This is a genomic window from Marinobacter alexandrii (assembly GCA_039984955.1).
Taxonomy (GTDB): Bacteria; Bacteroidota; Bacteroidia; order Cytophagales; family Cyclobacteriaceae; genus Ekhidna.
Window position 1 is genome coordinate 1350858 of sequence record JBDWTN010000007.1, and the last position, 115343, is coordinate 1466200.

Genomic DNA, 115343 nt, shown 5'->3' on the forward strand with positions numbered 1-115343 from the left:
GATCCAGGATAGCGTAGATTAGATCCTGTTTAGCAAGCTTCTTGTAGTTCTTAATTCCTAGTTTCTCGGCTATCTCTTTCAATTCGGATAGCAGCATTACACTAAGATCATCAAGTGTGTACATAACTGTGTATAAAAGTGGGTTTCAAAATTTATTGTAAAATGATTTCTAAGAAATCCTGGTAATTGCTCGTTTGCTTTGTTAAGCTGAAAAACCCGGCTGAGTTTTTCATGGATTGCTCCGCAATAATAGACTATCCCCTACTATTTCACAAATAGCACTAAAAAAAATACTAAATATGATTTGAGACCTCTTTTCATCTCAAAATCATTTTTCTTTGCCGGCCAATAAAACTCAATATTCAATGCTTCAAGTTTCAACAATCGAAAAAGAATTTGACAGATGTATAAAGGGCCTCCAAAAGAGAGGGTTGAAAGATTCTGAAGTACTTTTAAAAGATGCTCTAAAATTGGACGAGAAGCGCAAAAAGCTTCAAGGTGATTTGGATCAAACTCTGCATGAGTCTAACATTCTTGCGAAAGAAATTGGTCAACTTTTTCAACAAGGGAAAAAAGAAGAAGCAGAAACTATTAAAACAAGAACTTCCGATTTAAAGCAAAAAAGTAAAATGCTTAGCGAGGAACTTAATTCAGTTGAAATATCGCTAAACAAGCATCTTTACAATATACCCAACATCCCTCATGAGTCTGTGCCTTCTGGAAAGTCAGATGAGGATAATGTTATAATAAAAGTAGCCGATGAAGGTATTCCGAATCTGAGCAAGCATAAAAAGCCTCATTGGGATCTCATAGAAGAATATGATATTGTAGATTTTGAGCTGGGAAATAAAGTGAGTGGAGCTGGCTTTCCATTCTACAAGAAACAAGGTGCACGCTTAGTAAGGGGTATGATCAACTACTTTCTTGATAAAGCTTCTGAGGCGGGGTATGAAGAGGTCCAGCCTCCGATTGTTATCAATGAAGCTTCTGGTCTTGGCACTGGACAATTGCCTGACAAAGAGGGGCAGATGTATCATATGGAAGCAAATGATCTCTATTTGATTCCTACAGCCGAAGTTCCAATTACCAATATGTATCGGGATGTCATCTTGAAAGAAGAAGAATTACCGATAAAACACACAGGTCACACCCCTTGCTTCAGGAGAGAAGCAGGGTCTTGGGGATCTCATGTTAGAGGCTTGAATAGACTTCATCAATTTGATAAAGTAGAAATTGTTCAAGTAGTTGATCCTTCTAAATCTTATGACGCCCTGAAGAAAATGGTAGATCATGTAGAAGACTTGATCAAGTCACTAGGACTTCCTTATCGAATTCTTCGGTTGTGCGCAGGTGATCTTGGTTTTACTTCAGTCCTCACTTATGATTTTGAAGTGTACTCTGCTGCTCAAGAAAAATGGCTGGAAGTAAGTTCCATATCAAATTTTGAAACTTTTCAGGCTAATCGATTGAAACTTCGAATTAAAAATAAAGATGGCAAAAAAGAGTTAGCTCATACTTTAAATGGAAGTGCTCTTGCTTTGCCTAGAATTATTGCAGCATTACTGGAGAACAATCAAGCAGAAGATCATATTAAAATTCCTGAGGTGTTGCACTCATATATGGGATTCAAGGAGATTAGAAAAAACTAATGACCTCTGATGTAAAGTCTTTCGAAATTTGGTAAATAGATGATTAATTTCATGGCCTATTAAAATTTAAAACGCTATGAAAAATCTTACCTACTTGTTGTTGGTTTCTATTCTTTATTCATGTCAACCACAAGAAAAACAAGCTGCAAAGCTTAATTATCCTGAAACTCAAAAAACAGACACAACAGATGTCTATTTCGGAAATGAAGTTCCAGATCCATATAGATGGCTTGAGGATGATAACTCTACAGAGACAGCTTCTTGGGTAAGCTCGCAAAATAGTGTAACCAATTCTTACTTAAGTAACATAGATTTCAGAGATGAAGTAAAATCCAGATTAACGGAATTACAAAACTATGAAAGAATAAGTTCACCTTTTAAACGAGGAGATTATTACTATTTTTATAAGAATGATGGCTTACAAAACCAATCTGTAATTTATAGGTTGAAGAATTTTGGTGATGAACCAGAAGTTTTTCTGGACCCCAACAAATTCTCAGAGGATGGCACAACTGCTTTGGGTGGTATAAGTTTTTCAAGCGATTACAAATACACAGCTTACAATATATCTGAGGGTGGTTCTGATTGGAGAACTGCCTATGTGATGAACACAGAAACCAAAGAAATTTTAAATGATGAAATCAAGTGGATAAAGTTCTCTGGTATGAGTTGGTATGAAGGAGGATTCTTCTATCAGGGGTTTGATGAACCGAAAGATGGAGATAAGTTATCTGCAGCAAATCAATACGGTAAGGTTTATTATCACAAAGTAGGTGCAAATCAATCTGATGATAAGCTTATCTATTCAAATCCAGAAAATCCAGAAAATAGATTCGGAGCTAGTGTTAGTGAAGATGAACGTTTTTTATTCATTTATTCCTCAACAGGAACCAGTGGGAACGAGTTATATGTAAAAGACCTTTCTGATGCGAGCAGTAGCTTTAATCCAATAGTAACTGGTTTTGATAATGATCATTATATCGTTGATAACGATGGAGATGAATTGATTATTCATACAAATTTAAATGCTCCTAATAATCGTATTGTTCGAGTTAATTGTAAGAATCCTACTCCTGAAAATTGGGTAGACATGATTCCTGAATCAGAGAATGTGATGAGTGCCAGTATTGCGGGGGGCAATATTTTCACATCATATTTGATAGATGCAAAAACATCGATCAAGCAATATGATTATAAAGGGGAGATGATAAGGGAAGTAGAATTGCCTGGCATAGGAACGGCAGGAGGTTTTGGTGCAGCCGCCAGTGACGATGAACTATTCTATAGTTTTACTTCATTCACTACCCCCTCTTCAGTTTACAGATATAATATAGCCAGTGGTGAATCTGAATTGCATAGAAGACCTGAGATTGATTTCAATCCAGATGAATATGAAACTAAGCAAATATTTTACAGCAGCAAAGATGGAACTCAAGTTCCCATGTTCATTGTCTACAAGAAAGGCATTGAGTTAAATGGAAAAAATCCTACCCTGCTTTATTCATATGGAGGATTTAATATTAGTCTAAGACCTTCGTTTAGTACTTCCAGATTAGTATGGCTCGAAAATGGTGGCGTTTTTGCCATGCCTAACATAAGAGGCGGTGGAGAGTATGGAGAGAAATGGCATAAAGCTGGAACGAAACTTCAGAAGATCAATGTATTTGAAGATTTCATTGCTGCCGGAGAATACTTAATTAATGAAGGTTATACTTCATCAGATTATTTGGCACTTCAAGGTGGATCAAATGGTGGTCTTTTAGTAGGTGCTACTATCAATATGAGACCAGATTTAGCCAAGGTTGCTTTCCCTATGGTGGGTGTCATGGATATGCTCAGATATCAAAACTTCACCATTGGAAGAGCTTGGTCTGCTGATTATGGAACATCAGAAGATTCAGAGGAAATGTTTAATTATCTCTACTCGTATTCACCGGTACATAACATCGATCCTGAAGCTACTTACCCAGCAGTAATGGTAACTACTGCAGATCATGATGATAGAGTAGTACCAGCACATTCATTCAAATATGCTGCAACTCTTCAGGAAAAAAATAAGGACAACCCTAATCCACTTTTGATTCGAATTGAAACCAAAGCAGGTCATGGAGCAGGGATGTCTACCGAAAAGCGTATTGAATTAAGTGCGGACATGTTCTCCTTTGCTTGGTACAGTATGGGAGTTATCCCAGATGTAGCCAAGAAAAAAATGTAAAAAATTTAATTATTAACCCTTCTTCAACACAGGAGAAGGGTTTAAATTTTCTATCTATGACAACTATCCGAAAAGGAGAAAAAGAAGATCTCCCAAAGGTTTTAGATTTAATAAAAGAGTTAGCAATCTATGAAAAGGCCTTAGATCAGGTAGCAAATACTGTAGATCAGATGTTAGAGGATGGGTTTGGCTCACAACCAGTTTATGGGTTTATTGTAGCAGAAGAAGACCATCAAATCATAGGGACTTCCATTTATTACTATCGTTACAGCACATGGAAAGGCAAGCGTCTATACTTGGAGGACTTGGTGGTCACAGAAGCGCGAAGAGGAGATGGAGCAGGCAAACTTCTTTTTGAAGCAACTATAGATATCGCAAAACAAACGAAATGTTCTGGTATAATGTGGCAAGTACTCGATTGGAATGAACCAGCAATTAATTTTTACAAAAAATATAATACCAATTTTGAGAAAGAGTGGCTTAACTGTAACATAGATTTCTAGACTTCTTCCAATACAGTTCTAAAAGCTGCCATTTTTGTACCATAACGTATAATCGACTTCTTTTGAATCTTTGGTGCTACAGTATTTAAATATGTTTCTAAATGCCCAAGTGTTTCAGCTATATATTGAATTGCATAAGTAGTGCCTGTATCATCTTCCCCCTCCGAAAGCATTTTCATCATTCGGTACTCTTGAAAGAAGCCTGTTTTCATAACCTCGGGTATATGTGTTTCCTTCATCCAATCAATCCAATCCATTTCAACATCGGAATCAATGTTAACAGTAACGTTGTATAATATCATATTTTTTGGTTAGCGTGAGGTTTTAACAAACAGACAAAACGATTATTTTACTAATTAAGATTCAAAACAATCAATGCAAAAATAGGTTTCATGACAATGAGCGTCTATTCAATTAAAGATCTTGAGCACCTTTCTGGTATAAAGGCACACACCATTCGAATATGGGAGCAGAGATACGATCTATTTTCACCACAGAGGACCGCAACAAATATCAGGTTTTATAATGAACAAGATTTAAAACTTATTTTAAATATAGCATCTCTAAAAAATCATGGCCACAAAATAAGCAAGATCGTAGCTATGCCTCAAAATCTTCTCGAAGAGGAAGTAAAAAGGGTCGGATTTGGATCTAAATCTTATGAGGATCAAATAAGCGCATTAACACTTGCTATGATCGACTTAGATGAAGAAGTATTCAATTTCACCTTGGATCAATGCACGGAAAAACTGGGTTTTGAACAAGCAATGATGAATATCATTTATCCTTTTATGCGAAAAATTGGAATTCTCTGGCTGACCAATTCTATTAACCCTGCTCAAGAACATTTTATATCACACCTAGTGCGTCAAAAGCTAATAGCTGCCACAGACCTTGCAGAGGTAAATAAGAATGGTCCATTGTGCTTACTTTTTCTTCCAGAAGGTGAATTACATGAATTAGGTCTGCTATTTGCTAATTATTTATTGAGGGCTAAAGGTGCTCGAACAATCTTTTTTGGTCAATCAGTTCCTTTGGATGCATTAGAAGAGGTTTATCACAAATTAAATCCAAATTACGTGCTAACAGCTATGACCACAGCTCCAGAGCCTAGTGAGGTTCAGACTTTTGTGAAACGACTTGGAAATAAATTCAAAAATTCAACTGTTTATATAACAGGAAGTAAAGTAATCGGTCAATCATTAAAGCTTTCGGATAATGTGCGGGTCATGAACCAATTTGAAGACCTGGCAGAGCTTACACGAGGGGTGAAAGAGTACTCCAGTTAGAATACTTAACCGCCCGAATTAGTATCCTTATTTTTATTTTGTTTAATCTTTTATTGTAACAGTTAAACATTTTCTTATTAAATTCGTTTAACCTTTTAAACCAAACCTTAAACAAAATGACAGCTTTAGAATTTGGATACAAGATCGAAAACTTAACTAGCTCACTCAAACCTTATGCTTTGAAGTTGACCAAAGATGGTGAAGAAGCTAACGATTTGCTTCAAGAAACTGTGTTTAAGGCTTACTCAAACAGAGATAAATTTCAAGACGGTACTAACCTCAAAGCATGGATGTATACGATCATGCGAAACACTTTTATAACCAACTATCAAAGAATGGTTAGAAGAAACACCTTCATAGATACTACTGAAAACAATCATTTCATTAATTCTTCTGGTGCTGTTATAGATAATAATGCAAATGGCAACTTTGTCATGAAAGATATTAACGCATCTATTGATGCATTAAAAGACATGTACAAAATACCTTTTACCATGTATTTTAGAGGCTTCAAATATCATGAGATAGCTGATAAATTAAATATTCCTATAGGTACTGTGAAAAATAGAATTCATATTGCCCGCAAGGAATTGAAAAAGGGACTAAAGGTATATGCAAACTAAAGATTTACGTAGTAGAGTAGTAGTGATAGGGGCCGGATTTTCCGGCCTTTCTTGTTCCTGCCACTTGGCAAAGATGGGGTATGAGGTTACGCTTCTAGAAAAAAATGATCAACCAGGAGGTAGAGCCAGAAGCTATTCTGACAAAGGATTTACATGGGATATGGGACCTTCCTGGTATTGGATGCCTGATGTTTTTGACAAATTCTTCAATTCTTTTGGGAAAAAAGTTGACGAATACTATCAGCTAGATAGGTTAGATCCTTCCTATCGGATCAAATTTAAAAACGATATAATTGACATCCCCGCAAGCATGCCTGAGCTGGAGAAGTTGTTTGAAGAGATTGAGCCTGGGAGTAGTATTAAGCTAAGGTCATTCCTAAAGCAAGCAAAATACAAATACGATGTAGGTGTCAAAAAGTTAGTCTACAAGCCAAGTAGATCGCTACTTGAATTTGTAGATCTCAAACTCCTTCTTGGATTACTTAAAATGGATGTGTTTACCTCCATTTCAAAACATGTGAGAAAACATTTTAAGGATGATCGATTAATTCAATTAATGGAGTTTCCCATTCTGTTTCTAGGTGCTACAGCAGAAAATACTCCTGCACTTTACAGTTTAATGAACTATGCCGATCTATCTTTAGGAACATGGTATCCCAAAGGTGGCATGGGCTCTGTAGTGAAGGGCATGGTGAAATTAGCTGAAGAATTAGGAGTTGATATCAAGCTAGAAGAAGAAGTAACTGATTTCTCTTTTAATGGTAATGAAGTAGTAAGTGTTAATACGACTTCTGGGTCATACAATTGCGATACAGTAGTAGCTGGTGCAGATTACCATCATATTGATCAATACATTTTACCAGAGTCTTTTAGGAACTATTCAAAAGAATACTGGAACTCCAGAGTACTCGCCCCATCATCACTACTATTCTACATAGGAGTGGACAAACAGCTTCCACAACTCCAGCATCATACGCTTTTTTTTGATGAAGATTTCAAACAGCATGCTAGCGAAATTTACGAAAGTCCTCAATGGCCATCAAAACCATTGCTATATGTTTCCGCTACCTCTAAGACCGATAATACAGTAGCTCCTGTTGGAAAAGAAAATCTCGTAGTTCTAATTCCAGTAGCACCTGACATTGAAGATACCGAAGAAATCAGAGAGAAGTATTTTGAACTAATTATGGATAAACTTGAAGAGTTTACTTCCGAGAAGATCCGAGATCACATAATCACTAAGCGAAGCTATGCGCACAAAGATTTTATAAACGACTACCATTCATTCAAAGGGAACGCTTATGGTCTTGCTAATACATTACTCCAGACTGCCATTCTGAAGCCCTCACTTAAAAACAAGAAAGTAAAAAACCTTTATTATACAGGTCAGCTAACAGTACCTGGTCCTGGTGTACCTCCATCATTAATCTCAGGAGAAGTAATTGCGAAAGAAATAGGAAAAGATTTTCCTATTTTTAAATCCAAATGATAGACCTCTATACACAAACAGCTTTCGATTGTAGTAAGTTGATCACAAAAACTTACAGCACTTCCTTTTCATTAGGCATCCGAACTCTTGCCAAAGAATATCACGAGCCCGTTTATGCGATCTATGGGTTTGTTAGGTATGCCGATGAAATAGTGGATACATTTCATGATCATGATAAAAGAGAACTACTAAAAAGATTTAAGGAGGATACTTATAAATCAATAGAAGAGAAAATTAGTTTAAACCCAGTCTTACACTCCTTTCAAGAGGTGGTGAATCAGTATCAAATAGATCATGATCTTATTGAAGCTTTCTTGATTAGTATGGAGATGGATCTAGAAAAAGTAGATTACATTAATTCTGAGTATGAAAAATATATTTATGGAAGTGCCGAAGTAGTTGGGCTGATGTGCTTAAAAGTATTTTGCCATGGAAACGAAAAAGAGTATCAAGAGCTATTAAAACCAGCTAAATATTTAGGATCTGCCTTTCAAAAAGTAAATTTTCTTAGAGATATAAAAAGTGACTTTGATGAGAGAGGGAGGGTCTACTTCCCTGGAATAGACTTTAATCACTTCACAAGAGATGAGAAGATACAGATTGAAAAAGATATAAATCAGGAATTTAAAGAAGCACTCAAAGGAATTAAGAAACTACCTCATGGAGCCAGAGCAGGTGTCTATCTTGCCTATATATATTATACTGTTCTATTTAAGAAAATTACTCGTTTGTCACCAGAAAGAATAAAATCTGAACGGATAAGGGTTCCCAATTTCAGGAAATTCCTATTACTAATTCGGTGCTATCTATTCCATAAAATCAACTATATAGTAGAGTAAACAACACTAACTTTGAGTTGTTAAGTTATTAATGGAAATGGTTTTGAATATATTAATCGCAATTGGCACTTTCTTCTTTATGGAAGGAGTTGCCTGGTTTACTCATAAATACATTATGCATGGATTTTTATGGAGTTGGCATAAATCGCATCATAAAATCCATCCTTACGTATTAGAACTTAACGATCTATTTGCATTGGTATTCAGCCTTCCTTCCATAGCATGTATTTATATAGGTTATGGAAGTTCTGAGCTGGATTGGGTAATGTTCATAGGAATCGGAATACTTGGGTATGGAGTCTTCTATTTTATATTCCATGACATTATAGTGCACAGGCGCATAAAAATCCCTTTCAGGGCTAAGAGTAAGTACATGAAACGAATTATGCGCGCTCACTATGTCCATCACGAAAAACATACAAAAGAGGAAGCTGAAGCTTTCGGTTTCTTGTATGCACCAAAGAAATACGAGAAATAACGTCATTGCATTATCATTTGATAATTTTATCATTACATTTGGTGATCATTAAGAATCAGCTTGTTAAACAAACCAAAAAAAGCGAGCTAAATGGCAGATCAGAAAAAAGAAGAAGCTTGGGGACCTATTGAAGGATTCTCTAACTATGAAATTTCCAACAGGGGAAAGATTAGGAGTAAAAGCAGAAAAGTATGGCACAAAGGAAGCAAGACACACATGAAGTTGCGTGGAAAATTAATGCGTCAACGTTGGAATAAAATTTGCAAATGCTACTTTCTTGACCTAATTGATGACAAGGGTAAACGAAGAACTGTATACCCTCACAAAGAAACAGCCAAAGTATTTGTGAAAAATAAGAATCAAGAGAGAAAAATGATTATTCATACGGATAACAATCCCAGGAATAATTACTTCGAAAACTTAGAATGGATGACTCCTTCTGAACATATGAAGTGGCAATTTGAAGTGGGTAACAAGAACAACTTCAAAGTTTGGAAGACTAGGAAGAAAAGGTATAAGAATGGTTTTAAACCAGATACAGTACTACCTGGAAGACCTAAGAAAAGCAACCAAGAAAAGGCATAATTCTTTATGCAAAAGCAAAGGGGTTCATAGTGAACCCCTTTTTTAATATTCTAACTAACCTAAGTCGGTTACGCAATACTCTATCTGTCCACCTATATATATAGTAGATGAATGAGTGCTATTTCGGAAGTAAATGGAATTATTCAGCAGATGGTTCTACGCTAACGTAGGATCTGTCTTTTTTCCCTTTATGGAATTTTACAACACCATCGGATAAAGCAAATATTGTATGATCTTTTCCAAGACCCACATTTTCTCCTGGATGATGCTTAGTGCCTCTTTGACGAACAATGATATTTCCGGCTATTGCCTTCTGTCCACCAAAGATTTTCACCCCGAGTCTTTTACTTTCTGACTCTCTTCCATTTCTCGAACTACCTACACCTTTCTTGTGTGCCATGAGATTTTATCCTTTAATGTCTTCGATCAAAATTTTAGAAAATTGTTGACGGTGACCGTTTTTCACACGGTACCCTTTTCTTCTCTTCTTTTTGAACACGATCACTTTATCATCTTTCACATGCTCAAGAATCTTAGCAGAAACTTTGGCTCCTTTCACAGTAGGTGCTCCTACCTTCACTTTACCATCATTATCTACTAGTAGTACTTTATCAAAGTCTACTTTGGCACCTTCCTTACCTTCCATTAATGGAGCGTAAAGAAATTTGTCTTTTTCTGCTTTATATTGCTTCCCAGCAATGTCTACTATCGCGTACATTTTATCTTCTTTTGAAAAAAGGATTGCAAAGATATCATTTCGAGATGAATATCCAAATAGTAAGTGTGGATAAAAAGGTGATAAAATATTTTTTATTTTTTTTTCACTTTTTTTCACCCCCATTATAGCGTGCTTTCCTCAAAGTTACGGTTACAAAATCAGCTGTTAATTAACTAAAATACAACTCGTTATCATCTTTTGATAATATCCAAATCACACCTTCCGCACCCGTAATAACTGCTTGGAATTCCGACGCTTTTTGAACAAATTTGTAGAGCAAGCCGCCGAGAAAAATAAACCACTCTTAGGGCTGTATCCCTGGACTTAAAAAGTTTTAAAAATGCACACTCATATCGTGAGCATAGGGATGTTTTATTGTTTATATAAATAGATTAAAACTATTTGAAACAGAAATTATGAGCGAAGTAGCAGCACGTGTTGAAGAACCCATCCTTAAGGAGAACAAAGATCGATTTGTTCTTTTCCCGATACAGCATAATGATATCTGGGAGTTCTATAAGAAAGCTGAAGCAAGTTTTTGGACTGCAGAAGAGATCGATCTCAGTCAAGACCTGAAAGATTGGAGCGATACAATGAATGATGAAGAAAAACATTTCATCAAACATGTACTTGCTTTTTTTGCTGCAAGTGATGGGATTGTTAATGAAAATCTTGCTGAAAATTTTGTTTCCGAAGTTCAGTATACTGAAGCTAAATTTTTCTACGGATTCCAGATCGCAGTAGAAAATATTCATTCAGAAACTTACTCCTTATTAATAGATACCTATGTAAAAGACACGAAGGAGAAAGACTACTTATTCAACGCAATCGAAACAATGGATTGTGTAAAGAAAAAAGCCAACTGGGCATTACGCTGGATTGATGAAGGATCTTTTGCAGAAAGATTAGTTGCTTTTGCCGCTGTAGAAGGTATTTTCTTTTCTGGAAGTTTTTGTAGCATTTTCTGGTTAAAGAAAAGAGGCCTAATGCCAGGCTTATCCTTCTCTAATGAGCTTATTTCTAGAGATGAAGGACTTCATTGTGATTTTGCCTGTTTACTATATAACAGTCACATTAAAAATCAGCTACCCACAGAGACCGTTCAAGAAATTATAAAAGATGCAGTAAACATCGAAAAAGAATTTGTTACAGATGCACTTCCTGTAAAATTAATAGGCATGAACTCTGACCTGATGTGCCAGTACATAGAGTTTGTTGCAGATAGATTATTAAATGAACTAGGATGTGAGAAAGTATATAACTCAACCAACCCCTTTGATTTTATGGAGATGATTTCCCTACAAGGAAAAACAAATTTCTTTGAGAAACGAGTTGGAGAATATCAGAAAGCCGGAGTAATGGATGGGGATAGTGGAAAATCCAAATTCTCATTAGATGAAGACTTTTAAAAAAATTATGTGTAATCACCTTATCGCGTTAGCCCAATGTTAGTAGTAAAAAGAGACGGAAGAAGAGAATCTGTAAAGTTTGACAAAATCACAGCTCGAATAGAGAAACTGTGCTATAGTTTAAACGGAGACTATGTAAAACCTGTAGAAATTGCTAAAAAAGTAATTGATGGATTGTATGATGGAGTTTCAACCATCGAATTAGACAATCTAGCAGCTGAAACAGCCGCTACGATGACCACACGTCATCCTGATTTCGCAAAGCTTGCTGCTCGTATTTCAATTTCAAATCTTCATAAGGTTACCGAAACTTCATTCTCAAATACCATGAAGAGAATGTATGAGTATATCAATCCCAAAACAGGTGCGAATGCTGCTCTTTTGTCTACTGAGGTATACGGCATCATACGAACAAACGCTAAAAAGTTAGATGATGCAATAGATTATGGCAGGGATTATAATTACGATTACTTCGGCTATAAAACATTAGAGCGATCATATCTAATGAAGCTTGATGGGAAAATCGTAGAACGACCTCAACACATGCTCATGAGAGTTTCTGTGGGTATCCATGGAGAAGATATTGATTCTGCCATTCAGACTTATAATTTAATGTCTGAAAAGTGGTTTACTCATGCTACCCCTACTCTATTTAATGCAGGAACACCAAAACCTCAACTGTCCTCTTGCTTCCTTCTTTCGATGCAGGATGATAGCATTGATGGTATTTATGATACACTTAAGCAGTGTGCTAAGATTTCACAATCTGCTGGCGGTATCGGACTTAGCATTCATAATGTAAGATCAACAGGTGCTTACATTAAAGGAACAAACGGTACTTCTAACGGAATTGTGCCGATGTTGCGAAACTTTGACATGACCGCACGATACGTAGATCAAGGTGGTGGAAAAAGAAAAGGAAGCTTTGCTATCTATCTAGAACCATGGCATGCAGACATTTTCGATTTCCTTGATTTAAGGAAAAATCACGGTAAAGAAGAGATGAGAGCCAGAGACCTTTTCTATGCTCTTTGGATTCCTGATCTTTTCATGAAACGAGTAGAAGATAATGGTGATTGGACAATCATGTCACCAGACGAATGCCCAGGACTTTATGAAGCTTATGGAGATGAGTTTGAAGCACTCTATGAAAAGTATGAGCGTGAAGGAAAAGGAAGAAAAACGATAAAAGCACAAGATTTATGGTTTGAAATTCTTGAATCTCAAATTGAGACCGGCACCCCTTATATGTTGTATAAAGATGCAGCAAACAAAAAGTCCAATCAGAAAAACTTAGGTACAATACGATCAAGTAATCTTTGTACTGAGATCATGGAGTATACTTCAAAAGATGAAGTTGCTGTATGTAACCTGGCTTCTATTGCTCTTTCGAGATTCGTAATCGACGGAAAATTCGATCATCAGAAACTGTATGATATCACTAAAGTGGTAACACGTAACCTCAACAAGGTTATCGATGTGAACTATTATCCTGTACCTGAAGCAAGATATTCTAATATGAAGCACCGACCAATTGGCATTGGTGTACAAGGTCTTGCAGATACTTTCTTGCTACTTAAGATGGCATTTGAGTCTGAAGAAGCTCAGAAATTGAATAGAGAAATTTTTGAGACTATCTATTTCTCAGCGATGGAAACATCTATGGAAATAGCAGAAGTAGAAGGAGCATATGAAACTTTCAAAGGTTCTCCAGTATCTAAAGGAGTATTCCAATTTGATATGTGGGGTGTTACGCCTGATTCTGGAAGATGGGATTGGACAGACCTAAAACAAAAAGTAAAGAAAAATGGCGTAAGAAACTCACTACTTCTTGCACCAATGCCTACCGCATCTACTTCACAGATTCTTGGAAACAACGAGTGCTTTGAGCCTTATACTTCTAATCTATATCTAAGAAGAGTGCTTTCAGGTGAATTCATTGTGGCTAATAAACATCTAATGAGTGAGCTTATTGATCTTGGCTTATGGGATGAGCGAATGATGAATCGCATCAAAGCTGAGAATGGATCTATTCAGAATATCGCTGAGATTCCAGATGATATCAAAGAGAGATATAAAACAGTATGGGAGATTTCTCAGAAAGCCATCATTGATATGTCTGCCGATAGAGGAGCATATATCTGTCAAAGCCAGAGCTTGAACATTCATCTGCAAGATGCGAACTTCGGTAAAATGACTTCTATGCACTTCTATGCTTGGAAGAAGGGCTTGAAAACAGGCATGTATTACCTGAGAACTAAAGCAGCTACAGATGCAATCAAGTTTACGGTTTCAAAAGAAAAACAAGAACAGCCAAAGGAGGCGGTAGCGACCGTAATACAAGGACAACAACAGGTCGCAACAACTCAGGAACAACTTGATCAACAAGCAGCAATGCAATGTTCATTAGATGATCCGGAAGGATGCGAGATGTGCGGCTCTTAAGATAAATAAGTGTAATTCTAACTATAGAAGCCCTGCTCATTTGAGTGGGGCTTCTTTGTTTAAAACAATATAATATGTGATAATCATGTTAATTTTATTATTAAATCATATATAACTCATGAAAACACTTATCACCATAATTGCCGCATTCATTTCCTTAACCAGCAATGCTCAATGTTCTGACTCGTTCTTTCCCTTTGAAAAGGATAAAACACTTGAGTATACCGAATTTAACCAAGCAAAAGAATCTCAGGGGACTATTTCTCATCAAGTCACGAGTTCCTCGGAATCACTAGCTATGGTTAAGACCACCGCTTTTAGTAAAAGTGGTAAAGAATTGGAAAAAGACACCTATGCTATCTCATGCGACAAAGGAGATATCCAGATAGATGTCAATCAATATATTCCTTCACGGATTTGGAAAAAATTCAAAGAAAAGAAAAAAGAGATTGAAGGAAATTTTATCGTGATACCAAAAATCCTGGAAGTGAATCAAAAACTTCCAGAAGGTAATGTTACAATGACGATGGAAGGGCGACCAAGAATAGAATGGAAAGTGAAGGTCTATATAAAAGATAGACAAGTGAAAGGCAAAGAAGAACTTACGACTCCTGCAGGAACATTTGAAACATTTGTAATAGAAGAATCTATTGATATCGGTATTGATTTGAGCTCTTTAAAAGAATACAGCTCCTTCTACCAAATCACTTGGTATTCAAAAAACAACGGGATTATCAAAAAAGAAAGGTATGGAAGAAAAGAAGGGCCTCTATTGGGTTACTCTCTTTTGACTAAATCAGAGTAATCACTAATCAATATTTAAATATCACCCCAGCCCTGTGATAATAAGTAGGACTTTTGCATACTTCAAAAAATCCCATTTTAACTTTATATATTTATGTAAATTACCGCCACTAGAAATCACACTAATTATGAAAAAGCTATTCTTCTTTGCACTCATTTTTTTTTCAATCGGCGCATATAGTCAATGTAATGACTCCTTCTTCCCTTTCAATGAAGGAGTGAGCTTTGAACAGACTGCCTATGACAAGAAAGGGAAAGAACAGGGGAAAACAATAAGCTCTATTCTTAAAGTAGATGGATCTTCAGCTACCGTCAAAAACGTATTCTTTGATAAAAAAGACAAAGAAGTAGCAGATGGAGACTACACTATCATCTGTGAGGGTGATATGATTAAGATAGATTTTAATAATTTCATTCCGGATGAAATGCTGAGTCAGTATGGAGATGCTGAGGTAGCTGTAGAAGGAGACTTTATCACTGTTCCAAATGATCTTCAACAAGGTCAAACTCTGCCGGACGGGTCAGGAGTAGTAACCATAAAAATGTCAGGTGCAGCTGCTATGAATATTAAAATGAATATCACTATCACCGACAGAACAGTTGAAAAAGCTGAAACTTTAACCACGTCAGCAGGATCTTATGAAACATTCAAAATTATACAGAAGACCATTGTGAAAATGAATATAATGGGCATGAACAAAACAACTGAATCTTCTTCTGCATCGTGGTTTGCAAAAGAGGTCGGAATGGTTAAAAATGAAAGCTACAATAAGAAAGGGGATCTGGTAGGCTACACTCTTCTAACTTCATTCAATAAAAACTAGCTCACATCTTTCATAATATCTCCTATAACTTCAGGGTTCAGTAAAGTTGAGGTATCGCCAAGGTTAGCAGTATCCTTACTTGCTATCTTTCTCAAGATTCTTCGCATGATTTTCCCCGAACGAGTCTTCGGTAACCCTGAAACTAACTGAATCTGATCTGGCTTGGCAATTGGCCCAATAACCTTATTTACGGTATCTCGAATCTCTCCCTCAATTCCTTGCTCCTCCGCTATGACAAAAGCATAAATCCCCTGCCCCTTTATATCATGAGGAAAACCAACTACTGCAGATTCTACAACCTTTGGATGTTCGTTAATAGCATTTTCAACTTCTGCCGTACCCATTCGGTGACCTGAAACATTAATTACGTCATCCACACGCCCTAGTATTCTTAAATAACCATCATGATCTCTCTTCGCTCCATCTCCTGTAAAATAAAGGTTCTCATACGCTGAAAAATAAGTCTGAAAGCACCGTTCATGATCTCCATAAGTCGTTCTCAGCATCGATGGCCAAGGAAATCTTATGCATAGGTTCCCTTCCACATTCTTATCCTCTAACTCATTCCCCTCTGCGTCCACAATTACCGGTTGGATTCCGGGCAATGGTAATGAAGCATGAGCTGGCTTAGTAGGTGTAATTCCCGCAAGAGCTGAAATCATAATACCACCAGTTTCTGTTTGCCACCAAGTATCCACCAAAGGGGACTTTCCTTTGCCAATTTGCTCGTGATACCAATGCCATGCTTCTTCATTTATTGGCTCTCCTACTGACCCAATCACTCGCAAAGATTCCAGTTTATGTTTCAGAACTGGTTCTAATCCATGCGCTTGAAGTGACCTAATGGCTGTAGGTGCAGTATAAAATTGATTCACTTTATGTTTATCACACACTTCCCAAAACCGCCCTGCATCCGGATATGTAGGAACTCCTTCAAACATCACAGTCGTAGCTCCTGCTAGCAAAGGACCATATATAATGTAGGAATGTCCTGTAATCCATCCTACATCAGCAGTACACCAATAAATATCTCCTGGCTTATACTGAAATACATTTAAGAAAGAATAATAGGTGTAAACCATGTATCCACCACACGTATGAACCACCCCCTTTGGCTTACCGGTAGATCCTGAAGTATATAAAATGAAAAGCAAATCTTCCGAATCCATCTCCTCGGCTTCATTTTGATCAGACATACCTTGAATAGCATCATGCCACCAAATATCACGGCCAGCTTTCATATACACTTCAGCATTCGTCCGCTGGAAAACGATCATTTTCTGAACACAACTACACTTTTCAAGTGCTTCATCTACAACACTCTTGACATCTATTATTTTCGCCCCTCTGTAGTTTCCATCTGCTGTCAATACCATCTTAGCTCCACAATCATTAATCCTATCAGCAAGAGCGTTCGAGGAGAACCCTGCAAAAACAACCGAATGAATTGCTCCTATTCTAGCACAAGCCAGCATTGCGATAGCAGCTTCTGGGACCATCGGCATATAAATAATTACTCGGTCTCCTTTATCAATACCATTTTCAATCATTGCATTAGAAAACTGACAAACCTTCCTGTGTAGCTCTTTATAAGTAATTGATTGACAATCCTCATTTGGTTCGTTAGACTCCCATAATATAGCCACTTCATCACCTCTATCTTCTAAGTGCCTGTCTAATAAGTTTTCCGTAATATTTAATTTCCCATTGATGAACCATTTTATATCTGGTCTTTTAAAATCCCATTCCACTATTTTGTCCCATCTCTTTCTCCAGAGAAATGAATCAGCTATTTCTGACCAAAAAAATTCTGGATTCTCAATGCTCTGATCATACGTTTTAGTGTATTCACTCAGTGTAGAAATTCGGTGACTAGCCGTGAAATCTTTCATACGATAAATCTAACAAATGCACATCTTTGCACCGCATCATTGAACTAGTGTTATTCATATATAGACATCATAAATTTCAATGTGCGAAAAGCTTTTTCTTTTCAAAAGAAAACTCCTATCTTTGCCGTCCTAAATTTTGGAATACAGAAAAGCGTTATGGCAAACCATAAATCAGCACTTAAAAGAATCAGAAGTAACGAATCGAAAAGACTGAGAAATAGATATCAGCATAAAACGACCCGTACGTTCATAAAAAGACTTAAAGAAACAACTGACAAAAAAGCTGGTGAAGAGCTTTTGACTCAAGTAATTTCTATGGTAGATAGATTATCTAAGAAAAACATCATCCACAAAAACAAAGCAGGTCATCTTAAGTCACAGTTGACTAAGCATGTAGCCGGTCTTTAGGCCTAATTAAAGAAATTTTTTTTACCCTGTGTAAGCAATTACGCAGGGTTTTTTATTTTACATAGTCAATGAAAGACAACCGTTTGACTATAAAGAGTTGGGCAGAAGAAGATAGACCTAGAGAAAAGCTACTACTTAAAGGCAAATCAGCTCTTTCTGAAGCAGAACTCATCGCTATTCTCATTGGATCTGGAAATAAAGACCAAACAGCTGTTGAACTCGCACAACATATTTTAAATCAGTGCGAGAACAATCTATCTTCCTTAGCTCGCTTATCTGTTAAAGATTTACAGAAATTTAAAGGAATAGGAGGAGCAAAAGCCATATCCATAGTTGCAGCGTTAGAAGTAGGAAGAAGAAGAAAAGAAGTAGAGCCCTCCAAGCGAGTCAAGATCAAAGCCTCCAAAGATGCCTATAACCTGCTTAAAGGAGATTTAATGGATCTCAATCACGAAGAGTTCTGGTTGATATTATTAAAGCGGAACAATGAAGTCATTAAAAAGGAAATGATAAGTCGTGGTGGTGTATCTGGAACGGTCGTAGATGCTAAAATTATTTTCAAACGCGCTCTAGAAGAGACCGCAAGCGGAATCATTCTAGCTCATAACCATCCAAGTGGAAACCTCAAAGCAAGTACAGAAGATATCAATTTAACAAATCGATTAAAACAAGCAGGAAATTCATTAGACATTACAGTATTAGACCATCTTATTCTTACAAATGAGGGGTTCTTTAGTTTCGCGGATGAAGGTCAATTATAAGTCCATTGGTTTTTAAATTTGTGCAATGCGAAAAATCTGGATACTTATTATTCCTGTGGTGTTTATCATTTTCTTTCTAACTCAATCTGGTGGATCATCAGAAGAGTATGTCAAAGAAATAGACCAGTATTGGGAAGATAAGCACAACTTCTATAGAACTTCTCAGGCAAGCCCTTTCGTTGAAAAGGGAGTGGCGTATAAGGAGGTTCAGTACTTCGACCCAAACCCTGACTATAAAATAATAGGTGAGCTTGAGCGATTGAGTAAGCGAGAAACACTTGTACTGGGAAATAGTGATGGTACCACAACGACCTACCTAAAATTTGCAAATATTCATTTCAAGTTTAAAGGCCAAAAACATTCCTTGCTACTTCTGAAGGCTCTTGGGTTTGGCAATCAGTACCTTCTTGCTTTTGGGGATGGAACAAGTGGAGTACTTACGTATGGAGGTGGAAAATATCTGGATGTTTCAGTAGGTAAATCAGATCAAATTGAATTGGATTTCAATAAATCTTACAATCCCTATTGTGCCTACTTCGACGATTTCACGTGTCCACTACCACCGATTGAAAATCTATTAGATATTCGAATTGAAGCTGGTGAAAAATATGTAGAATAATTTTTAGTGCTATCTCAGTAGATAAAAAAGTTATATGAAAAATTATTTTTTATTAATTGAACGTTATATTTAATAACAGCTAAAATTTAAAAACTATGAAAAATCTCACTATTGCATTTTTCAGTATAATATTATTATCATTTTGCTCCTGTCAAGAGCAAGATTCAAAAGAACCTATTGTTTTAGATTTATCAGGTCTCGATTTATCTGGAATGAATTTAAAGTCCCTGTTGATGAAACCGAGAAATTAAAATTCTATCAAGAAGTGCTTAGTGAATTAAGGGGAGCAATCAAGGAAGATGATGAAATCGACTATTTCACGTTTTCCATTTTCGGTTCAAAATAATGAACAAGCCATTCTAAAGGATATCAACCCAGGAAAATTTGACATTAGAGCTTCAGATCCTGATCCTTTTGGTAGGTGTCCGGATGGATGGGATTTGGTAGGAATTGGAACAAGTCCAGAAGAAGTGGAAAGTTTAGTTGCCCAAGGCTTTGATGATGTTGTAGGACTTGGAACCTGTGCACAGGTCCAAGTTGACGTTGGTCTTTTTGGAGTTTCTGTTTGTAGTAGAGACTGCTAACTAAAATTATGCATTTAGTTAAGTAACCTGTCACGATCAAAGACAGTGATTTAAAGAGATTGAAATTAAAGGGATTCATTGAAGAATCCTTTTTTTATGATTCTATCAAAGCTTGTAGACTAACTTATTAAAGCATAAACACTCACACATTTATATTTATATCCAAACCATTAAAAAAGAAGAAGACTGTTTAAAAAACATTCAGTATAGTTAGGTTGGCTAATAAATGTTTTCAGGGGAAATCTATCCATACTTGTTAAGACATCATGAATCTGATCAATTTCTACTACATCTTTCTCCTTTTTGGAATTAGTCAGGGTCTTTTTCTTGCACTTGCGATCCCTTTCTCTAAGAATACAAATAATCCAGCCAACAAAGTATTGGCAATAATTATTCTGCTTGCTACAATTATGCTTGCTGGTAGAATATTATATTCTGCACTCAATGATGAATGGGTGATCCGTCTTGCAGGATTGGTTGACACAACGCTTTTCCTTTTCGGCCCATTGATCTATCTCTACATCATTAAGCTTAGCAAGGGAAATTTCATATTTTCCAAATCTCATTACATTCCTGCTTTATTACATCTTATTTATGTGGGAGCTACATTTAGTTTTAGTTTATCCGAATTAAATCAATTCTATTTCAATGGCCCTTTGCGCCTGATCATTGCATCTATTGAGGGGCTTGGTCTTGTTTCACTATGCACTTATATAGTTCTTTCATTTTTTCATTTAAGAAAAACCACTTCATCCAAGCTTTTTTTTGGATCAAAAAATTCACTAACGACTAAACGATACCTATTCCGTTTTCTAGGAATATTTTCTGTATTGGCAACTATTTGGTTGTTAAGTTTTACTCTATCTATTTCAGGAATCAATTTATCTTTCATTAGTTACGACATCTTCTGGATGATTACCCCTGTCATCTTTTATATAGTTGGGTACTTTAGTTTAAGTAGTCCTGAAATTTTGAGGGACTCATTAAAAAAATCCATAGCAAACCGCAAACGGCTAAACCCAAACGAAATACAAGAACTAAGAAGTAAACTCAAATTCTTAATTGAAGAAGAACAGGTATACCTCAATTCAGACTTAACCCTAAAAGACCTCTCAGAACAATTAAACACATCTTCGAATAACCTGTCGTGGTACCTCAATCATGTCCATCAAAAGTCTTTTTATGATTTCATCAATCAAACTAGAATTAATGCTTTTAAAGAAAAAATTGAGAGGAAAGAGCATCAAAAGCACACATTGCTAGCACTGGCTATGGATGTCGGATTTAATTCAAAATCTACTTTTAATAAAGCATTTAAGTCGCTGATCGGCGATACGCCAAGCGATTATGTAAAGAACCATTCATAATTTCTCAAATAAGTACGACTGTACCCATTCAGTCGATCAATGTGACTTGACCCAATAAGTTAGAATCTCAATTTAAACATCAAAATTAAAAGAGATGAAAAATTCTAACATTCAATTTCTAGGCAAATGGCCTGTGTGTATAATCGCTTTAACTATCTCCTTCGCATGTTTATCATGCTCCGAAGACTCAGAACCAGAAATCGAAGAGGTTCCAGAAAAAGAGTTTGTCGAACAAACATTCACTGGTAGATACATCGGCGGATGGTGGTCTAATGCTTCAAATGGAAGTGTTTATAAAAACTATCCAGCCTCTGCTATCATTAAAGAAACAGAAGACGAGAATAAATGGGTCGGTGAGTTTTTCTATACCAGAACACATACGTCTTGTTGTAGCAGCAATCCGAATGACGGGACTATTAGTTTTACCCTAAAAGACGGTATAATATCAGATTTTAAGTATGCCGGAACAATTCCTGATTGCAGTAGTGATTTTAGAGGGGAGGGTAAGGTAGAAGACTCTGGAAAAATAATTATTAATCTCACTGCTGGACGTGATTGTGAAGGTGATCACACCAATGCGCGTATCGAGCTCTCTAAGTAAATCAACAATTCTTCTTATTGTCCTTGACACTTATGTGTTGAGGACTTTTATTTTCAACTTAATCACAAGTTCTTCAAGCCTGCTCAGCAGATTCTTTATTTTTGCTTACTTAATTCAGAGATAGAGTAGCGCATGAAGATTTCGTACAATTGGCTTAAAGAATTCATCGATTTCAAAGAAAGCCCAGAACAACTTGGAGATATTCTTACCCAAACAGGGTTAGAAGTTGAGGGTATTGAAAAAGTAGAGAAAATTCCCGGAGGACTTGAAGGAATTGTGGTAGGCGAAGTATTAGAATGCGCGCAACATCCCAATGCAGACAAACTCAAGGTAACCAAAGTTGATATTGGAACAGCAGAACCTTCTGATATTGTTTGCGGAGCTCCTAATGTGTCTAGTGGACAAAAAGTTTTAGTCGCAACAATTAATTCCACCATCCATCCGACTCAAGGCGACTCTTTCAAAATCAAGAAAGCTAAAATTAGAGGTGAAGTCTCCGAAGGAATGATCTGTGCAGAAGATGAAGTAGGTCTTGGCACAAGCCATGACGGCATTATGATTCTAGATACAGACAAACCGAACGGAACTCCCGCTATTGAACTTTTTGAGACCGGAGAAGATCATATTTTCGAAATTGGACTTACACCTAATCGTGGAGATGCGACTTCACATATGGGAGCTGCTCGCGATTTAAAAGCCCACTTTCAAAAAGAACTTAGGGTGCCTAAGCCAAACTCATTTGATATTAAGCCAGATAGACCTATCGAGGTGAAAGTGGAAAATAGCGAAAGGTGTCCTAGATTTTCTGGTATTACCATCAGAGGATTACAAGTCAAAGACTCTCCTGGTTGGCTACAGTGGAAGCTGAGATCTCTTGGTCTTGAACCAATCAATAACATAGTTGATATTACCAACTATGTTCTACATGCTATTGGTCAACCCATGCATGCATATGACGCTTCTCTTATAAAAAGAGATAAAATAATCGTCAAAACCCTCAAGGAGAAAACGCCATTCACAACACTTGAAGGTAAAGAAAGGAAGCTCACCAATGAAGACTTAATGGTTTGCAATGGCGAGGAAGAAGGCATGTGTATGGCTGGTGTTTTAGGTGGCTTAAAATCTGGAGTAACTGAAAGTACAACGGACATTTTTCTGGAAAGCGCTTACTGGGAAGCTGACGGAATCAGGTCTACAGCTCAAAGGCATACAATTTCTACTGATGCTTCCTTTAGATATGAAAGAGGCGCTGATCCAGAAATGACAATTCCAGCAATTGAGCTGGCTACTTCGCTAATTCTTGAAATAGCTGGAGGATATGTAGCCTCTGATATTGTAGACATCTATCCAAATCCCATTTTAGAAAAAGAAATTGAGATTACTTTTCAAAACTTTCATTGGTTGATTGGGAAGGAATTAGATCATAATCTGATCATAGAAACTCTGAACTGGTTGGATATCAGAACAGAAAGTATTTCTAAGTCGAGCTTCAGGGCAATAGTACCAGCTTACAGAAGTGATGTTACTCGTCCTGCCGATTTAGTAGAAGAGGTTCTTAGAATTTACGGATTCAATGAAGTGGAGCTGGATGAAGAGTTTTCAGCAGATTATTTGGCTGAATTCAATGAATTTGAACCTTACAGAGTTCAAGAAGACATCTCCCGTTTTCTCTCTGGTCGTGGTTACTCGGAGATTCTTACGAACTCTTTGACCAACCCTAAGTATCATGAAAAATTTCCACTTGGTGGCGAGCCAGTGAAGATGCTCAATCCTTCTAGCGAAGAGTTAATGATCATGAAGACCTCTCCTGTTTATACAGCATTAGAGTCTGTCGCCTATAATATCAACCGTAGAAATCCGAATTTGAAATTTTTCGAGTTTGGACGGTCCTACAAAAAAGAAAATGCTAAATACGTAGAAGACGAATGGTTGTCATTCTATCTTACTGGTAATACTACTGAAGAGAATTGGTTAGATCAATCTCGTAAAAGTTCATTTCACGATTTAAGCACTTCAGTTATGGGGATGTTAAAATATGCTGGAATCCGGAAAACAGAGATTATACCTTCAGAAAAAGACTCACTTTATGAATACGGTGTGGTAATTAAGAAAGAAGGAAGAATGCTTGGGATTCTTGGTAAGCTAAAAAAAGAATTACTTTCAATCTACGGAATCAAACAAGAAGTCTTTCACTCTCAATTAAGTTGGAATTCTATCTTAAAACTCTATAAGTCTGATATCGCATACGAACCAATTCCGAAATACCCAGAAGTAAAAAGAGATCTTTCGTTAGTATTAGATAAAAAAATCTCATATTCGGATATTCAACAACTTGCTTTTAAACAAGAAAAGAAATTATTGAACAGAATGGACCTTTTCAGTATCTATGAGGGCGATAAAATAGAAAAAGGAAAAAAAGCTTACGCAATTAGTTTTTTTCTTCAAGATAAATTCAAAACTTTAACAGATAAACAGATCGATAAAAGTATGAACAGTCTGATGAACTTGTATGAAAAAGAGTTCGGAGCGGTTATACGAAAATAAGAATGCCTAGCGAAAAACTATATCGTGAATTTCAAAACCTGGAGAGAAAGGTTCAACTTATCCTTAGTGAAAATAAACGCTTAAAGGACGAATTGAATGATACTAGAACAGAAAATGGCATGCTGAAAGATAAGATGAAGAGCCAAGAGGCAAATCTTAATACCTTTCAGGATCAAGTGAAAATAAATAAACTAGTTAATAACACGGTAGTCAGTGAAGGAGATTCAGCACAGCTGAAAGAAGCGATAGATAGCTACGTCAAGGAGATAGATAAATGTATTGCCCATTTGGCAGAATAAATAAATTAACCGAATGGCAGAACTATCCATAAAAATCAGAATTGGGAATCGGGAATATCCCATGAGAGTAAAGGCAGAGGACGAAGAGAGAATTAGAAGAGCCGGAAAATTATTAAACGAGAAAATAAAAAACTACCAAAACCAGTTCGGTATAGACGACACGCAGGATTTGTCGGCCATGGTAGCTTTTGATTGTCTTGTAGAGAAACTAAAACGAGAGGAATCATCAGAAGCATCTGATGATTTTGCACTTGGAGAGATTTCGAAACTAAACCAACTCATCACAGACTCTATCTGATATATAACTTGATTTAGCTGACCTGACTGTCCTGTTATTTGAATAATCAAATATACGCACATGGACACCACGACAATAATTATAATAGGATCTATCATATCCTTAGCAATAGGATTTTTAGTTGGTAGAGCACTACAAGGCAAAGGAGCCAGTAAAAAAATTAAAGAAGCTGAAGAGCAAAGTAAGCTTATCCTTAAAGAGGCCGAAGTATCAGCGGAAAACATCAAGAAAGATAAAATTCTCGAAGCAAAAGAGAATTTTCTTAAAAAGAAAAGTGAGTTTGAAGAAGAATCAAACCGCAAAAAAAATATCATCATCACTAATGAGCAAAAACTAAAACAGAAAGAAGCGAATCTTAATAAGCAGTTTGAACACGCGAAGCAAAAAGAAGATGAGGTAAATCAACTCAAAGAAACACTTTCAACGCAAATGGAAATTGCTCGTCAGCGCAAAGACGAGTTTGAGAAAATGCAAAAACAACAAGTCGCTATTTTGGAAAAAGCGGCTAACCTCCCAGCAGAAGAAGCTAAAGCTCAATTGATGGAAGCACTACAAGATGAAGCTCGTACTAGTGCATCTGCTCACATCAAAGAAATAGTGGAAGAGGCAAAAATGACTGCTACAAAAGAAGCTAAAAAGGTTGTTATTGAAGCAATACAACGAACTGCCACAGAACATGCCATTGAAAATACAGTATCAGTTTTCAATATAGAAAGCGATGACATCAAGGGGAAAATAATTGGCCGAGAGGGGAGAAACATTCGTGCCTTGGAAGCGGCCACAGGCGTTGAGATTATAGTAGACGATACACCCGAAGCAATCATCATTTCTGGGTTCGATCCTGTGAGAAGAGAGATTGCTAGATTATCACTTCATAGGTTAGTTCAGGATGGGAGAATTCACCCAGCAAGAATAGAGGAAATCGTAAATAAGACTTCTAAAAATATCGATGAAGAAATAGTCGAGATTGGAGAACGTACTGTGATCGATTTAGGAATCCATGGACTACACCCCGAATTGATTAAAATGATTGGGCGAATGAGGTTCAGGTCTTCATATGGCCAAAATCTATTGCAGCACTCAAGAGAAGTTGCGAATTTGTGTGCAACACTAGCATCGGAACTTGGACTTAACCCTAAGCTAGCTAAGCGAGCAGGCCTTCTTCATGATATCGGCAAAGTATGGCCAGAAGAACCTGAAAAACCTCATGCAATTATTGGAATGGAGCTTGCAAAAAAATATAAGGAGAACGGTGAAGTCTGTAATGCAATCGGCGCACATCATGATGAAATTGAAATGACTTCTATGATCTCGCCTATCGTTCAGGCATGTGATGCGATCTCTGGCTCTCGTCCAGGAGCAAGACGTGAAATCATGGAACAGTACTTGAAAAGGCTAAAAGATTTGGAAAGTATAGCGCATAACTTTGATGGTGTAAATAAATGCTATGCTATTCAAGCAGGTCGTGAACTACGAGTATTGGTTGATGCAGAAAATGTAGATGACAAGCAGGCCAGTGACTTATCATTTAATATCTCTCAAAAAATAGAGAAAGACATGCAGTATCCTGGACAAATAAAGGTAACCGTAATCAGAGAAACACGAGCTGTTGCGTTTGCGAAATAGTAAGTCAAAAAAATAAAAGACCTACCTTGATCAAACAAATTATATCATTATGAAAAAGCTACTTTTATCAATCTCCATGCTATCCATTTTATTCATTTCATCTTGTGGTGATGATGACAGTGACGATACACCTAGCATAGGATTAAGTGGCACCCTCAATTTCGATGGTCAATCTTACGCCATAGCAAATGGTTTTTTTTCTCTATCAATGGAGGATGGTAATGCCGAAGGAGCGTTTTTCTTTGCTGATGGCACTATTGAACCTACGAATACAGGTGTTTCTAGTAGTGATAGTCAAATCATCATTTCCGTAGTAGCTACTTCAAGAGGCACTGCGACATTGGAAAGTGGTGAGTATGCAACTAGCACAAATGTTCCAGACTTGTATGCCGATGTAGCAGTTACGATTTTGGATAATGGAAATCCAGTAGGCAGAGAAGCCATTACAGGTGGGTCTGTAAGCATTTCAGGATCACAAAACACCTACAATATAACATTCGATGTACCTTTTGGTCAAGGAGTTGAGCTTACTGGATCTGCAACGGGAACGTTCGAGAATCCATGAGGATATTGTTAAATAGAAAAAAACTATTTTTGCCCCATGAATAAAACAAGCTGGATAAACAAGAAGAAATCTGACAAGAAGTCTAAGCGACTCCTGTAGATATGGCTATTGATAAATATTCATTAAGAATTTTCAAAACCGGAGTTAGCGCTTCGGTTTTTTTGTTTAACCGTTTTACGAATTATTAGAATGAAAAATGCAAGCTTAACTCAGGCAGGACGTGAACTTAGTGTATAGGTAGAAGCTAAAATGTAGATCTTAAACATACCGGCGATCTATCCGTTAATATTTCACAAAAAAAATCGAAAAAAGTATGCATTCTCCCAAGTCAAATAAAAGTTGAATTAATAAGGTAGACCTGTGCAATGGCTTTTGCTATGTAGTAATCAATTAAATTTTAGATCATGAAAAAAACATTTTTACTGCTTTTAATTCTTTCGTTGCTGATTATTTCATCTTGTGGAGATGATGCCCCGGTACCAGATCCAAGTACCAATGAAGGCCTTAGTGGTACCCTAACCTATAATGGAAAGTCTTTCCGTATGAAGAGTGGTGTCTTTGCTAGCCAAGATGATGATGGAGATGCATTTGCTCAATTCTTTTTGGGTGATGGTACCGTAGAATTGATTGAGCCAAATACAGTCTCATTTAGTAACAATAAAATTGAAATAAGGATGACTGCAGTTTCGAAGGGTACTGCCAGTCTTGAGAATGGAGATTATGCCACAACTACCAACGATCCTGATCTATATGTTAATCTTACCGTAACCACTATTGAGGGATTTAATACTGATACACGAGAGGCCCTTGCAAATGGGACGGTATCCATCTCCGGATCAGGAAATACCTATAGCTTAACATTTGATGTACCATTTGAGGAAGGCGTTAAGCTTACTGGCACTGTGACAGGAACATATGAAAATCCATAAAGGATATAGAATAGAAAAATAACTATTTTTGAGCCATGAATAAATCAAGCTGGTCTAACAAGAAGAAATCTGACAAGAAGTCTAAACGACTCCAGTAGATCCGGCTATTGATAAATATTTATATAAAGAATTTTCAAAACCGGAGTTAGCGCTTCGGTTTTTTTGTTTAACCGTTTTACGAATTATTAAAATGAAAAATGCAAGCTTGATTCAAGCCGCTGAGTCTCATGGCTCCCCTTTGTATGTGTATGATGCTGATCAAATGAAAAAAAACTACAAACAGTTTATTGAAGCATTTAAAGTTGACAAACTAAAAGTACACTATGCATGTAAAGCGCTGAATAATCAAGCTGTATTAAAACTTTTCAAATCATTGGGTGCTGGTCTTGACTGTGTTTCTTTAGGAGAAGTCCAACTTGGACTTAATGCTGGTTTTACCGCTGAGGATATACTTTTTACACCCAATAATATCTCCATTGATGAATATGAGGAAGCCATTGCTCTGGGAGTAAAAATAAATGTGGATAATCTTTACACACTTGAATATTTTGGACTTAATCATCCAGAGATCCCTCTCTACGTACGAATCAATCCTCATTTAATGGCTGGTGGAAATCAGAATATTTCTGTTGGACATATTGATTCAAAGTTTGGGATATCCATACATCAAGTTCCAAATATTGAGCGAATTGTGAAAAAACTGAATATTAATGTTATGGGTGTGCATGTTCATACCGGTTCAGATATTTTAGATGCAGACGTTTTCATAAAAGCTGCGGAACTAGTATTCAGTGTCGTAGAAAAGTTTGATACAGTCACTCATATCGATTTTGGTAGCGGATTTAAGGTCGCATATAAGCCTGATGATTTGCATACTGATATTACCGCATTTGGAAAAAAATTCAGCAAATCTTTCAAAGACTTTTGTACAAAGCAAGGAAAAGAATACACACTAGAATTTGAGCCCGGAAAATTCATGGTAAGTAATGCCGGATATTTTGTAACCAAAGCAAATCTTATCAAGCAGACTACTTCGTGTACGTTTGTTGGTGTGGACAGTGGCTTCAATCATTTCGTTAGACCAATGTTTTACAATGCTCACCACGAAATAGAAAATATTTCTAATCCTGATGGCGAAAGAAAAGTGTATAATGTGGTAGGATACATCTGTGAGACGGACTCCTTTGCCTCTGACAGAATTATTTCAGAAGTAAGAAAAGGTGATTATTTAGTTTTCAAAAATGCGGGAGCATACTGCGCTACCATGGCATCAAACTATAACTCCAGACCTAGACCTGCAGAAGTTTTGATAGTTGACGGAAAAGACCACTTAATAAAGAGAAGAGAAACAATAGATGATTTACTCAGTACGCAAGTAGAACTAAATCTTTTTGAATGATGGAGGTAAGGAGCGCAATTAAAGACGACCTGTTATCATTGGCCACCTTATTCAATAGCTATAGGGTTTGGTATAAGAAGGGTTCAGATGTAGACGGTGCTAAAAAGTTTTTAGAAGAAAGAATGCATAAACAAGATTCAGAAGTTTATGTATGCGAAGATCAGGGTCAGCTCATTGGATTTGTTCAATTATATCCTCTCTTCTCTTCCACTAGAATGAGCAAGTTTTGGCTTCTTAATGATTTGTTTGTCAATGAAGATTATCGGGGAAAAGGAGTTTCCATTAAGTTAATTGATAGAGCAAAAAAACTAGTTAAGGATAGTGGGGCTTGCGGGATGTATTTAGAAACTGATAAAACCAATTTCGTTGGCAACAAACTATATCCCAAAACTGGATTTCAGCTAAACGAAACTTCTAACTTTTATGAATGGGAGTTAACTAATGGTTAGTTGTTTTCAAACTCATGTTTGAGAAGCCATTGTTTGCGGTGAATACCTCCACCATAACCAACAATGCTACCATCAGATCCTATAATGCGGTGGCACGGAATAATAATAGAGATACGATTTTCTCCATTTGCACGTGCCACTGCCCTTACCGCTTTGACATCTCCTACCACATTGGCTTGCTGTTTGTAAGAACGCGTAACCCCATATGGAATCTTGTTTAATGCGTCCCACACTTTTTGTTGGAATTCAGTTCCAGGAACAACCATTTTCACATCAAACTCTTTTCTTCTCCCCTCAAAATATTCATTCAACTGCTCACTTACTTTATCAATCATTGGATGTTGTCCAGTAACCATCTCAGATCTCATTCTCTTTTTAAGCCTTTCAATTTGAGTCTCAAGCATTTTTCTATCCGTAAACTCGAGAAGACATAATCCCTCATCAGTCACCCCTATCATCATGGGTCCCAATGGTGTTGCTATTCGATTGATTGTAATTATTTGACCTTCCATACCTGGTGTAAATCCTGTTATGTTCTTAAAAGTTTCTGAAAAACCACTCAGCGAATCATATCCTTGCTCAAACGCTGATTTTGTCACCGTTTGTCCTTCCCTAATTTTTAAAAAAGCCCCATTAATTCTACTCATCCGAAGATACGTTTGAAATGTTATTCCATGAGTCTTATTGAAATATCGTCGTACTCTAGAGGGGCTATAGCCCATTAGACTAAGTTCAAAATCTTTCCACTTTTTTTCGGGCTTAGCTTCAACCTCTTTGAGTAATGGAACCAACCAATCTGGAGCAGATTGATAATTTTTCATAGGTCTGCAAATTTTACACGCTCGGTATCCATTTGCAAGTGCATCTTTTGTCGAGGGGAAAAATTCCACATTTTCATATTTTGGCTTACGCGCAGAGCATGTGGGCCTGCAGAAAATACCAGTGGTCCTTACTCCCACAATAAAAACACCTTCATATTGAGAATTTTTGTCCAAAAGAGCTTGATACATTTCGTTAGTTGAAGGAACACTAGTCATAATTCAAAAGTAGAATGGATTGTGATGTGAAAACAACCGAAAATTGAACACGTATTTTTTAATTTAGTAAATATGGCTTTTAACGAACATTTAGCTGACAAACTACGCATAGAGTTAAACAGAAGAAATATTCTATTTGAAGAAAAAAAGATGATGGGTGGATTATGTATCATGGTTGATGATAAAATGTGTGTAGGAGTAATTAAAGATGACCTAATGGCACGTGTCGGTCCGCATGCTTATAATGATTATTTACAAAAAATAGGTGCCCGGCTCATGGACTTCACAAAAAGACCTATGAAAGGTTATCTATATGTTGATTCAGAGGGCTGGGATAATGACACTCAATTAGCTCATTGGGTCGACCAATGCTTGGAGTTCAACAAAGAAGCCATATCCTCCAAAAAGAAATGATCACCCAAACGGGTGATTTTTATTTTTCTTGATTTTGAAAGTTTTCAATCTTGCCTCATTCCCCTAACATTGGTGAAAACTACGAATCATGAAATATACATGCGAAATCACTATCAATCGGCCTAAGAATGAAGTAGGCAAGCTTTTCGGTGACCCTGAAAATATGAAGTTTTGGCAAAAAGGCTTTCAAAGCAAGGAAGTCCTTTCGGGTGATGCTGGGAAAGTAGGTGCTAAAACTAAATTAAAGTACGAACTAGGTAAGAGAAGCTTGACAATGATAGAAACCATCACGCATCGTAATCCTCCTGAAGAATTTCATGGAATATATGAAACCAAGGGAGTGAGAAATCTACAGAAAAACTTTTTTAAAGAGGAAGATGGAAGTACAAAGTGGATTTCCGAGTCAGAGTTTAATTGCTCAGGATTCATGAAAGTAATGGCCTTCTTCATGGGCAAATCTGCTTTTAAAAAACAAAGCAAAGTCTACATGGAGGACTTCAAATCCTTTGCAGAAGGAAATCCGAAGTACGGGGGGTAACAAAGAGGTTAAATAGAATTAGTCTCGTAATTAAGTATTTGCTTGTTTCCGAAATTGTGTATAATTAAGTATCAATTGCATAATTCAAGGACTTTATTGCAGGACTGAGAAGAAGGCCTTTTTAAAGTATATACTCATCTTCCTCTCTATACCTCTGCTGTCGCAAGACTATCAATACACCCAATATACGACTTCAAATGGCTTACCTAGTTCTGAAGTATATGATATCATTCAAGATGATTGGGGTTATTTATGGCTTTCTACAGACAATGGGCTCTGCCGATATGATGGGTATGATTTTAAACATTACAGTATAAAGGATGGGTTGCCAGATAATACCACCTTTAATTTTTTTAAAAATGAAAATGGTGAAATATGGTGCTCGGCATTTAATCAAACAATGTTCATCATCTCAGGAGAATCACCCTCTTTCCGCCCTTATGAATATAACGAAGTACTACAAAACCTCCCCCAAGGTCATATTATAAACAATCTCACTTTTGATTCAGAAGGCACCCTCTATTTCACTTTCCTGCATCATACCGGATATTTAAAAATTCTACCCAATGGAGCTCATGAAAACTATTTAGGGAGTATTGAGAGAGGCCACATAGAAATTAATTATATACAAAAATTAAATCCCGATGGGTTCACTTATTATGATCGTCCTAAATCAAAATATCCTAAACCTACTGGACTGATAAACAAGTCGTTTCATTCTAGCGTAGAAAAAACCCCTCGCAACATTGATGGTGCCTATTTTGATGCTTCGGGAAACAATTTTTTCACCCTTGAAAACGGTATTACACAAATAGATAGTGTAGGAAAAGTTCGTTCCATTCCAATTTCCCGTTTCATTCTGGAAATTTCAAAATTAGATGAATCACACTTTTGGGTGTCATCCATTTCTGGTGGTGTCAGAATATTTGATCAATATGGAAATCTCACTCGTCATATTTTAGATGGCCTTTCCATTTCTATGATTTATGCTGATCATGAAGGAGGTTTGTGGATCTCTACTCTTCGAAATGGGGTATTTTATGTTAAGAATAAAAAAATGTTAAACTTCAGCCTGCCTAACGGCAAGGTAGGGATTTCTGACCTTGCTGTAGATAACTCTAAAAATCTTTGGGTGGGTCTGCGTAATGGAGATATTTACAGAAAATTCCACGGTTCTTTTAAGCTCGTGCATGAAGCTACCGAACATTCGATAAACGCTCACCTTTTTCAGGATCCATCAAGAGAGACTTTATACTATAGTTCAGACTTCTATTTACATAATGATCAAAGCCAAGATAGTATGTTCATAGGTTCGAACATAGGCTTCCAAATTGTACACGATTCATCAAACAAACTAGCTTATGTCAACAACCACTTTGGAGTTAGTTCAATAACTGAAGAAAATGGTGAACTAAAAAGTGAGCTCTCCGGAATCAGAGTATATGATCTGGACTTCTTCAATGAAGAAATGTATTTAGCCTGCAAAACTGGACTTTTTGTGAAGAAAAATGATAGAGCTATACGCAAGGATAGTAGCAATGCCATTTTATCCTCACGCCTAAATGATCTATGTATTTTAAACGACTACCTGGTTTTAGCATCAAGTGGGTATGGTACGATATTTTACGATGAGCATACTATGTGGACGATATCTCAAAAGCAAGGGCTTACTGGCGACTTTGTATCAAAACTGTATGTAGAAGATAGCCACACATTATGGGTATGTACGAATACTGGCTTGAATCGGATTAAATTCCACCAAGACAATTCATACGAAATTGAAACCATTGAATTTAACGATGGGCTAATTAGTAATGAAGTAACGGACATTGAAATAACTAGAGATACTGTTTGGGTAGCCACAAGAGAAGGGTTGAGTTGCTTCTCTAAAAACTTGCTATCTCAACCAAAAAAAACTATCAATTATTTTCTTAAAAGCCAGGGAGTTTTAATCAATGAAAAAGTCTTGAATAAGGAAAAATCTCTTTTCCTTCCGTATGATAAGAATCGTGTCGAGTTCAGGTTTTCAGGAATTTCATTCAATGAATCCGAAAAATTGATTTACAGATACAAACTTGAAGGACTTGAAGATAATTGGAATTATACCGAAAGCAGAACCGCTTTATATTCCACACTACCAGATGGTGAATATCACTTCATTGTTGAATTAAAAGGAAGGAATAAAACATGGCAATCAGAAAGGTTGAATACCCTCATTACAATATATCCTCCCTATTGGAAAACATGGTGGTTTATCCTAGCCAGCGTCATAGCCATCTTTTTGCTAGCCTATTTGTTTTTCCGTTACCGAGTCTTTGCCAGAAATCGTGACCTGATAAGAGAACTCTTAAGACAGGGCCTCAAGAAAGTAAATAGAAATCCATCGCATATTCTAATAAAAGACGCAGGGAAAGAAATCAAAATACAAACGAAAGATATTCTTTTCGTTAAGTCTGAAGGAAATTATTTAAAAGTAGTAACTGAAAAAGACAACTATCTTTTTAGAGAAAAAATCGGAAATTTTTTTAAACTAACTCCTGACCCACTTGAATTTATAAGAGTCAGAAGATCATACATTGTTAGAATAGATAAAGTCACCCAAAAAGGGAGAAAACACTTATTGATAGGCGACCACAAAATCCAGATCGGGGAAACCTACCTCAAGGAATTAAATAAAATTGTATTATAACACTTTGGTTTATCACTTTTTCACGGTGTTTCGTCACAAGTCGTTGATTATGAATCACTTTAAATAACTCTCAATCATAGGTTTGGAAATGTTTACAAAACAAAACACCTATGAAAATTACGGAATTAAAAAATTTAATACTACTTATCCTACTGTTTGAGGGATCGGTAAGTTTAGCTCAGCAACCTCAGTGGTTTATTAAAAATCAAACTGAGTTAGGTTCTAAAATCGTGGACCTCAGGCCCAATTTAGGACCAGTCCTGCAAGCTCCACCTTCTCTATTAATGCCACCGTCCAATAGCTGGTTGTACTCTTTCAAGGAAGCTGACAATGCGATATATGACGAAAATGGAGATTTGGAAATTTATATTGCGCATGATGAGGTATTTGACGCTAGCGGGAATAATATTTTCACGTTGGTTGATCAATCCTATTCACCCTTTTACGAACTTGATTACGATCATCTTCATGATCAGGATTTAGCAATCGCTCGGGTACCATATGACTGTAGCAAGTACTACATTTTTAGATACGCTTGGGAGAATCAAGCGGTCAAAATTCACTATTGGATATATGACATCAGTCTTAACACATTCCTGGTGGATACAAATGGAACACTCTATCCGAATGGTGTTAATTGGATTCCAGGAAACCAAGTGTACTCCAATGTATCTAATAACAATGGGGAAAATTCAGTTCGAAACATATCGATTTCTAAAATAAATAATAGTGGAGAACGACTCGTTTTATTTGAAGACGATGAATGGGTTCATAAGATAACTCTGAGTCAATCGGGGATTACTTATGATGGCCAATTTTTTCAAAAATCCGGATCTGGAGGAGACTACCTACATGAAGCAGAAGTAGTAAAACTCATAGATGGAAGTTATCGCTATGCAACCATGTCACAGGAGTCTAATGTATCATTCGGCGAACTACTCAGCATAGATAACGCTGGAAACCTGGTTAGTAACTCCATATTCACAACAAACGGACTGATTAAAGGGGTAGAGTTTTCCATTGATGGAAACTACCTGTATTTCACCAAAAACGTTTATCCATATTTACAATATGTCGATGTGTCTACTTCGTCTGTTATTAATTCACTAGCTCCTTCTTTTCTGAATGCAGGCGAAGCAAATACTTTCGCTCAGCAGAGAAGTTCTTTCGAATCTGCATCCATTGAAGTAGCTCATGATGGAAAAATGTATTTTGCAGGAGGGATTGGCATGAGCTCGCTGGCAGATTCCAACGATCCAAACTCATTGTGGATTAACCTAGACATGCCATTAATTGTGGATGAATACTCAGTCGGTATTTCAGAAAAATTTAGACCACTGCCAAGCCAGGTGGATGGAGAATTACTGTATACGCCTATCACGTTACCTTCAGTCGTTACAGCATGCGGAAACAATTTTCCACAAGTATGTGTGGAAGATTATCCAGGATTCACATATTACTGGTCTTTGTCAGGATCACAGCTCAGTCAAGGTTTTGGCTCTTGTTTTAATCCAAACCAGTATGGACAATACAATCTCAAAGTGACAGATGAAAACTTATGTGAGAAATGGTATAGTATCGAAGTTCAGAATGATTTACCAAACATTCCTCCTATCAAATATTATAGCTATTGTTCATTGAAAGGTAAATATCCTGCCTTTGTTGGATGGGGGTCAAATCCAATGCTTGGTTATCAGGGTTTTTATGGAATTGAGTGGACGTATGAAGGAAATCCAATATCCAGTGGTGGATCCGATTATCAGATTCCCAATCAGGGAGATGGCACTTACACGGCGACCGTGCACACCATATGCGGATCTCAAACATTTACGTTCACTGTTTATGACCAATTGTCGAATTACTCTTCGCATCCTTTCGCTTTATCTCAGTTTGATGGATTTTATTCGCTCCCTCCTTCAAACGCTAATTATGCACGATTTAAGCGAGTAGGAACAAATCCGTGGATCAATGACCATTTTTGGACAATTTCGGATGGCACTACCACAGTCAATTCGGTAGATCAGCTGATCTACTTCCCATATACACCGGGCTCTGGAGTCGTATTAACATTAACTCTAAAGCTTACAGATCATGAGAATTGCACCATCTACACGAATACAACTACTTGGTCGGATCCTCCAGGAGATATTATCGATGATAGTGAAATTGCTGTTGTCGTTACTCCTAATCCTACCGATGGAAACACATCTGTTCTGATAGAGAATTTTGATTCTGACAAAAACTACACGTTAGAAGTCACACGATTAGACGGAAGAAGTTTCTTAAAACAAGAGATCTCTTCTGAAAGGACTGCTTTAGACCTTAGTAGATTTGAACAAGGCATGTACTTAGTGAAAGTTTCCAATGAAACATGGGCTTCTACTGTGCGAGTTATAAAAGAATAGTCCATCAATTCAAAAACAGAAGCCCTACCTAAAAAAGGTAGGGCTTCTGTTTTTTCCACTCATTACTTGAAGCTCTACTCAGGTGCTTTCTCGTCAGGATATTCTTTTTTGAATCCATCCCAAAATTCAGCAATCGTCTGTTTCATATCTTTTCTGAGCATCAGAATACCCACAAGGTTCGGTAAAGTCATTACCGCTATTGTGATTCCGGAGAGTGTCCAAATAATCGTTGTATCAGCGAAAGAAGCAACGAAAAATGCCACCACATAAACCAATCTATAATATTTCACTGATTTAGGTCCAAAGAGATAAGTCATGGCTCTGTCACCATAGTAAGACCAGCTAATAGCCGTACTAAACGCAAACATGAGGAGTCCAATAGAAACGATATACTTCCCTGATTCTCCAAAAAAGCTTCTGGTAAATGCTTCTGCTGTAAGTGGTGCACTGTGAACCAAAGATTTGCCTTCAAATATCAGGTCTAAGTTTTCAGGCTTTCCGTTAATTATGTTTACAGATCCATTCATAGGAGTTCCCTCACTTGAAATTCTTACTTCCTCCGCAAGTGATCGTGCATTAATGATTGATACTTCGTTTTGAATTTCTCCATCTACCACATCAAGTGATCCATTGAATAGTGGTAACGAATTAGTTTCACTTATATGACCATAGAGCTCTTGTTTACCCACATCAGTAGCGTCTGAATAAATACCCTGAACGATCGACATGTCTGTGTAATCAAACTGATTGGGGAGTTTCTCATTCCACACACCTGATGAAAGTAGAACCAAAGCAGTAACTGTACAAATCACAATAGTATCAATGAATGGCTCAAGTATAGCTACAAAGCCTTCCGAAACGGGCTCATGTCCCTTCGCTGCTGCATGGGCAATCGGCGCACTACCTTGACCAGCTTCATTGGAAAAAAGACCTCTTCCCACTCCTTTATTAAAAGCAAACGCAATAGATGCTCCTAAGAAACCACCTGTAGCAGCAGAACCCGAAAACAAGTCTGCGAAAATGGAGACGAATGATGGAACAATGTTTCCAATATTGTAGAAAATCACCGCAAAAGCTCCAATGAAGTATATCAATGCCATTGCAGGCACAAGTCTTGAGGTTACAGCAGCTATTCGCTTGATTCCTCCGATGATTACCAGACCTAATAAAACAGCTAGTACTCCTCCTACCAGCATTTCATCAAAACCAAAAGTAGCATTCAGAGAATCCGCTATACTATTTATCTGAGGTAAAGAACCTGTACCAAAAGAAGATAAGACTGTTGCTCCCGCAAAAATTGCAGCCAACCATCCCATATTCAATTTATTTTTCATGTAGTACATAGGTCCTCCAGCCATTGTACCATCAGCTGTCTTCTCTCTGTATTTATGTGATAAGGTGACTTCCACAAATTTTGTACACATACCCACTGCAGCTGTCATAAGCATCCAAAAAACAGCCGCTGGTCCTCCAATGTGAACTGCAAGCGCTACTCCTGCAATATTTCCCGTCCCAACGGTACCCGAAAGTGCAGTAGTTAGTGCCTGGAAATGGTTTGTGTCTCCTTCGTCATCTTCCTTATCAAATTTTCCTTTTACTACTTTAAAAGCAAATCTGAAATATCTTATCTGAGGAAACTTTAAGTAAATAGTGAAGAATAGCCCTGTTCCCAACAAAGCATATGGAAACCACATAGAGCTACCAATGTAGCTATCTATTAGAGAAAGAAAATCGTTAAGCTCTCGCATGAATTAATTTTTTCGGTTTTCTGAATCCGACAAAAATAGCCTTTTTAATGAATCACACTAATTTCAAAACAAGTCATTACGCAGCTTTTAGTTTAAGCGGAATATTTAGCCTCAAAAAGGTCAATTTCTGTATCTTTCTCCATAGAACACTATTAAAACTTAAAACCTAAACACACATGGAAGAAATGATTAATGATGCCTCTGAACATTCAGAGCAACTGATTGATCTTATATGGACCTGGGGTCCGAAAGTCGTTACCGCCATTTTAACTCTAATTATTGGCCTTTGGATCATCGGTGCTCTTGTTCGAACGTTTGGAAAAACATTGAATAAGCGAAATGTAGATCCTTCACTGAGTCCATTCTTAAAATCACTCCTAGGAGCTATACTAAAAATTATGCTTTTCATCTCTGTGATTGGCATGGTGGGTATTCAAGCAACAAGCTTTGTAGCTGTATTAGGAGCTGCTGGTTTAGCTGTAGGTTTTGCGCTACAGGGGACTCTTCAAAATTTTGCCGGTGGAGTTATTATCCTGTTATTGAAACCTTTCAAGGTGGGTGATTGGATTGACACAGGTAGTTACTCTGGAACTGTACATGCTATTCAAATTTTCAACACTTTCTTGAAGACTCCCGATAATAAAACAATCATTATTCCAAATGGAGGCTTAGCCAATTCAGCACTAACCAATTATTCAACAGAGCCCAGAAGAAGAGTTGATTTCACATTTGGTGTTGGTTATGGTGACAGTACTGATAAGACCAGGGAAACTCTTATGACATTGATAAATGCTGATGACAGAATTTTAAAAGATCCAGAACCCTTTATTGCGGTATCTGAACTAGCTGATAGCTCCGTGAATTTTGTGGTTCGAATTTGGGTAGAAGCTGCCGACTATTGGGGAGTTCACTTTGATATGAATGAGAAAGTATATAATAAGTTTAATGAGGTTGGGCTCAACATTCCCTTCCCTCAGATGGATGTTCATGTTCACAAATAGGGCTGATCAAAGTCAATGAAATAAAACACTAAAAGTCCGGTTTTCGAATCGGACTTTTTTATTTTTATACTAATGAGACAAAATATTTCTTCAGGAGCTCCATGGGAAGACCAAGTTGGATACTGCAGAGCAGTACGAGTTGGCAATACCATAGAAGTATCAGGGACTGCACCTGTGCGTGATGGTAAAACCATGGGTGACAATGCGTATGAACAAACCAAAGTATGTCTGGAAATCATAAAAGAAGCCATAGAAAAAGCTGGAGGGAAAATAGAGGATGTAGTGCGCACAAGAATGTTCGTTACCGATATATCTCAGTGGGTAGCTATTGGTAAAGCACACGGTGAAGTTTTCAAAAACATCAAACCTGCTACCACGATGGTTGAGGTGAACGCCTTGATTGAACCAGATATGTTTATTGAGATCGAAGCAACTGCTATACTTAGCTAATTATATCATAAATGAAACTTGCAGCTAGCTTAGCTGTACGCCCATCATCGTATTTTGGGTTCATCTCTGCTACATCAAAACTCACTACTTTTTCAGATTTTAGTATTTCACTCATCAGTGGTTTGATATGATGTGGAAGTATTCCGTATGGATTTACTGCACTTACTCCAGGAGCTACTCCCGATGAAAATACATCTAAATCAAGAGTAATTGCAATATGATCAACCTTATCCATGAAGTAACTAATCTTCGCTAACAAGTCATCTTTAGGTTCTTCCAATAATTCCTCCATTGTGATGTATGACTGGTTCTTATCACGCATTAAATCAAACATAGGAGCAATGTTGACAGCTTTATTTATCCCTATTGGCATGTACTGAAAATTTTCGCGTGTTTCTAGCAGTTGACGTGCCCAACTTCCCGAATGAGGACCTTGTGGATATGTTCTCAAATCAAAATGAGGATCAAAGTTGATCATGCCTATTTTTCTTTCTGGATGAGCATTTAACACACCCATTCCATGACCAAAACTTATTTCATGACCTCCACCAAGTATGATAGGAAAAGATCCGTTTCTCAATATACCCTCTACGTATCGAGCTAGTTCTTTTTGTGCATTCTCCAATTGATCTCCACTTACAATCACGTCCCCAACATCAGTTAAATCAACCTTATCATCGAAATGAACTGCTAAGTTCGCCATCGCCTTTCGAATAGCCTCTGGCCCTTCCACAGCTCCTGTTCTACCTTGATTCCGTTTAACCCCAACATCTGAACAAAGTCCTAAAAAGCAGAAACCTTGAGGAATTTGGGTATTCAGATCTCCAACATTCATCACTTGATGCCAGACATCTCTAGTAGATCCAGGGTCTTGTCTTCCCTTCCAAATTGTCTTATTACCTGGTTTATACATCTAAACTAAATTCCCATTTTTCCAAACCATATCAGGCTTTAACTTCCCTTGATTATAAAGTATCTCTTGATAATCGCCAATAGGAAAAGCTATCATATCAGCTATCATACCTTCAGCTATTCTCCCACGATCATTGAGTCCCAACGCTTTTGCCGCTCTGAAGGTGATCCCAGATAAAATCTCTGCTGTTGACAATTTTTCATATATCCCAAGTATTGATGCTTGAACTAGCAAATCTCCCATTGGACCTGAACCTGGATTCCAATCTGTAGAGATAGCAAGTGATGCTCCCGCATCTAGCAGTTTCCGTGCTGGAGTAAAATTCATTCCTAAACCAAGACTAGCCCCTGGCAGTGCAACAGCTACCGTTTCGGATTTTGCTAATAATTCCACCTCATTATCTGTACTTGCTTCTAGATGATCAGCACTTTTTGCTCCTAGTTCAACTGCGATTTTGCTCCCTCCTGTGTGAAATTGATCTGCATGTACCGTTAAATCAAATCCAAGATTCTTAGCTGCAAGCATATATTCTTTCGCTATTTCCATCGGGAAGGCTGACGGCTCTACAAAAATATCCACACGCCTAGTCAAATCCTTAGCTAGTAATTGTGGAAGCAGCTCACTTTCCAGGTACCTCAAAAATTCTTGCTTATCATCAAACTCTTTTGGGCAAACATGAGCTGCCAAGCAAGTAGAGATTAAGTCTGCCTTAACATCAAGCTTAGAATTTTTTATTACTTCTAAAATTTTGATTTCATTCTCTAGATCAAGTCCATACCCACTTTTTACTTCTATGGTAGTCACACCGTCCTTCAAGTGACGGTTTGCTCTCCGCATCAGTCCTTCCTTAAGTTCTTCAAAAGATGCACCCCTGGTTTTGGTTACAGAATCAAATATGCCACCTCCTTGTTCAAGGATTAGTTCATAGGATTCACCTGACATTCGAAGAGTATAATCACGTGCACGAGTTCCCCCCCATACTAGATGAGTATGGCAGTCTATCAAACCTGGCATTAAAACATGATCACCTTCAACTCGAATAAGTTCATCAGCTTCTGATTTTAACCGATCGAAATCGTCAACTTGCAAAATATTTTCTCCATCAATAATTACCCCTCCATTTTTTAAAATATCTAGCTTAGAGTCGCCTAAAGCTCCCTTTTCAGAAGTTGATGCGAGTGTGATGATCTCCTTGAATGGACCAATAAGTTTCGACATGGTACGAAAATTGAATTATGTTGAAATAGATATTAAAATTCAAAAGTGATATTTATTATTAAATACTGATGAATTTTAATTGAAGATTTCATGTCACATTATAAAAATTATAAATGTGCATGAAAAGTTACCACTTTTGTACATTGTATGACTAAACCACGATCCAAATGAAAAAGTATTACCTATCACTGATCTTAACCTGCGGTTTCTTATTATCAAGTGCCCAAATGGGAAGTTTCGCTTTATCCCTAGGACTACCTCAAAATGACTTCAAAGCAAATACAGATGCCACTGGATTTGGCGCAGATCTTTCCCTTGCATTCCCATTTCAAAAAGGAGTACCTGTCTATCTAGGGTTAGATTTTAACTACATGGTTTATGGTAGAAATGCCCAGGACGAAGACTTATTCGCAACGATCAACGATCAAAATGGAGCAGAGCTCGCCAGGCTTGACATCCCGCTAAGAATTGTCAACACAAATAGCATCTTCGGAACACATGCTTTTATAAGAGGCATTATCCCACTGGATATGATTCAGCCATACGGAGAAGTCCTTTTTGGCTTTCGGTATATATCAACCAATACAAAAATTCTTGATCGATCAAACGATAGAAGATGGGCAACAGAAGAAGATTCAGACGTAATTTCAAGAGAAACGGTATTGGACGATTGGATACTTAGCTATGGATTTGGTGGGGGGTTTCTTATAAAAGTTAGCTCTAATTTCTTTGTTGATCTCCGTGCCAATTTCTTTAAAGGTCAGCGAGCTCAATATTTTGACGGTAACGATACTGAATCTTGGGAGGTAACTTTTTCAGGCTCCAATTTTGATGAAGCGACTGTAACTGGAGATGACTTACAATTTGAGACACAACCCCGTGAATCAACCACTGATATGCTGGTAATCAAATTAGGAGTTGCCTTTAAAATCTAATAACCGTACTTATCCTTCCATCTTGTCCGAAGAAACTTTCTTAATTCTTCTTCGCGAGCATTTTGACCAGGATCGTAAAGTTTAGTTTGCGTGATTTCGTCCGGCAAAAATTCCATTTCTGCAAAATTCATTGGATGATCATGGGCGTATTTGTAGCCTTTGCCATAGCCTTGATCCTTCATGAGTTTTGTAGGCGAGTTTCTAATCGCCATTGGAACGGGTAAATCACCTGTCTTTTGTACCAATGCCTGGGCCTGATTGATTGCCATATAACTTGCATTACTTTTCGGAGAAGATGCGAGATATGTAACACACTGAGAGAGAATGATTCTAGATTCAGGGTATCCGATAAGGTTTACTGCTTGAAACGCGTTTGTGGCCATCACCAATGCCGTGGGGTTAGCGTTTCCAATATCTTCTGAAGCCAGAATGACCAGTCTTCGTGCAATAAACTTCACGTCTTCACCCCCTTCAATCATCCTTGCTAAGTAGTAAACAGCGGCATTGGGATCGCTACCCCTTATTGATTTAATGAATGCGGAAATGACATCATAGTGCATTTCTCCCTTCTTATCGTACAGGACAGTTTTTCGCTGAGCTGCTTCTATCACTTTGTCGTCAGTGATGACCTTTTTCTTAGCCTCATCACTTTTAACAACTAACTCCAGCAGATTCAAAAGTTTACGACCATCCCCTCCAGAAAGATTGAAGAGTGCTTCTGTTTCTTTCAGATCAACTTGCTCATTCCTTAGATCTTCATCATTTTCCAAGGCTTTGTTTACAAGTGTTAGAAGGTTTTCTTTCGTTAAAGCGTTAAGCGTATATACCTGAGATCTTGATATAAGAGCTGAATTTACTTCGAAGCTTGGATTCTCTGTTGTTGCCCCGATCAAGGTTATTACTCCTTTTTCAACTGCCCCAAGTAGTGCATCTTGCTGAGCCTTATTAAAACGATGGATTTCATCAATAAATAGAATTGCCTTATTTCCTCGGCTAGCTGTCTGGATAACTTCTCTTACTTCTTTTACTCCAGCACTAATAGCACTCAACGTATGAAATGGCCTTTTCACTTCATTTGCAATGATATTTGCAATGGTTGTTTTACCAGTCCCAGGAGGACCCCATAAAATCATTGATGGCACTTGACCTGTACCAATTGCCCTTCTGAGCACACCATTTTCTCCTACTAAATGCTCTTGTCCCACCAAGTCTGATAGCCTGGAGGGTCGCATACGTTCTGCAAGAGGAGAATTATCCTGAAACATTATTTACAGTTTTCTAATTTTTTTATCGCACTTTTCAATTGAGCACTCTGCTTATTAGCCTCTTCAAGGTTAAGATTAGCCATTTCTGCTTGTTTTTCAGCTTCTGCTTGAGCCATCCTTGCTTCAGCAGCAGCTTGTAGTGCCAATTCTGTTTGCTTTTCAGCTTCCGCTTTTAGTTCTAGATTTTCAGTTTTAAGAAGCTCATTTTCTTCAATCAATTTCTGATTTGGACTGCAAGAGCTAAAAGCAATCAATAAAACTATCGTTGCAAAGTATTTCATAATTTTTAGCTAAAAGTACGAAATACATAGTTGCAATTCCGAAGATTAATCTCCTCAGAATATCATTTTTTTAGAACGATTATGTTACCGCCTAAGATTAGGATCATACCAACTATAAGATGCCATCCAAACAAGTAATCTTCAAAGACTACAGAAAGTGATACAGCAATAACCGGTATCACTAAGAGCACATAGCCAGCTTTATCCGCACCTATTTTTCCTATGAGCGTCAGGTAAGATCCAAAAGCGATAATAGATCCGAAAATAGATAGATAAAGCAAAGAAGAAAGGTAGCTGAAGCTGATATCTATTGACATTTCAGAACCGGTTACAAGTGCCATGATAGCTATGATTATTCCGCCATATAACATACCAAAGGCATTTGTTTGAATGACGGGCATGCTTTTCTTTTGATTAAAAGCTGAGGCAATATTTCCTAACGAGGCAATGATTACAGATACAAAACAGATGGTTAAGTGAAAAGCTTTAAAGTCTGCTTTACCCAATCCTAATAGCTCTTGCCTGAATAGTAAAAGAGTTCCTAATATTCCAAGTAAAGCACCAATGTATACCTTTTTCTCTGCAAGTTTTTTTAGGAATATTCTACCAAAAAAAACATTTAGAAAAATGATGCATGAAAACATTACCGCCACAAGAGCACTAACCAATTCTTGCTCTGCGATGTAGACAAACCAATAATTAAATCCGAAAAGTAGAGAACCTTGCAAAGCCATCCTCAAATGCTCTCTGCTTGAGAAGTTAAGATTCAGTTTTCTAAGTTTAGAATAAATCAATAAGATTACTCCAGCTAAAACAAATCGATAGCTTACGGACCAGGTTGGGTCTACTTCACCAAGCTGAAATTTGATAACAAAAAAGGTCGAACCCCATATTAATGCCGGGATAGCAAACAAGGATGTAGAACTCAATCTCATGCCTCGAAGCTAGTTGTTTACCTACCATTATTATTCTAAGAAGTATGAAGATTTTTAATCAACATATGGATTATTCTTAATGCATTTAATCCTTGAATCACAAGTACAACGTGATAGATTTGCCGCGTGAATTGGTCCAGCCTTAAAACATATTCCGCACTTACACTTGTCAGCCTCTTCTATGGCATAAACTACAGTGTTTTAAAAATTGTGGTTCCTCAATATGTTGGTCCTTATGGGTTCATTGTTTTTAGAGTCATCATCGCTTCAGGTGTTTTTTGGATGATCCATTCATTCAACCGTGAAAAAATTAATTGGAAGAAAGATGGTTTGACCTTGACACTTTGCGCACTTACTGGAGTAGCCGTTAATCAACTACTTTTTTATAAAGGCATTAGTTTGACTTCAGCAGTAAATGGCTCTATTATTATGACCTTAACACCCGTTTTGGTGTTAATGTGGGCATTTCTTTTGATCGGAGAAAAAATAACAAGAACGAAAGTAATAGGTATAGTTCTTGGGCTAATCGGAGCGGTTATTATTCTTTATCAGCCTGATGCACTGTTAAACGCGGGGGATTGGCGTGGTGATATTTTAGTCCTGATTAATAGTGCTAGCTACTCATGCTACTTAGTCCTCGTCAAACCACTTATGAAGAAGTACAAACCCATGACTGTTGTTACTTGGGTTTTCACCATCGCTATTTTATTTGTAATTCCTGTGGGAATGTCTCAAGCAAGCAGCGTCGAATTCAGCAGCCTACCACCCAAGGTTTGGTGGAGTATGGGGTATGCAATAATCATTGTCACAGTAGTGGTTTATTTTCTAAATGCATGGACGCTTGTCAAAGTAGATTCTTCTGTCGTTGGTGCCTTTATATACTTGCAGCCTCTTTTCGCCACCGGTACTGCCATTCTCTTTTTTGATGAAGTCTTCTTACTGAAACACTTACTTGCGGCGATTTTCGTATTTACCGGAGTTTGGCTGGTGACTATGAATAAGAAATCTTCTTAACAGCTTGAGAAAGCAATTCTAAATCGTCTTCTTTGAAATCAAGATGAGTAACAAACCGGACCAATCCTTTTCCAAAACCAACCGCCAAAATTTCATTTCTTTCTAATTCGTCCAAAAACCATTTTTCAGATTTTCCTTCATTGAGTTTTGCAATAACAATGTTGGTATCTACCGGCATAATTTCTTCTATGAAAGGCAATTCGTCTAAAAGATTACCAATTTTTTTAGCACGTATATGATCTTCATTTAAGCGATCTACATGATGATCCAATGCATGGATGCACGCAGCAGCCAAATAACCTGCTTGTCTCATTCCTCCACCCATAACCTTCCTAACACGCCTGGCTTCTTTAATTTTTTCTTTTGATCCTAGTAGAACTGAGCCTACAGGTGCTCCTAGTCCTTTCGAGAAACAAATTGAAATCGAATCAAATAAAGACCCATATTCTTGAGGGTCTTCACCTGTTTCCACCAAGGCATTAAAGAATCGTGCTCCATCTAAATGAAGCAATAAATTATGTTCATCGCAAACCTTACGAATCTTTTTTATTTCTTCAATATCATAAATGGCACCTCCCCCCTTATTCATGGTATTCTCCAACACAACTAGCTTTGAGTTCGGAAAATGAATATCATCTGGATTAATACTTTCCTTAATCATTTCGGCTGTTACTCTGCCTCTTTTTCCTTCCAATAATTTTGGAGAAAGCATTGAGTTATACATCATCCCACCACCTTCATACAAGTAAACATGTGAATACTTATGACATATTACTTCATCCTGAGGACGAGTATGAATACGCATGGCTATTTGATTAGTCATGGTCCCGGATGGACAGTATATCGCCTCTTCCATTCCGAACAATAATGCAACTTTACTTTGTAGGGCATTTACAGTAGGATCATCAGAAAATACATCATCTCCGACCTCAGCGGTCATCATGGCTTGAAGCATCTCAGGAGTAGGTTTAGTAATGGTATCGCTTCTTAAATCAATCATTGTCCTCATTTATTAAAATCCAATCTGAATGATGAAATGGTTCCCATGTCACACTTCCTAAATCAATTTTCGGATCTATCAAATCCTTTTTTTGATGACCATTTAATGATACTTGAGCGGTAGCATAAATGGATACGGCCTTACCTTTATTGGCATATTCCTTTTTTAACCGTTGAGCAAGTTGCCATATCATGTCTGGTTGTCCAGATATATGAGATCTTTGATCTCTGAATAAATAGTCTTTAAGATTAACTCGTTTCCTATTTCCTTCTTCATCTTCAACATACATGACCAAAAATCCAGATTTTGCACGGAGCATCATTCTCCAGGAAAGACGATGACCCTCTTCTGTAAAAGCGACGTTACCATTAAATAAATGATGACGTATTGGAAGCAATATTTGAACTAAAAAATAGATTCCTAAAACATACGTCCAGCCCAATGATAGTCTATTTCTAACAGGAAATATTTTAGGTTTATTTTTAAAAAAAATACTCCTAATCTTATCTGGGGGGAAAAAGAAGACAGTAAGACCTATCATGAGATACGGAAAAATCCCGATCTGGAAAACGAAAGAATTGAAAAGATTAAAGAAAATAGATAATCCAAATCCAAGCCTCCTAGTCTTAGGATGAAGAAGCAGAAAAACAATGGAGCCATCATAAATAACTCCGCCCCAAGCTATGGCCATCTGAAACCATTTTTCCTGAAGCAACGAGCCAATTAAGAAATAATCAGCTTTGTATTTAAACCATATCCCAAGAGGTTTGGCAAGTAGCCAATCCATATGAACTTTATGCAAGCTGGCATATAGGTAAACGATCAGAATTTGAATAATAAAAAACCAGTGGCATACTCGAGCGCATGTATCTGAAGATTTAGTAAGTCCCCATTTGGCATCCAAAGAACGGCTCTTATGTGCCGGTAAAAACAGCATTGCGGCACTTAAGAGCACGAGAAGGTAGTAATGATTATTGTAATGCGTTTTCTGCATTACATAAACAACTGTCCACATACTCAAGAAAATAAAAGTTGAGGCGCGATAAAATAAACCAAGCATGATACACAATGCGGCAGTACCCATTATGATGAAATAATAAATCATGCCATTGCCATCAAGCGGCTGAAGCCATTCTAGTCCAATCAAAGTAAATGTGAACTCCGGAGCGATAAATGTTTTATTTACCCATCCCGTAAGTATTGCTCCATAGCTTTCAGCAGCAGCAAGAAATCCAAAAACCATCCTGAATAGCACCAAAGGACTATTGTCAACCTGTGTACCAAGAAAAGCTCGAGCTGATAGTAGCATATTAAAAGAAATCCGCTGCGCTAATTAATTTTTGTAAAATGACAAAAAACTAAATTACTAATTAGCGCAACGGGTTAAAAGACTTTCTAAAGATTGGTTATAAAATAGAAAAGGAGCCCAAGAGCTCCTTATTCTAAACCTAAGTAAATATGAAGAGGATATTACTTACATACTGATACGTTGATGATGCCAAGAGGTTATTCGTATTAACGATCTTTAACTATTTGACACCTATGTTGGTCGAAAGTTTAAGGTCTCAACCGCATAACCCACAAGCGAAAAGTGTGCCAATTCATGGATAGGCTTGATAGAATCTAATTTTGTTTGGACAACTCATATTTCAATTACCTGTCAGGTGAAAGACCTGAAATGGAAACTTAAATCATCGTTTATTTGCTAGTATTTGCTCAAGTAATTGGCAGACAGTTTTAATCATATATTTTTGCGGAAAATCTAATAGAAATGAGTGTTCTTGTAAATAAAGATTCTAAGATTATCGTACAGGGCTTTACAGGTTCTGAGGGTACTTTTCATGCCGGTCAAATGATTGAATACGGCTCAAACGTTGTTGGTGGAGTAACACCAGGAAAAGGTGGCCAGACACACCTGGACAAGCCTGTTTTCAACACAGTCAAAGAAGCGGTTGATAAAACCGGTGCTGATGTAACTATCATCTTCGTACCTCCAGCATTTGCAGCGGATGCCATCATGGAAGCCGCGGATGCCGGCATCAAGGTAATTGTAACAATTACTGAAGGAATTCCAGTTAAGGATATGATGTCAGCTAAACCTTATGCGAAATCAAGAGGTGCCATATTAGTTGGACCGAACTGTCCAGGAGTAATTACCCCAGAAGAAGCTAAGGTTGGGATTATGCCAGGGTTTGTGTTTAAGAAAGGGAAAGTTGGGATTGTATCAAAATCTGGAACGCTTACTTATGAAGCAGCTGATCAGGTTGTAAAAGCAGGAATGGGAATCTCAACAGCAATTGGTATAGGTGGTGATCCAATTATTGGAACCTCAACGAAAGAAGCTGTTCAAATGCTCATGGAAGATCCTGAGACAGAAGGGATCGTTATGATTGGAGAGATTGGAGGCTCATATGAAGCTGATGCAGCTAAGTGGATCCAGGAAAATGGAAACAAAAAACCTGTAGTTGGATTTATTGCTGGACAAACAGCTCCTCCAGGAAGAAGAATGGGCCATGCGGGAGCGATTATTGGAGGCAAAGATGATACTGCGGAAGCTAAGATGCGGATCATGGGTGAGTGTGGGCTTCATGTAGTTGACTCTCCTGCTGATATCGGCGAAACGATGAAAAAAGCTTTAAGCTAGTTTTAACCTCAAGAAAAATTGAAACCCTGGCGATCTTCTCGTCAGGGTTTTTTTATTGGTAATAAAAAATAAACACTGACTTAAAATACTGTTTATCAAATAGTTAATTTAATGATTATTGTTTCTAATTAAATATTCCCCCAACTGGTGAAAAAGTAAATCTGCCGAAGTAATACTATCATTTATCGAATTAATATTATCAGTTGATAAATATTTGACGACATTTGATGTTGTTATTTCGCCTATTCACAAAATCTAACCGTCAAAATTGTTATGGAAGCAAAATTTCATTCTCTCGTTGTATCGAGGGTATTAAAAGAAACTTTTGAATCTCATTCAATTACCTTCAAAATACCCCCAGCCCTCAAAGACAAATTTGATTTCAAGCCCGGACAATTTGTTGTAATAAAATTGATGATTGAAGGTATGGAATACAATAGACCTTATTCCATGTCTTCAGCTCCATATGAAGATAATCTAACCATAACTGTCAAAAGATTAAGAGGTGGTATTGTCTCAAATTACTTAATAGATCATGCAAAAGTTGGATTAAGTCTTTTAGTAAAAGAGCCAGAAGGTGACTTTTATTATAAAACAAGTACTGAATCTAGAAATCATTTTGTGATTTCAGCAGGTAGTGGCATCACTCCGATGCTTTCCATTATTAAAGCTATACTCTTAGATGAACCGCTAAGTAAAGTACATCTACTTTATGGAAACCGGTCAGAAGAAACCATCATCTTCGAAAGTGATTTTCTTAACCTTGAAAAATTACATAAAGATCAATTTTTTGTAGACTTTATTCTAAGTGCACCTAAAAAGCATCGGAAGCCTGGACTTATGGGTTTTCTTTCCAAATCCGAAATAAAATGGAAAGGGATGAAGGGGCATATTAAGCACGATACATTGTCTGACTTTACATCTAGATATCCAGTAAATCCTAATTCCGTGGTATACATATGCGGCCCAAGTGGAATGATTGAGGGGGCCGAAGATTTTTTTAGAAAAAAGGGGGTTCAGGAAAAAAATATCATTAGCGAAAGCTTCTATGTAGAAAATCATGATCTACCTGGTGGTAAAATAAAAGAATGCCAAGTCAAAGTTCATTACAAAAAAGAAGTATACGAAGTAGTCATCGACGATGAAAGGTCGATTTTAGACAATCTTTTGAAAACTGATGTGGTGATTCCATTTGCCTGTAAGTCAGGCTTATGCTCTTCATGTATTACGAAAGTAATTGATGGTGACGTCCACTCAAGGGTAACAAAGGGGCTTACCGCCAGTCAGAGAAAAGACAAACATGTACTATCCTGTCAATCGATTCCAACTACAGATACTTTAGAAATAAGCTACGACATTAAATAGACTTACCCATAATGGAAATGACTGAAGCTATACTTTTAGCACACATTTTTTTCTCCATCTCCGCTGTTGCTTCTGGGACAGCTGTGATAATCCTTAGGAAAGCATATTCACTCCATAAGATTCTGGGGAAGTTCTATTTCTACGCAATATTATTGACAGTATTTTCTGCTTTCGTACTTATGTGTTTTCCTGATTATACAAACCCGATGATGATATTCATAGGGTTTTTCATGCTCTATTTAGCATTATCAGGATATAGGTCACTAAAATTTAAAACCATATTCTCTCCTGATAAAGTTAAAAGATTTGATAAGCTGATTTCTTTAATAATGGGAATCATTTCTGTAGGAATGCTTCTATATGGCATATATATGATCAACTCAAGCGATCTCTGGGGGATTCCACTCATTGTTTATGGTATTGTAGGAGTTATAAATGTATGGGCTGATTTCAAATTTTTTAAGGTTCCAAGCAATGAATTTATGTGGTTAAAATATCATTCATCTAAAATGATCGGAAGCTACATAGGTTCTGTCACCGCTGTGCTAGTTACCCAGTTTGACAATGCCCTCGGAATCTATTCTTGGTTCATTACAATGGTTTTTGGACTCTTGTATATGGCCTTTTGGGTGAAAAAAATAAAAGATGAACCCTCGTCTGTTTTCAACTGGTAGAACTATTAAATAATTAACCGATGAAAAATTTAACATGCTTAATCCTTGTGGTACTCTTAGGAGTCGGGTGTAAATCAGAATCTTCAAAGAGTGAATCAAATCTGATTCAACTTGCAAACGATAATTTCGAGTCAATTTCTAAATCAAGCTTGGATAAGAATAACCCCAAGGTAGTACTTGGAAAAGCTTTGTTTTTTGAAAAGAGACTATCAATAGACAATTCAATTAGCTGTAATTCTTGCCATGATATTAAAAAATTCGGGGTTGATAACCTTGATTTTTCAAATGGCGCAAGAGGAGCTCTTACCAAAAGAAATTCTCCAACCATTCTTAATACACATCTCCAATCTTCTCAATTCTGGGATGGAAGAGCCCAAACGTTACAAGAACAAATAAGAATGCCAATGCTGACAGATGTTGAGATGTCCATGCCAAGTGAAGAATTCATTGTTAAGAAAGTGAGCAAGATTGAGTTCTATGCTAAATCCTTTGGCGAGGTATATCCAAATCAAGATGTTTCTATGGAAAACATCTCCGAGGCTATTGCAAACTATATTGAAAGCTTAACTACGCCATCCAAATTTGATGATTTCTTGGCTGGTAACGCAGTTCTCTCTTCAAGCGAAACAAGAGGAATGAAGGTTTTTATTGATAAGGGATGCGCCGAATGTCATTCCGGAAAATTGCTAGGAGATGGATTTGAGGAGTTTGGTGTATTTGACAGTTACTGGAAATATACAAAGAGCCAAAAAATAGATTCAGGTAGATACTCAGTCACTAAAAATGAGGATGATCTATTTGTGTTCAAGGTACCATCTCTAAGAAATGTAACTGAAACATATCCCTATTTTCATGATGGCAGCATAAAAACTCTTAAGGAGGCAGTGAAAATCATGGCTCAGGTTCAACTCGATGAACAAATTTCAGAAAGGGAAACAGATGATATCATCAGCTTTTTAAACTCATTAAAACAAAGTCAAAGCACGGGAAGTGCGTCATCAACACAATAAATATCAATATAATAACTAACCAATATCAATATGAAACATCTATTTTTATTAGCCATTGTATTTGGAATAAGTGCCACAACCATTGCTCAGAATAAGCTTGGTGGACATTTTGGAATGGTACACCCATTGATCACATTTAGCGATGGAGAAACTACTTCTATCTCAGATAACTATGTTGTTGGGTTTCCTACGGGGATCAACATCGGAATCAAAGAAAATTTAGCGTTCGACGTAGAGATTGTTCCATTTATAGAAGATGGAAAGATGAATAACCTGTTATTCCACCCAGGTGTATTATTTGGGCTTGGTTCCGGTTTTACCTTTGGGAATAGACTTGCATTTGAGACAGGGTCTCAAGCTTATGGCTTCACACCATTACTTAACAAATCGTTTTCTCTTGGTGAAAATGGGGCTTTCTTCTTAGAACTTGTTTTGCCAGTTAGATTCGGAAAAATTGAATTGCCTTTAGGTGGCGAAGATAGGTTTAGTGCCCTTACCGTTGGTCTTCATACAGGTATTGCATTTTAAACCAATAATTAAGATGAAACGCGTTTTTAATGGGTTTTACGTTATCCTGTCCATTTTTATAATTTTCAATGTTCTTTTTTTGAAATGTGGAAATATATCAGCAAGTGATGTCTCAAAGAGCGAAAATATATATCGCACAAAGTGTGTAAGATGTCACGGAAAGGATGGAAAAAAGGGACGGAAAGGGGCAAAAGACCTTACTATATCAACTAAATCACTTAGTTATAGAATTAATCAGTTAAAAAATGGCAAGGGAAAGATGCCCTCCTTCTCTGAACGATTGACTGACGAGCAAATTGAAATGGTTGCTAAATATTCTATTACTCAGTTTATGAATGATAGTACTCTGCTTAAGAAATAGGAAATAATAACCTTATGCAATGGATATTCATTGTCCAATTCAATTAGATATGGAAACCTTGGCAATAATGTCAAGGTTTTTTTTATTAATCAAAGTAACCATTTCAAAATATGGCTGTCCTTCTTTCTATATAAACAGGTAAATACAACTCTTTACTGACAAAATTTCGAATACTATGAAAAAGTTGACGTTCGTTTTACTAATCCTCGCAATTACAGCCTCGTGTAATGATGATCCAGTAAGTCAAAAGAATCTTACTGGAGATTTTTTAAATACTTACCATCTAAAGGGAGTAATCCAATATTACACGGCTGGAAACCTTACTGAAACTATTAGCTTGGATGAGGGCAAAAATCCACACTTTGGATCATTTGCAGGAGTCAATTCTGGTGGTTTTGTCTCTTCATTTAGCAAAAACATTGACATCTATTTTGGATTAGTACAGAGCGAAAAAATAGATCCCTTGAATGTTACGATTTATGAAGTCCCTAGTGAATTCAATCCGGATGATTATCCTATTGTTCCTACAAATTCTTTTTTCAAAAGTGAAGAAAATTTTTCAAGCATATCAATGTTAATTGAAGGCCCAGATAAAAATTATAATTACTCATCTCTCCAAGGGACGTCTTTTGAATTAGATAGCATTTACTTATCAAGGGAATCTGTCTTTAGGACAAATACCGAAATTGATGATGTATGTATTTTTGTAGGGAGTTTTTCCACAACACTAATCCCAGAGTTAGTACGCCCTAACCCTCTATTAGATATACCAGACTCAATAAAACTTAATGTTTCGTCCGTAAAAGGGTTTCTTAGATAGTCAAAACAAAGCCTTGATGATTGAACGTCAAGGTTTTTTTATCGCCCACCTCCCTCAACTAAAAAATTAGTTTGAAAGTATTTGTATGTTAAAACTAAATCATTAGTTTTGAAACTAATAAATTAGTTCAAAGCTATATGAAGCCGTTAACACAAGCAGAAGAGGAGATCATGCAAATTCTTTGGGGTTTAGAAAAAGCCTTTGTCAAGGACATCATTGAGCAATACAATGATCCTAAACCAGCATACAACACAATCTCCACTCTCATTCGAATCATGGAAAAAAAAGGCTTTGTTGGATACGAAGCTTTTGGGAAATCTCACCGCTATTATCCCCTAATAGACAAAGAAGATTACAGTAAAAAATATCTTGGACGATTTGTAGATAAATATTTCAGTGGGTCCTATAAAGATCTGGTATCATTCTTTACCAAGGAAAAGGAAATGAGTGTGAAAGATTTAGAAAGACTTCTGGAAGAACTTAAAAAAGATCAATCATGATAACGTATATCATCGAATTTTCAATTCTGCATCTGCTATTCTTCGGAATTTATAAAGTGATGCTTGCCAAGGAAACACAGCTAGGGTTTCTGCGATTTTTCCTCGTCGGATCAACGATTTTAAGCTTGATACTTCCAGTCATTGAAATTCCGACTAAGGCTAACATCCCTACCATAGATATGGAAGCGGTTATTCTTCCAGTATTTTCAACTGCAATCGAGCGAGAGTCAATTGAATTACCCTGGCACCTAATCCTCATAGGAATAATAAGCACCATTTTCGTCCTTAAGCTAATCCTGACGCTTATGCAGATATATGGCTGGTACCTGCAAAGTGAAACTGATTCACTAGATGAGATCGCTATTCGAAAAGTCTCTGGATTGAAAAATAGTTTTACATTTTTCAAATTGATTTTTATTGATCCTAAAAACTTTGAAAATCCTGCTGACATTCTTAGGCACGAGCAGGGACATGCCAAAAGACTACACACGATTGATCTTTTGCTATTCCATACTCTCACCATTTTCTTTTGGTGGCTTCCTTCGGTGTGGCTCATGATCAAAGAATTAAAAATTGTACATGAGTATGAGGCGGATAATTATGCACTAAAGATTAATGATACCACATACACAAAGACCTTGGTGCAGTGCACCTTGAAAGCGCATGGAATGGACCTGGCCAGTTCATTCGATGACGCTCCCATTTTTAACCGATTAAATTTTATGAAAAAGATGAAAAAGAAAATCAGTATTTGGAAAGTAGCTAGTATAGCTACTTTGGTGGCCGTCTCTGGAGCCATGTTTGCCTGCGAAGATGAGCTCGAGTCAGAAATTAAGCGAATCGCTGAAGAAAGTAATCAACAGATTGACTATTCCGCAGATGTGAAAGCAGCCTTGGGTGAGTTGAAAAAAAACAACCCTGGAGTAAAGTACGCAGTGATAGAAACCACTTTAGAAAACGAATCAAGTATTGAAAAACTGAATTCATACGATCCTGGACAGATTGCGAAAATTTTTGTCAACAAAGAAGGCGACAGTAATAATGTGATAATGATTGTCAGTCAAGATTCGGATTTATTCTCAAAAACTATCGAAGTTCAAGAACTGGGTGGCGATGTATTTACCGTGGTTGAAGAATCCGCTTCATTTCCAGGTGGAATAGAAGCTTTTTATGAATACATGTCTACTGATCTTAAATATCCGAAAGATGCTTATGAAGCTAAGAAGGAAGGCCGAGTATTTGTTCAATTCATTGTAGAGACAGACGGTAGCCTCTCCGATGTTCATGTGGTGAAAGGAATGGGCGGATCATGTGATAAGGAGGCTGTTCGTGTGTTGATGAATTCACCTAAGTGGGTTCCAGCCAAAGTGAATGGAGAAAATGTAAGGCAAAAGATGATTCAAAATATCCTATTCAAGATACCTAGTTAACAAATATTTTTAATTATTTAATTTAAAGCCCCACACGGGGCTTTTTGCATTTATTCAAAATGATATAAGAAAACCATCGTAGCGGTAAATGCTGGTTTCTTCTCTCCTTTAATCTCCAATAGAGCATTCACTTCAGCCTTAGATATACCCCGCAAGTTCGCAAGTGATTTAAGAGTAGCAGTTAACATGATCTCGTCATTGACCTTCACCGCTTGGCCAAATTTCAACTTATCAATTCCATAATTCACGAGCATCTTCACATTGTTAAATTGAGCTATCTGCTCCCATAGATAAGGCATAAGAGAAAGTGTCAAATATCCATGTGCAATTGTAGTTCCAAAAGGTCCTTCCTTCGCTTTTTCGGGATCGGTATGAATCCATTGGTGATCTAAAGTTGCATCCGCAAACTTATTGATCTGCTCTTGAGTGATTTGGTGAAATTCTGATTCTCCCATCACCTTTCCCAGGTGCGCTTCAAACTCAGCGTGATTATTGATGATTAGTTTACCCATAATTTTGTATTGAAGATGTGAATTTAGGCTATGCAGCAATTCAAGCCAACTTAAACCAAGAATACTCATTCTAGAATTCAGCTTTGAGCCCGCTATTCAATGAATAGTGGTAAACTCATCATAATATTCCTTTTCAAGTTTTGAAATGGACCGATGATTCATGATTCGTACTCCTTTTACTCCTTTTTGAATTGCATCAAATGCATTTTCAAGTTTTGGTACCATGCCTTGAACTATCACTCCGTTTTTTTTAAGAATCTGGTATTTCTCATAAGTGATGTCTTTAATCAATGTAGATTGATTATGAATATCTTCAAGTACACCATTGAGCTCAAAGCAATAATTGATAGAAACATCAAAAAAAGAACTCAACGCCACTCCTACTACATTCGCGATAGTATCAGCATTGGTATTCAACAGGTTTCCCTTGCCATCATGCGTTAAAGGAGCAATAATCGGAACTAGCTCTTCCATGATCAAGCTTCTGAGCCATTTGCCATTCACTTGTTTTGGATCTCCTACCCAACCAAAATCAATATCATCTTTCTTTGATCTCTTTTCAGAAAGAATCAAATTTCCATCTGCACCTGATAAACCCACAGCATTTATTCCATAGCATTGCATTTGGCTCACTATTTTTTTGTTGATTAATCCTCCGTACGTCATGGTGATTACATCGATCATGTGATCATCTGTGATCCGCCTGCCTTCTATCATTTTGGTTTTTAAATGAAGATTTTCTGCCATTTTGGTAGCGATTTTTCCGCCTCCATGAACGAGTAATTTGTATCCTTCTAGCTTAGAAAATGCGAGTATAAATTCATTTAACGCATCTTGATTGTCAATTACATTTCCACCAATTTTCACAATGTTTAAGCTCTTCATCACAATTCTCTTAAGGTTTTTTCACAAAAAGAAGTAGTTAAATGATGGCCACTTGAGCCTTCAAAAAAGTGTAAATATTTCACGATTTTATCAGTTTGTTAATAGCACCAACCGCTTGATCTACTTGGTTATTTGACAAACAAAGTGGTGGTAAGAGTCTTACCGTATTTGGATTGTCAGAAGATCCCGTAAAAATGTGATGCTCAAAAAGCAATTGTCTCCGCACTTCTTTTGACGGAATTTCTAGCTCAACTCCAATCATTAACCCTTTTCCTCTCACTTCAACAACCTCTTCAATTTCATTTAGAGAGGATATCAGATACTCCCCAGTTTGCTTCGCATTATCGATCAAGTTTTCTTTTTCCAAAACTTCTAGTGTAGCAAGACCTGCTGCACAAGCAAGGTGATTTCCACCAAATGTCGTACCTAGCATTCCAAACCAGGCCTTTATTTCCGGGGAAATCAGTACTCCGCCAATTGGAAATCCATTTCCCATTCCTTTTCCAGTGGTAATTATATCAGGTGTAACTCCATAGTGCTGATGAGCAAAGAATTTACCCGATCTTCCATATCCAGATTGCACTTCGTCAACAATCAATAGAGATCCATTTGATTCGCACAATTTTTTCAGTCCATTCAAAAATTCTGATGTTGGCTCATATACACCAGCAATTCCTTGTATTCCTTCTACTATCACTCCTGCTACTGTTTCATCAAGTTCTTTTTCTACTGATTTCAAATCATTTAGTGGCAACCTCTTTACGTTCCCATTTTGATTAACCTTCGCAAGAATTTTTGGATTATCAGTTGCTTCCAATGCTAACGAAGTACGTCCATGAAAACCCTTATCAAATGCAATAATCTTCTTTCTTCCTGTATGAAATGAAGCTAGTTTCATTGCATTTTCAGTCGCTTCTGCTCCTGAATTGCATAGAAAAAGATTATAGCTTGAATAGCCAGATAATTCTCCTAATTTATCAGCCAGTTCTTCTTGCATAGAGATCCTTACTGAATTGGAATAAAATCCAAGTTTCGATAGCTGCTCCGCTACCTTTGAAACATAGTGTGGATGAGAATGGCCGACTGAAACAACAGCATGGCCGCAATACAGGTCCAGGTATTTAGTTCCTGTGGTATCCCACACATAGCAGCCTTCCCCTTTTATAGGTTCAATATCATATCTTGGATATACGTCAAATAACTCCATCTACTTTCTTGTTTATTCCAGCAATGCTGGTCATGTTGGTGATTAGGTTAAAGGAAGTCATGATGCCTTGGATGAGCGCTGAGCTAAATCCTTTGTGTTCCATCTCGTTTAGCCCAGCAATAGTGCATCCTTGTGGAGTAGTGACTTTATCTATTTCCACCTCAGGGTGAGATTCTTGTTCTAGAATCAAAGATGCTGCTCCTTTAGCAGTCTGGACAGCTATTAATTGTGCATCCTTAGCATCAAAACCCATTTGAATTCCACCCTGAGTAGCGGCTCTGAGGTAGCGCATAAAAAACGCTACTCCGCTCGCTCCAAGAACAGTTGCTGCTTGCATCAATTCTTCATTAATCACCAATGTTTTACCCAGAGCTCCAAAAAGTAATTCTACTTGTGCAATAATCTCTTTGGGTTGATCAACAGCGGAAATACAAGTCATTGACTCTCCAATAGCTACGGCGGTGTTTGGCATAGCTCTAATCAATGCCGCTTTGCTTCCTAACAATGCTTCAATCTTCTTGATCGAAATCCCAGTAATAACAGAAACAACCACTTGCCCACTTTTGAGGTGAGGTTTGATCTCAACAGAAAGTAGTTCCAATTGACTGGGCTGAACACATAGCACAACAATTCCAGCATCTGCTACTGCTTTATTATTTTGATTTGAAACGTTAAAGCCATTGGCTTCCATGATTGAAAGGGGTTGCATGCTTCGCCTTGTGAGAGTGATTTTATCTGAGCTAGACAGCCCTTTTTCGACCAGTCCCTTTGCAATTGCAATTCCCAAATTACCCGCACCAATAATTGCTATTTTTTCCTTAATCATATTTAGAATGCCGAAGCTTTAAGATTGAGTCCTGTTTTTTCGTCCAGATTAAATAGAAGATTCATATTTTGCACCGCCTGTCCAGAAGCTCCTTTGAGAAGGTTATCAATTACTGAAATAACCATCCCTTGACCTCCTATTACTTTTGGATAAACTATAGCTTTATTTGTATTGACCACCATTTTCAGATCTGGATTATGATCACTTACATAGGTAAAAGGATGACTTTCATAAGCCTCTTCGTAGGCAACTCGTAAGTCTTCATCACTTACCTCTGTCGCGAAATAAGAAGTTGTTATAATTCCGCGTGAAAAAGCCCCTCGATAAGGAACAAAATTGATTCGACCATTCCACTGATCATCTAGAAGTACACAACTTTCACCAATTTCATTTAGATGTTGATGAACAAAAGGCTTATACACACTTGCATTGTTGGTTCTCCAACTAAAATGTGAAGTAGTTGAGAATGATTGCCCAGCGCCTGTTGAGCCAGTTATCCCAGAAACATGGATATCTCCATCGATGAAAGAAGCTTTAATAGCGGGCAAAATACCTAATTGAATTCCTGTAGCAAAGCAACCAGGATTAGCGATATGTGTCGCAGATTTGATTTGAGCTCGATTGATTTCGGGCAGCCCATATACAAAATCATGATTTCCTTGCAATCGATAATCTTGACTTAAATCTATCACTTTGATATTCAATAAATCAGGACTTGATTCAATAAGCCTCAGCGATTTTCCATGTCCTTTACACAGAAAAACTACGTCTAAGTCATCCGACTTAATAGTTGCTGAGAAGGCAAACTCCGAATCCCCAATTAAGTCTGTATGTACCGTTGACACTTTCTTTCCTGCCTGACTTTGACTTTGCAAAGTGACTATCTCCACATTTGGATGATGGATAAGGATTCGCAATAAATCACCTGCAGTATACCCGGCCGCACCTATGATTCCCACTCTAATTTTTTCCATAATCATTACTTTCAAAAAAATTTAAACTGAATTTGATCTTACACTTTTGGTTAATCGAGTCCTTTTCATTTTCATAAATCGTCCATAGAGTTTGGACTTCTTCACGACATTCCAGCGATTTTTAGATTTCTTTTTAGGATCAAAAAGCATTGCTGTACACATGCAGTTGCCTTTATTTTTACTCATTAAAATTTCATAATTCACACAGCTTTGGCACCCGTTCCAAAAGGCATCATCGGTCGTAAGCTTGTCGTAGGTGACAGGTTGATATCCTAGTTCAGAATTAATTTTCATCACAGGCAGAGAGGTGGTCAAACCAAATAATTTAGCACTCGGAAACATTTTTTTTGAGTGCTCAAATGCAAGCTTTTTAATCTTAGTTGCAATACCAGTTGAACGGTATTCAGGCTTGACTATCAAGCCCGAATTTGCAACATATTGCTTGTCGCCCCATGTTTCAATGTAGCAAAAGCCAACTAGCATATTTTTATCTAAAACAGCTATAATGGCCTTTTTTTCGACCATTTTTTGTACGATATAGTCCGATGATCGCTTTGCGATACCGGTTCCTCTTAGCTTGGCGCTTTTTTCGATCAGCTCACAAATCTCAAAGGCAAAATGAGTATGATCAGAAGAAGCAACCTGAACGATGAACGAGTTCATTGTAGAAGTTGAAAAGTGAATAAATTATTGGAAGATTGCGGAGTACGGTTGCCTCGTAGACAACACTAAATTATATGGCAGGCAGAAGCCTGGCCGGTGCTGCAGCTGGCCTGAAAAAATTGGGTACTATCGTAATTGATTGATTCAATTCTTTTTCAGATGTACAAAGTTTCATCAAATCAATCCAGAAAAAAAAATCTTTTCGTAAAATTTGGTAAAACCAAAATTCCTTCTCTACGTTTGCATCATCAAATCGATCATGTATCGATTTATAAAGAAGCGCCGAGAGACAGGCTTTATGACGCGCTAGCAACCCCCCGAAAATCGGAACGGTGCTAATTCCTGAAATATAAATTGATTGCTATGAACCAATTCAAACATTTCAGAAAAAAAACATCGGGTTTCTTAACCCGCAAATCTTCATTTATTTATTGCGCCAACGCCGGTCGGTGTTGCTGTTATAGCTGCTGCTAATTTTCATTTGATCCATCTGGGTTTGTGATCATCTTAGGACGAAGTGCGCCTTCATCCGGAAAAATCCATTCTATTAATTGTCTTGATCAGTTATTTACGATAAATCCATCTTTTTCAAACGGTAGATCCTAGATTTTAGAATCTATCGTCCTTTTCATGACTCTGAAATGATGATCTATCATCTTGAGTCAAACATCTAAAGTCTAAAGAACATGTCAAAAGAATTAAAATTTTCCGTGAGTTCTGTCAGTGAATCTTCCGCTAAAACTAAAGTACAAACACGAGGATTCGACCTGATAGTGGATGAGCCTGAGGCACTTGGAGGTACGAATGAAGCACCAAATCCAGTAGAGTACGTTCTCGCTGGATATGCAGGGTGTATAAATGTTGTTGCACACATAGTTGCTGAGGAATTCAAAATTCGTCTTGAAAATTTCAAGGTAGATATTGACGGATACCTTAACCCCAACAGACTCTTCGGAAAGTCATTAAAAGATCGAGCCGGATATAAAAATATTGATGTTAGACTTCACACTACATCAAACATCGATCCTGAATTAAAAAAGAAATGGTTAGCCGAAATCAATCACAGATGCCCTGTGAATGATAATCTGACTAATACAACTCCAATCTCATTTTCAATCAACTAAATAAGAATAATCATGTCACAAGAATTAAAATATGAAACACTTCAGCTTCACGCTGGACAAGAGATAGATGAAACGACTCGTTCAAGAGCAGTCCCAATCTATCAGACAACTTCATTCACTTTTAAAGACTCAGAGCACGGAGCAAATTTATTTGCACTCAAGGATTTTGGAAATATCTATACCAGAATCATGAATCCGACTACTGATGTATTCGAAAAAAGAATTGCTGCTTTGGAAGGTGGAGTTGCTGCTGTCGCTACAGGATCAGGTCAGGCTGCTCAATTCTTAGCTTTGAATAATATTCTACAGGCTGGAGACAACCTTGTATCTACTTCCTACCTATATGGAGGCACATTCAATCAATTTAAGGTCGCATTTAAGCGCATAGGAATTGAAGCTAGGTTTGCAAAAAGCGATAAGGCTTCTGACTTTGAAAGACTGATTGACCAGAACACAAAGGCAATTTATCTGGAAACCATCGGTAATCCTGAGTTCAATATTCCTGATTTTGACGCGATTGCCGAAGTGGCGAAAGATTATGATATCCCTTTAATCGTTGACAACACTTTCGGAGCTGCTGGCTATTTATTTCGCCCAATAGAACATGGAGCAGCAATTGTTACTTCTTCTGCCACAAAGTGGATTGGAGGGCACGGGACTACCATAGGAGGTGTGATTGTTGATAGTGGAAACTACAATTGGGGCAATGGGAAATACACTCAGTTTACAGAGCCTTCTGAAGGGTATCATGGACTAAAATTTTGGGAAGTCTTTGGAGAAGGGAACCCACTAGGACTTCCCAATATAGCTTTCGCAATACGAGCTAGAGTAGAAGGTTTGAGAGATTTTGGCGCTGCACTAAGCCCATTTAATTCGTTCTTGCTTTTACAAGGTTTAGAGACGCTTTCACTAAGAGTTCAACGAACAGTTGACAATGCACTTGAACTTGCTCAGTGGCTAGAGAATCATGCTTTAGTTGAGAAAGTAAACTATCCCGGATTGGCAAGTAGCCCTTATCATGAACTTGGTAAGAAGTACCTAGCAAACGGATTTGGTGGCGTTCTATCCTTCATTTTGAAAGGGGAAAAATTAGAGACCACCCAGTTCGTTGATAGCCTAAATTTAGTCAGCCATTTAGCAAATGTTGGGGATGCAAAAACTCTGATTATACAGCCTTCTGCTACTACACATCAGCAGCTTACAGACCAAGAGCAATTGGATGCGGGAGTAGCTCCAAATCTTTTAAGAGTCTCTGTGGGAATTGAGCATATAGACGACATAAAAGCAGATTTTGAGCAAGCTTTTTCAAAAGTATATGCAAGCAGTACAACAGTCTAATTCGGTTAATTATAAAGTTGAGGAACCTTTGATTCTGGAGAGTGGAAATACTCTTCAGGATCTTAGGATCCAATACACAACTTATGGGCAATTAAATTCGGAAAAATCCAATGTGGTTTGGGTTTTTCATGCATTAACAGCTAACAGCGATCCATTCGAATGGTGGCCCGGATTGGTAGGAGAAAAAGATCTTATCAATCCAAATGACTACTTCATTGTCTGCGCTAATATGCTGGGATCTTGCTATGGAAGCCTAGAACCCGAGGATTTGCATTTTCCAATTATAACCATCCGTGACATAGTCAATGCTCATAAAAAACTCAAAGAGTACTTGGGTATTGGAAAAATTAAAATTGGACTAGGTGGATCAATGGGCGGACAGCAGTTATTGCAATGGGCTGTAGAAGAGCCAGGCCTTTTTAAATTTATTGTTCCCATTGCTACAAATGCTAAACACTCCGCTTGGGGGATTGCTTTCAATGAAGCTCAGCGAATGGCACTAAAAAGTGCCTCAAATATCAATGAGGGGCTTGAATCAGCAAGAGCCATAGCCATGCTTTCTTATCGAAACCAAGATATCTACAATGCTACTCAATGTGATGAAGATGATCGGATTGATGATTTTTCTGCTGCCTCATATCAGAGGTATCAAGGAAATAAACTGAGCCAACGATTTTCACCTTACAGTTATTATTATTTGTCAAAAGCGATGGATAGTCACAATATAGGAATCAATAAAGAGGGTATAGCAAGTGCGCTTTCTAGAATAGAATCAAAAGCCATAGTGATTGGAATAGAAACAGATCTCCTCTTCCCTCCAGGTGAGCAAGAAGTGATTTATAACTACATCCCTAATGCTATTTTTTATCCAATTCAGAGCCTATATGGTCATGATGGATTTTTGCTTGAAACCGAGCAAATAACCTCCATTTTAAAAAAAGAATTACAATGAAAAATCATAAAAAAATAGGATTATTTGGATTTGGCACTGTAGGTCAAGGCTTCACTGAAGCTCTGAAAAAGCATCCTCACTTGCCTGTTGACATTGAAAAAATATGTGTGAAGAGATTGGACCTTCCTCGCATCAATCATGAATTGTATTTCACGGATAATCCTTCTGAAATTTTGGATGACTCGGATATAGATATTGTGATTGAACTAATTGATGATGCTAATGCTGCAAAGCAATTTGTTGAAAGCGCGCTAATTAACAAAAAACATGTTATTAGTGCCAATAAAAAGATGATTGGAGAATCTTTGGATCAGGTTGCCCTATGGCATACTGAGCATTCCACTTCATTTCTTTATGAAGCTGCAGTAGGAGGTGGAATCCCTATTGTTCATTCGGTAGATGGATTTCTGAAAAATCAGGAAATAACAAAGATTAGAGGTATCCTCAATGGGTCTTCCAATTACATTCTTACCCAGATGCAACAAAATAAATGGACTTATGAAAAAGCTTTAAACGATGCTCAAAAAAAAGGTTTTGCTGAAAGTAATCCCGTATTGGATGTAAGTGGTATGGATGCCTCGAACAAGCTCTCTATTCTTGCCTATCATGCATTTGGTGAAGTTACTTCTATGAAAAGCTGCGAACTGAAAAGTATTGAAGAGGTCACCGAAACAGATATCAAAAAGGCCAAGCATCAAGGAAAAAAAATCAAACCGATAGCTACCATTGAGAAGATAAATGGAGGAATTCATTGCTCTGTTAAGCCGGAAAAAGTTGGGCCACAGGATTATCTTTTCAGTGTTGATTTTGAGAATAATGCTATCAGCATTGATACATTGACAAGCGGCCAACATATCGCTATTGGTAAAGGAGCTGGAGCATTACCTACTGGATCTGCTGTATTAGAAGACTTGAAGCGGGTATTAAGTGGGCATAGATATGCTGTGAAAGAAGCTAAAAAAGTACTGGCATAAAAAAGCCCTGAATAATCAAGGCCTTATGTTTTGTTGCGTTTAGAGCTTACAAGTGAATAACTTCATCGTAAGCTGCCGCTGCAGCTTCCATCACTGCCTCACTCATTGTTGGGTGAGGATGTACAGTTTTAATGATTTCGTGACCAGTTGTTTCAAGTTTTCTTGCAGATACTGCCTCAGCAATCATTTCAGTTACATTAGCTCCAATCATATGAGCTCCTAGCCACTCACCATACTTCGCATCAAAGACAAGCTTCACAAATCCATCAGATGCTCCAGCTGCCTTAGCTTTGCCTGAAGCCGAAAAGGGAAATTTACCAACTTTCACTTCATAGCCTGCATCCTTAGCGGCTTTCTCTGTATATCCAACAGAGGCAATTTCCGGAGAACAGTAGGTACACCCAGGAATATTATTATAATCCAATGGGTCAACATGCATTCCCTTAATCTTCTCAACGCAAATAATTCCTTCGGCTGAAGCTACGTGAGCAAGTGCTTGCCCTTTAACGATATCACCAATAGCATAAACGCCATCTATATTTGTTTTATAGTAATCATCAATCAGCACTTTCCCTTTTTCAGTCTTCACTCCAACATCCTCAAGTCCAAGATTCTCAATATTTGTAGCTACACCTACCGCTGAAAGAACAACATCACAATCAAGTTGTTCTTCACCTTTCTTAGTTTTAACCGTCACCTTACAGCCAGCACCTTTCGTATCTACTTTCGTTACTTCAGAACTGGTCATAATCTTCATTCCTGACTTCTTGTAAGTTCTTTCCAGTTGCTTGCTTACCTCCTCATCTTCTACTGGCACAATTCTATCCATGAACTCTACGATTGTTACTTCAGTACCAATTGATTTGTAGAAATAAGCGAACTCGACTCCAATCGCTCCAGAACCAACTACCACCATTTTTTTCGGCTGCTTATCCAAAACCATTGCCTCTCTGTATCCAATGATTTTCTTCCCATCTATTGGTAGGTTGGAAAGCTCACGAGCTCTTCCACCAGTAGCTAGAATAATATGATTAGCATCATAAGTTGTCACTTTTCCTTCTGCATCCTTTACCTCTACTTTCTTACCTTTCTTAAGAGTACCGTGTCCCGCTATATGATCAATCTTGTTTTTCTTAAATAAGAATTGAATTCCTTTACTCATTCCTCCGGCAACATCCCTACTTCTCTTCACCATCCCAGTAAAATCAGCTTTGGCATCCTTTACCTTAATACCGTAATCCTCCGCATGATTGATATATTCAAAAACTTGTGCACTCTTTAGGAGAGCTTTTGTCGGAATACAACCCCAGTTCAAACAAACACCACCAAGCTCTGACTTTTCAACTACTCCTACCTTCATCCCGAGCTGCGAAGCTCTAATCGCGGCTACATATCCGCCTGGTCCACTACCTATTACAATTAGATCATATTTAGATGCCATAGTTATTTTTTTCGGCAAAAATAATCTTCTTATTGATCTTTTGGTCTTGAAATATGAGCTGAGTTAGCATTTTGTCCATTAGAACCTATTACAGCGCTACGATCCTGTGTGTTAACTCCTGTGCTGGAACCTATTTGACCACTACTCCCTATAAAAGTAGGCTTAACATGAACAGAAGGTCCATTAGCTATGTGTTTAAGATTTTGTCTCCTTCTATATTTGTTGCTTTCTCTATTGAATCGATTCGTATCAAACGCATAACTGCGAACATCTAGACTTTCTCCATTACCTAAGTCCACCCGAATTGTAGGTAATATGCCTCCTCGATGGAAATTAAATACGAAATCCATCATAGCAAAATTATCTCCTGCCTGGTGGTAGTATTTATACAATTCAGCATTAAGATTAAACATATAAGAATATTTCTGAGTAAACCATAAATAGTAATCCGCCCAGGAAGTCACATGATAGTATCTATTATTATGAAAAAGAAACTCAGTTTTATAGATAGATTTCAAAGAATCACTATGCTCTCCAAATGCTTTTATTGTCGGTGTGGAAGAGTTTTGCCAGGCAACTGGATCATTCCATCTGCTTTGATTTATCAAAATAGATGACTGTGCATAAGCTGTTAAGGATAATACAACACTGAGGATACTTATATAGATTTTCATATTAAAATGGTTGGTACTATTTAAAATAGTTACCAAATTCATGCCATGATTGCCTCATTTTATTAACTAAACTCTATTCGAATCATCAAATTGCTCGCTAATGCCCCAAGTCGGGTTGCAATCAGAAAAATCATGGTTATTTACTAAGATCGGATAGTCATCTCCGATCTACAGCAAAACATCTGTGTACGTCTTCTTAAGAATAAAATGAAATCGATAGTCCATTAAGTATTCGAAAATAGACGTTGAGCAATCCAGAAGATATCATTATTGATTGCTCTTAGGATTGTATATACTAAGAGGTAGAATATAAAAACATAATAAAAGTAATACCCTGTTTTACCAAAATCTTTCTTGAGGTGATTGAATAATCCAATTATCATCAAAATAAAGATTGGGTACACAATACTTAAATACCTTTCTGACTCATGGAAATCTATATGAGAATAGTAAGATCTAAGTAATGTGTATCCAGAAAAAATAATTACTATACCATGTATAGGAGTATCATATTTTTTAAATCTGAAGATGTAAGTAGTACATGCAATCAATATAAAAGCTCCCGTTAGAATTAAACGCAAGCCAGTGTTTACTTTCATTGGCATCAACCAAATAGAAATTACATTCAGGTAATTCCACCCAAAAAAATTCGTCCTGACAGCAATCTCACCTATTGAAGATTGACCAAAATAATATCTGTATACCTCAAATGCACCATAACATACTATTATATACAGTAAGGACCATAGCCACTTTGATTTCACTCGACTTACAACAACACCTGCAGAGGCAAAAACAGGAACCATGAGCATCATTCCATTTTTTGTAAGAATACTAATCAGACCAAACAGCGTAAGAAATATCATTTCCTTACTTCCTCTCCTCATTTTGAAAAGTATGTTTAGCTGAGCTAAAACCAATAATATGATTAATCCTTCGGTCCATAAAAAGGCATGCACCAGATGCATAGTGACAGAAAATAAGATCAAAACTCTAGAGATCCACATATCCTCATTATCTGCAAAAAGCATTCTGGTCAATCGGAAAATGAGATAGCTGTTTATTGAATAGATTAATAAGCAGAGAAGAGTAAGACCATACTCTCCAAAGATGGTGAAAGGAGCAATAAGCACTGGATAAAATGGAGGACGGTTGATTATTTTGCCAAGTATTTCTTCTCGAAAAAAGAATTCTCTTAAGTTTTTTGCAGCATTAAAATAATCATAAGAATCATACGTGAAACCAACACCATTTATATTCGCTAAAAATAAGAAGAGAAACGAGATACATATAAGTATTAATGGGATTGTTTTGTGTTTCTTAAAAAAATCTAAAAACTGCATATTTGAGGATTATTAAAAACCAATATTAGATAATGCAACTACTAAAAGGAAAAACAGCGCTGATTACAGGTGCATCAAAAGGAATAGGTAAATCAATTGCTGAGCAATATGCTGAGCAGGGAGCAAATGTTGCATTCACTTACCTATCAAGTGTGGAAAAGGGTGAAGCACTTGAAAAAGAACTTGCTTCAAAAGGAGTTAAAGCTAAAGGGTATCGCTCAGATGCTTCCGATTATGAAGCCGCTCAAGAACTTATCACTAATGTTGTTGCTGATTTCGGTTCTTTGGACATTCTAATCAACAACGCAGGCATTACAAAAGATAATCTACTAATGAGGATGGGTGAAGCAGATTGGGATGCTATCATGAATATCAATCTTAAATCGTGCTTTAATACAGTTAAAGCTGCCTGCAGAACAATGATGAAGCAGCGAAGCGGATCCATTATTAATATGTCTTCCGTGGTGGGAGTGAAAGGAAATGCAGGACAAGCAAACTATGCCGCATCCAAATCAGGGATTATCGGGTTTACAAAGTCAGTAGCATTGGAGCTTGGATCTAGAGGAATACGATGTAATGCAATAGCACCTGGCTTCATTGAAACTGAAATGACAGATGCATTAGATGAAAAAACGGTTCAAAGCTGGAGAGATGCCATTCCATTGAAAAGAGGTGGAGCTCCAGAAGACGTGGCAAATGCCTGCATATTTTTAGGATCTGATATGTCCTCTTATATTACAGGACAAACTATCCAAGTAGATGGAGGAATGTTGACTTAAATCTCATTTCTAAAAATCTAGAAAAGGAGCGAAATACTGAAATCACACCCTCCTTTAAGGACTTTTTGACAAACTTATTCCTCTGCTGACAAGCTTATTACTCAGTTAATGATAAGGATGTTGCGAGTGTTCAACTACTTTAATCTAAACTATTAATGTTTCTTTTAAGTGATTGCAAATAGTTTCCAAATTTTTTTTGATTGCTCCATTTAGTTAGTCGATAACTTATTGGAAGTACTATCAAAATTGAAGCTAAGTAAGGTATCCAGGCTCTTATGTCATTGGCAACAAAGCGATCAGTCATAATCGCCCTAAAAAGAAAAGCCAAGACTACATTTCCACTCAAAACAGTAACAACGAAGGTTTGATTGGAAAGAATAGTCCTTATTTTCATATGGCATGAAAGGAGACTTTCTTTAAGGTTTCCAGCCAGGTTATTGTTAAGGATAAAATAAGCTCTTATGGATAAAAGAAGACTACCTCCTAAAAATAGTAGGGAAGTTATATTGATAATGTAAGCTAATACATGATCCATCATAAACATGAAATAGGTTATAGTAGGAATAGCTATTAAAGGACCAATAATATCAAAAATGAACTTATTTTTCATACGATTAATAATGTGCTTGGATTTCATATGTATAGATTTTATAATATAGTTTTCGTCTAGCTCTTTTTGAGGAATCTGTTTATGATCTGCTTCAATCCACAATTCTTTAAGTGATTCTTCCATATCTATTTTTTTTGTCGTTTCAATTTATCTGTCAGCAGTACCTTAACCCTATGAAGTTTTACTGATACATTGCCTTTACTCAGACCGGTGATCTGGGAAATTTCTTCGTTAGAGTAATCTTCCAAGTGGAGCATGATTACTGTTTTATCAGTGTCATTCAACTTCTTGATAGCATTCATGAGTTTATCTGAATTTTCATTCGGTTTTGGAGTTTCATATTCCAACACATCCAATGAATTCTTTAATTCAGCTATTCTAGTCTCTTTCCTCCTATAAGTCAAAACTGTGTTCAGTGCTACTCTATAAAGCCATGTGGAAAAAGTCGATTCTCTCTTAAATCGAGCAATTGACTTCCATGCTTGCAAAAGAACCTCCTGATAAAGATCTTTTTTATCCTGGGGGTGATCCACATATAGAAAAATCACTTTATGTATTATTCCTGAGTGACGTTTAATTAGAAACAAGAACTCTTTTTCGTCCAATTTTGATGATTTTAATTGGTTAGTGTCATAAGACATTCTTAGATTACAAGAAACGAAAAATCTTATTATAATCGGCTCAAAGTATCTTTGGCCATTTACATGAGACGAAATATTTTTCTATGGAGCCAATTTAAAATGACAATTAAACTATTTATAGATTTTTTATCACTTATTTTATAATAAAAGAATTAATTTTCAAGTTATAAATTGAAAATTAGCATCTATGCCTCTTACCCAATTAACCGGAACCCTTGGTATAAAAAGAGCTGCTCATTTATTAAGACGGGCTTGCTTAGGAGGATCTAAAACCGAAATAGATACTTTCGCAACACTTACCCCTACTGAAGCAGTCCAACGGCTTTTCAACAATGAATTGCCGGACCCAGGAATTCCCGTACCAAACCCGGCGGCAGAAGAAGAAAACCTTGAACAAGATTTTCTTACGTGGCACCTTGGACAAATACTCGGCAATAACAGTAACTTGGAAGAAGCTCAAAAGCTCTCTTACATATTCAGAGAACGATTAGTATTTTTCTTTCATACCCATTTTACTACCAAGCGATCAGTTGTAAGAGACTGGAAGGCCCTTTACTACCAACAAGCTTTGTTCAGACTATTCGCATTTGATCAAGAAGACTTAACAGTTCCTCCTGAAGATCCAGATGCTGATCCTGGAGATCCCAGATCAATGGAAACGATGGCTCCAAGAAATTTTAAACAGCTTACTAAAAAACTGTGCGTTGATAATGCAATGCTCCGCTTCCTAGACGGTAGACTCAACGTAAAAGATCGTGTAAATGAGAACTTTGCAAGAGAACTTTTGGAGTTGTACTCCATTGGGCGTGGACTCGAAGGAAACATACCTCCACCTGAATTTGACGGAGACTACTTCGTTTTCACAGAGCAGGATGTACAAGAAGGAGCCAAAGTAGTCTCTGGATTTGAATTATTCATAGACTTTAATTCTTTGGAAGAGGCAGTACTGGATCGAGAGACAGGCCTTCCCAGAGGAAGAGTTAAGGGAATCAACACTACCATTCAAAATGAGTTTGGAGAAGACGAAATCGTAAGATTAGCCAGTCAGCACGAAGAGGGGATTAAAACATTCAGCGCAAGACTCAACAATGGCACTGTAACACCAAACGAAGAACTTCAATTAGGTGGAAACCCCACGGAACAAAGTATTTTGGACGAAATCAGCCAATTTGTTGATTTGATTTATGAGCAGGAGCAAACGCCCATTGCGATTTGTCGAGAAATCTATCGCTTCTTCGTTTATCACGAAGTAACTCCAGCACTACAGGAAAGTATTATTCAGGATTTAGCAGACATATTTATTGCAAATGAGTTTAAAATACAGCCCGTCCTTGAAGCGCTCTTTACGAGCACACATTTTTACGAAGCAGAAGCAGGTGCCGTAGATAACAACTTTGGCTGTATTATAAAATCTCCAATTGATTTGGTTCTAGGATTTATGCGGAATTTCGAAATAGCCTTTCCGAATTACGAGACGGAGCTAGAGTTATACTATGCCTTTGCTGAAAATATTTTAGATGAAATCGGTAATCAAGGTATGAATTACTACGAGCCTTTTGAGGTAGCTGGCTATTCCGCATACCACCAATTTCCGATTTTTAACAGAAGCTGGATTACGCCGAATTATCTAGCGAACCGATATGGTTCCATTCGAGAACGGATTTCGGATGGGAATGTCATGGAAATGGGACAAGTAGATATTGTGCAGTTTGTAAGGGACAATTTTGCAGATGTTGCTCCAAATGCCAACGAGCTTATGCTTACTGTGATACAATACTTTTTACCTGTATCCGATGATTTGAGTTTTGAAGATGATTCGAGCGAAATTACAGTTGCCAGACTTAATTACTTTAAACGAGTCTTTTTGGATAATATTGATGAAGATCCTGAAGCACAATGGACAATAAGATGGACCACTGGGCAAGATCCAACTACTGTAGCTACTCAGTTGACTAACCTATTCAATTCAATCCTGCAATCTCCTGAATATCAATTAATGTAATGAGCATAATTAGAACAAAAATTATCCGACTCAAAAGTCTATTATGCGAATTCCATGTTGCTTTTAGAAAAAGACTAGAAACATGAAAAGAAGAAATTTTATAAAGAAACTGGGATTTGCAGCCGGAGCTCCAATTGCATTTCATGGAGTTCCATTAAAATTGATGGGTGCAAATAATGAGCTGCAAAGACTTGCTCAGCAGAGTACGAATGACCGAGTAATGATCATTCTGCAGATGCACGGTGGAAATGATGGGCTAAACACAGTCATACCTATCGCAAACTATGATGAATATTATAGCAGGCGAGCAAACATTGCCATCCCATACAAAGTGGGAAATAGAACGCTAATACCCTTAGATAGCACAGTTGCTTCAGAGGAGCAAGTGGGACTACACCCAGATATGAACGACTTCAAGCACCTTTATGATACAGGTAAGGCTGCTGTTTTTCAAGGAGTTTCTTATGAAAGAAATAATGGATCTCACTTTCGCGGCAGAGACATCTGGTTTATGGGTGGTGGTGCAGAAGATTACTTTTCTTCTGGCTGGATCGGTAGATATTTAGGAACAGAATATGCTCCACTTACGTATCCGGACGACTTTCCTTCAGAAGAGATGCCTGATCCTTTGGCACTAGAAATGGGGAACGATGTTTCCCTGCTTTTTCATCAAACAGGAAATATTCCAACTTCAATTTCTTTAGGAAACAGTCCACAAGGGTTACTTTCACAAATAAATGCCTTAGAGGGGTTTAAAGAAGAGGTCAATGAGGAAGGTTCTTTTACGGTGGATGATAGAGGGCTTCCTCCAGAATTCCTTGATGAGTCTCCCTATGGAAAGGAGATGGATTGGATCTTAGGGCTTGAGGATAAGTCGGAAACTTACATAAAAAGACTCGCAGAGATTTATGAGTCTTCTTCAGAATCTTCGGTAACATACCCCGAAAAATATCCATTTAATGCGCCAGAAGGATCGAAGAATAATGGACTATCTAACCAGCTAAAATTGGTGGCTCGCCTTTTGGCTGGGGGTGTAAAAACAAAAGTTTTCCTCGTCAAAATTGGAGGATTTGATACGCATGCCAACCAAGTGGAAAGTTATGATCCAACTATGGGTAGTCATGCGGCCAAAATGTACCATATTAGCTCTGCTATGAGAGCTTTCCAAAAGGATCTAAGATCACGTGGCATAGAAGACAAAGCTTTAACCATAACCATGTCCGAGTTCGGGCGTAGAGTAGGATCTAATGGTAGCTTTGGAACTGATCATGGTACCGGTGGTCCAATGATGATGTTCGGGTTGGGTGTAAAACCAGGTATTTATGGCGTGAATCCAGATATGTCCTTAAGTAATGTTGGTTTACAGTTTGATTATAGACAAATTGCAGCAAATGTTCTTTTTGAATGGATGGGAGTAGAGAAATCAGTGATTGATAGCGAGATCTTTTACGGGGACTTCATTGACGGACCGAATCCGGCGGGAGGTAATTATGAGCCAATGGATCTCATAAAAGAGGTAATCCTAGGAGAAAAAGATTACGTAAAAGCCAAGTATAGGATCGATTCAGTCTATCCTAACCCAGCTTCAAATTATACTCAAGCAAAAATTTTAGTAAATAATTATCAGGATGTTAATGTTCAACTCATTAATGTTCGAGGAGATATCGTTTCTCAAATAAACAGAAGAGTGGCTCCAGGTGAGCATACCTTCTCTTTCGTCCTTGACTCATTGAGTCCAGGTTTCTATTTTATCAAAGCAAAATCTGAAATGTTAGATGATACAAAAAGACTCATCATCCGTAAGTAGGTTCGGGGGCTTAATTGTCCTTCTGTTGATTTCTTCTATGGTTCTCGCTCAAAAAAAGCCGCGTTCCAAGAATCCTCTCGAATCATTCCTAGACACCCAATTCTGGCTTGGATTGAAAATGGGTGTAAATTATACTCAGGCTTTTCCTGAAACAAGAAACACCGGATTCAGCCCTATAGACTATTCCGCAGATAGTTTACAAAAGAGCTACGATGATTTTGCCCTACCTGGAGCCCATATGGGACTTGAAATGAATTTTTATCATAGAGGTTTTTCAGCTTCATTTCAGCCTGCATATAAGAGGAGTAGATATAAATACAACAGTGCGTTAGAATGGATAGGGGAGCAATCAGCAAATAGATTCGAAACAAGGTACGATGTGGAGCAAAGACTCGATCTCATTGAATTACCTCTAATGATTAAATATGATGTTATCCAATCAGGCAAAATACGTCCATTTGTAATGGTTGGAGGATTCCACACCTTGGTGATCTCGGCTCAAAAAGATGTTAAAATCACTCAAACTGATTACTCATCAGGCAATCCATTGACATCCTCAGGTGGAACGACAACCCTGGGAGTAAAAGACGCTTTCAAAAACTTCTCAGGAGTATCTGGAGGAATCGGAGTTAATCTAGATTATTGGAACATTAGAACCGTTTTTGAGATCAATTACAAACACTCTTTGACCTCAGCTACTCAACCTAATATTCAACAAAATGAACTTGCATCATTAGGAGAAACGAATGACGAAATATTCCTCAGGGATTTCAGCGTTTCTTTAGGATTTGTCTTCCCTTTCAGATTTATTGATCAACAATTCAAAGCTTATTAAAAATAGTCTCAATTGAGATAAATATTCGCAATGAAAACTGTCACAAAATACATATCTAATTCAATTCGATTATTTCCAAGTCTAATTGTGTTCATTGTTTTAACTGCATGCTCAGATGATGAACCCTCGTTAAGTGAGTCGTTTTTTAAAATTTACGATGACTCCAACTTTGACGTAGGATATGATCCAATTGACGTGATTGAGGTAAATAATGGTTACATTATTCTTTCCGCAACAGATCAGCCAAATTCTAATTTTGATGGTATACAATTAATCAAATTAGATGATGAGGGCAACTTTGTTGATGAAGCTGAATCAGCATTCAATGACTATGAAGCTCCTATCGGAGATATGTATTTTGACGATTCTGATAGCACAGCTTATTTTTTCGCTAAAAACTCCTCTTCTCTGGATGCCGTATTGATTTCTATTAATACTTCGCTAGAAGTCGTAGATGCCCGACTACTTGGAGGGGTCAATTACCCGCTAGCTGTATCAGAATCTAACAATGATAATGCGCTTGTAGTACTTAGCTACGACCCGGTAAATTTACAAACAGAATTGACTGAGGTATCAAATATTAATTCAGATCCTATCATTGGCAATATCGCTGAATACTCTATAGGAGCTGGGAACGATACCAATGTTGAAAATCTTGTTATTAACCATTTCACATCCAACAATGACTTTAAAATTCCGTTTTTCTGTGGCCAAACACCTCAAGGAAACTATTACTTCAACGGATTCACTGAATTCAGTATGTCTCTTGTAATATCAAGTCCTAATAATATTTTAGCAGAAGATAGAAGAGTTCTCGGTCAACCAATAAATGATCCACTCATACCAAACCCATTAAACGCAGGTATACGATCAGTCATGCCGCTAGAGGATGGTAATTATGCTGTTGCAGGGTTTCAGTTCGAAGAAAACTATCAATTACATTCTAATCCGCTAACAATCGGATCAGTTGCTCAGTTAGATTTCGGAAATATGGCTGAAATACGCCCTTACTCAAAATCAAAAATCATTAGCTATACAACTAATGATGTCGATTACACTATTTTCGCCTCTGAAACCAAAGGCAACCAAGTTGTTTTACACTTTTATAATGCTAGCAGTGGATCCATAGACGGCATCCATTATGTCGGATTCTTGAACCCCTTTACTTTTTCATCTATCAAAGTCGGTTCTGATAATTCTCTCTTGATTTTAGGAACGACTTTCACTGCGGGGCGGTTCGAACGTATCTTTCTAACCAAAATTTCTGAAGGAGAGGTTTCCAGTTATTTAAATTAAACTGCCGATTATAAAATAGTATCCTAAAAAGTTATTTCCCGTATTGTTCTTTTGAAGTAGCTTTCAAGTTTCAGTATCATAGGGCTGACTAAACTTCAATTAAAGAGCGAATTATAAATTTAATGGGTACAAGTTTTCTGTATTTAGAATATTCTGGTTGGTGGGTACTTCTCATCCTTATTTTCGCGGCAGCATTGTCCTATTTTCTTTACGTCAAAAAAAATGTTCCCTGGAATAAGACTCAAAATTTGATCTTGGCATCAATCCGCTTTCTTGCAATTAGCTCCATCCTGTTGCTCTTACTATCACCTAGCATACGAAAAGTCACCAATACTTTTGTAAAGCCCCTAATCACCATTGCATTTGATAACTCCCAGTCTATACCAGCCAGAGGAGATAGTCAGGAGAATTTAAGTACAAACCTTATTGAGCTGGCAGAAAAATTGAAAAAAAATGATTTAGAGGTAGTTACAATTAGTCACGATGATTCTACAACTTTTAGTGCTCCGACCACTAACCTTTCTTCACTTATCAAAAAAGTAGAACTTGAGGCGCAGGACAAGAATCATGTTGGGATGATTTTAATTAGCGATGGAATCTATAATCGTGGGTACTCCCCTCTCTACAAAAACTACCTAGTCCCTGTATTTACAATAGGAATGGGAGATACGATACCGCCGAAAGATATAAGCATTTCCAGAACTAGATATAATAAAGTCACCTTCAAAGGAAACGAAACACCTATTCAGCTTGAAATAACTCAAGACGGTTATCAAGATCAGGAAGTGAATATTCAGCTTAGAGAAAAAAATATTCTCATTGCCGAGCAAAAAATAAGACTTAAAAATAATCTTCAGGAGGTAGTGTTTAATGTGAAATCGGGGGAAGAGGGACTCAGGTACATTGTTGCTTCGGTCACTAGTGTAAGTGGAGAATCAACCTATGAAAACAATCGATCAAACATTTTCATGGAAGTGATAGACGGTCGTCAAAGGGTGTTAATTGTAGCTAATGCTCCTCACCCTGATATAAAATCAATAAGAAGCTCTTTAGCAGAAACTGGTAATTATCAAACTGAAGTATATATCCCTGAAATCCATAAAGAAAAACCTAATGAGGTATTTGATGTGGTGATTTTTCATGGAGCATTCACTTCTGGAGTAACATATACACCAAAAGAAAATCCTGGAATATGGTATATTTTAAGCAATGAAAGCTCTATCACTTCGGTTAATAAAACACTCCCATACATAGAAATAGAACGCAGAGGTTCACGTCCGGACAAAATTGTAGGGTCATTTAATCAATCATTTAGCAAGTTTAAAATTGAAAATGCTGAAGCTTTTGAGGAATATCCTCCTATAGAAGTTCCATTCGGAAATTACAATTTGACAGGTCCCACAGAAGTTTTAATGTATCAGAAGCTAGGTAGCATCAAAACACAAAAACCTCTAATGGCAGTTTTTGATGATGGGACACAAAAAAGTGCCATTCTATTTGGTCAAAACATATGGAAATGGAAATTGCAAGAAGCTGCTATCACAGAGAATACAACCAACTTCAGTAGTTTAATTACCAAGACGGTACAATTTCTAACGGTGAAGAATGATAAGAAACAGTTTCGATTCAATGTACGTCAAAGTAATTTTTCTAATACTGAACCAGTGATATTTGATTCCGAAGTATACAATGACATTTATGAACGTATCTATGACAATGACATCACAATTAATATTTCAAAAGAAGGTGATGAATTTAAAACGTTCAATTTTACCGATTCGGAATACAATACCACCTTCACATCACCAACATTCTCAGCAGGTATTTATAGATATGAAGCAACAGTAACTATAGGTGCGACAGAGCTAAAAGACGTTGGTGAATTTTCTGTTCAGAATATTAATCCAGAATACCTCAATCTTACTGCAGACCATAGAATGTTGAAGAACCTAGCAAGCAAAACAGGAGGATTTCATACACATTTCAACTCCATTGAAAATTTGGCAGAAGAAATAGAAAGCCGTGATTTCAAGTCAATCATAAAAAGTGAAGAAGATCTTAGTCCGTTGCATCAAGCATGGTGGTGGTATTTCATTATACTATTTCTCTTTTCAACGGAATGGGTTTTGCGGAAATATTGGGGAGGTTACTAAAAATTAATAATAGCTCCCACATAACCTGTCCTTCTTGAGTAAAAACTATCAGCTCGTTCTGAATAATCAAAATTATATACAAAGCTTCTTGTATTTCTAGTGTCCATAACATTATTCAAACTTGCGAATGCAATGACATTTACCTTTTCCGAAAAGGTAAATATTTTACTCACTGAAAGTCCAATATTTGAATAGGATCCCAGTCTTACGAGATTTTCAGCAAATCTTGGCTCGTACACATCGAGGGAGTTATTATAATTAGCCGATTCCACCTCAGAAATTGTTGTTCCTTGCCTAGTTACCATTGTAGATTCAATTGTCCAGAATCTACCCGGTGAATATGCCAAATTGCCTCGTATAAAATACGAAAGATCGTACGCATAAGCTCCTTCAATACTACTGGCGTCTAAAAGAGTTATTGATGTAGAAGCTCGCAATTTCGAAGAAAAGCGGTAGTCAGTAAATAACTCAATTCCTCTCGCACTATATTCAATATTGTTGATTTCACCTCTTTTATCAAATATGCTCACTGCAATTTCAATCCCATTCTTTTCTCTTTTAATATCAAGTGATTTTTGAATACTTTCAGATGAAAATGGCTCACCCGTATTCTCTAAAAGACTATGTTTATTATACTTACCTGCTCCCAAAGTGATTGTCCATGTATCATCTGTATAGGACAAGTTTGCTTGGCCGCTTATGTAATTTCTTACCTCGCCATTTGGAATATTTTTTCTAACACTTGACCCAAAAGCAATCTTTTCAGAGAAAAAATATTTGAAGTAACCGTAACCCTCCAATACACTCATTCTCACTTCCTCATTTAGTCTAATAGTCGGATGATTTTCGTCAAGTGCATAGGAAATTTCATGGAAGTTGCCATTTACCCGAGAGGATCGATGGTCATAACTAACTCCCGTTTTCAAACTGAATGACTCTTTTGATAATAGGTAGTTTGCCCCAAGAAAAAGATCCTTCTTTTTCACATTAAAAGCCACGTTGGAATAACTATAATTCCCATTGCTAATGCTAAGGCCGCTGTTAAAACCTATCGAACCTATTTTGAATGGTTTTTCTAGTGAAGAAATGAGAAAGCTTCGCTGTTTTTCTTGATCAAAAATTCCATTGAAACTAGGATGCTTGAAATTGAACTCATATTCTTCCGTAACAGAATAACTCAACACTTTCCAGTTTAAGAGTTCATTTTGACCATACCAATACACTCCTAAATCATTTGACGAGAAAGCTTTGATCTCTTCTAAAGCCTTTTCGTTCAATGATTTAATAGGTCCGCTCGGCTGCCAGTTGGTAAATATTTTAAAGCTTTGCTTGTCATTAATCTTCTGTTCTCTTGAAAAACCTATATTAGCCAAACTCAGAATCAAAGAGTTTGCATTTCCGTCAAGTATCCGATCATCCGTTTGCATAGAAATAATACCTGAAGTAGTATTTCCAAACTCCAGTGGTGGATTTCCAGGGAAAACTGTTACTCCCTTTATAATGGCCGTATTAAAGATGCTAAAGGTTCCAATTCCATTTAATTGAGAGTAACGTACAGCATCATATATTGGCACACTGTTTAGAAACACTCCCGTTTCAATCGGACTACTTCCTCTCAAACTAATATTTGCAGACTCATCAGTTGTCGTTGATGCAGGCAATGAATTGACCGCAAGGATTGGATCTGCTTTTGCCGCCGGATTGGTATAAATGTCATTTTTTTTGATCTCCATATATTTAAATTCCTCAGAAATCAACGGTTTAGCAGTAACGACTACTGTTTGTCCTACAGTTTCAATTTCTCTAAGATTTATGATCATTTCAGTTTTAATTGGAATAATTTGCTCTTCAAACCCAACATAAGAAACCACAAGAGAGTCATTTAGGTCTTCTTTTGAAATGGATAAACTAAATCTTCCTGCTGTATCTGCAATAGCTCCCTTTCTCCAATTATTCAAAAGGTAAGTATGGGCTCCAATGAGCCCTTCTCCACTCTGAACGTCTACTATTCGGCCAGATACAATTTCTTGACAAAGAGCAGAAAAGGAACCACTGAGGCAGAATATGACAGCAATGATCTTCACGACTTCTCAAGCTCAGCTAATACTGATTTTGCCCAGTAAAATTCAGGCTCCATGGCTATCGCTTTTTCTAAAGTCTTCTTTGCCTCATCCTTTTTTCCAACTTTGTTATAGGCCATAGCTAGTCCCATAAATGTGTCTGCATACAACCATCTTTCACTTACACCTTCTCTCTCAAATAGTTCAATAGATTTTTCGAATGCAATCACTGCTTTATCTGGATCTCCGCCAAACATTTCAGGCGTGTAAAGCTTTGAGCCACCATGTAGTTTTTGAACTAAAGCAGATTCGGGTTCAAGACGTAATGCCTCATCCATGAGCGATGAACTCTTCATGCCATATAGCACCCCTTTCATAGGACTATATGCCATTACCAAACCATATATAGATGAAAGAACAGCTCGGGCTTCACCATTATCGGGGCTCTTATCCATTATTTCTTTCAGCAAATCCACCGCAGGATCTATATACTCATCAAAAGTATCTTCATCTTCAGTAGCCATAGTATTACTAAGTAGCCCATACATCGCTATTGCCTTGTCAAGGCTATTATCTCCACTTTCTTTTTCTGCTATAGAAATACTTCTTTCCCACATGGTTTTGCTCGCTTTTAAGTATGCCGCATATTGTGTTTCTTGTGATGTTTGTGCAGTAACACTGACTGTCATTCCTATTAAAAAAATTGATATTAACTTTTTCATAATGTTATTGATTTAGTTATTCTGTTATTTAATTTTCTTTCCGCCAGCCCACATTGAATGAATTTTTTTGGTATCTGAAATCATCTTTGTAGGATCTCCATCTATTAAATTAAAATTGGCATCAAGGCCTCTTTGATTATTCCAATGTCTTCAATGCCAAAGGTTTGACTTACATTGGAAGTGGCTGTTTTTAATGCTTCTACAGGGGTTAATCCTGCCTTTACAAAAAGGGCTAACTCGCTATGAATGCTACTACCATAATCGAGTCCAACGTTTGGCGGATCAGTTCCAGCTAAAAGCAAGATTCCAGCATTACTCAATCGCTTCACTTCTAAAAGAGTAGTTTCAAGCAATGAAAAACTAAGATCAATTCCCTCAGCTTCATAATATTTGATTACTCCTTGAATGACAGATAATGTTGGGATTATAAACAAGCCATTCTCAATGATGACATCCAATTCTTCCTCAGCAATAGGACCATCTTTCCATAAATGGGCGAATCCATCTATTCCTGTTTTTGCTAGCTCAACAGCGTGATTCTTCCTGGATATATGAGCTACCGTTTTATACCCATACTTTTTGGAAGCCTTTACTATACTTGTTACCTGCGTAGGTGTTAATGTTGGCTTACTCGGCTCATAGATGATCTTGATGTAATCCGACCCTCCTGTATATGCTTCATCCACGAACTGAGCAGGTGATCGAGCTTCACCAATAGTAGGAACCGGATATCCATATTGGGTACCATGACCATTCTCTACAGTAGCAGCAAATCCTGTGGAGTAGAATCGAGCATAACCTTCTTCTAACTTCAACGATTTTAGTTCATCAAGGTCCGCAGAAGTATTCATATCTAAGACCGCAAAAACTCCAAACTCCAGTGCATTTTTCAGGTGATAGGGAATCCAGGCATGCACATGACTATTGATAAGCCCTGGAATGATCGTTTTCTTGGCCCCATCTATCAGACTCATGTCCGAGGTATGCTTGATTCTTTTAGCAATTCGGTCAATTCTACCATCTATGATAGAGACATCTACTTTTTCGAAAACATGGTAACCATCAAATAACTTGACATCATTAATTAGATAGTTCTTTTGCGCTGTAGCATAATTACAAGCAACAAGATTTAATATTATTAATATTGTTTTCATGCAAACTAGTTTATTTTATAAACTTAAAATTCAAAAAAATTATTCTATGTATTTTTTTAAGCTATTCACGTAGTTTTCGAAAGCTTTAATTCCAACCTTGGTTATACTACAAGTGGTAACTGGCTTCTTCCCTCTAAATGATTTGACCACACTGATATAACCTGCACTAGAAAGCTTATCTAATTGCACGCTTAAGTTTCCTGCCGTAGCTCCGGTTTTCTCTTTGATAAAGACAAATTCTGCAGAGTCCACACCAATCAAGAGCGACATTGTGGCTAATCGCAATTGTGAATGAAGTAAAGGATCTAATTGTACAAAGTCACTCATTTTTCTGCCTTCCTAAGTAAATATCCAGGAACTAAATATCCTGCTAATATACCTATTGCACCTACCAGATATTGATCTATTGGATCCATATTAAAAGCAATAATACTTGCAACCCAAAGAGCTATTCCTCCCATCGTCAAGGGACTGAAACGCAGTGCCTGGCCGGATATGAATGTACCAATTCCAGCAAAAGTTAGAATAATCGCATTTGTATCATAATTTTCATTGGTTGTGAAAAAGAGAATAATTATCACTCCAATGAAGACAGAAAGCCAAATCTGGCTATACATACGATCTAAATGGCTTCTCACTGAACCTTCTCTCTTAGCACCATAAATCATTGAAGCAATTGCAGCCGGTATAGTTAATACCCAAACAATGTAAGGGTGTTCATACCAATCATATTTTGCTATGAGATAGTGTCCTAGATTAGCAAGCATTACTACCCAACCCCATAGAAGAAAATAAAAACTTCCTCCCTTGGCTACATTTCTCTTAGCTTGCCCAATCATATCGGTTATCAATGCTAAACTTTCATCTTGTGACAATTCTTTGTTACTCATAATTTTATAGGTTTTACTATAAATACGATACAATTATAAATAAGTTTATTTTATAAACCAAAATCACAAAAATATAACGACCATATTAGCCGCCATATTCAATTTAATCTTCTTTCTTATCTGAAGTCTTACTTGCTTTTTTCTTTTTAAGCTTGATCGTAAGCTCTTCTTTTTTACCATCCCAGTCTGCAACAAGTGTATCTCCTTCTTGAATTTCTCCTTTTAGAATTTCTTCAGCAACAGGATCCTCCAAGTGCTTCTGAATGGCTCTTGCGAGTGGTCTAGCCCCATACTGTGGATCATAGCCTTTGTCCGACAAGAACTCCTTAGCTTTCTTAGTTAAGTCTACTGAGTATCCTAGATCTGTAATACGTGAGAAAAGCTTCCCTAACGTGATGTCGATAATTTTGAAGATATCTTCTTTCTCTAGTGAGTTAAAAATGATTACATCATCCAATCGATTCAAAAACTCCGGGCTAAAAGTCTTCTTCAAAGCATTCTGAATGGTTGATTTCATGATTTCATCCATTGAATCTTTTCTACTTTGAGTAGCAAAACCGATTCCTGCTCCAAAATCCTTCAAATCTCTGACACCAATATTGGAAGTCATAATGATGATCGTATTTCGAAAATCTACTTTTCTTCCAAGACCGTCTGTAAGAACTCCGTCATCCAGTACCTGCAAGAGTATGTTAAATACATCTGGGTGAGCCTTCTCAATTTCATCCAAGAGCACGACGCTATAAGGCTTTCTTCTTACTTTCTCAGTAAGCTGCCCACCCTCTTCATAACCTACATATCCTGGGGGCGCTCCAACAAGTCTGGATACAGAGAATTTTTCCATGTACTCACTCATATCTATTCTTATGAGAGAATCGTCTTTATCGAAAAGAAAAGTGGAAAGAACCTTAGCCATCTCCGTCTTACCTACTCCAGTAGGACCCAGAAATACAAAAGATCCTATTGGTTTCTTCGGATCTTTTAGTCCAACTCTAGTTCGTTGAATCGCCTTAGACAACTTCTTGATCGCTTCACTTTGACCAATTACTCTTCCTTCCAAGTCCTTGCCCATCATTAAGAGTTTCGCACTCTCATTCTCTGCGATTCGCTTGGTAGGAATACCAGTCATCATAGCAATCACATCAGCTACATTATCCTCACTTACCTCGTATCGCTTCGTTTTAGTCTCCTCTTCCCATCTAGTTTTTTCATCATCAAGTTGAGCAATAAGTTTTTTCTCTTTATCTCTCAGCTGAGCAGCTTCCTCATACTTTTGACTCTTAACAACCTTGTTCTTTTCTTTCTTCACATCTTCAATCTGATCCTCAAGCTCAGTTATAATCTTAGGCACATTGATATTATTGATATGAACTCTGGCCCCAGCTTCATCCATCACGTCTATTGCCTTATCTGGAAGAAACCGATCAGAAATGTATCTATCCGAGAGGACAACACAAGCTTTAAGAGCTTCTGGAGAATAATTCACGTGATGATGACTCTCATATTTATCTTTGATATTCTCTAGAATCTGATGCGTCTCTTCTGGAGAAGTAGCATCTACCATCACCATCTGAAATCTTCTCGCTAGAGCGCCATCTTTCTCAATATATTGTCGATACTCGTCTAACGTTGTTGCTCCAATACATTGAATTTCTCCACGAGCCAATGCCGGCTTAAACATGTTACTGGCATCTAGTGACCCTGATGCTCCACCAGCCCCCACGATGGTGTGGAGTTCATCTATAAATAAGATTACTTCAGGAGATTTTTCAATCTCATTCATGACAGCTTTCATTCGCTCCTCAAACTGTCCACGATATTTGGTTCCAGCAACCAAAGAAGCTAAATCGAGGGTTACAACCCTTTTTCCAAACAGGATTCTAGAAACTTTTTTCTGAACTATTCTTAGAGCTAACCCCTCCGCAATGGCTGTTTTACCTACACCAGGCTCCCCAATAAGTATTGGGTTATTCTTTTTTCTTCGACTCAATATCTGAGCCACCCGCTCTATTTCTTTTTCTCGCCCAATGATTGGATCAAGTTTATCCTCTTCAGCTAATTTTGTCAGGTCTCTACCAAAATTATCCAGCACTGGTGTTCTTGACTTCTCTGCGCCTTTTTCCTTGCCTGTTGAAGATCTTCCTCCCCCTCTCGGTGAACTTGAGTAAAGCTCATCTCCATCATCGTTTGGATCATCTGTATCAGCAGATGCCATTGGATTTTCTGTCTGATATTCCAGCATCTCCTTTACTAAATCGTAGTTAACTTCAAATTTTTCCAGTATTTGAGTTGCTAGATTATCTTCATCTCGTAAGATTGATAGCAGCAAATGCTCAGTGCCAATCAATGCACTTTTAAAAATTTTGGCCTCCAAATACGTAATCTTCAATACTTTTTCAGACTGTCTTGTAAGTGGAATATTAGCTAAGTTTTTTACGTTACTTGTTGCTGTCCCTTTAGTTGCTTGTTCGATTGCAGACCTAAGTTCCTTCATGGATAGCCCTAGCTTCTTCATGACGCTTACTGCTACCCCTTCGCCTTCTCTGATCATACCCAGTAAAAGGTGTTCTGTGCCAATGTAGTCATGCCCCAATCGCAGAGCTTCTTCTCTACTCAATGAGATAACTTCTTTGACTCTATTTGAAAATTTCGCCTCTTTTGACATGCGTTTTGTCTTTCGCTTTTTAGTAAAAATATAGGATATACGAAGAAATATCCTTTAATGTAAGTGAAAAAACATGAGCAGTTTAAGATTTGTTCATTATCTAAAAACTAAATCGGTAATGAATTTAATCTCCAATTTTTTTGATCACTTTCTTCTAGCGGAGTTCTTCAAAATTTGTGCCGCGTTTGGGCCTTCGCACATGATCAAATCGGTAATACTCAGATTTGGAACAAATGTATTACCAAAAAGTTGTCTGTAGGTAATTGAATCATAGATTTTTCGATCAGAGAAAGGTTTCTTGGGATTTATGGTATCTCTGAAGTCAAGATCATGAGAATCTTCATAGTTAGCTGTCAATTTGACATCTACTTTGATTTGTAAGAGTTTGATTGACATTTGAAGAAATTCAAAACTAAGATCTACCAAATAGTCGAAATTCTTCTCCCAAATCTTCCGAAACTCCTCTGAAAAGTATTCGAAAAAAGGAGCTTTGCCGTAAGCTGAATAGAAAGCACCCCAATGATCTTTAACCCATCTCTGTGAGTAATCAATCTTTACTTCTTTTGTCGGCATACCATTTGAATAACTTACAGGAACAATTACAGGCTGCACTTTATTTGACGTGAGAAAGTAAGATCTATTTCGATAAGTCTGCTTAGGGAATGAATCTTGAACTTCAAGCGTAACCTGATCATACTGATTCAAGAGGGTAAAATATTCGATATTACCTAAGTAGTGTGGCTCGATGACTAATATACTCATGAAATCAAATTAACATCACCTATTCCCTTTCGAATAATTTTTGGTTCGCTCCCAGTGCAATCTATAACTGTACTCGGGTGCACCTGACCAAATCCACCATCAATAACGACATCAACCAAATTTCGAAATTGATCATATATTAGCTCAGGATCTGTAGCATGATCATGTATTTCGTCATCATGAATGGATGTAGTAATAATGGGATTCCCTAATTCTTTCACAATCTCTCTTGGAATATTATTGTCAGGAACTCTAATACCTACGGTTTTCTTTTTCACGTTTAGAATTTTAGGAACCTTAGAGGAAGATTCCAAAATAAAGGTGAATGCACCAGGTAGAGTTTTTTTCATCAATTTAAATGTGGGGGTATCCAAATGCTTTGTGTATTCAGAGATATGACTTAGGTCATAGCAAATGAATGAAAGATTGAGATGCTTGTTCTTAATCCCTTTGATCTGTCTAATCCGCTCAATAGCTTTCTGATTAAAAATATCACAACCCAAACCATAAACCGTATCCGTGGGATAAATAATCACACCGCCATTCTTCAGAATTCTAGTGATCTCTTCGATTTTTCTTCTTTCTGGATTTTCCTTGTAAAGCTTGATAAATTCTGCTGTCATTGAAAAAATCTATTCGCCAATCTTCAATTAAGACTCTAAATTGGACAAAACAGTCCGTTTCGAAATCAAATTACTAAATTGTTAAGCTTATCCGGACTGGTTTAATTTATTTTGCGGAAAATTTTAATGTCTTTTTTGGGTAATTGTATCAATTACTATGACTTTAAACTTTACTTATCAGATATAATAAGAACAAACTGCAATGTCAGAAAATACAACTATCCAAAAGCCAAATGGCAAACTAGGAATTCTAACTCCGGGAATGGGAGCTGTTTCTACCACATTCATGGCGGGTGTGTTAAGCATAAGAAAAGGGCTTTCTGATCCTATTGGATCGCTTACTCAAATGGGAACAATTCGCCTAGGTAAACGAACTGAAAATAGAAATCCGCTGATTAAGGATTTTATTCCATTGGCATCATTGGATGATATAGCATTAGGCGGATGGGATCTTTTTGAAGATAACGCGTACGAAGCAGCTATGCATGCAAAGGTTCTTGACAAAGATCTTTTAAATGATTTGAAAGATGAGCTCGAGCAAATAAAGCCTATGAAGGCCGTGTTTGATAAAAATTACGTGAAGCGACTTGAAGGCAGTCATGTGAAAACTGGGGCCAATAAGATGGAACTGGCTGAAGCTGTCATGGAAGATATCCGTCAGTTCAAGAAAGAAAATAATTGTGAACGCATTGTTATGGTATGGTGCGGTTCCACAGAAATATACATTGAAGAGGGAGAGGTGCATTCATCTATTGAAAAGTTAGAAGAAGGCCTAAGAAATAATCATCCTGACATTGCGCCAAGTATGATTTATGCGTATGCTGCAGTTAAGATGGGAATTCCTTATGCGAATGGGGCTCCAAACTTGTCTTGTGATGTAGATGCCATGGTAGAACTAGCCAAGCAAACAGGTGCTCCAATAGCGGGTAAAGACTTCAAAACTGGTCAAACACTCATGAAGACCATTCTTGCTCCTGGTCTTAAAGCCAGATCTCTTGGCATAGATGGATGGTTTTCAACAAATATTCTTGGAAATAGAGACGGAGAAGTACTTGATGACCCTGATAATTTTAAAACCAAAGAGGTTTCCAAACTAGGTGTTCTAGAAGAAGTTCTAGAACCAGAATTGCATCCAAAACTTTATGGTAATTTATATCATAAAGTAAGAATCAACTACTATCCTCCTAGAGGAGACGACAAAGAGGGATGGGACAATATTGACATTAAAGGATGGCTAGGATACAAAATGCAAATTAAGGTTGACTTTCTATGTAAAGACTCCATTCTAGCAGCCCCATTGGTTCTGGATTTAGCGCTCTTTCTTGATCTTGCGAGTCGTGCAAACATGAAGGGGGGAATTCAAGAATGGCTATCGTTCTATTTGAAATCTCCTCAGGCATTGAAAGGCTTAAAACCGCAGCATGACATTTTTGTTCAGTTGATGAAACTCAAGAATACATTGAGACATCTTGCTGGTGAAGATTTGATTACGAATCTAGGACTTGATTATTACGATTGATCATAGTTTAGATTGATTCATTAAATCGATGGTACTTTGAAGGTCATCTGGATTGTCAACATCATTCCAGGTGAACCCTTCTACCAAGACTGACTTTGCCTGCCTTTCACTCATAAGTTTAGAGACCGACTCTGAAATTGTGTACTCCTCCTTATCAAAAGATTTGTGGAACACATCAAACACGTTAGCTTTTAATCTAAATAGTCCCGTATCATATCTGTTATATATAGGGATCGTCTTCCCAATTGATTCGATAAAATCCTGATCGTCGACCTGAACTTTTGTGACATCATCAATATCTATATGCTGATTGGTCTCTCCAGGCATATCAACAGCTAACTGCAAGGTAGTCTCAAGTTTTGACGACTTTCTGATGAATTCGCCAACGAATTCGGGATCGAAAATATGATCCCCCATAGTCAGAAAAAAGTCAGTCATGCCATTGTTCTCAACCCATTCCTTGGAACGAAAAACAGAAAATCCATTTTCTAAATCAAACCTCTCGTTATGAAGTATAGTTATATCTGCATCATGAGAGTTTTTCAATTCGGGTAGAGCAGCTTCTAACTTCTCAGCACCATAGCCGCTGATGATACAGAACTTTTCCACTCCATACTTTTTAAAAATCCTTATGTGGCGTGCCATCAAAGTTTCACCATTTAAAGTGACGAGACTTTTTGGAATGCCGGTATCTAATCGGGTATTTTTACCTGCAGCAAGTATTACGAGATTCAAAATGATTGATTTTCTGTTAAATGTGTCAAAATTGACAAAGGATTCGATTCAAATCTCAATGTTACGAAAATGTTTCCAAGTGATATAACTAAATTTGCGGAATGGGGAATTTTTTGAGAGAACGTTTTTCGAGTTTCAAGCTCGCGGAAGATGCAAAAAAGAATGGATATTATGCATTTTTCCGTACGTTCCAGTCTAAACAAGAAACTGAGGTAAAGGTCAATGGAAAGGATGTTTTGATGTTCGGCTCTAATAGTTATTTGGGGCTTACGACTCATCCAAAGGTGATTGAGGCCGCAGAAAACGCAGTTCGGAAATATGGTTCTAGCTGTTCAGGTTCAAGATTTTTGAATGGAACTACTGATATGCATGAAGAACTGGAAAGTAATCTTGCAAAATTCCTTAATAAAGAAGAAGCTCTTGTTTTTAGTACTGGATTCCAAGTCAATCTTGGAGTACTGCCCACCATTGCAAAACAAGGCGATGCTCTTTTGTTGGACAGATTAAATCATGCTTCTTTATATGAAGGAGCTAAATTAAGTGATGCTTCTACGGTTGTGTTTAGGCACAATGACATGGCAGCTCTTGAAAAAAAATTATCTCAACTTCAGGATGCAAACCACCGGATAATCGCTGTTGATGGTATCTTCAGCATGGAAGGTAACATCGCCAAGCTTCCAGAAATTGTAGAACTCTCAAAAAAATACAATGCATCTGTGATGAGTGATTGTGCTCATGCAATCGGAGTTCTTGGAGATCATGGACGAGGAACACCCGATCACTTTGGACTGACAGATGAAATAGAATTGATTGGAGGAACATTTAGTAAATCTCTTGCCTCTCTGGGTGGATTTATAGCTGGGGATAAAGAAACTATACAATACATTAGACATGTAGCCCGTTCGCTCATCTTTAGTGCAAGTATGACTCCCGCATCTACTGCTGCTACAATAGTTGCTTTAGAAATAATGCAATCAGATGACTCAAGAAGATTGAAGTTATGGGAGAATACAAATTACTCTCTTAAAAGATTAAAAGAACTAGGTTTTGACACTGGACATGCAGAGACTCCAATTATCCCTATCTACATTCGAGATAATGAGAAAGCATACAAAATGACTATGCGTTTGTTTGAAGAAGGGGTATTTGTAAATCCAGTCGTGGCACCTGCAGTGGCACCTACAGACACATTGATTCGATTTTCATTGATGGCAACTCACACTATTGAGCAAATCGATATTGCTATAGACAAAATTCTTAAGGTGGCAAATGAATTGGATGTGAAACGTCAAATCGAAGTAGCTTAAGTTGAGAGTTGCAATTACTGGAGCCAATGGTTTTCTAGGATCTTATTTAGTAAAAGAGTGCCTCCGCCAAAAAATGGAGGTTCATGCTTTTATACGACCTCAGGCAAACACTTCTCTTCTTCCAGGTAATCCCAACCTAACTCTTCATTATGTCAATTACAGAGATGTACTAGTTGATCAATTTGTAAAGATCAAAAACGAAGTTGGAGATCTTGATTTCTTCATTCACAATGCTGGGATGACCGTAAGTCTCAAAAACGAAGAATATTATCAGGTTAACGTTGGCATTACTACATCCATAACAGAATCGTTGGTAAGTTCACAACTTCTAAAGGTAGCCGGTCGTTTCGTGTATACCTCATCATATGCCGCACAAGGTCCTGCCAGCATCAATCAGCCAGTATCTCATTACGGAAGAAGTAAGCTCCAAGCAGAGAAAGTTATTCAGGAAAAAATGACTGATTATCTCTTGGTTCGACCAACAGCAATTTACGGAGCAGGAGATGAGGCTTTTTTACCTCTTTTTAAGGGTGCTAAAATGGGTATTTATCCTGTTACGGATAGTCAGCAGAGAATGAGCATGATTCATGCTAATGATTTGTCGAGAATGATAATTCAAGACATGCAGACTTCTCCTGGCATTCTTCACTACAATGACGGGAACACGTATTCTCATCAAGATTTCATAGACACTTTCCAAGAGCTTTTTGATAAAAAGATTCGAAAATTCCCACTCCCAAAATGGTTAGCTAAGTTCTCAATGGGTTCCTCTGATGTTTGGCACAAGATCACCAATAAACGTCCTGGAATTACCCTTGAGAAATTTGATGAAATCTCTCAACATTGGGATCTTCACACCACAGATTTAAGACATTCAACTGTCGAAGCTCAAGTTTCGTTAAAAGAAGGGTTTGAAGATGCGCTAAAGTATTATCAGGAAAATAACCTAATCTAATGTCACTTGAAGTAAAGGAAGTAAATACCAAAAAAGAACTTAAGCGATTCATAAAATTCCCTTTTAAGCTCTATAAAAGTAATCCTAGTTATGTGACCCCACTGATGGATTTCGAAATGAGTACCCTTCTAAAAGAAAAAAATCCTGCATTCGATCATGCTGAAGCTAAATATTGGTTAGCTGAAAAGGACGGAGAAGTTGTTGGTAGAATTGCCGCTATTGTCTTAGAAGTAGAGTTAAAAGAAAAGTCATTAGTTCGATTTGGATGGATCGACTTCATAGATGATAAAGAGGTTTCTAACTTACTCTTGGAAACAGCTAAAAAATGGGGTGAATCAAAAGGAGCTAAAGCTATCCACGGACCTATGGGCTTTACTGATCTCGACTTTGAAGGTGCCTTGATTCAAGGATTTGATCAAATCGCTACCCAAGCCACCATCTACAATCATCCATACTACATAGATCATTTCCGAGATTGGAACATGGAAATCGCAGCTACTTGGGTAGAATTAAGAGGAAAAGCACCTGAAAAGAATCCTGAAAAAGTGAATCGAGCGGTTCGTATAATTAAGGAACGATTCAAGGTGAAAGTAAAAGAATTTAAGAACACTAAGGAAATCTTAAAATACGCCCCTGGAGTTTTTGAAGTCTTGAATGAAGCATACAAAGATTTGTATGGATATATCCCTTTGACACAGAAACAAATTGATTATTACGTTGAACAATATTTCGGTTTTATTCGCAAAGAGTTTGTCTGTATCATAGTCAATGAATCAGATGATGTCGTGGGCTTTGCTTTGACACTACCTTCATTATCAAAAGCATTCCAGAAAGCAAAAGGATCCTTATACCCATTTGGCTTTATACATGTTTTAAAATCATTTTATTACAACGATACTGCTGACTTGTTCCTCATTGGAGTGAAACCTGAATATCAAAAACTAGGAATACACGCTCTTATTTTTGATTATCTTCAAAAAGTCTATGAAAAGAGAGGAATCAAGTATATGGCTTCAGGACCAATGCTTGAAAGTAACAACAACGTTCTAAACACTTGGAGTGAGTTTGAAATAGACATTGGAAAAATAAAGCGTAGTTGCTTCATCAAACATTTCTAGGGTTTGTTTTGTAGTTTCACCACATGGAATTGAAAGGCAAACATGCATTGATCATAGGTGGCTCTAGCGGTATCGGATTCGCTACTGTGAAAAAGCTAGCCGCACATGGCTGCAACATTACCATCATCCATAGGGATAGAAAACAAGGTGTGATGGCTCTCGAAGAGGCATGTTCCAATTTAAGCTCAGAATTTAAAATTTCCGTTTCCAGTTTCAACATAGATGCTACCAATCCCGAAAAGATTCAAGAATGTATACTTTCTATAAAAGAATTAGCTGTTGATAAATTCGACACAGTTCTTCATGCAGTATCCAGAGGAAATCTCAAACCATTTATTTCGGACGGACCAAAACTTTCTTCTCAGGATTTAGCACTTACGATCGAAGCTATGGGAACTAATCTGAAGTATTGGATAGATGCTCTTCTAGAACAAGAATTAATTTCAGAAGGAAGTAAAATCCTTACTCTAACATCGGAAGGAAATGATAAATTCTGGGAAGGTTATGGGGCAGTAGCTCTTGCTAAATCCGCCCTTGAAACCCTTTCTAAATATTTGGCAGTAGAATTAGCACCAAAAGGAATAAGCGTCAATATCATTCAGGCGGGTGTTACGGACACTCCCTCTTTAAGGTTAATTCCAGGGTCTGGTGAACTAATCGAGGAAACAAAGAAGAGGAATCCGTACGGAAGACTAACCACTCCTGAGGATGTCGCAAACACTATTTTCCTCCTTTCTCAGCCAGAAGCACGTTGGATAAATGGCGCACTCTTACACGTTGATGGAGGTGAACATTTGATATGAGTACATTCGAAAAGATACTAGGCCTTCTTCCTTACAAACACCCTTTTTTGTTTGTAGATGAAATTCTATCTCTTGATGATGAAAGTGCCGTAGGATCATATACTATCAAACAAGATGAATTCTTTCTAGAAGGCCATTTTCCAGGTAACCCTGTTGTACCGGGAGTCATTTTAACTGAAATAATGTGTCAAATTGGTCTAGTCACTTTAGCTCTTCATCTTATGAAAGTTGATGGAGAGGCTAAAATCTTACCTGCCTTCACAAGCGCTAATGTTGACTTCCTTTCAAAAGTGGTCCCCACGGATAAACTAATCGTTGAATCAAAAAAAGTCTATTTTCGCTTCGGCAAGCTAAAATGTACTGTTACCTGTAAAAAAACTGATGGCACAGTGGTAGCAAAAGGCGAGCTTGCAGGTATGGTTGTGAAATCAGAAGCGTAAATTTTGGAAAAACATCGAGTCGTAATAACAGGATTAGGAGTAGTAGCTGCTAACGCTATTGGCGTTGAAGACTTTGAAAAAGCACTGCGAGAAGGAAAATCAGGCATTAAACACTGGCCGGAATTAGATAAAATAAATCTAAGGTGTCAAATTGGAGGTGCTCCAGATTTAGATTCGGTAACGTTAGGTGATCACTTACCTCGATTACTCGCTGAAAAGATTACAAATAAAGGTATTTTGTATGCGATGCTTTCAGGTGTTGAAGCATGGAAAGATGCTGGATTAGAGTTTAATACAGAGGAGAGAGACTTTAACTCAGGAATGATTTTCGGAGCAGGTGATCTTAGTTTTGATAGCTTTATCAATCGAGAATTCCCGGCATATCCCATTGACAATGGCGAAAGCAGACGACTTGGGTCTCGAACAATTTCAGAATGCATGAATAGCGGTGCTGCTGCATATTTAAACTCAATTCTAGGCGTTGGAAATCGTGTCCAATCAAACTCATCTGCCTGCATCACCGGATCGGAAGCCGTACTCATGGGATACGAATATTTATCTCAAGGAAGAGCAGAGAGGATGATTTGCGGAAGTACAGAAGGAGATGGCCGATACATCTGGGCTGCTTTTGATGCCATGCGGGTATTATGTTCTGATTCTAATGACAACCCGGAATTTGGATCTAGATCAATGAGCGATTCATCGTCAGGATTTGTTCCGTCTGGTGGATCTGGCGCCCTTGTATTAGAAACATTGGAAAGTGCAAAAGCAAGAGGTGCTAAAATTTACGGGGAAGTCTTAGGAGGTCATGTGAACTCAGGCGGTCAGCGAAGTGGAGGAACCATGACCGCAGCAAATCCAGAGGGAGTGGTTGATTGTATTACACGAGCTCTCAAGAGTGCTAATGTATCTCCCGATGAAATTGACCTAATCAATGGTCATCTTACTTCTACAAAAGGAGATCCAGCTGAAATAAGAAATTGGGTAAAGGCCCTTGGTAGATCAGGGAAAGATTTTCCCATGATTAATACGCCAAAATCAATGATTGGTCATGCAGTAGCTGGCGCTGGTTCTGTAGAATTAGTTGCAAGCGTCTTGCAGCTAAATAAAGACTTTGTTCATGCCAATTTGAATGTCGATAATATTCATCCAGAAATTTTATCAGAAATTTTTGGGGGTTGTATTCCTACGAGTTGCCAAAGCAAGGAAGTAAACACTGTTATTAAAGCTAATTTTGGTTTTGGTGACTTAAATTGCGCCCTCGTTTTAAGGAAATACAAAGAAAGATGACAAGAGAAACTGTAAAAATTGACCTGATTAATATCATTAAGCCATATTTACCAGAAGAAGTGATGGATAGAGAGGTGTCTGAGGATAACCACTTGATTAATGATTTGATGATAAATTCTGCACATATTGTAGATATTGTACTTGATATTGAAGATAAATTTGATATTATGATTGATGATGATGTAATCGGTGAAATGAACACTGTTCAAGATTCAATCAACGTAGTTTTACAAAAAACTGCCTAATCAATTGGTCAATTCCTTAAGCAATTTTTGATCGTACTTCCTCTGCGTTCGGATCAGAGGTAAGTACCCTATTGTCCAAATAAGACTAAGCGCCAAGAATAAATCGAAGCGACCAAAAATTGCAAATAGTATAGCTGTATTTCGGTGCGTATTACTACCTCCGAGCCAAGCCCACCAGAATAACAATTCAAAATTCAACTTACTGTAAAGTGAGTCAAATGATTTAGAGTTAGAAGATGCTAATTCACGCATCATTTTTCTTACTTCAACTGTACGCGAAGTAAATCGTATTTGCTTTCCAGTATAATCCCTATTGATCCCATCAATTATCTTATGGTACCACTTATGTCCAGTAGGCTTTATTTCATCCACTGTAAGTGGAATATACCCCGATTGTGACTTCCCGACGAGCAATAAATATTCGGATTTGTAAAATTCATACAGTGCTGCCTTATAGCTGTGTGCATATCCTGTAGCAGCCGTTAAAACAAAAATCCACCAGCCATACTCCGGCACAAAGTAAAGTGAGCCTCCAACGTAGCAAGCAATAAATACCAAGTTGTCAATTAGCCCGTCAATGACCCTACCCATATCAGAGGATTGACCCGTCATCCTCGCAAGTTGACCATCCGCACTATCCAAAACACCTGCCCAAACGACTAAGGAACCTCCCAAAATCATTATTCCCAAGCGATCTTGATAGTAGAATAAGCTTCCACCAACTACTCCAATAACTAAACTAATTAAAGAAACATGTGTTGGTGTGAGTTGCAGCCATTTGCCAACTTTAGCGAAATACAATCCATAAAAACGGCTGAAATAGATATCAAAGCGCTCTTCTATATCGATGAGTTTGATCGTAGAAAGTACTTCGCCCAGATGTTTTCGGTACCTTCTTTTGAAATATCCGGGCATTTTTACTTGTTGCGCTTAACTCGTGAGAATAATGAAATCTTGTTGTCAAAAAGAAACTGCCAGATCACTTTAGAATAACTCTTATGTGCATAGAGGTCATCATAATGCTCTCCTGCTATTTTCTTTAATTCAGGAAGCTTGGAACCAGGTATTGTGGGGAAATCATGATGTTCGTTATGGTAGCCTACATTCCAGATAAGTTTATTCCACCATCCATAATATGAATAGGTTTCTTGACCTTCTTTATAAACAAAATGTTCAGCAACGAAGTGCCCTGATATCGGATGCAACCCAGTAGCTAATGCTGTAGATAAACCTAGATATAAAAGCCCCGACCACCCCGCTAAAAAGTAAAATCCTATCATTGCAGAGATTTGAATCAATGCATTAAAAATTTGCCATTTGTCTGGCACCAATGGATGCACAAAAATTGGACGCACTGCATACACTGGAATTTGAATGATCAACCAAATGAATTTCCCAATAGGTCCCCTAAAAAATCGAGCCTCCCAACTAACAGCAAGATCTGTATCTACTCCTTCCTTACCTTGATGCCAATGATGTTTAGCATGATAGGCTTTGAAAGCCATTGCAAATGGAACTACAAGTGGAAGATTCACCACGATAGCTAGCCAATTATTTAGAACTTTCTTCTTAAAGGCAAGATCATGTGTGATCTCATGAACAGCTAGTACTACGATATGTGTAAGCGTTGTACCTACAAGTATTACGACTAATGCAAACAACCACGGATTATCCGGCAAGAAAAATATCGGAATGCTTAGCTGTAATGCCGACACAAAAAGTGTTTTGAATATCAATGAAGGATCATTCCCGAATAGTTTCTTTACTTCCGGATGAGCTTCCATGATCACCTTTCTTCTTTGAAAATGAGGCTCTTTTTCTTCGCTCCAGGTAAAATCTTGTTGCTTCATATCTAATGCAAATTTAACTAATGGGGCCGTAAAATTGTTCTTGATGCAAATCCACCAACCTTATTCAGAAGATTCATAATCACAGAGGCTTTTCTAGTTTGAAAAGTTGAGAATTTCTCTTCTCCCGACATTTCTCTAACTTCTTTCATCACTTGCACTTTAAAGTCCTTAATTAAGTGATCCTCCTCTGAAACAAAAACTACTTCCTGTTCAAAATAATAGCTCACTAAGTCATAATTACTACTCCCAAAAATTAATTTTTTATCATCCACCAAAATCGCCTTCATATGCGACATCCCCGGATACTCCTTTAACTGAAAATATCCCTTCTGCTGTTCTGATAGGATGATATTTTTAAAAATTGATTTATTGTTTTCTTGCGGAGATACTATTGTAACCTCTACTCCCTTGGCAGCTACCATTCTCAATACCCCTAAAAGTGGCTCTGAAATATAGGGAGATATGATTTGAACAGATTTCTCAGCAGATTTTATATTTTGAAAAAAATCTTCATATAAGGTCTTACTCTTTGAACCATTAAAAAGAAATAAAATTCCTTCATCAGTCGAAACTGTAGCAGATTGGTTGGTATTACTCCAAGTGGCGTCAAAATCTTCAACAAGACTTCTACCTAGCTTTTCATCATGTAGCTCTACCATCATATCATGCCACTCAAAATTGTGATCACTGAAATTAATACCTCCTAAAAAGCTTATCTGACCATCCGCAATCACCATTTTTTTGTGATTGCGCAAAGGGTATCTCTGCCCTAAGAATCCTACTGGATTAGTAAATTTAACATCAATCCCGGCTAATTCTGCTTCCTCTAGAAGCTTAGAAGTCTCTCTAACTTCATTTCGAAACTCTGAATCATTTAGGTACTTCAGTGATTTCACGAAATGATCATTGATGACTACTTTGGAGTAGCTATCTATCAGCAAGCGTTTGTCTTTAGCTGGACTAGCTTTCATAATATCTATGAGCCATCTTCCAGCATCATCGCCTTCAAAGGTCATTGCTTGGGCTAAGAGAGATTCTTTCGCCTCTCTTGCAATTTCCCCCAGCCTTTCCATAAAAATTTTGGAGCCTAATAAAATTTTAGATTTGACCAATTAGATTTTTTTTGTATCGCAAAATTAACAGCTATCGGTCAATCCATGTATTCCACTTTGTCTAACTCGAAAACGAATGAACCTACCCTCATATCAATCTCAATTTTTAGGGGCAATCTGTTTCGATCATCGCTGAGTATCATTCTCCCCTTTTTTTCGCTTTCAAAATATTCACTCTCAGGAAAGACAAGACTAAACTCCAAAGCTCCAACTTTTCTGCCATTATACTTGGAACTTGTTGGCTTACCAGGAAGCATAGCAAATTCATATAGATCATTTGTGAAAAAGGTTCGAACTTCTATCTTTTCTTCAAATTGAGATCTATCGCGCCCCCTTAACCACATGAAAGTACTCATCGCATCTCGAATGGGAACATCTCCTTGGACAAACTTGTGATACCTCCATTTATCAATATCTTCTATATAAGCTTTAATTGAAATAGAATCCGCATACGAAAAATAGTCGTGCCTGATGTCTATCTTATTTTTCGCCTCCAAATCACGATCAGATCTCAATGGTTTGAGTTCATCGACCTCAATCAATGATTCCATACAAAAACTTAGTTTGGAAAATACTCTAAACCAACTAGCCGTTGCTACCTGAAATTGAATCTTATAATGAGGCTTATTCGTTCCATTTGGATAATGGAGTTCAGGATCTAACCACACCACAGCCTCACCTATATTAAACCATCCAAACTTCATGTTATAGGTCAATTTCTCGCCAGGTTTGAAAGGATATGATTTATTTTGAGCTTTAGATTGAATTGCTCCAAAAAACAAGGCAGATAGGATTGCAATCCTGATCCAACTTTGAAAGATTGAATTGAATGAAAATCGCTCTTGTATGTCCGTATGATTTTTCACGACCTGGTGGGGTTAAGTCTCATATTGTCAGTTTGTCCAAACATCTTGCAATGATAGGACATGAAGTTAAAATCATTGCTCCCAATATTAATGCCAATTTAGTTGAAGAAAAAAACGTTCATTTCTTTGGGCAGAACAAGTCTGTAAATATTGGCGGCACAAAGATCGATGTAAATATCGCACTCGGCCAGGAAAAAAAAGCACTAAAGTCTTTTCTACAAATGGAAGCTTTTGATATCGTTCATTATCATACGATATGGAATCCTTTTCTTCCTTTTCAGGTACTTAAGTACTCCAAGACTAAACAGATTGCCACTTTTCATGATACACCTAAAAGTGAGTTTGTAGGCAAGTACATCATGCCGACCATGGCTCGTTGGATTTTTAGATTTCTAGATCAAATAATTTCAGTCTCCAAAAGTCAAAGCTCTTTTATTTCCAGGTTTTCAAAGAGAGAAATACATATCATACCAAATGGAATTGACTTAAATGAAATTGATGAACTAGCTCCAAAAAAGAACACTCGTAAAGATGATTTCTTTCAATTGTTTTTTATGGGACGACTGGAGCCGAGGAAAGGCGTAATGCATGCCCTTCAAGCTTTTCAGGAACTCAAACAGCGTTACCCCAAAATGAAATTAGTTATAGCTGGAGATGGAGATGGCAGAGTAGAAGTGGAAAAATTTATTTCTGACCATTCCCTTCTAGATGTCGAGTTAATGGGATTCGTAGACGAAGCGACAAAATATAGATTGCTAAAAGAATCCGAAATTTACCTTGCGCCAGCACTCTATGGAGAAAGCTTCGGTATTGTATTATTAGAATCTATGGCTGTAGGTACGCCTATTGCTGGCTATGCCAATTCTGGTTATAAAAATGTAATCACTGAAGAAATGAATGAAGGCTTTGCTGAGCCTGGCAACCTTGATCAATTGGTTTCCTGTATTGAAAAATTAATCTCTCCTCCAAAAAGGAAGGCTTTATCAAAACATGGTTTGGAGAAAGTGAAGAAATATGATTGGGCTGAGGTTTCTATGGAGGTGAATGCCATTTATGATAGAATTTAAAACAATTATTTTCAAAAAAGATGATGAGCATCCCAAGGATAACAGGTTTATTCAAATGGTTTTATTGCTAGCCATAGCTTTCTTGGTTTTATACATTTTTGAATCAAGTCCAACTAGAAACATTATTCTTTTTGTAATAGTAGCATGGGGGTTTCTTCTCCATTTTTCACATTACATTTTTAAGAAAGAAAATGTTAACGGGAGCTTCAACAACATGTTAGTTATTGGAAATGAAGGCATCATCATTGATGAAAAGACATTCGATTATAACATTATCGAACAGATTGATATTTACATCGATGGTTATGAGAATCAATACAAAGCGTCTTATCATGAATTAATACAAAATGGCGGGCTTAACAATAAGATCACTATCAGTTCAAATGGACAAACTTATTCTGAGCTATTCAGGCTTGCATCTAAAAATCATACATACGATTTAATCCATACGCTAAATGGACTTCACAGTTCTGTCAGAGAAAAAGTCAGTCTTGTAAAAAATTTGGATAGAATCAATTTTTGAAATAAGCCTTTACCTTATCCATCACGTAATCCATGTCCTCCTCATACAGTTCACCTATCACTGCCACTCGAAACGTTTTACTTTCCGGAATTACCCCAGGATAAATAGTGATCCCCTGATCATATAAGTAATCATGAAAGGCATTAAAGTCTAACCCTGGTTTATCTAAATTGATCGCAAGTAAAATTTTAGACTGCTGCTCTTCAGGTAAGAAGAACGTAAATCCAAGCTCTTTGAAGCCATCATAGAGCTTCTGCCAGTTAGCTTGATAGCGTTTCCACCTATTTTCTAAGCCCTCCTCCTCATGCTCTTTTATTGCTTCCAGAAATGCATAGCTCGTTTGTACAGGAGGGGTAAACCTAAGCTGATTTTTCTTTTGGAGATTATCCCACTGCTTATATACATCAAAGTAAAAGCCTGTGCCATTTGCCTTAAGATCTTCCGTTCTGTCCTTATGAAAAATTACAAAAGACAAGCCTGCCATTCCATGTATACATTTATTCGAACTCGAGAATAGGTAATCTATATGGAGTTCAGCCAAATCAATTGGATACGCTCCGTATGAACTCATGGCATCTACAATGTATTTCACACCTCTTTCTTGACATATCTCGGCTACCTCCTCAAGAGGATCCATCATGCCAGTAGAGGTTTCATGGTGAACCATAATCAAATGAGTATACTCCCCAGAAGAAAGTGCCTCTTTGATTTTTGTTGGCTCAGGATAGTCACCAAATTCAAATAAAGTTGAATTTTTTAATCCGTATCCATCACAGATGGCCTTCATTCTGACTCCATAGGCTCCATTCGTAATGATCAAAGCATGATCATTTTTACCCAAAGCTGAAACCAAACATGCTTCCATAGCCCCAGTTCCACTAGCTCCAAACAAAGAAACTCTATGGGTATCCTGCCCATTCCCCACTTTCAAGATGCCATCACAGATATCATGCATCACTTGCCCGAATTCATTCTCCCGTGGACAGATGTCCGCCACCAACTGAGCTTCCTTTACACGCTGCGAAGTAGTAGCAGGCCCTGGGTTTAATAAGATTTTACGGTCTATATTTTTCATAATTTATGTCAGAGTATGAGATGCAGTAAAGTAAATAAACCATGAAGATCAAAAACCTGAAAAAAGGCTAAGCCCATTTAAGCGTAGACTGAAAGACTCCTTTGATAAATTATTCTCCCAATCAAACGCTAGAGTAAAATCTCCAAGCTTTATGCTTTCAGTCACAAAAATACTAGAGTAAAAAAGCAAAAACATCAATACGATTGAATATCCACTCATTGCTTTTAATAGATACCTTATCGTGTCGGGAAGAACTTCTATCTTATCTTTTACTTTAACGTTCTTCTCATTAAGGACAAAAAAGTAAGTGGCATAGACTGCCATCGCAGCTATATGCATTACCCAAATGAATGCATACTTTTCTTCAATTGAATTGCCTAGGATTGAGGAGATATGTATGCCAATGGAAATTACTAATAAACTCAGGCTTGCAAAAAAGAAGGCTTTCACTTCATCAAATTCTTCATGAACGCTTCTTTGTTCTCAACAGGAGTCGTGGTTGGTCTTCCTAGGTCAGCCCTTGAAGCCTCTGTTGTTCTTACCTCCAGAAGCACCGGGCCTTCTGCTTCTTGGAACTGGTCCCAAATAGCAGGTAAGTTGCTCATCTCTGTAACCAACCAAGTTTGCTTATAGCCCGAGGCATCAGCAATTTTTTGAAAATCGATTGCAAATCCTACAGTCGCCTGTCCTCCCACAGATTCATGGCATCCATTGTTAATCAAGATATGCTTGTAATTATGACACGGCTGATTACCAATAATTGCTCCAGACCCCATATGCATGATCGTTGCTCCATCTCCATCCAAACAGTACACTGGGCGATTCTTTTTACCTAGTGCTATTCCAAGAGCAATTTGCGAAGCATGCCCCATTCCGCCAACAGTAAGAAAGTCTTTCCCATGCCCCATATTGTGCTTTGCACGGATTTCAAAGACTTCCCGCGAAGACTTGCCTGTGGTAGAAACAACCACCGCCTCATCTTCCATTTTTTGTAACATCCACTCAATCACATCCTCACGATTGATGGTATATGGATTCTCAACCTTTGTTTGAAGCTTATACTTTTCAAAAGTTCCCTTTCTTACCAGCAAAGCATAAGGAGCCTGATATTCCTCCATTGCATTAACAGCCTCTTGCAATTGCTTATTTGCCTCCTCCTCTTCATCCGACAGGATGGCATATGGGATATCCATGGTTTGAAGAAGCTCCTCAGAAATTTTTCCTTGCTTTACATGCTGAGGCTCATCTTTTACCCCTGGCTCTCCTCTCCAACCTACCATCAGTAACATCGGTATCGAGTATACATCACTATCTGCCAATGAAGCAAGTGGGTTTACACAATTCCCGAATCCAGAATTCTGCATATAAACCAACGGAACCTTTCCAGTCGCCAGATGGTGCCCCATCGCAAGAGCAATGGCGCCACCTTCGTTGGCGGCAATGATATCTGACCCTTCATCAGTCATGACAGAACAAAAGTCCTTGAGCAAAGAATCTGGTACTCCAGCAGAAAATTCAATACCCTGAGATCTGATGGCTTTTAAAAATTCTTGAGGATTTAGCATTACTTAGTTAGGAAGAATGGTCAAAATTTCTTTGATAGACATACAGAACTCATCCGCTTCTTTTGATCTCTTATTTGTCAAAATAGATTCTGCAGTTTTTTTCATCGCCGGGAAAGCAGCTCTGAGTAAGTGATTCGCATAAATAACAATGCTAAAACCTGCCTCATGTAGCTCTTCCTCTGTGAACTGATTGTAAGAAGAAGGAACCGAAACAACAGGAACTTTATATTCAAACTCCTGGTAACGCTTCATAAATTCCATGATCTCACTTCCATCTTTGTGACGACTGTGAATCATGATTGCATCCGCTCCAGCTTCAATGTATGCTTTAGCTCTTGTCAATGCATCCTCCATGCCATGTTCAGCGATCAAGCTTTCCAACCGGGCAATAATCATGAAATCTTCTGTCACCTGAGATTTCTTCCCGGTATTTATCTTTTCACAGAAGCCTTCAACTGTGTCAAGTTCTTGTTTTACTTCAGTACCGAAAAGTGAATTCCTCTTCAGTCCCACTTTATCTTCAATGATTACTGCAGAAACTCCTAAGCGTTCAAGGTTTCTTACCAACATGGCAAAGTGCTCTGTGACACCACCGGTATCACCATCTAAAATGATTGGCTTAGTTGTGACATCCAAAATGTCGTTAATTGTATTAAATCTTGAGGTTCTGTCTACGTACTCTGTGTCTGGCTTTCCTTTAGCTGTGGAATCGGTAAGCGAACTCACCCACATGGCATCAAACTCACGCACCTCATTTTCTGCTGTAACACTGGCTTGCTCTACTATCAAAGCTGAAATACCATTGTGCGCCTCCATCACCCTCACAATATCTTTCGATTCCAACAGTCTTCTTAGCATTCTTCTTCGGATATCAGGAGTGGTTCCTACTTCTTTCATGGCCGCTCTCAATCCTGTAGAAGAAATACCAGAAGTATATTCTGGCTCCACCAATTCGCCTCCCCACTCTTCCAATAGCTTCACTACTTTGTCTCTTATGTGCTTTTGAGGTCCTGTTTTCCAATCGCTCCCATGAACAACATAGTCAGGCTTCAGCGCTCGAAGGTTTTCTTCATAGTCTAACTTCTGTTGAGGAATTACCTCATTAACACCTTTTAGATTCTCAAGGATTTTCTTTCTTTCATCGTATGACAAAAAAGGAGTCCTGCTATATTTACTTACCGCCTTATCTGACAGCAAGCCAACAGTTACCTCTCCCAATTCACGGGCTACTTCGATGATATTTACATGGCCATGATGAATGAGATCTGTGCCCATTCCTACGTATACTTTCTTCATCTATGATGTTATATTTTCTGATTGAAAGGCAATGAATTTGAGTATGCACCCTACAATCTCTCAACAAATGTTTTCTCAGATCTGGAATAGCACTCATTTCATTGAATATTAGAATATTCTATCTTCGTGGCAAATTAAGCTTAAAGGAACGGAAACACCGTCTAAAATCTGAATAGATGACGCAAACGATTGAAACTGCAGTGATATTGGCCGCCGGCAGAGGGACTCGACTTCAACCTTATACTTTTGATATTCCTAAGGGGTTTATGCCGGTGGGTAATGAGCGGTTAATAGAACGATCTGTTAGGGTGCTAAAGGAAAATGGCATAAAAAATATCATTATCGGGACTGGTCATCTGCATGAGCATTATGAGAAATTTGCAAAAGAAAACGGGTTGAAAACATTCTTAAGTGCGGACTTTGCAACTACCGGTAGCTTCCACACACTTATTTATGGTTCAGAATTAATAGAAGGGGACTTTCTTCTCTTAGAATCAGACCTACTTTATCATTCAGACGCCATTAAAAAACTTATCGAAGCAAACCAAAAAGACATAATTCTTTGTAGTGGGTTTACTCAATCGAATGACGAAGTTTATGTTGAAATAAAAGAAGGGAAACTATCTAACTTGTCTAAGCAAAAAGAACAGCTACAATCAGTAAATGCAGAGCTTGTCGGTATTTGGAAAATTTCCTACACTTTACTTGAGGAACTAAAAACACATCATAAGTCAGCTGATGATGCCACAAAAAAAGACTATGAGATTGCAATAGCTCATGTTTCAAAACAACATCCAGTTTCGGTACTTAAACTTGATGACTTAGCATGGTGCGAAATTGATAATCAGGAGCATTTGGAAAGAGCTAAGGAAAAAATTCTTCCTAGACTTGATTAACGAATTCGATTTAAAATTTTTCCCTAAAATTCTCTATCTAACAGCAATGATAAGTTCACCGTTCTCACAAAAACATAACCAGCTATGATTGAATTAATAATAATTTGTTAAGAAATCATTTTTTTGAGATTGAAGGTAGGTGATGACTTTATATTTAATTCCAAAAAACAAAATATAATATTTCCTTGTGAATCTTACTGAAAGTAAATACGCTAAAAGATGGGTTCCTTATATGTGGCCATGGGCACATCCAACAGGAGGTGTTTATTCCAATTTTTGGGAATGGTTGAAATCACGAAAATTTAGTGTTTTCTATATCATAGCTATATGGGCAGTATTTGCTGTTTTAGGCTTTGCTTCGAGGCGCAATTGTGAGACAGGTCCTTGGCAAATTGTGCTTCAATGCAATTGGTCAATGTGGATGGCGGAGTATAAAACAAATTTCTGGCACTTTATGGCGACCAGCTTTACTGCACCGTGGTTTCATAATGACTTTGTTCATATCCTTTTCGTGATGCTTTTTGGTTTTTCATTCCCAGTTCAATCATTTGAAGCGCAACACGGAACAAAAGCCACTATCATTATTTACTTTTTGTCTTATGTATTCATAGCATTATTCAACGGCTGGTTATTTAATACATTGATAACCTATTGGCCTGATGAAAAGCTGGTTAGTCATGGCTTTTCACGTGGATGGATGGGTGGATCGGTGGGCATCTTTGCGTTGATTGGTGCGCTTTCTTACTTCAGCAGCAAAAAATGGTTTATGTATTCTCTGGTTTTTGCTTTCGAGCTAATGAATCATTTTCTACTTGGCAACAACCTCTACATCTCTTTTATTCATATAACATCTAGCTCATTTGGGTGGATTGCATGCTGGATATGGCAAGTAACTCCTAAATCAGGGATCAACAAAAGATTTTTTTCTTCTTAATCTCTTTTCTTTCAAAGACTAGTTATTAATTGACCACCAATGTTCTTTGAAATACTCATACAATTTATTGTTATTTGAATTATCTGCATTTGCACTATTTGATAGGCCAAATTTGCTTGATTGCCTGAGTGAAACGAATCTACCAAATCGGAACGGACCGGGTACAACATATACAGGGGTGTTGGTTAAGGTTAAGTTACCACTCAACCAAATATCGTCTACATAAAAAGCTTCATTAGGTGCATTATCAAATTCAAAGACATTTTTATTAAAGAATCGTGGTTTTACTGCAAAGCTGGCTGCTCCTTGAAGACAATCAACCTGAGTTGGCCTTTTAACTGAATTATCAGAACGATAGAATCTCACAATGCCTCCGTAGAGTTGCTCTTTATCCGAATGATTAAAAGTACCCGGGACTCTCCAACCAGACAATGTCATGGCTGCATCCGGAAAATCCTTCTCTTTTTCCAGATAGTTTTCCACTAGCTGTTTAGGATAAATTTGATCGTCATCCACCACAATAATTAATCGATTGAGTTCTTTGTGGTAATAAGAAATTGTTGGCAAAAGTTTCGTTGCAGGCCCCAGATCCTCTTCTATCCAGTTTATTTCGACTAAGGGGTGGACTGAAACATATTCAGGAATTTTATAGTCAGACTTATCTCTTTTAAAACGTTTGGGCAAATTGATGATGATTTTTTCAGGCAATACAGATTGATCTGTAAGGGAATTTAATGTTGGTAAAATGCCTTTGAATCTTGAGGGTAATACGGACATAGAGACCACCGCTTTCGACCGTTCTTTTGAATTAACTCTCAAAGTCCATCTGTCGGACTTAGTTGAACGCATGAGGATAAGTCTAGATATCTCTCTAATAAAACGAGTCATTTAAATTCTTCAAGTGTGAAAAGAAGCAAAATTATAGGTTGTAGGTTTATAGCAGTTTATTGCTAGGTAACAAAACAATTTCATAACAAAACCTTAGTGTACAATAATCTTAATGTATTCTTAGTTTCGCGTTACCTTTTACTGAAGAGATAAATCATTTTGAATGACTGAAAAACTTGACAAACTGAATAATCGCAAAGATTGGATGTCTCCTGAAGAAAGGGTGGAGTTTTATCTGAACAATCAAAAAAAGATAGAGCTAAATCTTGATGAGTTTGAAATAGTGAAGAATGAAAACTACTGGAACCAAAGAGAAATGCGATTGGTATCGTACCGTGATTTTGAAAACACATTTACTCATTGGTATTGCAAGCATTTAGTCCATTTACCAAAAATTAGAAATCTTCGAGTATTACCATTTTATAGGACTTATAAAGATTTGCATTCGTTGATGAATTTCTTCCATCCATTTGACCGGCTAGGAATGGACGAAGTTTTCAAAGATTCTAAGTATCCTTTGTTTTATGGAGAAGCAGGGAAAACTGGTCATGTTCAAGTGATTCGGAAGTCGAGAAGAAGCGATGATGCAACAAGCATTATTTACAACTTTAGAACCTTAAGACTCACCTTGCCCTGCCATGTGGCATTAAAAGCTGATAATCCATGGCAAAAAAAAGCTGATCACGTGATCTGGCGAGGAGCGACAACAGGACAAGAACAAAGAGTAAAATTAGTTGACAAATACTTTGACAAATACGATATAGGATTCGCATCTGTAAAGCAAAAACCACAACTAAAGGGTTTTAAAAGAAACAAAGTTTCTATCAAAGATCAGCTGAAATACAAATTCATTATCAGTTTAGAAGGCAATGATGTAGCTAGCAACCTCAGATGGATCCTGGCTTCCAACTCGGTACCAATTATGAAAAAGCCTTATTGGCAATCCTGGATTATGGAAGAAAAGTTGAAGCCGAATGTTCACTACCTGGAATTGAATGAAGATTTGAGCAATCTGGAAGAAATTTTGTCATGGGCTGCTATCAATGATGATTATTGCAATGAGATTGCCCAAAATGGCAAGAATTATATGTCTCAATTCCTTGTTGAGAAAAATGATCTTCCTGTGCAAAAATTATTGTTAGAAGAGTTTACAAAAAGGGTCTCATACATAAATTAATTGCGATGATCGACATTTTAATGCTATCAACTAATCATATAGATATTTATACCAAATATTCCATTCCAATCTGGAAACAGTATTGTGAGCTTCATGGTTACAATTTTTGTCATTACGGCGAAAAATTGATCCCAGATATGGCCTTCACATGGAGTAGGATTAAAATGATTCAAGATCATTTTAAGAAAACTAATGCCGCGTATGTGATGATGGTTGACGCAGATACTTTGATCTATAAAAAAAGTATGGATCTAAGGCTCGAAGAGCTTATCGATCGCTACATGGATGGTGAAAAGAAAATCTTATTTCAAAAAGACGGTTCAGATCGATTAGGCATATACTTCACACACAATCTAAGCCTTAGCGTAAAAATGAAGCGTTGGACCCTGCCAAACGCAGGTTTCAATATTATGAAAAACTGTGAAGAGACTCATCAATTTATTGATCAATGGCTTGAGTTAGGGCAAGGTAAATTGCGCCATCTTGCCGAGGTGCATCCCAGAACTCAAAACGTTCTCCTGAGGGGACTTATGATAGACCCTGCAATGGATAAGTTAATCGGTTATTTACCTTCAAAAATTGTGAGTAAAAGAAATACGCAATTTTGCAAACACCTTTCTGCCATGTCTAAAGAAGAAATAGCCAAAGAGATCAAAAAAGAATATGCCAACATATTTGAGACTTCTCAGACTTCTTAAAACACAAAAGTCATGAGAAAATTATTTCCGTTAATCAAAAACCGGCTTGGTCTATTTTCAATTGGGACTATCACAGGTATTCTCGCTGGAGTGTCAACTTCTTACGTCATTTCAATGATAAAAGATGGCTTGGACAATGTTGAGAATATTGACGGCTCCTTTATTATTCAGATAATTACTTTTAGTCTAGTAGCTGCCCTTCTAGGAGTAGCTTCCGGATATTTCATGGCTAAAATCACTGCTATTGTCGTACGAAATCTCACTCAGAGTCTATCAGAGAAAATACTAAAAGCAAACTATGAATATATTGAATCGAATTCTGAGCGAATTGTTCCTGTTTTAACACGTGATATTTCTGTTCTCTCAGAATTCATCCACCGCTTTCCTCAATTCATCATTTCGTCTACCACCGTTTTGATTACTCTCTATTTACTTTTTTTAGCAGACTGGCAACTAACCTCATTCTTCATTTCAGCCTTCATTATTCAGGTATTTATTATCAGTGCGACTCTACCCTTGGTTAGAAAACTTGCCCGAAGGTCTACAAAGTATAACAACTTCTTGTATAGAGACCTTGCTAACCTTGTTTCAGGGTTGAAGGAGCTTTCATTGAGCCAGTCACGTAGAAACGAATACATCTCGAATGTGATTTCTTCCAATCTTCATAATTGGAACGATTCGGTCATGAAAAGTAAAGTACTCTACGAAACCACGGATAAATTAACAGATCTATTAATATTCGTTTTCTCAGGATTACTTATGTTCTTGGGTGTGACCATCCTGCCAATAGATTTTCATATGTTCAAAGTGATCCTGCCTACTATTCTATTTTTGATCCCTTTTACCGTCAAAATTGCTAGTTACTTTAGATTTAGAAGTACAGCTATAGTTTCACTTAATCAGATACATCAATTAGGCATTGATGTAGGTAATCAAAAGCTTGATTCTTCCAAAGAGCTAACTACACCTCATGTAGCTACAGAAGACATTCTTAGATTTGAAAATTTGAAGTTTCAATACCGAACTTCTAAACATGAAAACCCGATCACTTTTGGCCCACTCAATGTTTCATTCAAAAAAAATAACATTACATTCATTATTGGCGGAAATGGGAGTGGTAAAACCACATTTACCAAAATTCTGACTGGATTATACATCCCTACAGAAGGAAAAATTCATTATTATGATCAGCAAATTGAAGAATCTAACCTGATTAGCTATCGAGACCTATTTTCATCTTACTTTACTGATTCCCATGTTTTTGAGTACCTCTCACACATTGAACAAGGCTTTTTAAACGATAATGCTGAAGATTACATTGCCATGCTTCAAATGGAACATAAGGTCTCTTTAGAAAAGAACAAATTCAGCACTACCAAACTGTCGTATGGTCAAAAGTCAAGACTAGGACTAATAGCTAACATGCTTGACAATAAGGATATATATGTTTTTGACGAATGGGCGGCCAATCAAGACCCTTATTTCAAGGGAATCTTCTATCATGAAATTTTGCCCTTTCTAAAGAAGCAAGGAAAGACTGTGATTGTTATTTCACATGATGAAAAGTATTTTGGTATTGCAGATGAAATCATAGAGCTACAAGAAGGAATGACCATTGCGAATACAAGTAATAAATAACATGAGCGTACCTAAAGTAACTATTGTTGTTCCTGTATATAATGTGTCAAAGTACCTCTCAAAGTGCCTTGACTCATTGATCAATCAAACCTTAAAAGAAATTGAAATAGTCCTCATTAATGACGCATCACCTGATCCAGAAGATGATCGAATTTGCAAGGAGTATGTATCAAAAGATCAAAGGATAAAATACATCGTTCATGATAAAAACAAAGGTCTGGGGGGAGCCCGAAATACAGGAATAGCCAATACATCTTCAAACTATATTGGCTTTGTAGATAGTGACGACTGGGTTGAACTAAATATGTTTGAAAAACTCTATGATGCCATTCAAAAGGAAGACGCTGATGTAAGTCAATGCTTTTTTACCGAACATATTGGAACCCAGTCAAAGACTCGAAGACTTAAAAAATTTAGAAAACAAGATGATTTTTTAAACGCAACGAATGTATTAGCCTGGAATAAATTATTCAAAAAAACACTTTTCACTGAAAATAAGATTTTTTTCCCAGAGCACCATTCTTTAGAAGATATAGCCACAATTCCTAGACTTATGTACTTTGTAGATTCAATGGCTCAAGTAAAAGAATCTCTTTACAATTATATGGTAACCCGTGAAGGTGCCATCACAGCTAACTATGAACGAATCTTCTCCGATCATTCTGTAGTTTTCAATTTAATAAAGAAGTTTATGATTGATAAGGAAGTTTGGAATTCGCATCGCATGTTCTTCGAAAGAAGATTAATAAGAAGTCTTTTGCATGATGTTTCAAGACTTTTAAAGGATACCGTCATAGAAGAGAAAAAGAAAAAAGATATGATTACAAATGGGCTTGAAAAGTCAACTAATCTTTTGAGGTATCCACATAAAATCATACAATCATCTCTCAGAGAGACCAAAAAAAGTCTAGAGCGTTACAAAAGGATATTAATCATCAAACAGCTCGTTCGTTTTTAAACATTTCTAATTATGAAAAAAACATTTCATATTCTCATATACATTTCAATGCCTCTCTTTTCTATCGCTCAAGTTCTCTATCCGGAAAGTGAGCATTTAGATTACCAGAGAATATTAGAAATTAAAAATCCATCAATTGAAAGCAGACTAAATATCTTTCCTTCAATCATCTCTCCTTATGACACAGACTCAATAGATTGGGATATCTGGCAACAAAATTCCACGAAGACTCTAGATGAAAAAGTCAGTCTTTTACCTCTTAGATGGTCTAATCATTTCAATAGTGAGTATGCACGCGGATACAATGATGGCGCTTTATGGAAGGGTAAAGGCCTAACTTCATCACTGCAGGGTGGAATTCAAGGAAAAATAGGTATGCTCGAATATACCTTGGCTCCAATCGTTTTCTATTCTCAAAATGCCGATTTTCAATTAGCCCCGCAATCAGGCGGTAATAGTATTTATAACTATCAGTTTAGAAATGCTCGAATCGATTATGTTCAAAGATATGGAGATGACTCCTTTACAAGGTTTAATCCCGGTCAATCAGAAGTTAGACTAGTTCACAAGTCTGTAACTCTTGGCATCTCTACTCAAAATTTGACATGGGGGCCAGGACAACAAAATGCGTTGATCATGAGCAATAATGCTTCAGGTTTGCCACACATAGACTTTGGGACACATAAACCCATTAAAACCAAGATTGGAAGATTTGAAGGAAAGATTTATTATGGTGTATTAGAATCTTCTAGCTATTTCAGCTTAAGTGAGAATTTTGGCAACCGTTTCTGGACAGGGATGTCTTTAGGGTATAACCCTAGCTTCTTACCTGAGTTAACATTAGGATTTAATAGAGCTTTTTATAAGAATGCCAATGAATTTAAACCAGTGGACCTACTTGTACTTCTAGGCAAATTTGATGATACAGACGGTGATCCAGCAGTAAACGACGAGTTTGATCAAATTGGATCAGTTACCATGAGATGGCTTTTCAAAGAGGCTGGCTTTGAAATGTATGCAGAATATGGAAAAAATGATTTCGGAGGAAAGTTTTGGGGAACGGCACCAGAGCATGCCAGAGCTTACATCT

General features: G+C 37.3%; 113 protein-coding genes and 1 riboswitch (2 of these 114 cut by a window edge). Of the genes, 70 read left to right on the plus strand and 43 right to left on the minus strand.

From position 1 onward, the window contains the following. Positions 1 to 124: the start of a transcription termination factor Rho gene (rho, locus tag ABJQ32_12230; protein MEP5290410.1), read on the minus strand. 1484 nt of this gene lie to the left of the window's left edge; only the first 124 of its 1608 coding nucleotides appear in the window; its start codon is at positions 122 to 124; its stop codon lies off the left edge, out of view. Positions 125 to 365: 241 nt separating this feature from the next. On the opposite strand from rho, the gene serS reads away from it, so the two are divergent. From serS to ABJQ32_12245, 3 genes are all read left to right on the plus strand, one after another. Then, on the plus strand, positions 366 to 1649 hold the full coding sequence (serS, locus tag ABJQ32_12235) for a serine--tRNA ligase (GenBank protein ID MEP5290411.1): 1284 nt from the start codon (positions 366 to 368) through the stop codon (positions 1647 to 1649). Positions 1650 to 1725: 76 nt separating this feature from the next. Beyond that, entirely contained in the window at positions 1726 to 3864 is a 2139-nt protein-coding gene (locus ABJQ32_12240) for a prolyl oligopeptidase family serine peptidase (GenBank protein ID MEP5290412.1), read from the plus strand. Between the two features lie 56 nt (positions 3865 to 3920). Next, entirely contained in the window at positions 3921 to 4367 is a 447-nt protein-coding gene (locus ABJQ32_12245) for a GNAT family N-acetyltransferase (protein MEP5290413.1), read from the plus strand. On the opposite strand, the gene ABJQ32_12250 is transcribed toward ABJQ32_12245, so the two are convergent. Beyond that, complete coding sequence (locus ABJQ32_12250) at positions 4364 to 4669, minus strand: DUF4286 family protein (GenBank protein MEP5290414.1); 306 nt, start codon at positions 4667 to 4669, stop codon at positions 4364 to 4366. The genes ABJQ32_12245 and ABJQ32_12250 overlap by 4 nt on opposite strands. Before the next feature lie 96 nt (positions 4670 to 4765). Here ABJQ32_12250 and ABJQ32_12255 point away from each other — a divergent pair, with 96 nt between their 5' ends. The 6 genes from ABJQ32_12255 (at position 4766) to ABJQ32_12280 (ending at position 9670) form a co-directional block, all read left to right on the plus strand. Further along, positions 4766 to 5656, plus strand: coding sequence for a MerR family transcriptional regulator (locus ABJQ32_12255; protein ID MEP5290415.1), 891 nt, complete (start codon positions 4766 to 4768; stop codon positions 5654 to 5656). Between the two features lie 116 nt (positions 5657 to 5772). Further along, positions 5773 to 6279, plus strand: a complete 507-nt coding sequence (locus ABJQ32_12260; protein ID MEP5290416.1) for an RNA polymerase sigma factor — start codon at positions 5773 to 5775, stop codon at positions 6277 to 6279. Next, on the plus strand, positions 6269 to 7768 hold the full coding sequence (gene crtI / locus ABJQ32_12265; protein ID MEP5290417.1) for a phytoene desaturase family protein: 1500 nt from the start codon (positions 6269 to 6271) through the stop codon (positions 7766 to 7768). The genes ABJQ32_12260 and crtI overlap by 11 nt, the downstream gene beginning before the upstream one ends. Beyond that, the gene (locus tag ABJQ32_12270) at positions 7765 to 8607 is read left to right on the plus strand and encodes a phytoene/squalene synthase family protein (protein MEP5290418.1); all 843 of its coding nucleotides are present in this window, start codon (positions 7765 to 7767) and stop codon (positions 8605 to 8607) included. The genes crtI and ABJQ32_12270 overlap by 4 nt, the downstream gene beginning before the upstream one ends. Before the next feature lie 43 nt (positions 8608 to 8650). After that, positions 8651 to 9085, plus strand: coding sequence for a beta-carotene hydroxylase (locus ABJQ32_12275; protein ID MEP5290419.1), 435 nt, complete (start codon positions 8651 to 8653; stop codon positions 9083 to 9085). A 90-nt stretch (positions 9086 to 9175) separates the two neighbouring features. After that, positions 9176 to 9670, plus strand: coding sequence for an NUMOD4 domain-containing protein (locus tag ABJQ32_12280; protein ID MEP5290420.1), 495 nt, complete (start codon positions 9176 to 9178; stop codon positions 9668 to 9670). Positions 9671 to 9809: 139 nt separating this feature from the next. On the opposite strand, the gene rpmA is transcribed toward ABJQ32_12280, so the two are convergent. Next, entirely contained in the window at positions 9810 to 10070 is a 261-nt protein-coding gene (gene rpmA / locus ABJQ32_12285; GenBank protein ID MEP5290421.1) for a 50S ribosomal protein L27, read from the minus strand. A 6-nt stretch (positions 10071 to 10076) separates the two neighbouring features. After that, positions 10077 to 10388: a 50S ribosomal protein L21 gene (rplU, locus tag ABJQ32_12290; GenBank protein ID MEP5290422.1), complete on the minus strand. Its 312-nt coding sequence runs from the start codon at positions 10386 to 10388 to the stop codon at positions 10077 to 10079. 416 nt (positions 10389 to 10804) lie between these two features. Between rplU and ABJQ32_12295 the strand changes: the two genes are divergently transcribed. The 4 genes from ABJQ32_12295 (at position 10805) to ABJQ32_12310 (ending at position 15870) form a co-directional block, all read left to right on the plus strand. Then, the gene (locus ABJQ32_12295) at positions 10805 to 11797 is read left to right on the plus strand and encodes a ribonucleoside-diphosphate reductase small subunit (protein ID MEP5290423.1); all 993 of its coding nucleotides are present in this window, start codon (positions 10805 to 10807) and stop codon (positions 11795 to 11797) included. Between the two features lie 36 nt (positions 11798 to 11833). After that, positions 11834 to 14242 carry a ribonucleoside-diphosphate reductase subunit alpha gene (locus ABJQ32_12300; GenBank protein ID MEP5290424.1) on the plus strand — a complete coding sequence of 803 codons (2409 nt, stop codon included), beginning with the start codon at positions 11834 to 11836 and terminating at the stop codon, positions 14240 to 14242. Positions 14243 to 14360: 118 nt separating this feature from the next. After that, positions 14361 to 15047: a hypothetical protein gene (locus ABJQ32_12305; GenBank protein ID MEP5290425.1), complete on the plus strand. Its 687-nt coding sequence runs from the start codon at positions 14361 to 14363 to the stop codon at positions 15045 to 15047. Between the two features lie 127 nt (positions 15048 to 15174). Continuing rightward, positions 15175 to 15870, plus strand: a complete 696-nt coding sequence (locus ABJQ32_12310; protein MEP5290426.1) for a hypothetical protein — start codon at positions 15175 to 15177, stop codon at positions 15868 to 15870. Here the strand turns inward: ABJQ32_12310 and acs are convergent. Then, the gene (gene acs, locus ABJQ32_12315) at positions 15867 to 17762 is read right to left on the minus strand and encodes an acetate--CoA ligase (GenBank protein ID MEP5290427.1); all 1896 of its coding nucleotides are present in this window, start codon (positions 17760 to 17762) and stop codon (positions 15867 to 15869) included. The genes ABJQ32_12310 and acs overlap by 4 nt on opposite strands. A 156-nt stretch (positions 17763 to 17918) precedes the next feature. Between acs and rpsT the strand changes: the two genes are divergently transcribed. The 14 genes from rpsT to ABJQ32_12385 all read left to right on the plus strand — a co-directional run bounded on the left by rpsT (position 17919) and on the right by ABJQ32_12385 (position 30211). Further along, positions 17919 to 18170, plus strand: a complete 252-nt coding sequence (gene rpsT, locus ABJQ32_12320; protein MEP5290428.1) for a 30S ribosomal protein S20 — start codon at positions 17919 to 17921, stop codon at positions 18168 to 18170. Between the two features lie 68 nt (positions 18171 to 18238). Next, complete coding sequence (radC, locus tag ABJQ32_12325; protein ID MEP5290429.1) at positions 18239 to 18931, plus strand: DNA repair protein RadC; 693 nt, start codon at positions 18239 to 18241, stop codon at positions 18929 to 18931. A 25-nt stretch (positions 18932 to 18956) separates the two neighbouring features. Next, the gene (locus tag ABJQ32_12330) at positions 18957 to 19550 is read left to right on the plus strand and encodes a DUF1684 domain-containing protein (GenBank protein MEP5290430.1); all 594 of its coding nucleotides are present in this window, start codon (positions 18957 to 18959) and stop codon (positions 19548 to 19550) included. 299 nt (positions 19551 to 19849) lie between these two features. Then, on the plus strand, positions 19850 to 20134 hold the full coding sequence (locus ABJQ32_12335) for a hypothetical protein (protein ID MEP5290431.1): 285 nt from the start codon (positions 19850 to 19852) through the stop codon (positions 20132 to 20134). A gap of 266 nt (positions 20135 to 20400) precedes the next feature. Beyond that, a complete protein-coding gene (locus ABJQ32_12340) occupies positions 20401 to 21501 on the plus strand; it encodes a helix-turn-helix domain-containing protein (GenBank protein MEP5290432.1) in 1101 nt (366 codons plus the stop codon). Between the two features lie 94 nt (positions 21502 to 21595). After that, a complete protein-coding gene (locus ABJQ32_12345) occupies positions 21596 to 22102 on the plus strand; it encodes a hypothetical protein (GenBank protein ID MEP5290433.1) in 507 nt (168 codons plus the stop codon). Between the two features lie 132 nt (positions 22103 to 22234). Then, complete coding sequence (gene pheT, locus ABJQ32_12350; protein MEP5290434.1) at positions 22235 to 24646, plus strand: phenylalanine--tRNA ligase subunit beta; 2412 nt, start codon at positions 22235 to 22237, stop codon at positions 24644 to 24646. A 2-nt stretch (positions 24647 to 24648) separates the two neighbouring features. Further along, the gene (locus ABJQ32_12355) at positions 24649 to 24945 is read left to right on the plus strand and encodes a hypothetical protein (protein MEP5290435.1); all 297 of its coding nucleotides are present in this window, start codon (positions 24649 to 24651) and stop codon (positions 24943 to 24945) included. Between the two features lie 13 nt (positions 24946 to 24958). After that, a complete protein-coding gene (locus ABJQ32_12360) occupies positions 24959 to 25243 on the plus strand; it encodes a cell division protein ZapA (GenBank protein MEP5290436.1) in 285 nt (94 codons plus the stop codon). A gap of 60 nt (positions 25244 to 25303) precedes the next feature. Beyond that, positions 25304 to 26869 (plus strand): ribonuclease Y, encoded by a 1566-nt coding sequence (gene rny / locus ABJQ32_12365; GenBank protein ID MEP5290437.1) that lies wholly within the window; start codon positions 25304 to 25306, stop codon positions 26867 to 26869. 49 nt (positions 26870 to 26918) lie between these two features. Next, the gene (locus ABJQ32_12370; protein ID MEP5290438.1) at positions 26919 to 27434 is read left to right on the plus strand and encodes a hypothetical protein; all 516 of its coding nucleotides are present in this window, start codon (positions 26919 to 26921) and stop codon (positions 27432 to 27434) included. Positions 27435 to 27838: 404 nt separating this feature from the next. Then, on the plus strand, positions 27839 to 28363 hold the full coding sequence (locus tag ABJQ32_12375) for a hypothetical protein (protein MEP5290439.1): 525 nt from the start codon (positions 27839 to 27841) through the stop codon (positions 28361 to 28363). 190 nt (positions 28364 to 28553) lie between these two features. Beyond that, positions 28554 to 29762 carry a diaminopimelate decarboxylase gene (lysA, locus tag ABJQ32_12380; protein MEP5290440.1) on the plus strand — a complete coding sequence of 403 codons (1209 nt, stop codon included), beginning with the start codon at positions 28554 to 28556 and terminating at the stop codon, positions 29760 to 29762. Beyond that, a complete protein-coding gene (locus tag ABJQ32_12385) occupies positions 29759 to 30211 on the plus strand; it encodes a GNAT family N-acetyltransferase (GenBank protein MEP5290441.1) in 453 nt (150 codons plus the stop codon). Before lysA ends, ABJQ32_12385 begins: the two co-directional genes overlap by 4 nt. On the opposite strand, the gene ABJQ32_12390 is transcribed toward ABJQ32_12385, so the two are convergent. Further along, positions 30208 to 31032 carry a methylated-DNA--[protein]-cysteine S-methyltransferase gene (locus ABJQ32_12390; GenBank protein MEP5290442.1) on the minus strand — a complete coding sequence of 275 codons (825 nt, stop codon included), beginning with the start codon at positions 31030 to 31032 and terminating at the stop codon, positions 30208 to 30210. The genes ABJQ32_12385 and ABJQ32_12390 overlap by 4 nt on opposite strands. Positions 31033 to 31320: 288 nt before the next feature. Here ABJQ32_12390 and ABJQ32_12395 point away from each other — a divergent pair, with 288 nt between their 5' ends. The 4 genes from ABJQ32_12395 to ABJQ32_12410 all read left to right on the plus strand — a co-directional run bounded on the left by ABJQ32_12395 (position 31321) and on the right by ABJQ32_12410 (position 37294). After that, the gene (locus ABJQ32_12395; GenBank protein ID MEP5290443.1) at positions 31321 to 31662 is read left to right on the plus strand and encodes a TfoX/Sxy family protein; all 342 of its coding nucleotides are present in this window, start codon (positions 31321 to 31323) and stop codon (positions 31660 to 31662) included. Positions 31663 to 31750: 88 nt separating this feature from the next. Continuing rightward, positions 31751 to 32200 carry an SRPBCC family protein gene (locus tag ABJQ32_12400; GenBank protein MEP5290444.1) on the plus strand — a complete coding sequence of 150 codons (450 nt, stop codon included), beginning with the start codon at positions 31751 to 31753 and terminating at the stop codon, positions 32198 to 32200. Between the two features lie 400 nt (positions 32201 to 32600). Next, positions 32601 to 34889, plus strand: coding sequence for a LytTR family transcriptional regulator DNA-binding domain-containing protein (locus ABJQ32_12405; protein ID MEP5290445.1), 2289 nt, complete (start codon positions 32601 to 32603; stop codon positions 34887 to 34889). 110 nt (positions 34890 to 34999) lie between these two features. Beyond that, positions 35000 to 37294, plus strand: coding sequence for a T9SS type A sorting domain-containing protein (locus ABJQ32_12410; protein MEP5290446.1), 2295 nt, complete (start codon positions 35000 to 35002; stop codon positions 37292 to 37294). Positions 37295 to 37368: 74 nt separating this feature from the next. Here the strand turns inward: ABJQ32_12410 and ABJQ32_12415 are convergent, their stop codons facing one another. Next, positions 37369 to 39042: an AGCS family amino acid carrier protein gene (locus ABJQ32_12415; protein MEP5290447.1), complete on the minus strand. Its 1674-nt coding sequence runs from the start codon at positions 39040 to 39042 to the stop codon at positions 37369 to 37371. 176 nt (positions 39043 to 39218) lie between these two features. Here ABJQ32_12415 and ABJQ32_12420 point away from each other — a divergent pair, with 176 nt between their 5' ends. Together ABJQ32_12420 and ABJQ32_12425 are read left to right on the plus strand one after the other, a co-directional pair. After that, positions 39219 to 40043, plus strand: a complete 825-nt coding sequence (locus ABJQ32_12420; GenBank protein MEP5290448.1) for a mechanosensitive ion channel domain-containing protein — start codon at positions 39219 to 39221, stop codon at positions 40041 to 40043. Between the two features lie 72 nt (positions 40044 to 40115). Then, positions 40116 to 40493, plus strand: coding sequence for a RidA family protein (locus ABJQ32_12425; protein MEP5290449.1), 378 nt, complete (start codon positions 40116 to 40118; stop codon positions 40491 to 40493). On the opposite strand, the gene hutG is transcribed toward ABJQ32_12425, so the two are convergent. Together hutG and hutI are read right to left on the minus strand one after the other, a co-directional pair. Then, on the minus strand, positions 40486 to 41406 hold the full coding sequence (gene hutG, locus ABJQ32_12430; protein ID MEP5290450.1) for a formimidoylglutamase: 921 nt from the start codon (positions 41404 to 41406) through the stop codon (positions 40486 to 40488). The two genes, ABJQ32_12425 and hutG, sit on opposite strands and share 8 nt — an antisense overlap. Continuing rightward, a complete protein-coding gene (gene hutI / locus ABJQ32_12435; protein MEP5290451.1) occupies positions 41407 to 42624 on the minus strand; it encodes an imidazolonepropionase in 1218 nt (405 codons plus the stop codon). Positions 42625 to 42791: 167 nt separating this feature from the next. On the opposite strand from hutI, the gene ABJQ32_12440 reads away from it, so the two are divergent. After that, the gene (locus tag ABJQ32_12440) at positions 42792 to 43559 is read left to right on the plus strand and encodes a hypothetical protein (GenBank protein MEP5290452.1); all 768 of its coding nucleotides are present in this window, start codon (positions 42792 to 42794) and stop codon (positions 43557 to 43559) included. Here ABJQ32_12440 and ABJQ32_12445 read toward each other — a convergent pair. From ABJQ32_12445 to ABJQ32_12455, 3 genes are all read right to left on the minus strand, one after another. Further along, positions 43556 to 44824: a replication-associated recombination protein A gene (locus tag ABJQ32_12445; protein ID MEP5290453.1), complete on the minus strand. Its 1269-nt coding sequence runs from the start codon at positions 44822 to 44824 to the stop codon at positions 43556 to 43558. The two genes, ABJQ32_12440 and ABJQ32_12445, sit on opposite strands and share 4 nt — an antisense overlap. Further along, a complete protein-coding gene (locus tag ABJQ32_12450) occupies positions 44824 to 45105 on the minus strand; it encodes a hypothetical protein (GenBank protein MEP5290454.1) in 282 nt (93 codons plus the stop codon). The genes ABJQ32_12445 and ABJQ32_12450 overlap by 1 nt, the downstream gene beginning before the upstream one ends. A 62-nt stretch (positions 45106 to 45167) precedes the next feature. Next, complete coding sequence (locus tag ABJQ32_12455) at positions 45168 to 46040, minus strand: EamA family transporter (protein MEP5290455.1); 873 nt, start codon at positions 46038 to 46040, stop codon at positions 45168 to 45170. Between the two features lie 126 nt (positions 46041 to 46166). Between ABJQ32_12455 and ABJQ32_12460 the strand changes: the two genes are divergently transcribed. Next, positions 46167 to 47054 (plus strand): DMT family transporter, encoded by an 888-nt coding sequence (locus ABJQ32_12460; GenBank protein MEP5290456.1) that lies wholly within the window; start codon positions 46167 to 46169, stop codon positions 47052 to 47054. Here the strand turns inward: ABJQ32_12460 and ABJQ32_12465 are convergent. Together ABJQ32_12465 and ABJQ32_12470 are read right to left on the minus strand one after the other, a co-directional pair. Continuing rightward, positions 47032 to 48054: a GntG family PLP-dependent aldolase gene (locus tag ABJQ32_12465; protein MEP5290457.1), complete on the minus strand. Its 1023-nt coding sequence runs from the start codon at positions 48052 to 48054 to the stop codon at positions 47032 to 47034. The genes ABJQ32_12460 and ABJQ32_12465 overlap by 23 nt on opposite strands. Beyond that, a complete protein-coding gene (locus tag ABJQ32_12470; protein MEP5290458.1) occupies positions 48047 to 49363 on the minus strand; it encodes an HTTM domain-containing protein in 1317 nt (438 codons plus the stop codon). The genes ABJQ32_12465 and ABJQ32_12470 overlap by 8 nt, the downstream gene beginning before the upstream one ends. 462 nt (positions 49364 to 49825) lie before the next feature. On the opposite strand from ABJQ32_12470, the gene sucD reads away from it, so the two are divergent. From sucD to ABJQ32_12510, 8 genes are all read left to right on the plus strand, one after another. Further along, positions 49826 to 50698, plus strand: a complete 873-nt coding sequence (gene sucD / locus ABJQ32_12475; protein ID MEP5290459.1) for a succinate--CoA ligase subunit alpha — start codon at positions 49826 to 49828, stop codon at positions 50696 to 50698. 273 nt (positions 50699 to 50971) lie between these two features. Continuing rightward, positions 50972 to 52063 carry a ferredoxin--NADP reductase gene (locus ABJQ32_12480; GenBank protein ID MEP5290460.1) on the plus strand — a complete coding sequence of 364 codons (1092 nt, stop codon included), beginning with the start codon at positions 50972 to 50974 and terminating at the stop codon, positions 52061 to 52063. 17 nt (positions 52064 to 52080) lie between these two features. Beyond that, entirely contained in the window at positions 52081 to 52737 is a 657-nt protein-coding gene (locus tag ABJQ32_12485) for a hypothetical protein (GenBank protein MEP5290461.1), read from the plus strand. A gap of 20 nt (positions 52738 to 52757) precedes the next feature. After that, positions 52758 to 53747 (plus strand): cytochrome c peroxidase, encoded by a 990-nt coding sequence (locus tag ABJQ32_12490; GenBank protein ID MEP5290462.1) that lies wholly within the window; start codon positions 52758 to 52760, stop codon positions 53745 to 53747. A gap of 30 nt (positions 53748 to 53777) precedes the next feature. Next, entirely contained in the window at positions 53778 to 54275 is a 498-nt protein-coding gene (locus tag ABJQ32_12495) for a hypothetical protein (GenBank protein ID MEP5290463.1), read from the plus strand. 536 nt (positions 54276 to 54811) lie between these two features. Further along, complete coding sequence (locus ABJQ32_12500; GenBank protein ID MEP5290464.1) at positions 54812 to 55456, plus strand: hypothetical protein; 645 nt, start codon at positions 54812 to 54814, stop codon at positions 55454 to 55456. A 137-nt stretch (positions 55457 to 55593) separates the two neighbouring features. Continuing rightward, positions 55594 to 55956, plus strand: coding sequence for a BlaI/MecI/CopY family transcriptional regulator (locus ABJQ32_12505; protein ID MEP5290465.1), 363 nt, complete (start codon positions 55594 to 55596; stop codon positions 55954 to 55956). Next, on the plus strand, positions 55953 to 57386 hold the full coding sequence (locus tag ABJQ32_12510) for a M56 family metallopeptidase (protein ID MEP5290466.1): 1434 nt from the start codon (positions 55953 to 55955) through the stop codon (positions 57384 to 57386). Before ABJQ32_12505 ends, ABJQ32_12510 begins: the two co-directional genes overlap by 4 nt. A gap of 50 nt (positions 57387 to 57436) precedes the next feature. On the opposite strand, the gene ABJQ32_12515 is transcribed toward ABJQ32_12510, so the two are convergent. From ABJQ32_12515 to ABJQ32_12540, 6 genes are all read right to left on the minus strand, one after another. Beyond that, positions 57437 to 57898: a MaoC family dehydratase gene (locus ABJQ32_12515; GenBank protein ID MEP5290467.1), complete on the minus strand. Its 462-nt coding sequence runs from the start codon at positions 57896 to 57898 to the stop codon at positions 57437 to 57439. A gap of 96 nt (positions 57899 to 57994) precedes the next feature. Continuing rightward, on the minus strand, positions 57995 to 58783 hold the full coding sequence (gene argB, locus ABJQ32_12520; protein MEP5290468.1) for an acetylglutamate kinase: 789 nt from the start codon (positions 58781 to 58783) through the stop codon (positions 57995 to 57997). A 79-nt stretch (positions 58784 to 58862) separates the two neighbouring features. Further along, the gene (locus ABJQ32_12525) at positions 58863 to 59990 is read right to left on the minus strand and encodes an aminotransferase class III-fold pyridoxal phosphate-dependent enzyme (protein MEP5290469.1); all 1128 of its coding nucleotides are present in this window, start codon (positions 59988 to 59990) and stop codon (positions 58863 to 58865) included. Further along, complete coding sequence (gene proC, locus ABJQ32_12530) at positions 59977 to 60816, minus strand: pyrroline-5-carboxylate reductase (protein MEP5290470.1); 840 nt, start codon at positions 60814 to 60816, stop codon at positions 59977 to 59979. The genes ABJQ32_12525 and proC overlap by 14 nt, the downstream gene beginning before the upstream one ends. Before the next feature lie 2 nt (positions 60817 to 60818). Beyond that, complete coding sequence (gene argC, locus ABJQ32_12535; protein MEP5290471.1) at positions 60819 to 61790, minus strand: N-acetyl-gamma-glutamyl-phosphate reductase; 972 nt, start codon at positions 61788 to 61790, stop codon at positions 60819 to 60821. Positions 61791 to 61811: 21 nt separating this feature from the next. Continuing rightward, positions 61812 to 62453: a GNAT family N-acetyltransferase gene (locus ABJQ32_12540; protein MEP5290472.1), complete on the minus strand. Its 642-nt coding sequence runs from the start codon at positions 62451 to 62453 to the stop codon at positions 61812 to 61814. 266 nt (positions 62454 to 62719) lie between these two features. Beyond that, a riboswitch (SAM riboswitch) is annotated at positions 62720 to 62809 on the plus strand. 330 nt (positions 62810 to 63139) lie between these two features. On the opposite strand from ABJQ32_12540, the gene ABJQ32_12545 reads away from it, so the two are divergent. From ABJQ32_12545 to ABJQ32_12560, 4 genes are read left to right on the plus strand one after another with little or no spacing between them, the layout of a single operon-like run. Further along, positions 63140 to 63577 carry an OsmC family protein gene (locus tag ABJQ32_12545; GenBank protein MEP5290473.1) on the plus strand — a complete coding sequence of 146 codons (438 nt, stop codon included), beginning with the start codon at positions 63140 to 63142 and terminating at the stop codon, positions 63575 to 63577. A gap of 12 nt (positions 63578 to 63589) precedes the next feature. Further along, positions 63590 to 64915, plus strand: a complete 1326-nt coding sequence (locus tag ABJQ32_12550; GenBank protein ID MEP5290474.1) for an aminotransferase class I/II-fold pyridoxal phosphate-dependent enzyme — start codon at positions 63590 to 63592, stop codon at positions 64913 to 64915. Then, positions 64893 to 65867 (plus strand): homoserine O-acetyltransferase, encoded by a 975-nt coding sequence (gene metX, locus ABJQ32_12555; protein ID MEP5290475.1) that lies wholly within the window; start codon positions 64893 to 64895, stop codon positions 65865 to 65867. The genes ABJQ32_12550 and metX overlap by 23 nt, the downstream gene beginning before the upstream one ends. Then, positions 65864 to 66841, plus strand: a complete 978-nt coding sequence (locus tag ABJQ32_12560; protein ID MEP5290476.1) for a homoserine dehydrogenase — start codon at positions 65864 to 65866, stop codon at positions 66839 to 66841. The genes metX and ABJQ32_12560 overlap by 4 nt, the downstream gene beginning before the upstream one ends. 46 nt (positions 66842 to 66887) lie before the next feature. Here ABJQ32_12560 and lpdA read toward each other — a convergent pair whose 3' ends face one another. The 3 genes from lpdA to ABJQ32_12575 all read right to left on the minus strand — a co-directional run bounded on the left by lpdA (position 66888) and on the right by ABJQ32_12575 (position 70299). Further along, positions 66888 to 68282, minus strand: a complete 1395-nt coding sequence (gene lpdA / locus ABJQ32_12565) for a dihydrolipoyl dehydrogenase (GenBank protein MEP5290477.1) — start codon at positions 68280 to 68282, stop codon at positions 66888 to 66890. A gap of 29 nt (positions 68283 to 68311) precedes the next feature. Next, positions 68312 to 68956 (minus strand): hypothetical protein, encoded by a 645-nt coding sequence (locus ABJQ32_12570; GenBank protein MEP5290478.1) that lies wholly within the window; start codon positions 68954 to 68956, stop codon positions 68312 to 68314. Between the two features lie 224 nt (positions 68957 to 69180). Continuing rightward, complete coding sequence (locus ABJQ32_12575; GenBank protein MEP5290479.1) at positions 69181 to 70299, minus strand: hypothetical protein; 1119 nt, start codon at positions 70297 to 70299, stop codon at positions 69181 to 69183. 32 nt (positions 70300 to 70331) lie between these two features. Here ABJQ32_12575 and fabG point away from each other — a divergent pair, with 32 nt between their 5' ends. Continuing rightward, the gene (gene fabG, locus ABJQ32_12580; GenBank protein MEP5290480.1) at positions 70332 to 71078 is read left to right on the plus strand and encodes a 3-oxoacyl-[acyl-carrier-protein] reductase; all 747 of its coding nucleotides are present in this window, start codon (positions 70332 to 70334) and stop codon (positions 71076 to 71078) included. Positions 71079 to 71217: 139 nt separating this feature from the next. Here fabG and ABJQ32_12585 read toward each other — a convergent pair whose 3' ends face one another. Continuing rightward, the gene (locus ABJQ32_12585; protein ID MEP5290481.1) at positions 71218 to 71811 is read right to left on the minus strand and encodes a hypothetical protein; all 594 of its coding nucleotides are present in this window, start codon (positions 71809 to 71811) and stop codon (positions 71218 to 71220) included. Positions 71812 to 71813: 2 nt separating this feature from the next. Beyond that, the gene (locus tag ABJQ32_12590) at positions 71814 to 72293 is read right to left on the minus strand and encodes an RNA polymerase sigma factor (GenBank protein MEP5290482.1); all 480 of its coding nucleotides are present in this window, start codon (positions 72291 to 72293) and stop codon (positions 71814 to 71816) included. A gap of 223 nt (positions 72294 to 72516) precedes the next feature. On the opposite strand from ABJQ32_12590, the gene ABJQ32_12595 reads away from it, so the two are divergent. The 5 genes from ABJQ32_12595 to ABJQ32_12615 all read left to right on the plus strand — a co-directional run bounded on the left by ABJQ32_12595 (position 72517) and on the right by ABJQ32_12615 (position 80422). After that, positions 72517 to 74331, plus strand: coding sequence for a DUF1800 family protein (locus ABJQ32_12595; GenBank protein ID MEP5290483.1), 1815 nt, complete (start codon positions 72517 to 72519; stop codon positions 74329 to 74331). Positions 74332 to 74413: 82 nt separating this feature from the next. Further along, positions 74414 to 76138 (plus strand): DUF1501 domain-containing protein, encoded by a 1725-nt coding sequence (locus ABJQ32_12600; protein MEP5290484.1) that lies wholly within the window; start codon positions 74414 to 74416, stop codon positions 76136 to 76138. Further along, positions 76107 to 76973, plus strand: a complete 867-nt coding sequence (locus ABJQ32_12605) for an outer membrane beta-barrel protein (protein ID MEP5290485.1) — start codon at positions 76107 to 76109, stop codon at positions 76971 to 76973. Before ABJQ32_12600 ends, ABJQ32_12605 begins: the two co-directional genes overlap by 32 nt. 30 nt (positions 76974 to 77003) lie before the next feature. Then, a complete protein-coding gene (locus ABJQ32_12610) occupies positions 77004 to 78269 on the plus strand; it encodes a hypothetical protein (protein MEP5290486.1) in 1266 nt (421 codons plus the stop codon). 122 nt (positions 78270 to 78391) lie between these two features. After that, positions 78392 to 80422 (plus strand): hypothetical protein, encoded by a 2031-nt coding sequence (locus tag ABJQ32_12615; protein ID MEP5290487.1) that lies wholly within the window; start codon positions 78392 to 78394, stop codon positions 80420 to 80422. Here ABJQ32_12615 and ABJQ32_12620 read toward each other — a convergent pair. From ABJQ32_12620 to ABJQ32_12655, 8 genes are all read right to left on the minus strand, one after another. Further along, positions 80419 to 82506, minus strand: coding sequence for a carboxypeptidase-like regulatory domain-containing protein (locus ABJQ32_12620; GenBank protein ID MEP5290488.1), 2088 nt, complete (start codon positions 82504 to 82506; stop codon positions 80419 to 80421). The genes ABJQ32_12615 and ABJQ32_12620 overlap by 4 nt on opposite strands. Further along, positions 82503 to 83204 (minus strand): tetratricopeptide repeat protein, encoded by a 702-nt coding sequence (locus ABJQ32_12625; protein MEP5290489.1) that lies wholly within the window; start codon positions 83202 to 83204, stop codon positions 82503 to 82505. Before ABJQ32_12625 ends, ABJQ32_12620 begins: the two co-directional genes overlap by 4 nt. 104 nt (positions 83205 to 83308) lie before the next feature. Continuing rightward, positions 83309 to 84358 (minus strand): amidohydrolase family protein, encoded by a 1050-nt coding sequence (locus ABJQ32_12630; GenBank protein MEP5290490.1) that lies wholly within the window; start codon positions 84356 to 84358, stop codon positions 83309 to 83311. Between the two features lie 39 nt (positions 84359 to 84397). Further along, entirely contained in the window at positions 84398 to 84685 is a 288-nt protein-coding gene (locus ABJQ32_12635) for a transcriptional regulator (GenBank protein MEP5290491.1), read from the minus strand. After that, complete coding sequence (locus ABJQ32_12640; protein MEP5290492.1) at positions 84682 to 85248, minus strand: hypothetical protein; 567 nt, start codon at positions 85246 to 85248, stop codon at positions 84682 to 84684. Before ABJQ32_12640 ends, ABJQ32_12635 begins: the two co-directional genes overlap by 4 nt. Positions 85249 to 85351: 103 nt before the next feature. Further along, the gene (locus ABJQ32_12645; GenBank protein MEP5290493.1) at positions 85352 to 87913 is read right to left on the minus strand and encodes an ATP-dependent Clp protease ATP-binding subunit; all 2562 of its coding nucleotides are present in this window, start codon (positions 87911 to 87913) and stop codon (positions 85352 to 85354) included. Positions 87914 to 88057: 144 nt separating this feature from the next. After that, the gene (locus ABJQ32_12650; protein MEP5290494.1) at positions 88058 to 88675 is read right to left on the minus strand and encodes a WbqC family protein; all 618 of its coding nucleotides are present in this window, start codon (positions 88673 to 88675) and stop codon (positions 88058 to 88060) included. Continuing rightward, on the minus strand, positions 88672 to 89298 hold the full coding sequence (locus ABJQ32_12655) for an L-threonylcarbamoyladenylate synthase (protein ID MEP5290495.1): 627 nt from the start codon (positions 89296 to 89298) through the stop codon (positions 88672 to 88674). Before ABJQ32_12655 ends, ABJQ32_12650 begins: the two co-directional genes overlap by 4 nt. A gap of 202 nt (positions 89299 to 89500) precedes the next feature. On the opposite strand from ABJQ32_12655, the gene ABJQ32_12660 reads away from it, so the two are divergent. Next, a complete protein-coding gene (locus tag ABJQ32_12660; protein MEP5290496.1) occupies positions 89501 to 90817 on the plus strand; it encodes an inositol-3-phosphate synthase in 1317 nt (438 codons plus the stop codon). On the opposite strand, the gene ABJQ32_12665 is transcribed toward ABJQ32_12660, so the two are convergent. After that, positions 90818 to 91552 (minus strand): NTP transferase domain-containing protein, encoded by a 735-nt coding sequence (locus tag ABJQ32_12665; protein ID MEP5290497.1) that lies wholly within the window; start codon positions 91550 to 91552, stop codon positions 90818 to 90820. Positions 91553 to 91653: 101 nt separating this feature from the next. On the opposite strand from ABJQ32_12665, the gene ABJQ32_12670 reads away from it, so the two are divergent. Genes ABJQ32_12670 through ABJQ32_12700 form a run of 7 tightly spaced genes read left to right on the plus strand, consistent with a single transcriptional unit; the run spans position 91654 to position 97710 of the window. Then, positions 91654 to 92859, plus strand: coding sequence for an aminotransferase class I/II-fold pyridoxal phosphate-dependent enzyme (locus ABJQ32_12670; protein MEP5290498.1), 1206 nt, complete (start codon positions 91654 to 91656; stop codon positions 92857 to 92859). 1 nt (position 92860) lies between these two features. Beyond that, entirely contained in the window at positions 92861 to 93814 is a 954-nt protein-coding gene (locus ABJQ32_12675; protein ID MEP5290499.1) for an NAD-dependent epimerase/dehydratase family protein, read from the plus strand. Beyond that, entirely contained in the window at positions 93814 to 94932 is a 1119-nt protein-coding gene (locus ABJQ32_12680; protein ID MEP5290500.1) for a hypothetical protein, read from the plus strand. The genes ABJQ32_12675 and ABJQ32_12680 overlap by 1 nt, the downstream gene beginning before the upstream one ends. A 23-nt stretch (positions 94933 to 94955) precedes the next feature. Beyond that, on the plus strand, positions 94956 to 95735 hold the full coding sequence (locus ABJQ32_12685) for an SDR family oxidoreductase (protein ID MEP5290501.1): 780 nt from the start codon (positions 94956 to 94958) through the stop codon (positions 95733 to 95735). Further along, positions 95732 to 96175 carry a 3-hydroxyacyl-ACP dehydratase FabZ family protein gene (locus ABJQ32_12690; GenBank protein MEP5290502.1) on the plus strand — a complete coding sequence of 148 codons (444 nt, stop codon included), beginning with the start codon at positions 95732 to 95734 and terminating at the stop codon, positions 96173 to 96175. Before ABJQ32_12685 ends, ABJQ32_12690 begins: the two co-directional genes overlap by 4 nt. 3 nt (positions 96176 to 96178) lie before the next feature. Beyond that, positions 96179 to 97465: a beta-ketoacyl-[acyl-carrier-protein] synthase family protein gene (locus ABJQ32_12695; GenBank protein MEP5290503.1), complete on the plus strand. Its 1287-nt coding sequence runs from the start codon at positions 96179 to 96181 to the stop codon at positions 97463 to 97465. After that, positions 97462 to 97710, plus strand: a complete 249-nt coding sequence (locus ABJQ32_12700; GenBank protein MEP5290504.1) for a hypothetical protein — start codon at positions 97462 to 97464, stop codon at positions 97708 to 97710. Before ABJQ32_12695 ends, ABJQ32_12700 begins: the two co-directional genes overlap by 4 nt. Here ABJQ32_12700 and ABJQ32_12705 read toward each other — a convergent pair whose 3' ends face one another. From ABJQ32_12705 to ABJQ32_12720, 4 genes are all read right to left on the minus strand, one after another. Beyond that, complete coding sequence (locus ABJQ32_12705; GenBank protein MEP5290505.1) at positions 97711 to 98625, minus strand: CDP-alcohol phosphatidyltransferase family protein; 915 nt, start codon at positions 98623 to 98625, stop codon at positions 97711 to 97713. 2 nt (positions 98626 to 98627) lie between these two features. Continuing rightward, a complete protein-coding gene (locus ABJQ32_12710; protein ID MEP5290506.1) occupies positions 98628 to 99560 on the minus strand; it encodes a fatty acid desaturase in 933 nt (310 codons plus the stop codon). Positions 99561 to 99577: 17 nt separating this feature from the next. Continuing rightward, positions 99578 to 100633 carry a phosphatidylserine/phosphatidylglycerophosphate/cardiolipin synthase family protein gene (locus ABJQ32_12715; protein MEP5290507.1) on the minus strand — a complete coding sequence of 352 codons (1056 nt, stop codon included), beginning with the start codon at positions 100631 to 100633 and terminating at the stop codon, positions 99578 to 99580. 77 nt (positions 100634 to 100710) lie between these two features. Then, the gene (locus tag ABJQ32_12720) at positions 100711 to 101538 is read right to left on the minus strand and encodes a DUF3108 domain-containing protein (GenBank protein ID MEP5290508.1); all 828 of its coding nucleotides are present in this window, start codon (positions 101536 to 101538) and stop codon (positions 100711 to 100713) included. Here ABJQ32_12720 and ABJQ32_12725 point away from each other — a divergent pair. Then, positions 101502 to 102605: a glycosyltransferase family 4 protein gene (locus ABJQ32_12725; protein ID MEP5290509.1), complete on the plus strand. Its 1104-nt coding sequence runs from the start codon at positions 101502 to 101504 to the stop codon at positions 102603 to 102605. The two genes, ABJQ32_12720 and ABJQ32_12725, sit on opposite strands and share 37 nt — an antisense overlap. Next, entirely contained in the window at positions 102592 to 103128 is a 537-nt protein-coding gene (locus ABJQ32_12730; GenBank protein MEP5290510.1) for a hypothetical protein, read from the plus strand. Before ABJQ32_12725 ends, ABJQ32_12730 begins: the two co-directional genes overlap by 14 nt. Here ABJQ32_12730 and ABJQ32_12735 read toward each other — a convergent pair. The 4 genes from ABJQ32_12735 to aepX are packed head-to-tail and all read right to left on the minus strand — an operon-like array spanning position 103118 to position 107064. Next, a complete protein-coding gene (locus ABJQ32_12735; GenBank protein ID MEP5290511.1) occupies positions 103118 to 104203 on the minus strand; it encodes a 2-aminoethylphosphonate aminotransferase in 1086 nt (361 codons plus the stop codon). The genes ABJQ32_12730 and ABJQ32_12735 overlap by 11 nt on opposite strands. A gap of 48 nt (positions 104204 to 104251) precedes the next feature. Next, positions 104252 to 104653, minus strand: a complete 402-nt coding sequence (locus ABJQ32_12740) for a hypothetical protein (protein MEP5290512.1) — start codon at positions 104651 to 104653, stop codon at positions 104252 to 104254. Then, the gene (gene aepY / locus ABJQ32_12745) at positions 104650 to 105768 is read right to left on the minus strand and encodes a phosphonopyruvate decarboxylase (GenBank protein ID MEP5290513.1); all 1119 of its coding nucleotides are present in this window, start codon (positions 105766 to 105768) and stop codon (positions 104650 to 104652) included. The genes ABJQ32_12740 and aepY overlap by 4 nt, the downstream gene beginning before the upstream one ends. A 3-nt stretch (positions 105769 to 105771) precedes the next feature. Then, on the minus strand, positions 105772 to 107064 hold the full coding sequence (gene aepX, locus ABJQ32_12750) for a phosphoenolpyruvate mutase (GenBank protein ID MEP5290514.1): 1293 nt from the start codon (positions 107062 to 107064) through the stop codon (positions 105772 to 105774). A 176-nt stretch (positions 107065 to 107240) separates the two neighbouring features. Here aepX and ABJQ32_12755 point away from each other — a divergent pair, with 176 nt between their 5' ends. Then, positions 107241 to 107960, plus strand: a complete 720-nt coding sequence (locus ABJQ32_12755) for a phosphocholine cytidylyltransferase family protein (protein MEP5290515.1) — start codon at positions 107241 to 107243, stop codon at positions 107958 to 107960. Between the two features lie 187 nt (positions 107961 to 108147). After that, positions 108148 to 108894: a rhomboid family intramembrane serine protease gene (locus ABJQ32_12760; protein ID MEP5290516.1), complete on the plus strand. Its 747-nt coding sequence runs from the start codon at positions 108148 to 108150 to the stop codon at positions 108892 to 108894. An 18-nt stretch (positions 108895 to 108912) separates the two neighbouring features. Here ABJQ32_12760 and ABJQ32_12765 read toward each other — a convergent pair whose 3' ends face one another. Continuing rightward, positions 108913 to 109782, minus strand: a complete 870-nt coding sequence (locus tag ABJQ32_12765) for a hypothetical protein (protein MEP5290517.1) — start codon at positions 109780 to 109782, stop codon at positions 108913 to 108915. 163 nt (positions 109783 to 109945) lie between these two features. On the opposite strand from ABJQ32_12765, the gene ABJQ32_12770 reads away from it, so the two are divergent. The 5 genes in view from ABJQ32_12770 to ABJQ32_12790 are tightly spaced (at most 12 nt apart) and all read left to right on the plus strand, a layout consistent with a single transcriptional unit that may run on beyond the window. Then, entirely contained in the window at positions 109946 to 110959 is a 1014-nt protein-coding gene (locus ABJQ32_12770; GenBank protein MEP5290518.1) for a glycosyl transferase family 90, read from the plus strand. Positions 110960 to 110964: 5 nt separating this feature from the next. Beyond that, positions 110965 to 111657, plus strand: a complete 693-nt coding sequence (locus ABJQ32_12775) for a hypothetical protein (GenBank protein ID MEP5290519.1) — start codon at positions 110965 to 110967, stop codon at positions 111655 to 111657. Between the two features lie 12 nt (positions 111658 to 111669). After that, the gene (locus ABJQ32_12780) at positions 111670 to 113295 is read left to right on the plus strand and encodes a cyclic peptide export ABC transporter (GenBank protein MEP5290520.1); all 1626 of its coding nucleotides are present in this window, start codon (positions 111670 to 111672) and stop codon (positions 113293 to 113295) included. A gap of 1 nt (position 113296) precedes the next feature. Beyond that, the gene (locus ABJQ32_12785; GenBank protein ID MEP5290521.1) at positions 113297 to 114253 is read left to right on the plus strand and encodes a glycosyltransferase family 2 protein; all 957 of its coding nucleotides are present in this window, start codon (positions 113297 to 113299) and stop codon (positions 114251 to 114253) included. Between the two features lie 12 nt (positions 114254 to 114265). Beyond that, positions 114266 to 115343 carry the 5' portion of a capsule assembly Wzi family protein gene (locus ABJQ32_12790; protein MEP5290522.1) on the plus strand. Its footprint extends 473 nt past the window's final position, so only the first 1078 of its 1551 coding nucleotides appear in the window; it begins with the start codon at positions 114266 to 114268; its stop codon lies beyond the right edge, outside the window.

Coding starts and splice junctions, on each gene's coding strand:
- ABJQ32_12250 (MEP5290414.1), bottom strand. CDS start 4,669: ATGATATTATACAACGTTACTGTTAACATTGATTCCGATGTTGAAATG.
- ABJQ32_12700 (MEP5290504.1), top strand. CDS start 97,462: ATGACAAGAGAAACTGTAAAAATTGACCTGATTAATATCATTAAGCCA.
- ABJQ32_12385 (MEP5290441.1), top strand. CDS start 29,759: ATGATGGAGGTAAGGAGCGCAATTAAAGACGACCTGTTATCATTGGCC.
- ABJQ32_12500 (MEP5290464.1), top strand. CDS start 54,812: ATGAAAAAGTTGACGTTCGTTTTACTAATCCTCGCAATTACAGCCTCG.
- ABJQ32_12540 (MEP5290472.1), bottom strand. CDS start 62,453: ATGAACTCGTTCATCGTTCAGGTTGCTTCTTCTGATCATACTCATTTT.
- ABJQ32_12305 (MEP5290425.1), top strand. CDS start 14,361: ATGAAAACACTTATCACCATAATTGCCGCATTCATTTCCTTAACCAGC.
- hutI (MEP5290451.1), bottom strand. CDS start 42,624: ATGTCGAAACTTATTGGTCCATTCAAGGAGATCATCACACTCGCATCA.
- ABJQ32_12425 (MEP5290449.1), top strand. CDS start 40,116: ATGAGACAAAATATTTCTTCAGGAGCTCCATGGGAAGACCAAGTTGGA.
- argB (MEP5290468.1), bottom strand. CDS start 58,783: ATGAAGAGCTTAAACATTGTGAAAATTGGTGGAAATGTAATTGACAAT.
- ABJQ32_12240 (MEP5290412.1), top strand. CDS start 1,726: ATGAAAAATCTTACCTACTTGTTGTTGGTTTCTATTCTTTATTCATGT.
- rny (MEP5290437.1), top strand. CDS start 25,304: ATGGACACCACGACAATAATTATAATAGGATCTATCATATCCTTAGCA.
- ABJQ32_12545 (MEP5290473.1), top strand. CDS start 63,140: ATGTCAAAAGAATTAAAATTTTCCGTGAGTTCTGTCAGTGAATCTTCC.
- ABJQ32_12755 (MEP5290515.1), top strand. CDS start 107,241: ATGACGCAAACGATTGAAACTGCAGTGATATTGGCCGCCGGCAGAGGG.
- ABJQ32_12615 (MEP5290487.1), top strand. CDS start 78,392: ATGGGTACAAGTTTTCTGTATTTAGAATATTCTGGTTGGTGGGTACTT.
- ABJQ32_12650 (MEP5290494.1), bottom strand. CDS start 88,675: ATGAGTATATTAGTCATCGAGCCACACTACTTAGGTAATATCGAATAT.
- ABJQ32_12255 (MEP5290415.1), top strand. CDS start 4,766: ATGAGCGTCTATTCAATTAAAGATCTTGAGCACCTTTCTGGTATAAAG.
- ABJQ32_12770 (MEP5290518.1), top strand. CDS start 109,946: ATGACTGAAAAACTTGACAAACTGAATAATCGCAAAGATTGGATGTCT.
- ABJQ32_12570 (MEP5290478.1), bottom strand. CDS start 68,956: ATGAAAATCTATATAAGTATCCTCAGTGTTGTATTATCCTTAACAGCT.
- ABJQ32_12670 (MEP5290498.1), top strand. CDS start 91,654: ATGGGGAATTTTTTGAGAGAACGTTTTTCGAGTTTCAAGCTCGCGGAA.
- ABJQ32_12715 (MEP5290507.1), bottom strand. CDS start 100,633: ATGGAAAGGCTGGGGGAAATTGCAAGAGAGGCGAAAGAATCTCTCTTA.
- ABJQ32_12655 (MEP5290495.1), bottom strand. CDS start 89,298: ATGACAGCAGAATTTATCAAGCTTTACAAGGAAAATCCAGAAAGAAGA.
- ABJQ32_12340 (MEP5290432.1), top strand. CDS start 20,401: ATGAATCTGATCAATTTCTACTACATCTTTCTCCTTTTTGGAATTAGT.
- sucD (MEP5290459.1), top strand. CDS start 49,826: ATGAGTGTTCTTGTAAATAAAGATTCTAAGATTATCGTACAGGGCTTT.
- ABJQ32_12445 (MEP5290453.1), bottom strand. CDS start 44,824: ATGTTTCAGGATAATTCTCCTCTTGCAGAACGTATGCGACCCTCCAGG.
- ABJQ32_12725 (MEP5290509.1), top strand. CDS start 101,502: ATGAAAATCGCTCTTGTATGTCCGTATGATTTTTCACGACCTGGTGGG.
- pheT (MEP5290434.1), top strand. CDS start 22,235: ATGAAGATTTCGTACAATTGGCTTAAAGAATTCATCGATTTCAAAGAA.
- ABJQ32_12600 (MEP5290484.1), top strand. CDS start 74,414: ATGAAAAGAAGAAATTTTATAAAGAAACTGGGATTTGCAGCCGGAGCT.
- ABJQ32_12465 (MEP5290457.1), bottom strand. CDS start 48,054: ATGATTGATTTAAGAAGCGATACCATTACTAAACCTACTCCTGAGATG.
- ABJQ32_12400 (MEP5290444.1), top strand. CDS start 31,751: ATGAAATATACATGCGAAATCACTATCAATCGGCCTAAGAATGAAGTA.
- ABJQ32_12490 (MEP5290462.1), top strand. CDS start 52,758: ATGAAAAATTTAACATGCTTAATCCTTGTGGTACTCTTAGGAGTCGGG.
- fabG (MEP5290480.1), top strand. CDS start 70,332: ATGCAACTACTAAAAGGAAAAACAGCGCTGATTACAGGTGCATCAAAA.
- ABJQ32_12505 (MEP5290465.1), top strand. CDS start 55,594: ATGAAGCCGTTAACACAAGCAGAAGAGGAGATCATGCAAATTCTTTGG.
- ABJQ32_12525 (MEP5290469.1), bottom strand. CDS start 59,990: ATGGAGTTATTTGACGTATATCCAAGATATGATATTGAACCTATAAAA.
- ABJQ32_12575 (MEP5290479.1), bottom strand. CDS start 70,299: ATGCAGTTTTTAGATTTTTTTAAGAAACACAAAACAATCCCATTAATA.
- ABJQ32_12785 (MEP5290521.1), top strand. CDS start 113,297: ATGAGCGTACCTAAAGTAACTATTGTTGTTCCTGTATATAATGTGTCA.
- ABJQ32_12625 (MEP5290489.1), bottom strand. CDS start 83,204: ATGAAAAAGTTAATATCAATTTTTTTAATAGGAATGACAGTCAGTGTT.
- ABJQ32_12645 (MEP5290493.1), bottom strand. CDS start 87,913: ATGTCAAAAGAGGCGAAATTTTCAAATAGAGTCAAAGAAGTTATCTCA.
- ABJQ32_12245 (MEP5290413.1), top strand. CDS start 3,921: ATGACAACTATCCGAAAAGGAGAAAAAGAAGATCTCCCAAAGGTTTTA.
- ABJQ32_12595 (MEP5290483.1), top strand. CDS start 72,517: ATGCCTCTTACCCAATTAACCGGAACCCTTGGTATAAAAAGAGCTGCT.
- serS (MEP5290411.1), top strand. CDS start 366: ATGCTTCAAGTTTCAACAATCGAAAAAGAATTTGACAGATGTATAAAG.
- ABJQ32_12310 (MEP5290426.1), top strand. CDS start 15,175: ATGAAAAAGCTATTCTTCTTTGCACTCATTTTTTTTTCAATCGGCGCA.
- ABJQ32_12335 (MEP5290431.1), top strand. CDS start 19,850: ATGATGAAATCGACTATTTCACGTTTTCCATTTTCGGTTCAAAATAAT.
- rpsT (MEP5290428.1), top strand. CDS start 17,919: ATGGCAAACCATAAATCAGCACTTAAAAGAATCAGAAGTAACGAATCG.
- ABJQ32_12690 (MEP5290502.1), top strand. CDS start 95,732: ATGAGTACATTCGAAAAGATACTAGGCCTTCTTCCTTACAAACACCCT.
- hutG (MEP5290450.1), bottom strand. CDS start 41,406: ATGTATAAACCAGGTAATAAGACAATTTGGAAGGGAAGACAAGACCCT.
- ABJQ32_12610 (MEP5290486.1), top strand. CDS start 77,004: ATGAAAACTGTCACAAAATACATATCTAATTCAATTCGATTATTTCCA.
- ABJQ32_12295 (MEP5290423.1), top strand. CDS start 10,805: ATGAGCGAAGTAGCAGCACGTGTTGAAGAACCCATCCTTAAGGAGAAC.
- ABJQ32_12260 (MEP5290416.1), top strand. CDS start 5,773: ATGACAGCTTTAGAATTTGGATACAAGATCGAAAACTTAACTAGCTCA.
- ABJQ32_12485 (MEP5290461.1), top strand. CDS start 52,081: ATGACTGAAGCTATACTTTTAGCACACATTTTTTTCTCCATCTCCGCT.
- ABJQ32_12705 (MEP5290505.1), bottom strand. CDS start 98,625: ATGCCCGGATATTTCAAAAGAAGGTACCGAAAACATCTGGGCGAAGTA.
- lysA (MEP5290440.1), top strand. CDS start 28,554: ATGAAAAATGCAAGCTTGATTCAAGCCGCTGAGTCTCATGGCTCCCCT.
- ABJQ32_12605 (MEP5290485.1), top strand. CDS start 76,107: ATGATACAAAAAGACTCATCATCCGTAAGTAGGTTCGGGGGCTTAATT.
- ABJQ32_12415 (MEP5290447.1), bottom strand. CDS start 39,042: ATGCGAGAGCTTAACGATTTTCTTTCTCTAATAGATAGCTACATTGGT.
- ABJQ32_12370 (MEP5290438.1), top strand. CDS start 26,919: ATGAAAAAGCTACTTTTATCAATCTCCATGCTATCCATTTTATTCATT.
- ABJQ32_12515 (MEP5290467.1), bottom strand. CDS start 57,898: ATGGGTAAACTAATCATCAATAATCACGCTGAGTTTGAAGCGCACCTG.
- ABJQ32_12355 (MEP5290435.1), top strand. CDS start 24,649: ATGCCTAGCGAAAAACTATATCGTGAATTTCAAAACCTGGAGAGAAAG.
- ABJQ32_12330 (MEP5290430.1), top strand. CDS start 18,957: ATGCGAAAAATCTGGATACTTATTATTCCTGTGGTGTTTATCATTTTC.
- ABJQ32_12300 (MEP5290424.1), top strand. CDS start 11,834: ATGTTAGTAGTAAAAAGAGACGGAAGAAGAGAATCTGTAAAGTTTGAC.
- ABJQ32_12635 (MEP5290491.1), bottom strand. CDS start 84,685: ATGAGTGACTTTGTACAATTAGATCCTTTACTTCATTCACAATTGCGA.
- ABJQ32_12390 (MEP5290442.1), bottom strand. CDS start 31,032: ATGAAAAATTATCAATCTGCTCCAGATTGGTTGGTTCCATTACTCAAA.
- ABJQ32_12775 (MEP5290519.1), top strand. CDS start 110,965: ATGATCGACATTTTAATGCTATCAACTAATCATATAGATATTTATACC.
- ABJQ32_12395 (MEP5290443.1), top strand. CDS start 31,321: ATGGCTTTTAACGAACATTTAGCTGACAAACTACGCATAGAGTTAAAC.
- ABJQ32_12685 (MEP5290501.1), top strand. CDS start 94,956: ATGGAATTGAAAGGCAAACATGCATTGATCATAGGTGGCTCTAGCGGT.
- ABJQ32_12455 (MEP5290455.1), bottom strand. CDS start 46,040: ATGAGATTGAGTTCTACATCCTTGTTTGCTATCCCGGCATTAATATGG.
- argC (MEP5290471.1), bottom strand. CDS start 61,790: ATGGAAAAAATTAGAGTGGGAATCATAGGTGCGGCCGGGTATACTGCA.
- ABJQ32_12765 (MEP5290517.1), bottom strand. CDS start 109,782: ATGACTCGTTTTATTAGAGAGATATCTAGACTTATCCTCATGCGTTCA.
- rpmA (MEP5290421.1), bottom strand. CDS start 10,070: ATGGCACACAAGAAAGGTGTAGGTAGTTCGAGAAATGGAAGAGAGTCA.
- ABJQ32_12630 (MEP5290490.1), bottom strand. CDS start 84,358: ATGAAAACAATATTAATAATATTAAATCTTGTTGCTTGTAATTATGCT.
- ABJQ32_12410 (MEP5290446.1), top strand. CDS start 35,000: ATGAAAATTACGGAATTAAAAAATTTAATACTACTTATCCTACTGTTT.
- ABJQ32_12495 (MEP5290463.1), top strand. CDS start 53,778: ATGAAACATCTATTTTTATTAGCCATTGTATTTGGAATAAGTGCCACA.
- ABJQ32_12470 (MEP5290458.1), bottom strand. CDS start 49,363: ATGCTACTATCAGCTCGAGCTTTTCTTGGTACACAGGTTGACAATAGT.
- ABJQ32_12375 (MEP5290439.1), top strand. CDS start 27,839: ATGAAAAAAACATTTTTACTGCTTTTAATTCTTTCGTTGCTGATTATT.
- ABJQ32_12360 (MEP5290436.1), top strand. CDS start 24,959: ATGGCAGAACTATCCATAAAAATCAGAATTGGGAATCGGGAATATCCC.
- ABJQ32_12710 (MEP5290506.1), bottom strand. CDS start 99,560: ATGAAGCAACAAGATTTTACCTGGAGCGAAGAAAAAGAGCCTCATTTT.
- ABJQ32_12345 (MEP5290433.1), top strand. CDS start 21,596: ATGAAAAATTCTAACATTCAATTTCTAGGCAAATGGCCTGTGTGTATA.
- crtI (MEP5290417.1), top strand. CDS start 6,269: ATGCAAACTAAAGATTTACGTAGTAGAGTAGTAGTGATAGGGGCCGGA.
- ABJQ32_12450 (MEP5290454.1), bottom strand. CDS start 45,105: ATGAAATACTTTGCAACGATAGTTTTATTGATTGCTTTTAGCTCTTGC.
- rplU (MEP5290422.1), bottom strand. CDS start 10,388: ATGTACGCGATAGTAGACATTGCTGGGAAGCAATATAAAGCAGAAAAA.
- ABJQ32_12550 (MEP5290474.1), top strand. CDS start 63,590: ATGTCACAAGAATTAAAATATGAAACACTTCAGCTTCACGCTGGACAA.
- ABJQ32_12585 (MEP5290481.1), bottom strand. CDS start 71,811: ATGGAAGAATCACTTAAAGAATTGTGGATTGAAGCAGATCATAAACAG.
- ABJQ32_12440 (MEP5290452.1), top strand. CDS start 42,792: ATGAAAAAGTATTACCTATCACTGATCTTAACCTGCGGTTTCTTATTA.
- ABJQ32_12735 (MEP5290511.1), bottom strand. CDS start 104,203: ATGAAAAATATAGACCGTAAAATCTTATTAAACCCAGGGCCTGCTACT.
- ABJQ32_12780 (MEP5290520.1), top strand. CDS start 111,670: ATGAGAAAATTATTTCCGTTAATCAAAAACCGGCTTGGTCTATTTTCA.
- ABJQ32_12405 (MEP5290445.1), top strand. CDS start 32,601: ATGTTCATCATCTCAGGAGAATCACCCTCTTTCCGCCCTTATGAATAT.
- ABJQ32_12420 (MEP5290448.1), top strand. CDS start 39,219: ATGGAAGAAATGATTAATGATGCCTCTGAACATTCAGAGCAACTGATT.
- ABJQ32_12660 (MEP5290496.1), top strand. CDS start 89,501: ATGTCAGAAAATACAACTATCCAAAAGCCAAATGGCAAACTAGGAATT.
- ABJQ32_12560 (MEP5290476.1), top strand. CDS start 65,864: ATGAAAAATCATAAAAAAATAGGATTATTTGGATTTGGCACTGTAGGT.
- ABJQ32_12680 (MEP5290500.1), top strand. CDS start 93,814: ATGTCACTTGAAGTAAAGGAAGTAAATACCAAAAAAGAACTTAAGCGA.
- lpdA (MEP5290477.1), bottom strand. CDS start 68,282: ATGGCATCTAAATATGATCTAATTGTAATAGGTAGTGGACCAGGCGGA.
- ABJQ32_12480 (MEP5290460.1), top strand. CDS start 50,972: ATGGAAGCAAAATTTCATTCTCTCGTTGTATCGAGGGTATTAAAAGAA.
- ABJQ32_12730 (MEP5290510.1), top strand. CDS start 102,592: ATGATAGAATTTAAAACAATTATTTTCAAAAAAGATGATGAGCATCCC.
- ABJQ32_12640 (MEP5290492.1), bottom strand. CDS start 85,248: ATGAGTAACAAAGAATTGTCACAAGATGAAAGTTTAGCATTGATAACC.
- metX (MEP5290475.1), top strand. CDS start 64,893: ATGCAAGCAGTACAACAGTCTAATTCGGTTAATTATAAAGTTGAGGAA.
- ABJQ32_12270 (MEP5290418.1), top strand. CDS start 7,765: ATGATAGACCTCTATACACAAACAGCTTTCGATTGTAGTAAGTTGATC.
- radC (MEP5290429.1), top strand. CDS start 18,239: ATGAAAGACAACCGTTTGACTATAAAGAGTTGGGCAGAAGAAGATAGA.
- proC (MEP5290470.1), bottom strand. CDS start 60,816: ATGATTAAGGAAAAAATAGCAATTATTGGTGCGGGTAATTTGGGAATT.
- aepX (MEP5290514.1), bottom strand. CDS start 107,064: ATGAAGAAAGTATACGTAGGAATGGGCACAGATCTCATTCATCATGGC.
- acs (MEP5290427.1), bottom strand. CDS start 17,762: ATGAAAGATTTCACGGCTAGTCACCGAATTTCTACACTGAGTGAATAC.
- ABJQ32_12280 (MEP5290420.1), top strand. CDS start 9,176: ATGGCAGATCAGAAAAAAGAAGAAGCTTGGGGACCTATTGAAGGATTC.
- aepY (MEP5290513.1), bottom strand. CDS start 105,768: ATGCTAAATCCTCAAGAATTTTTAAAAGCCATCAGATCTCAGGGTATT.
- ABJQ32_12510 (MEP5290466.1), top strand. CDS start 55,953: ATGATAACGTATATCATCGAATTTTCAATTCTGCATCTGCTATTCTTC.